The sequence below is a fragment of the Nostoc sp. EspVER01 genome (assembly GCF_034530635.1).
Classification (GTDB): domain Bacteria; phylum Cyanobacteriota; class Cyanobacteriia; order Cyanobacteriales; family Nostocaceae; genus Nostoc.
The window spans coordinates 51,516-137,775 of record NZ_JAVRCS010000009.1; the positions used below are offsets into that span (position 1 = coordinate 51,516).

The 86,260-nt window shown below is 42.4% G+C and carries 75 protein-coding genes, 2 tRNA genes and 2 pseudogenes; 45 read left to right on the top strand and 34 right to left on the bottom strand.

The genetic code is table 11. The features are described from left to right. The 3 genes from RMX69_RS10130 to RMX69_RS10140 form a co-directional block, all read left to right on the top strand. On the top strand, window positions 1-1,463 hold a 1,463-nt coding region (locus RMX69_RS10130), incomplete at its 5' end, for a CHAT domain-containing protein (protein WP_322637379.1). Between the two features lie 116 nt (window positions 1,464-1,579). Further along, window positions 1,580-2,200, top strand: a complete 621-nt coding sequence (locus RMX69_RS10135; protein WP_289796273.1) for a hypothetical protein — start codon at window positions 1,580-1,582, stop codon at window positions 2,198-2,200. A 370-nt stretch (window positions 2,201-2,570) separates the two neighbouring features. Continuing rightward, window positions 2,571-2,644, top strand: a tRNA-Val gene (locus tag RMX69_RS10140). A gap of 263 nt (window positions 2,645-2,907) precedes the next feature. Here the strand turns inward: RMX69_RS10140 and RMX69_RS10145 are convergent. Both RMX69_RS10145 and RMX69_RS10150 read right to left on the bottom strand, forming a co-directional pair. Further along, window positions 2,908-3,681 carry a nucleoside phosphorylase gene (locus RMX69_RS10145; protein WP_322637380.1) on the bottom strand — a complete coding sequence of 258 codons (774 nt, stop codon included), beginning with the start codon at window positions 3,679-3,681 and terminating at the stop codon, window positions 2,908-2,910. A 109-nt stretch (window positions 3,682-3,790) separates the two neighbouring features. Then, the gene (locus RMX69_RS10150) at window positions 3,791-4,867 is read right to left on the bottom strand and encodes an SAM-dependent methyltransferase (protein ID WP_322637381.1); all 1,077 of its coding nucleotides are present in this window, start codon (window positions 4,865-4,867) and stop codon (window positions 3,791-3,793) included. Between the two features lie 710 nt (window positions 4,868-5,577). Here RMX69_RS10150 and fusA point away from each other — a divergent pair. From fusA to RMX69_RS10170, 4 genes are all read left to right on the top strand, one after another. Further along, entirely contained in the window at window positions 5,578-7,581 is a 2,004-nt protein-coding gene (fusA, locus tag RMX69_RS10155) for an elongation factor G (RefSeq protein WP_322637382.1), read from the top strand. A gap of 64 nt (window positions 7,582-7,645) precedes the next feature. After that, window positions 7,646-8,521, top strand: coding sequence for a GNAT family N-acetyltransferase (locus RMX69_RS10160; RefSeq protein WP_322637383.1), 876 nt, complete (start codon window positions 7,646-7,648; stop codon window positions 8,519-8,521). 137 nt (window positions 8,522-8,658) lie between these two features. After that, window positions 8,659-9,534: a GNAT family N-acetyltransferase gene (locus RMX69_RS10165; RefSeq protein WP_322637384.1), complete on the top strand. Its 876-nt coding sequence runs from the start codon at window positions 8,659-8,661 to the stop codon at window positions 9,532-9,534. Window positions 9,535-9,596: 62 nt separating this feature from the next. Continuing rightward, on the top strand, window positions 9,597-10,337 hold the full coding sequence (locus tag RMX69_RS10170; RefSeq protein ID WP_322637470.1) for a Uma2 family endonuclease: 741 nt from the start codon (window positions 9,597-9,599) through the stop codon (window positions 10,335-10,337). A gap of 46 nt (window positions 10,338-10,383) precedes the next feature. Here RMX69_RS10170 and RMX69_RS10175 read toward each other — a convergent pair whose 3' ends face one another. Then, window positions 10,384-11,100 (bottom strand): molybdopterin-dependent oxidoreductase, encoded by a 717-nt coding sequence (locus tag RMX69_RS10175; protein ID WP_322637385.1) that lies wholly within the window; start codon window positions 11,098-11,100, stop codon window positions 10,384-10,386. A 361-nt stretch (window positions 11,101-11,461) separates the two neighbouring features. Here RMX69_RS10175 and RMX69_RS10180 point away from each other — a divergent pair, with 361 nt between their 5' ends. From RMX69_RS10180 to RMX69_RS10190, 3 genes are all read left to right on the top strand, one after another. Then, window positions 11,462-12,454 carry an NAD-dependent epimerase/dehydratase family protein gene (locus RMX69_RS10180; RefSeq protein WP_322637386.1) on the top strand — a complete coding sequence of 331 codons (993 nt, stop codon included), beginning with the start codon at window positions 11,462-11,464 and terminating at the stop codon, window positions 12,452-12,454. Window positions 12,455-12,854: 400 nt separating this feature from the next. Beyond that, entirely contained in the window at window positions 12,855-18,503 is a 5,649-nt protein-coding gene (locus RMX69_RS10185; RefSeq protein ID WP_322637387.1) for an AAA family ATPase, read from the top strand. Between the two features lie 9 nt (window positions 18,504-18,512). Beyond that, window positions 18,513-18,980: a response regulator gene (locus tag RMX69_RS10190; protein WP_289796262.1), complete on the top strand. Its 468-nt coding sequence runs from the start codon at window positions 18,513-18,515 to the stop codon at window positions 18,978-18,980. 50 nt (window positions 18,981-19,030) lie between these two features. Here RMX69_RS10190 and RMX69_RS10195 read toward each other — a convergent pair whose 3' ends face one another. The 5 genes from RMX69_RS10195 to RMX69_RS10215 form a co-directional block, all read right to left on the bottom strand. Further along, complete coding sequence (locus RMX69_RS10195) at window positions 19,031-19,474, bottom strand: type II toxin-antitoxin system VapC family toxin (protein ID WP_289796261.1); 444 nt, start codon at window positions 19,472-19,474, stop codon at window positions 19,031-19,033. Next, the gene (locus tag RMX69_RS10200) at window positions 19,474-19,806 is read right to left on the bottom strand and encodes a hypothetical protein (RefSeq protein ID WP_289796260.1); all 333 of its coding nucleotides are present in this window, start codon (window positions 19,804-19,806) and stop codon (window positions 19,474-19,476) included. Before RMX69_RS10200 ends, RMX69_RS10195 begins: the two co-directional genes overlap by 1 nt. 116 nt (window positions 19,807-19,922) lie before the next feature. Continuing rightward, on the bottom strand, window positions 19,923-21,101 hold the full coding sequence (bioF, locus tag RMX69_RS10205) for an 8-amino-7-oxononanoate synthase (RefSeq protein WP_322637388.1): 1,179 nt from the start codon (window positions 21,099-21,101) through the stop codon (window positions 19,923-19,925). 69 nt (window positions 21,102-21,170) lie between these two features. Next, the gene (gene ruvA / locus RMX69_RS10210; RefSeq protein ID WP_109007998.1) at window positions 21,171-21,803 is read right to left on the bottom strand and encodes a Holliday junction branch migration protein RuvA; all 633 of its coding nucleotides are present in this window, start codon (window positions 21,801-21,803) and stop codon (window positions 21,171-21,173) included. After that, a complete protein-coding gene (locus RMX69_RS10215; protein ID WP_322637389.1) occupies window positions 21,803-22,561 on the bottom strand; it encodes a sucrose-phosphate phosphatase in 759 nt (252 codons plus the stop codon). Before RMX69_RS10215 ends, ruvA begins: the two co-directional genes overlap by 1 nt. Before the next feature lie 198 nt (window positions 22,562-22,759). On the opposite strand from RMX69_RS10215, the pseudogene RMX69_RS10220 reads away from it, so the two are divergent. Then, a pseudogene (locus RMX69_RS10220) lies at window positions 22,760-22,876 on the top strand (Uma2 family endonuclease); the annotation flags it as partial. A gap of 15 nt (window positions 22,877-22,891) precedes the next feature. Here RMX69_RS10220 and RMX69_RS10225 read toward each other — a convergent pair. The 7 genes from RMX69_RS10225 to RMX69_RS10255 all read right to left on the bottom strand — a co-directional run bounded on the left by RMX69_RS10225 (window position 22,892) and on the right by RMX69_RS10255 (window position 32,880). Next, entirely contained in the window at window positions 22,892-27,400 is a 4,509-nt protein-coding gene (locus tag RMX69_RS10225; protein ID WP_322637390.1) for a PAS domain-containing protein, read from the bottom strand. 235 nt (window positions 27,401-27,635) lie between these two features. Next, on the bottom strand, window positions 27,636-28,115 hold the full coding sequence (locus RMX69_RS10230; RefSeq protein WP_322637391.1) for a response regulator: 480 nt from the start codon (window positions 28,113-28,115) through the stop codon (window positions 27,636-27,638). Next, window positions 28,112-30,370 carry an ATP-binding protein gene (locus tag RMX69_RS10235; protein WP_322637471.1) on the bottom strand — a complete coding sequence of 753 codons (2,259 nt, stop codon included), beginning with the start codon at window positions 30,368-30,370 and terminating at the stop codon, window positions 28,112-28,114. Before RMX69_RS10235 ends, RMX69_RS10230 begins: the two co-directional genes overlap by 4 nt. Before the next feature lie 294 nt (window positions 30,371-30,664). After that, a complete protein-coding gene (gene xseB / locus RMX69_RS10240; RefSeq protein WP_094348247.1) occupies window positions 30,665-30,892 on the bottom strand; it encodes an exodeoxyribonuclease VII small subunit in 228 nt (75 codons plus the stop codon). 133 nt (window positions 30,893-31,025) lie between these two features. Beyond that, window positions 31,026-32,258 (bottom strand): exodeoxyribonuclease VII large subunit, encoded by a 1,233-nt coding sequence (gene xseA, locus RMX69_RS10245; protein WP_322637472.1) that lies wholly within the window; start codon window positions 32,256-32,258, stop codon window positions 31,026-31,028. A gap of 60 nt (window positions 32,259-32,318) precedes the next feature. After that, window positions 32,319-32,600, bottom strand: coding sequence for a type II toxin-antitoxin system RelE family toxin (locus RMX69_RS10250; protein WP_289796253.1), 282 nt, complete (start codon window positions 32,598-32,600; stop codon window positions 32,319-32,321). Beyond that, complete coding sequence (locus RMX69_RS10255; RefSeq protein WP_322637392.1) at window positions 32,587-32,880, bottom strand: type II toxin-antitoxin system Phd/YefM family antitoxin; 294 nt, start codon at window positions 32,878-32,880, stop codon at window positions 32,587-32,589. Before RMX69_RS10255 ends, RMX69_RS10250 begins: the two co-directional genes overlap by 14 nt. 282 nt (window positions 32,881-33,162) lie before the next feature. On the opposite strand from RMX69_RS10255, the gene RMX69_RS10260 reads away from it, so the two are divergent. From RMX69_RS10260 to RMX69_RS10280, 5 genes are all read left to right on the top strand, one after another. Beyond that, window positions 33,163-33,585, top strand: coding sequence for a hypothetical protein (locus tag RMX69_RS10260; protein WP_322637393.1), 423 nt, complete (start codon window positions 33,163-33,165; stop codon window positions 33,583-33,585). Window positions 33,586-33,630: 45 nt separating this feature from the next. After that, on the top strand, window positions 33,631-33,954 hold the full coding sequence (locus RMX69_RS10265; RefSeq protein WP_322637394.1) for a hypothetical protein: 324 nt from the start codon (window positions 33,631-33,633) through the stop codon (window positions 33,952-33,954). 117 nt (window positions 33,955-34,071) lie between these two features. Continuing rightward, the gene (locus RMX69_RS10270; RefSeq protein ID WP_322637395.1) at window positions 34,072-34,251 is read left to right on the top strand and encodes a hypothetical protein; all 180 of its coding nucleotides are present in this window, start codon (window positions 34,072-34,074) and stop codon (window positions 34,249-34,251) included. A gap of 147 nt (window positions 34,252-34,398) precedes the next feature. Then, window positions 34,399-35,478 (top strand): recombinase RecA, encoded by a 1,080-nt coding sequence (gene recA, locus RMX69_RS10275; protein ID WP_322637396.1) that lies wholly within the window; start codon window positions 34,399-34,401, stop codon window positions 35,476-35,478. Between the two features lie 429 nt (window positions 35,479-35,907). Continuing rightward, window positions 35,908-36,231 carry a thioredoxin family protein gene (locus RMX69_RS10280; RefSeq protein WP_322637397.1) on the top strand — a complete coding sequence of 108 codons (324 nt, stop codon included), beginning with the start codon at window positions 35,908-35,910 and terminating at the stop codon, window positions 36,229-36,231. Here the strand turns inward: RMX69_RS10280 and RMX69_RS10285 are convergent. Together RMX69_RS10285 and RMX69_RS10290 are read right to left on the bottom strand one after the other, a co-directional pair. After that, window positions 36,218-36,451 (bottom strand): hypothetical protein, encoded by a 234-nt coding sequence (locus RMX69_RS10285; protein ID WP_289796246.1) that lies wholly within the window; start codon window positions 36,449-36,451, stop codon window positions 36,218-36,220. The two genes, RMX69_RS10280 and RMX69_RS10285, sit on opposite strands and share 14 nt — an antisense overlap. A gap of 113 nt (window positions 36,452-36,564) precedes the next feature. After that, window positions 36,565-38,415, bottom strand: a complete 1,851-nt coding sequence (locus tag RMX69_RS10290) for a S8 family peptidase (protein ID WP_322637398.1) — start codon at window positions 38,413-38,415, stop codon at window positions 36,565-36,567. 119 nt (window positions 38,416-38,534) lie between these two features. Between RMX69_RS10290 and RMX69_RS10295 the strand changes: the two genes are divergently transcribed. Further along, complete coding sequence (locus RMX69_RS10295) at window positions 38,535-38,969, top strand: hypothetical protein (RefSeq protein ID WP_194046247.1); 435 nt, start codon at window positions 38,535-38,537, stop codon at window positions 38,967-38,969. A gap of 326 nt (window positions 38,970-39,295) precedes the next feature. Here RMX69_RS10295 and RMX69_RS10300 read toward each other — a convergent pair whose 3' ends face one another. Together RMX69_RS10300 and RMX69_RS10305 are read right to left on the bottom strand one after the other, a co-directional pair. Next, window positions 39,296-42,181, bottom strand: coding sequence for a choice-of-anchor D domain-containing protein (locus tag RMX69_RS10300; RefSeq protein WP_322637399.1), 2,886 nt, complete (start codon window positions 42,179-42,181; stop codon window positions 39,296-39,298). A 305-nt stretch (window positions 42,182-42,486) separates the two neighbouring features. After that, window positions 42,487-42,651: a hypothetical protein gene (locus RMX69_RS10305; RefSeq protein WP_322637400.1), complete on the bottom strand. Its 165-nt coding sequence runs from the start codon at window positions 42,649-42,651 to the stop codon at window positions 42,487-42,489. A gap of 424 nt (window positions 42,652-43,075) precedes the next feature. On the opposite strand from RMX69_RS10305, the gene thiD reads away from it, so the two are divergent. The 3 genes from thiD to RMX69_RS10320 all read left to right on the top strand — a co-directional run bounded on the left by thiD (window position 43,076) and on the right by RMX69_RS10320 (window position 45,416). Next, window positions 43,076-43,909 carry a bifunctional hydroxymethylpyrimidine kinase/phosphomethylpyrimidine kinase gene (thiD, locus tag RMX69_RS10310; RefSeq protein ID WP_322637401.1) on the top strand — a complete coding sequence of 278 codons (834 nt, stop codon included), beginning with the start codon at window positions 43,076-43,078 and terminating at the stop codon, window positions 43,907-43,909. Between the two features lie 199 nt (window positions 43,910-44,108). After that, window positions 44,109-44,717 carry a hypothetical protein gene (locus RMX69_RS10315; RefSeq protein ID WP_322637402.1) on the top strand — a complete coding sequence of 203 codons (609 nt, stop codon included), beginning with the start codon at window positions 44,109-44,111 and terminating at the stop codon, window positions 44,715-44,717. Window positions 44,718-45,077: 360 nt separating this feature from the next. After that, window positions 45,078-45,416 carry a P-II family nitrogen regulator gene (locus RMX69_RS10320; RefSeq protein WP_012410794.1) on the top strand — a complete coding sequence of 113 codons (339 nt, stop codon included), beginning with the start codon at window positions 45,078-45,080 and terminating at the stop codon, window positions 45,414-45,416. 87 nt (window positions 45,417-45,503) lie between these two features. Here the strand turns inward: RMX69_RS10320 and rdgB are convergent, their stop codons facing one another. Together rdgB and RMX69_RS10330 are read right to left on the bottom strand one after the other, a co-directional pair. Further along, a complete protein-coding gene (gene rdgB, locus RMX69_RS10325) occupies window positions 45,504-46,079 on the bottom strand; it encodes an RdgB/HAM1 family non-canonical purine NTP pyrophosphatase (RefSeq protein ID WP_322637403.1) in 576 nt (191 codons plus the stop codon). A 79-nt stretch (window positions 46,080-46,158) separates the two neighbouring features. Then, window positions 46,159-47,595: a phosphoglucomutase/phosphomannomutase family protein gene (locus RMX69_RS10330; protein ID WP_322637404.1), complete on the bottom strand. Its 1,437-nt coding sequence runs from the start codon at window positions 47,593-47,595 to the stop codon at window positions 46,159-46,161. An 869-nt stretch (window positions 47,596-48,464) separates the two neighbouring features. Here RMX69_RS10330 and RMX69_RS10335 point away from each other — a divergent pair. Beyond that, window positions 48,465-49,403 (top strand): caspase family protein, encoded by a 939-nt coding sequence (locus tag RMX69_RS10335; protein ID WP_322637405.1) that lies wholly within the window; start codon window positions 48,465-48,467, stop codon window positions 49,401-49,403. Window positions 49,404-49,601: 198 nt separating this feature from the next. On the opposite strand, the gene RMX69_RS10340 is transcribed toward RMX69_RS10335, so the two are convergent. The 4 genes from RMX69_RS10340 to RMX69_RS10355 form a co-directional block, all read right to left on the bottom strand. After that, a complete protein-coding gene (locus RMX69_RS10340; protein WP_322637406.1) occupies window positions 49,602-50,081 on the bottom strand; it encodes a plasmid segregation centromere-binding protein ParR in 480 nt (159 codons plus the stop codon). A 5-nt stretch (window positions 50,082-50,086) separates the two neighbouring features. Further along, complete coding sequence (locus RMX69_RS10345; RefSeq protein WP_322637407.1) at window positions 50,087-51,238, bottom strand: ParM/StbA family protein; 1,152 nt, start codon at window positions 51,236-51,238, stop codon at window positions 50,087-50,089. Between the two features lie 239 nt (window positions 51,239-51,477). Next, window positions 51,478-52,110 carry a DedA family protein gene (locus RMX69_RS10350; protein WP_289796232.1) on the bottom strand — a complete coding sequence of 211 codons (633 nt, stop codon included), beginning with the start codon at window positions 52,108-52,110 and terminating at the stop codon, window positions 51,478-51,480. A 422-nt stretch (window positions 52,111-52,532) separates the two neighbouring features. Beyond that, on the bottom strand, window positions 52,533-53,615 hold the full coding sequence (locus RMX69_RS10355; protein ID WP_289796231.1) for a Gfo/Idh/MocA family protein: 1,083 nt from the start codon (window positions 53,613-53,615) through the stop codon (window positions 52,533-52,535). Between the two features lie 338 nt (window positions 53,616-53,953). On the opposite strand from RMX69_RS10355, the gene queC reads away from it, so the two are divergent. After that, window positions 53,954-54,631, top strand: coding sequence for a 7-cyano-7-deazaguanine synthase QueC (gene queC / locus RMX69_RS10360; RefSeq protein ID WP_322637408.1), 678 nt, complete (start codon window positions 53,954-53,956; stop codon window positions 54,629-54,631). A 41-nt stretch (window positions 54,632-54,672) separates the two neighbouring features. On the opposite strand, the gene RMX69_RS10365 is transcribed toward queC, so the two are convergent. Beyond that, entirely contained in the window at window positions 54,673-56,067 is a 1,395-nt protein-coding gene (locus RMX69_RS10365; protein ID WP_322637409.1) for a hemolysin family protein, read from the bottom strand. A gap of 100 nt (window positions 56,068-56,167) precedes the next feature. Then, window positions 56,168-56,869 carry a hypothetical protein gene (locus RMX69_RS10370; RefSeq protein WP_099102321.1) on the bottom strand — a complete coding sequence of 234 codons (702 nt, stop codon included), beginning with the start codon at window positions 56,867-56,869 and terminating at the stop codon, window positions 56,168-56,170. Window positions 56,870-57,165: 296 nt separating this feature from the next. Between RMX69_RS10370 and RMX69_RS10375 the strand changes: the two genes are divergently transcribed. Continuing rightward, window positions 57,166-57,238: transfer RNA gene (locus tag RMX69_RS10375), tRNA-Ile, on the top strand. A gap of 123 nt (window positions 57,239-57,361) precedes the next feature. On the opposite strand, the gene RMX69_RS10380 is transcribed toward RMX69_RS10375, so the two are convergent. Continuing rightward, window positions 57,362-57,793 (bottom strand): hypothetical protein, encoded by a 432-nt coding sequence (locus RMX69_RS10380; RefSeq protein ID WP_289796227.1) that lies wholly within the window; start codon window positions 57,791-57,793, stop codon window positions 57,362-57,364. A 106-nt stretch (window positions 57,794-57,899) separates the two neighbouring features. Here RMX69_RS10380 and pyrE point away from each other — a divergent pair, with 106 nt between their 5' ends. Then, window positions 57,900-58,523, top strand: coding sequence for an orotate phosphoribosyltransferase (pyrE, locus tag RMX69_RS10385; RefSeq protein WP_094347288.1), 624 nt, complete (start codon window positions 57,900-57,902; stop codon window positions 58,521-58,523). Between the two features lie 20 nt (window positions 58,524-58,543). Then, the gene (locus RMX69_RS10390; protein ID WP_322637410.1) at window positions 58,544-58,873 is read left to right on the top strand and encodes a hypothetical protein; all 330 of its coding nucleotides are present in this window, start codon (window positions 58,544-58,546) and stop codon (window positions 58,871-58,873) included. Between the two features lie 214 nt (window positions 58,874-59,087). Here the strand turns inward: RMX69_RS10390 and RMX69_RS10395 are convergent, their stop codons facing one another. Both RMX69_RS10395 and RMX69_RS10400 read right to left on the bottom strand, forming a co-directional pair. Further along, on the bottom strand, window positions 59,088-60,626 hold the full coding sequence (locus RMX69_RS10395) for an ATP-binding protein (RefSeq protein WP_322637411.1): 1,539 nt from the start codon (window positions 60,624-60,626) through the stop codon (window positions 59,088-59,090). Beyond that, window positions 60,623-61,306: a response regulator transcription factor gene (locus tag RMX69_RS10400; RefSeq protein ID WP_322637412.1), complete on the bottom strand. Its 684-nt coding sequence runs from the start codon at window positions 61,304-61,306 to the stop codon at window positions 60,623-60,625. Before RMX69_RS10400 ends, RMX69_RS10395 begins: the two co-directional genes overlap by 4 nt. A gap of 279 nt (window positions 61,307-61,585) precedes the next feature. Here RMX69_RS10400 and RMX69_RS10405 point away from each other — a divergent pair, with 279 nt between their 5' ends. The 9 genes and pseudogenes from RMX69_RS10405 (at window position 61,586) to RMX69_RS10440 (ending at window position 69,750) form a co-directional block, all read left to right on the top strand. Then, window positions 61,586-61,855 carry a hypothetical protein gene (locus tag RMX69_RS10405; RefSeq protein WP_289796222.1) on the top strand — a complete coding sequence of 90 codons (270 nt, stop codon included), beginning with the start codon at window positions 61,586-61,588 and terminating at the stop codon, window positions 61,853-61,855. 146 nt (window positions 61,856-62,001) lie between these two features. Beyond that, window positions 62,002-62,649 carry a hypothetical protein gene (locus tag RMX69_RS10410; protein WP_322637413.1) on the top strand — a complete coding sequence of 216 codons (648 nt, stop codon included), beginning with the start codon at window positions 62,002-62,004 and terminating at the stop codon, window positions 62,647-62,649. A 253-nt stretch (window positions 62,650-62,902) separates the two neighbouring features. After that, complete coding sequence (gene aspS, locus RMX69_RS10415) at window positions 62,903-64,690, top strand: aspartate--tRNA ligase (protein ID WP_322637414.1); 1,788 nt, start codon at window positions 62,903-62,905, stop codon at window positions 64,688-64,690. A 169-nt stretch (window positions 64,691-64,859) separates the two neighbouring features. Next, complete coding sequence (locus tag RMX69_RS10420; protein WP_289796219.1) at window positions 64,860-65,303, top strand: GNAT family N-acetyltransferase; 444 nt, start codon at window positions 64,860-64,862, stop codon at window positions 65,301-65,303. 644 nt (window positions 65,304-65,947) lie between these two features. Continuing rightward, window positions 65,948-66,178: pseudogene (locus RMX69_RS29425) on the top strand (DUF3011 domain-containing protein); the annotation flags it as partial. A gap of 4 nt (window positions 66,179-66,182) precedes the next feature. Beyond that, on the top strand, window positions 66,183-66,365 hold the full coding sequence (locus RMX69_RS10425) for a hypothetical protein (RefSeq protein ID WP_289796218.1): 183 nt from the start codon (window positions 66,183-66,185) through the stop codon (window positions 66,363-66,365). 197 nt (window positions 66,366-66,562) lie between these two features. Beyond that, the gene (locus RMX69_RS10430; RefSeq protein ID WP_322637415.1) at window positions 66,563-67,861 is read left to right on the top strand and encodes a pitrilysin family protein; all 1,299 of its coding nucleotides are present in this window, start codon (window positions 66,563-66,565) and stop codon (window positions 67,859-67,861) included. Window positions 67,862-68,122: 261 nt separating this feature from the next. Beyond that, window positions 68,123-68,986, top strand: a complete 864-nt coding sequence (locus RMX69_RS10435; protein ID WP_322637416.1) for a fructosamine kinase family protein — start codon at window positions 68,123-68,125, stop codon at window positions 68,984-68,986. A gap of 125 nt (window positions 68,987-69,111) precedes the next feature. Next, window positions 69,112-69,750, top strand: coding sequence for a histidine phosphatase family protein (locus tag RMX69_RS10440; protein WP_322637473.1), 639 nt, complete (start codon window positions 69,112-69,114; stop codon window positions 69,748-69,750). 121 nt (window positions 69,751-69,871) lie between these two features. Here RMX69_RS10440 and RMX69_RS10445 read toward each other — a convergent pair whose 3' ends face one another. Beyond that, entirely contained in the window at window positions 69,872-70,741 is an 870-nt protein-coding gene (locus RMX69_RS10445) for a helix-turn-helix transcriptional regulator (RefSeq protein ID WP_322637417.1), read from the bottom strand. A 436-nt stretch (window positions 70,742-71,177) separates the two neighbouring features. Here RMX69_RS10445 and RMX69_RS10450 point away from each other — a divergent pair, with 436 nt between their 5' ends. From RMX69_RS10450 to cas2, 10 genes are all read left to right on the top strand, one after another. Beyond that, window positions 71,178-71,348: a hypothetical protein gene (locus tag RMX69_RS10450; protein WP_322637418.1), complete on the top strand. Its 171-nt coding sequence runs from the start codon at window positions 71,178-71,180 to the stop codon at window positions 71,346-71,348. A gap of 23 nt (window positions 71,349-71,371) precedes the next feature. Beyond that, window positions 71,372-74,122, top strand: coding sequence for a CRISPR-associated protein Csc3 (locus tag RMX69_RS10455; protein ID WP_322637419.1), 2,751 nt, complete (start codon window positions 71,372-71,374; stop codon window positions 74,120-74,122). 17 nt (window positions 74,123-74,139) lie between these two features. Beyond that, window positions 74,140-75,177 (top strand): type I-D CRISPR-associated protein Cas7/Csc2, encoded by a 1,038-nt coding sequence (gene cas7d, locus RMX69_RS10460; protein ID WP_322637420.1) that lies wholly within the window; start codon window positions 74,140-74,142, stop codon window positions 75,175-75,177. Window positions 75,178-75,180: 3 nt separating this feature from the next. Next, on the top strand, window positions 75,181-75,939 hold the full coding sequence (gene cas5d / locus RMX69_RS10465) for a type I-D CRISPR-associated protein Cas5/Csc1 (protein ID WP_322637421.1): 759 nt from the start codon (window positions 75,181-75,183) through the stop codon (window positions 75,937-75,939). Further along, entirely contained in the window at window positions 75,932-78,214 is a 2,283-nt protein-coding gene (cas3, locus tag RMX69_RS10470; RefSeq protein ID WP_322637422.1) for a type I-D CRISPR-associated helicase Cas3', read from the top strand. Before cas5d ends, cas3 begins: the two co-directional genes overlap by 8 nt. Window positions 78,215-78,290: 76 nt before the next feature. After that, a complete protein-coding gene (locus tag RMX69_RS10475) occupies window positions 78,291-78,911 on the top strand; it encodes a 2OG-Fe(II) oxygenase (protein WP_322637423.1) in 621 nt (206 codons plus the stop codon). Next, window positions 78,901-79,737 carry a CRISPR-associated endoribonuclease Cas6 gene (gene cas6 / locus RMX69_RS10480; RefSeq protein ID WP_289796208.1) on the top strand — a complete coding sequence of 279 codons (837 nt, stop codon included), beginning with the start codon at window positions 78,901-78,903 and terminating at the stop codon, window positions 79,735-79,737. Before RMX69_RS10475 ends, cas6 begins: the two co-directional genes overlap by 11 nt. 31 nt (window positions 79,738-79,768) lie before the next feature. Then, window positions 79,769-80,362, top strand: a complete 594-nt coding sequence (cas4, locus tag RMX69_RS10485) for a CRISPR-associated protein Cas4 (RefSeq protein ID WP_322637424.1) — start codon at window positions 79,769-79,771, stop codon at window positions 80,360-80,362. A 212-nt stretch (window positions 80,363-80,574) separates the two neighbouring features. Continuing rightward, on the top strand, window positions 80,575-81,579 hold the full coding sequence (gene cas1d, locus RMX69_RS10490; RefSeq protein WP_322637425.1) for a type I-D CRISPR-associated endonuclease Cas1d: 1,005 nt from the start codon (window positions 80,575-80,577) through the stop codon (window positions 81,577-81,579). A 53-nt stretch (window positions 81,580-81,632) separates the two neighbouring features. Next, a complete protein-coding gene (cas2, locus tag RMX69_RS10495; protein ID WP_069070563.1) occupies window positions 81,633-81,920 on the top strand; it encodes a CRISPR-associated endonuclease Cas2 in 288 nt (95 codons plus the stop codon). 651 nt (window positions 81,921-82,571) lie between these two features. On the opposite strand, the gene RMX69_RS10500 is transcribed toward cas2, so the two are convergent. After that, window positions 82,572-83,192 carry an NAD(P)H-dependent oxidoreductase gene (locus RMX69_RS10500; RefSeq protein ID WP_322637426.1) on the bottom strand — a complete coding sequence of 207 codons (621 nt, stop codon included), beginning with the start codon at window positions 83,190-83,192 and terminating at the stop codon, window positions 82,572-82,574. A gap of 62 nt (window positions 83,193-83,254) precedes the next feature. Here RMX69_RS10500 and RMX69_RS10505 point away from each other — a divergent pair, with 62 nt between their 5' ends. Continuing rightward, window positions 83,255-83,743 (top strand): NUDIX domain-containing protein, encoded by a 489-nt coding sequence (locus RMX69_RS10505; RefSeq protein WP_322637427.1) that lies wholly within the window; start codon window positions 83,255-83,257, stop codon window positions 83,741-83,743. A 122-nt stretch (window positions 83,744-83,865) separates the two neighbouring features. Here RMX69_RS10505 and RMX69_RS10510 read toward each other — a convergent pair whose 3' ends face one another. Both RMX69_RS10510 and RMX69_RS10515 read right to left on the bottom strand, forming a co-directional pair. Further along, on the bottom strand, window positions 83,866-84,600 hold the full coding sequence (locus RMX69_RS10510; protein ID WP_322637428.1) for an amino acid ABC transporter ATP-binding protein: 735 nt from the start codon (window positions 84,598-84,600) through the stop codon (window positions 83,866-83,868). Next, a complete protein-coding gene (locus tag RMX69_RS10515; RefSeq protein WP_322637429.1) occupies window positions 84,593-86,083 on the bottom strand; it encodes an ABC transporter permease subunit in 1,491 nt (496 codons plus the stop codon). The genes RMX69_RS10510 and RMX69_RS10515 overlap by 8 nt, the downstream gene beginning before the upstream one ends. Window positions 86,084-86,260 lie beyond the last annotated feature (177 nt).

Below are 86,260 nucleotides of genomic sequence, written 5' to 3' on the forward strand. Positions count from 1 at the left end.
CCAATCCTGAGACTCCCAATCCTGAGACTCCCAATCCTGAAACTCCCAATCCTGAGACTCCCAATCCTGAGACTCCCAATCCTGAAACTCCCAATCCTGACCCCTGCACATTTCAGTGCAATCTACCAGGTAAACCGAATAACCTTGACCTTAATAATCCTAAGATTGATAACCCCATTCTTAATACCAACCCCACTCCCGAAGACAATTTCACAGATGATTTTGCCGACCATTTAGGCATACCCAGCCCTAGAATTAAAACCCTAGATGATGCCAAAGAAATTGCTCGCAAAATTGAAGAAGCGACTGGTGTGAAACCTGCATTTATCTACATCAGTTTTGTCCCTGTGGAAATTCTACCAGAGGAAAATTTAGGTAAAGCTCAAAAATTGACGAAACAGTTAAATACTGTAGCAGAAAAGGATAGCGACCAGCTGGAACTAGTAGTAGTAACAGGAAAAGATGATCCTATCCGCAAGCGCATCCCAGAAATAACTAAAGCCAAAGTTCTCCAAGTAGCTCAAGAATTTCGTGACCAAATCGTTAGTCCACAAAACCGTCGTCGCACCGGTTATTTGCGTTCATCTCAACAACTTTATCGCTGGATTGTTGCACCATTAGAGGCAGATTTACAAACGAGAGAAATCAACAATCTGGTCTTTTTACCAGACATTGGTTTACGTTCAACCCCAATGGCAGCACTTCACGATGGTAAGGGATTTCTAGTAGAAAAATACAGTATTGGCTTAATGCCTAGTCTTAGTCTGACTAATACCCTCTATAAAGACATCAAAAAATCTCAAATTTTAGCGCTGGGAGTTTCTCAGAGTACTCAGGGACAAGAGCCTTTACCAGCAGTCCCCGTTGAGTTATCAACACTAGTGTCTAAACTCTGGCAGGGCAAATTATTGTTAGACAAGCAAGCCACCTTAGAAAATCTCAAAACTATCCGCCGCCAACAACCTTTTGGAATAATTCACATGGCAACCCATGCCGATTTTGCTACTGGTGCTTTGAGTAATTCCTATATTCAACTGTGGGAAGACAAGTTACGCTTGAACCAATTACGACAATTGCGCTTGAATGAACCTGAAGTTGAAATGCTGGTGTTGAGTGCTTGTAGAACAGCTTTAGGGGATGAAGAATCCGAACTGGGATTTGCGGGTTTAGCAGTGCTGGCAGGTGTGAAAACTAGTGTTGCTAGTCTTTGGTCAGTTAATGATGCTGGCACAGCAGCATTGATGACAAAATTTTATGAGAACTTAAAGACTGCTCCCATTAAAGCAGAAGCTCTCAGACAAGCTCAAGTAGCTATGGTCAAAGGGCAAATTTATGTCAAGGATGGACAAGTGCAAGGTTTAGAAGTAGTTGGGAATTTGCCTTTACCTGCTGACACTGCTGATGAATCACTTATGCATCCTTATTATTGGGCTGGATTTACAATGGTTGGTAATCCTTGGTGAAGGTAGGGAATCGACATACTTCTAGCGGATACTACGGATGAAAGATGTGTCTTCTTGTAGATGAACGCTACAATCTATCAGAAAATCAAAGAAATAGTTAAATCCAGAGTGGCTTCATGACGGCTAATTTAACACCAAAAGCAACATTTGACTTTGTTAACGTGCTATCTCAGGCTGCGGCTAAGTATAGACAACCAAAAAGTATACGCCCTAATGCTGAAATATTAGTAAAGGCGTTGCTACAAGCCGAAAAAACTGCCAAGCAACAAAAGTTGACTTATCCATTTGAGTTTCTGCTCGGTAAATGGCAACTTTGCTTTGTCACTGGCACTAAGAAAAACAGAGGTAGTGGGGGAATTGTATTAGGCAACGGTTTCTATGTACCCAAATTTATAACAATCCATGTTTCCTTTAATGCCACTTTGGAACAGGATTCAGGCAGAGGCGAAATTGCTAATCAGGTTGAGCTGAACCCAGTTTCACTGAAACTCACGGGGCCAGTGCAATATTTCGGGAAGAAAAATTTATTGGCCTTTGACTTTAACCAGATGATTATCAGTTTGTTTGGTCGTGTTATTTACAACAGAGCAATCCGTGCTGGTAAAGTTCAAACAGAAGATTTCTACAACCAACCTATAGCTAAACTACCCTTCTTTGGCTTCTTTTTAGTCACAGAAGATTTCATTGCAGCTCGCGGTCGTGGGGGAGGATTGGCATTTTGGATTCGAGAAACTTAAAGACGCTTGCAGAAAATCAGGCAGTCTTGCTGGAGGCAAAAGGAAAAAAGATTTGACTTATTTGTTTGATTTGTAGCAAGTGGTGCAACCTTTTTACAAATCAAACAAATACTTCACCACATATTTGGGTCTGAATCCTAATGCTTCACGCAATGCTTTAAAGTAATGAGTGGATGAAAAATGGGTATTTACTCATTACTTATTACTCATTACTTATTACTCATTACTCCTTCTTAAGAGCGCCTTGAGGTCGGTGGATGTCAAATCATCTGCGCTTGATTACTTAGGGAGTGATAGAGTTTGCCTGATTTCGTCTTTTATCTTGACTTATCAGAGAGGTATATGCTAATATTGATAATTGTGTGGTTAAGGACGTATAGCTCAGTTGGTTAGAGCGCTACGTTGACATCGTAGAGGTCACTGGTTCGAATCCAGTTACGTCCATTATTGATTTACATTCACAAATTGAATGTCGCAATTTCACGAATTAGTGTCGTTATATCTTCTCCATAACCGTTAACAAATTAATGTCGCAACATTTGAGACTAGTCTACTATTGATTGGGACGAGACATTATCACGCCAGCCAAATTGAAGATTATAGGCTCAATTTTAACTTAAGCTAAAAAACTTTTACAATCTGTGTTGTCCGCGATCGCACCAAAAGGGAATCACAAACTTTGCCTCAGCTTCATTCCAATTGTTAGTTTACTCAAAGCTTGCTGCTGCTTTTACAGCAGTTGCGATCGCATTTTTAACAGCAATATCTCTTTGTTCTAGAATAATATTCTCACTATCAGTACGCGAAGCAACTACACCGCAAATAGCAGCAGCAGCAAAATTATACACTCCTGCCATTTTGAAGAGTGTGCCGCATTCCATCTCGTAATTCAAGATATTCAAGCGCCGATATTCTTCTGTAATGCCATGCAGCGATCGCATTAAATTTGGATTGGCGGAATCAGTGCGTTCTTGTCCTTCGTAAAAAGTATCAACTGATGCCGTAATTCCGATGTAATGTTCAACCTTTAATTCTCGTGCAGCTTTAACTAAAGCGACTGTCAAAAAAGGATCGGCTGCGGCTGGATATTCCACTGGTGCAATGTCATTCGCTGCACCTTGGCGACATAATGCCGCACTGCTAATAACAACACTACCAACTGGTATATAAGATTGAATAGAACCGCAAGTTCCAATGCGAATAATTTGCCGAATTCCTACTTGTATCAACTCATTGACAACAATACTTAATGAAGGCGCACCCATACCACTAGTAGCTGATAAGATGCTGCGACCATTGGGTAAGTATCCCATGTAGCTTTTGAGACCGCGATTTTCTGACAACACGCGTACATCTTGTAAATAAGTTTGAGCAATTAGGTGCGATCGCTCTGGATCACCAGATAATAGAGCAATGCTGGGAGGTGATGAACCTAAATCATCTTGCCCAAAGCCTATGTGATAGAAACGTTTATTTGCCATTCAATGCTACTCGCATACTTATTGCTGGCTCCTACAACTAAGGAACCAAGAATTGCTCTTAATATGGTTGGGCGATCGCTAAATTATTAGGACTTATGCAATTAACTTGTCACGCATGAACCAACAAATATTGACCGTTACCAAGAATTTCACCATCACAACCGTCAAAATACACAATGCACAAGAGCAAATAAAGTCTCCACATCCGGCAGAACTTGCCATAGTTCATGCCATAATTTAAATCTTTGACTTTCGCTTGATTTTGGTCAAAATTCATCAACCAATTTATCAGAGTCTTTGAGTAGTTAGCACCATTTAAATACCATTGATTAATAGTTTTCAGGTCTGTATTAATCTTTGGAATGAGATCATAACTCCACACCCGCATATTTGGAAAAACATATTTGTCGATAAAAGGATGGGTTATATTATAAAGTAATCTGGTTGTGATTATGTGAATTAACACCTTGCCATCATCTTTGAGGAAAGAAGCCAGTTTTTGAAATGATTTCGTTAAATTCCCTACATGTTCAAACAGGCCAATCGCCATAATTTTATCAAACTTATTCTCAAAATCAATATCATTAAAGTCCTTTTCATATAGAGTGAATCTATCTGAACTGAGGTAACTGGTAGGGTCTCGCATTTTTTTCCGCATATATTCGCATTGCCCGTGGCTCAAATTAAGAGCCGTTACTTTCACATGCGGAAACCGGGAAAGAATGTAATTTGATGCAGAACCCCAACCGCATCCCAAATCTAAGATTTCGTCTCCGTCTTCGATGCCTGCTTTTGCGATCAAATCATCAAGCATCTGCATTTGAGCTTGCTCAAGGTTAGATGCTCCTTTTTCCCATAAAGCCATTGTGTATTTGGGATATAAAAGTTCTGTCTCTTTTAACATCAGACTGAACATTTCTTCGGGTAGGTTGTATTGAATCTTCATTAGTTCGTGTGACCCTTCTGCAAGGCGATCGCTTTCTTGCAACAGCCATTCATAGGGAACTAAAAGAGAAGGAAAATATTTGTAGCTGATTTGCATGGAGAGATTTAAAAGGGATTTAAGCAGAGGATCGGGGATTTTTAGCCCATTGATATAAGCCTCTGCTCCTGCCATGACGATTGCATTGAATGCAGCGATCGCTGTGCGGTTATTTTGGTAAGCAATTCGGTTTTTGTTATTCACATTTACTAAAAGAGTATGTATTTAGATTTTATCTGTAATGCTGGAAGTCATGTATACATTACCTTAGATTTTTAGTTATATGAAATTTATGACAAAACTAAATACTCGTCTTTGACAATTTCGACCTGCGATAAATTCAAAACTCCTATAAAATAAAGGATTTATCACTCCCTGATGCTACTTAAAGTGGTAAAATACGAGAAGTAAAATTGAGAGTTAGAAAATCAATTTATGTATTAAAAATTAATACTTTTTTATGAAGCTTAATAAGGACATAACGCTCCCTTAATTAATAGTGTTTCTCTTTGGTTGCAAAAATATTTGATAAATTTCATTTAAATTTTTAACACCATAGGGAACACCATATTTTCCCTGGTAATGAACTCAGACTATTATCCAAAGCCCTGCGTTACCTAAAATCTCCTCCTTCCCATATCTGAAGTTGTCTTTCAGCCGCAACTATGCAATTGAGATGCTTGGGTGGGTACAGAAAATGATCGTAAGCTAATGCCATCTGTTTAGCAACTTCAGTATATGGCACTCATCCTATTCCCGTACCCAATCCAGGACAGGCAATAACGTTAGCTAGGGCAAATATCAACGGTTTTTCTGTATTATCAGCCTTGTCTTTTACTTGTAGTACATATATAATACAAAACATATCACCACTCAGTTGGTGACTGTTTGTCGCTTGAACAAAAGGAAATTTTATGATTCCCCGAACACGCATCCGAAATATTGGTATCTCTGCCCACATCGACTCTGGTAAAACTACGCTGTCAGAGCGAATTCTCTTCTACACGGGCAGAATCCACGCTATTGAGGAAGTGCGGGGAGGCGGTAAGGGTGCAACGATGGATTTTATGCCAGAAGAAAAGCTGCATGGTATAACCATCACTTCCGCTGCTACCACCTGCCAGTGGCACGGTACTCAAATTAACTTGATTGATACACCTGGACACGTAGATTTCACGATTGAAGTGGAACGCGCCTTGCGGGTATTAGATGGGGCAGTGATGGTGCTGTGTGCTGTGGCGGGTGTGCAGTCCCAGTCCATTACGGTGGATCGGCAAATGAAGCGCTACCGTGTGCCGCGTTTGGCGTTCATCAACAAAATGGATCGGACGGGGGCAGACCCATTTCGTGTAGTACAGGGAATACGCGATCGCTTGCAACTAAATGCAGTATTACTCCAGTATCCTATCGGCAGTGAAGACCAATTCCAGGGAGTGATTGACCTGGTAGAAATGACTGCTGACTACTTTGAGGGTGAAAACGGGGAAAACCGCGTGAAAAAGCCAATTCCCGAACCTCTTAGGGATGAGGTGCAACAGGCACGTGACAAACTGCTAGATACTTTGTCGCTGTTCTCAGAATCGATGACCGAGATGTTGTTGGCGGGTGAGGAAATTCCTAAAGAATTAATTTGGGAAACCATCCGACAAGCAACCTTGAGCCTAAAATTCACACCTGTACTGCTGGGTTCGGCATTCAAAAATAAAGGAGTGCAAAACTTATTGGATGCAGTTACGCTCTATTTACCATCTCCCGTGGATAGAGAAGTGGTTAAAACCGCAGAGTCGGTGAGTGTCTACCCTAATCCCGATGCTTCCTTAGTGGCATTGGCATTTAAACTCACCGTTGAATCCTTTGGGCAGTTGACCTATACCCGGATTTACTCTGGGACGCTCAAACCCGGTGATACCGTATACAACTCGCGGACTGAACAGCGAGTGCAAATCGGTCGCTTGGTGAGAATGCACGCCAATAAGCGAGAAGAGGTACAAGTTGCCGTAGCAGGGGATATTGTGGCTTTATTGGGTGTCGATTGTGCTTCTGGTGATACATTCTGTTCTGGAGAACCACTGGTATCTCTAGAGAAGATGTTTGTACCGGAACCAGTGATTACGCTGGCGATTACGCCCAAAAAACAGGAAGATAGCGATCGCCTTTCCAAAGCACTCAATCGCTTTCAAAGGGAAGACCCTACCTTCCGGTTGAGCATCGATCCCGAATCAGGAGCAACTCTAATTTCTGGGATGGGCGAACTCCACTTGGAAATTTACCTGGAGCGCATCCAACGGGAATATAATGCCGAGGTCTACGTCGGTACTCCTGCTGTGGCATACCGGGAAACCATTGGGCAACAAGCTACCTTTGACTACCGATTCAAGAAACAGTCAGGCGGCCCCGGTCAATACGCCCATATTACTGGGTGGATTGAACCTACAGATGAGCCGTTTGTTTTCGAGAATCGGGTGGTTGGGGGTGCGATTCCCAAAGAATATATCCCGGCGTGCGAGAAGGGTTGCCGTGAGGCGATGCAATCAGGACAGCTGGAAGGCTATCCGGTAACTGGGGTGAAAGTCGTTTTAGATGGCGGTTCTTATCATCCAATTGACTCCTCAGAATTGGCTTTCCGGTCAGCTTCCCATCAAGCAATTGAGGGTGCGATCGCCAAAGCCAAACCCTACATCCTCGAACCCATTATGCTTGTAGAGGTGGAAACACCCCACGAGTTCATGGGAAGGATTCAGGGGGACTTATCCTCGCGTCGGGCTTTGTTGTTAGGTTCCGAGACAATGCAGGGATACACGGTGATTCGGGCAGAAGTACCGCTAGCGCGAATGTTTGGGTATTCTACAGAATTGCGATCGCTTACTTCTGGTATGGCTACTTTTACAATGGAGTTTGCCTGCTATCGCCAGTCCTAGCATCTTGAAGTAGCTTTTAGGGACACAGTTAGGCTGTGTCCCTTTCAATTATCAGGAGGTTTTTGTGCCTATTTTGAGAATTCTGCAACCTGGAGATGAAGTATCACTGGAAGCATTTCTCTTACAACACACCGATACTTCTATGTTTTTGCGCTCTAATTGGCGAGCTGCGGGACTGCTTGACCAAGGTGCAAGATTTCAAGGAACTTACATAGCGGCCTACATAGATGAAACTATAGTGGCAGTTGCAGCCCATTTTTGGAATGGGATGATCGTAGTCCAAGCCCCTGTACATCTGCCAGAAGTGGTACAAGCAGTTGTGGCACAATCTGGACGTGCTATTTCTGGAATTAGTGGCCCAGCAGCACAAGTTGAAGCGACAAAAAGCATTTTGGGACTTAGCAACCGACCAACTCAGCTTGATGAGGCTGAGATATTGTTTTCTCTAGCACTGGGAGATTTGCAAATACCTCAAGCCTTAGTATCAGCAAAGGTGCAGTCTCGTTTACCACATCCAGAAGAGTTGGAATTACTTACTGAATGGTGCGTTGCTTATAATGTGGAAGCTTTAGGAAAAACAGATACTCCCAGTTTAAGACCTGATTGCGATCGCATAATTGAGGCACGTCAAGCTACAGCTATGCATTGGGTTTTGGTAGCAGGAGATACCCCAGTTGCTTACTCTGCTTTCAATGCTAGCTTACCTGATATTGTGCAAATTGGTGGAGTCTGGACACCGCCAGGGCTGCGGGGTAAAGGCTACGCCAAAAGTGTGGTAGCAGGTTCATTGTTAGATGCGCGATCGCAAGGAGTAAAACGTGCCATCCTGTTTACAGGTGATAATAACCAAGCAGCCCAAGCAGTTTATCGAGGAATTGGCTTTTTGCCTACTGGCGAGAAGTATGGCTTAGTCTTATTTGAAGTAATAAGTAATAAGTAATGGGTATTACTCATTACTTATTACTCATTACTCATGACTCATTACTCATTACTCATTACTCATTACTCATTTATTTTTTCTGGATTTGCTGGAATTGATTTTGTAGTCTCTACTGAATTGATTGTAATACTTGAATTATGAGCCAGTATCGTTTCAAACAGTCATTCTCTGATGATCCCAGCTTAAGCGATAAGCTTTTTGACTTGATGGAAGTCACATTTCCCGGACTCAGCAGTTTAGCAGAATGTGCAAGAAAACTAGGTGCATCCTGGGAAACAGCTTCAACTCCGTTTATGCGCTTTCATGATGATATAGCGATTACCCATGTGGGAGTGTTAGAAATTCCCATACAAATTATGGGACAAAGGCTTACTGTCGGAGGAGTTCATGGAGTAGCTACCCGTGCAGAGTATCGCCGGAGAGGGTATTACCGGGAAGTGATGGAGGAAGTGCTAGGGTATTGCGATCGCCTTTACGAAACCCTGGTACTGACGACACCACAACCAGAGTTTTACTTACCTTTTGGCTTTCGTGTTGTTGAAGAACACATCTTTAAAGTTAAGTGTAACTCCACAGGTGGCACTGATAGCTTCAGAATACTGGATTTTGCAAATATTAAAGATTACACATTGCTACACAGACTTTTAGAAACACGCATTCCTGTCTCTAATATAGTTGGCGTAGTCAACGAAAAACCTGTATTCTGTGTCAATGAAGGAAGTCGTCCTTTATACTATGCAGAAGATTTAGATTTAATCGCCTGTATGGAGATAGAAGATAACCGACTTCATCTTTTCGATTTAGCGACAACGCAGATATGTTCTTTAAAGAATATTATTAGTAAGATAACTCAACCCATTGAAGAAGCGGTGATTTACTTTAGTCCAGAACTTCTGGATGTCAAAGATGTGCAAGCATTCACCCATACTTTTGATGAAACTGTGCTGATGGTTCGCGGCAAATTTGCGGCGGAGGGCGAGAAATTTATGCTACCCCGTTCTGCAAGGTGTTGAGTCACTCAAAAACAATTGAATCATAATAGAATTGATAGTTTCATCATTAGGATTGCTTTATGATGTATCAAACTGACCCGCCGCGATCGCCAAAAGATGTATTGCCGACCATGTATGATCTTCCCAGTGAAGATCCAGAGGAGCCTGGTTTGCCCGATCAGTTTCATTTATTGCAACCTCGTCTGTTAGACGAAACCTTTCGTCCACCAAATTATCCTAGCGACGAGATATTTGTTGCTAGCGATCTAAATCTTTATTATGACCCGCGCCATCCACTGTGGCATAAACGACCAGATTGGTTTGCCGTTTTAGGTGTTTCCCGTCTCTACGAACAACGAGATTTACGCTTAAGTTATGTCCTTTGGCAAGAGGGAGTTCAGCCTTTTATTGTGGTTGAATTGCTGTCTCCCGGAACTGAAAAGGAAGACTTAGGGCAGACATTGCGAGATGTCAAGCAACCACCAGGAAAATGGGAAGTATATGAACGGATTCTACGTGTTCCTTATTATATAGTATTTGATCGGTACAAATATAAATTAAGGGTGTTTAAATTAGACGGTGGTCGTTATGCTGAGATAACACTGTCAGAGTCGCGCTTCTGGATACCAGAACTAGAATTAGGCTTGGGTGTCTGGCAGGGACGCTATCAAAATGTAGAACAGCCTTGGTTACGGTGGTATGATTGGACAGGCTGCTGGGTATTGACTTCTACAGAACAAGAAAGTCAACGGGCTGAACAAGAAAGTCAACGGGCTGAACGGTTGATAGCACAATTGCGTAGACACGAAGTGGCTTGTCGCTAGACATCGCTAGGCGTTGAACCCGATTTAGATTAGCTTTTTGCCTTTTTTATAGCCCTGCAAACCACTCATAGCCTTGATCTTCCCAATAGCCTTTAGTAGGTAACAAATTGCTGACGAATGTAATTTGAGTTACCCACTTGCTTTGCTTGTAACCTAGTTTAATTGGAGATGCTAGGCGCATCGGCGCACCATTATCAACTGATAAGGGTTGTCCATTCTTTTGATAAGCCATGAGAGTTTGGGGATGTATGACAGAGGCAATATCCCAACTTTCGTAATAGCCATCAGCAGATTTGAAATAGACATAGCGGACGTTTGACTTAGGCTGTACCAGCGCTACTAAATCTCGTAATCGCACACCTCCCCATTGAACGATCGCAGCCCAGCCTTCAACACAGACATGACGAATTACCATTGAAGTCAAGGGCAGTTTTTGAATATCTGCCATGCTCAATTGCATTGCATTATTAACCTCACCATCAATTATTAAGCGAAACTGTGCCGGATCGATTTGCGGGGTAAAATCAAAGGTATTAATCAGCAATTTATCTGCTTCTATGGCACTGACAGAAAATTCAGGTATGGGTTTTTGAGTTAATAGAAGTGCTTCAAGACTTTGGTTTAGTGGCTCAGATATTTGCCGCAGATTATCTGAGAACAAATTTGTTCCACAGCCACCAAGAAGAAAGCCTACCCCTGAAAGTCCAGATATTTGCAGTAACCGACGACGGGATAGGGTACGTTTGGGAAGAATCAGACTCATAAAACCTCTACAGAAACATAGATTTCACTAAACGGACGCTTCCTACCTTCAGGGCAAGTAAGGAATGAGCAATGTAAATAGTATGACAGTAGAAACAGTGATAAAGTGAACAGTGCGTAGAGTTTGCCAACTAAATAAATATTTGACTAAATTCAACGGTTAAACTCGATATTTCGCATTTATCTGCCTTGCGATCGGGAACCTAAAGATTGTAAGTTAGTTACACACATAAAAAATTCCCACGCATTTATTTTCTACTGATATCAGTTTCTACTTTATTAATGTAGACTACGGGTATTTAATTTGTCTTAACCGCTATTTTAAAAACATAAAAAACCTTAATTAGCTACAACTTTCAAATATGTCAAATAACAAAGACTTTTCATCCGAAAAAAGCTCTTCCGTTAAAAATGTCTTGATTATAGGTGCAGCCGGGTATATTGGCGGAGCGCTATGCCGAAAGTTTTCTCAGACACAAGATTTTGCCGTATTAGCACTTGTGCGTCCGAGTAGTGATATTGAGGGTATAAAGCCTTTCTGCAAAGAAATAATCCGCTCTCAAGAGGTAGAAATTTCCAGCAATGATGTTACAAGAGCAATTCGCAAGCATGATATTACAACGGTAATTAATGTAGCGTGGCACATGCCTCTAGAATCAACCAAAGAAGCTCAATTCGGTTTCGACCGTATACCATTAGAAGCCGCTTTACACGGTGCTAGTGCAGTTTCGCCAGATATTCATGTAATTACAACCAGTGGGAATTTCTCTTTGATTACCGCCAATGGAGGACGAATAACAGAAATACCTCCGCCACTCGGTTATACACTGCCCGAATATTTAGTTAGTCTTGACTTACTAGCAGGTGTAAATGTGTTGAAAGATGGGCTAGTAGAAGAATATATCAGCAATGGAGGTAACGCCTCGATTGTGTATCCTTCATCAGTATATGGTTCAGCACCAACTCGTGGCAGTTTTTGGGATTTTGCAATTCAGCAGTTCATTACAGGGAAACCACACCAAGGGTCTCAGCCATTTCCACCAGATTTTATGACAGCATGGATTCATGTTGAAGATTTAGCAGACTGCTACATTGCGGTAGCGCGATTTGGCTCCAAAGGAGGACATTACCTTGCTGCGCCTGAAAATTTTAGTATTAGCCAGGTGTCAAAAATGTTTGCCCAGGCTGCTCAAGTAGAATTTATTCCGCCAGTCTTTGAAAACAAAGACAAAGTTATATTTGATGATTCTCATACTAGAGAAGTACTTCAACTTCAATGGAAGTATAAAGTGGCTGATGAGATGAAAGGTTGGGTAGAGAGAATAAAAGAGTTAGGAACTTATTTTTTAGAGTAAATAAGGGGTAAAAGTTAAGTAACTGCTGTGAATATTTGTGCAAATCAGATTATCACATCAGTCATAACTAGCCAGTAGGGTGGGTAATTTGCCATTGGTGTCAAGTTAAGAAAAATGGATGGCTGTCAAGAGTGGGCAAATCAATGGTAAAAATCAACACAGTGGTGTTGAAAAAATCATGAAAAAACTACGGAACAAGCAAGGGAATCCAGATTGTCGCCATTGAGTCAGCGTAACTGCCCCAGCCAGTGAAGAGATAAAATCAATCACGCCTGTTTGAACTAGTCAGCCCAAGTACAGTCTAAATCAATGAATAATTAAGGGTTTGATTATTGTATAATCTGGCTTGCAAGTCAACCCTACTTTGCTCCTCAATGTAATAGTTGAAGGCCGTTGAACCATGCTGGAAATTCCTGAATATAAAATTTGGGCAAAAATCCATGAAAGTGCTAATTCACGGGTCTATAGAGGAATACGGGAACGGGATCGTTTGCCTTTAATCTTCAAGATTTTGAAGAAAGACTACCCTACGCCAGAGGAAATCACACGCTATAAGCTGGAATACGAAATTACCCGCAGCTTATCATTGGAAGGTGTTATCCAGGCTTACGACTTGCAGCAATATCAAAGCACTTTTGCGATCGTTCTGGAGGACTTTGGAGGCGAATCCTTAACAAAAATTATCGCGACAAAAAGGTTTTCCTTAATCGAATTTCTGAAGTTAGCTGTTCGGATTGCTGAAATTTTAAGTGAAATTCATAGTGCAAATATTATTCATAAGGATATTAATCCATCGAATATTGTTTTAAATCTAGAAACACAACAACTTAAGTTTATTGATTTTGGCATTTCAACTGCCCGATCGCGAGAGACATTGACTCTCAAAAATCCAACCGTATTAGAGGGAACATTAGCTTACATCTCTCCAGAGCAAACAGGCAGAATGAACCGTTCTCTCGACTACCGAACTGATTTTTATTCATTAGGTGCTACCTTCTATCAACTTTTGACTCATCGGCTGCCGTTTGAATCTAGTGATGCCCTGGAGTTGATTCACCACCACCTAGCTTTGGAACCCGTTCCACCCCATGTTATCGATCCAGAAATTCCGGCGATCGTTTCCGAAATTATCCTGAAACTTTTAGCTAAAACAGCAGAGGATCGATATCAAAGTGCCTGGGGAATTAAAACTGATTTAGAACAGTGTCTAATTCAGCTAGAAAAGACGGGACGAATTGAGCCTTTTTTGTTAGCGCAACAGGATATTTCTGATAAGTTTTATATCCCAGAAAAACTCTATGGCAGAGAAAGGGAGATTGAGACATTATTAGCAGCGATCGCCAGAGTAGCAGGTAACAGAGATGGATCTCAAGTTGAACTGATGCTGATAGCAGGATACTCCGGTATTGGCAAGTCAGTATTGGTGCAGGAAATTTATAAACCGATTACGCAACAACGGGGCTACTTTATTTCAGGCAAATTCGATCAGTATCAGCGCAATATTCCTTACTTTGCGATCGCTCAAGCCTTTGAATCACTCATCAAACAATTATTGACTGAAGAGGATGTACAACTGTGTCAGTGGCGAGACAATCTCTTAGCTACCCTCGGCTCAAACAGTCGCGTCATTACTAAAGTAATTCCCACATTGGAATTAATTGTCGGCAATCAACCAGACGTACCAGTTCTACCGCCAACAGAATCTCAAAATCGCTTTAACCAAGTCTTTCAAAATTTCATTCGCGTCTTTACCCAGTCAGAACATCCACTCGTCATTTTTTTAGACGATCTCCAGTGGGCAGATAATGCCTCACTGAAGCTGATTCAACTGCTAGCTACCTCCACCGAGAAACAATCGTTGTTGTTAATGGGGGCATACCGAGATAACGAGGTGAATACAGCTCATCCCCTGATCCAGATGGTGGAGGAAATTCGCCAAGCTGGAGCAGTAGTGAACCAACTTTCTCTGGCAGCATTAAGCCTACCTGATATCAATCAGCTGATTGCCGATACATTGCACTGCCAACCAGAGAATTCCCTACCCTTAGCGTCACTGGTGCAACAAAAAACTGGTGGTAATCCCTTTTTCATCAATGAATTTTTGAAATCTCTCTACACTGAAGGGCTAGTAGAATTCGATCGCCAAACAAAGAAATGGCAATGGTCGATAGAACTAATTCAGAATCGGGGAATTACCGATAACATTGTGGAGTTGATGGCAGGTAAGATTCAGAAGCTCAACGAAAAGACGCAGCAAGTGTTGCAGCTATCTGCCTGTATTGGCAACCAATTTAATCTCGAAACCCTGGCATTTGCCGCCCAATTATCCCAACGGGAAGCCGCGCAAGCTTTGGGAGTGGCGATCGCTCAAGGGTTGATTTTGCCCATGAGTAATGCTCACAAATCCGTTGTCTTGGATGTGCCACTCCCTAGCAACCCTGTCATTGAATATAAATTTGCTCACGATCGCATTCAGCAAGCAGCTTATTCTCTGATCCCCGAATCAGAACGGCGAAATGTTCATCTGCAAATCGGCAAACGATTGTTCCAGCAAGCTTCTGCCCAACAGCGAGAGCAAAATATCTTTGATATCACCAATCAACTAAATTTAGGTCAAGAGCTAATTAAAATCCAGGCAGAACGGCATGAACTGGCTCAACTAAATTTGATGTCAGGGGAAAAAGCGAAAGCTTCTACAGCATACAACTCTGCTTTAAAATACTTCCAAATCGGTTTAGATTTGTTGGCAGATACTTGCTGGCAAACTCAGTATGAATTGGCTCTAGCTCTGTATAGTTTGGCAGCAGAAACAGCTTACCTCAATGGCGAACTGGAGTTAATGGAACAATTGGTAAGCTGTGTGCTAGAAAATACCAAATCGCTGGCAGCCAAAATTAAAGTTTATGAGGTAAAAATTCAAGCCTATGCCGGACAGATGCAATTTCTGTCAGCATTGGCGATCGGTCTTCAAGCTTTAGAGGAATTAGGCGTACATCTGCCAGCTGCACCAACTCCAGAGGAAATTCAGCAAGCATTCTCCAATACTGCCCGCACCTTGCAGGGTAAACGCGTGGAAGATTTGTTTGATCTACCAACCATGACGGATGCAGTTGCTCCCCTCAGCATCCGGTTATTAGCAAATTTGATGGCCCCAGCCTACCAAGCAGCCCCAGCGCTATTTCCGCTAATCATTCTGGAGATGGTGAATTTATCAATTAAGTATGGCAATCATGACCTTTCTGCTTTTGCCTACGCCGCCTACAGTAACATTCTGGGCAGCGTGCTTCTAGAAATTGAAATCGCCTATCAGTTTGTGCAGTTGGCACTGAAGCTACTAGAAAAATCCAGCAATTTACCGATCCGTGGTAAAACCCTGTTCATGGCCAACACCTCTGTGCGCTTTCGGACTATTCACCTCAAAGAAACGATTAAACCATTACAGGAGGCTTACCAAATTTGCATTGAGACGGGAGATTTGGAGTTTGCCGCATACAGCATTTTGCACCACTGCGACCACTGTTTTTTTACGGCTATGTCCCTGCCTGAATTAAAACAAAAACTGGAAAGCTACATCCAAGTACTCACTCAACTGAAAGAATCTACTAATGCCAATGCACTCAAGGTTTATCAACAGACAGTCTTGAACTTGATGACAACATCTGCAACTCCCGAAGTTTTGATCGGTGAGGCTTATGATGAGTCACAAGAATTACCTTTGCTACAACAAGCTAATCATCATAAAGGGCTGTTTTATCTTTACTTCAATAAGCTGTTTCTTTGCTATTACTTCGAGAATTTTCCCCAAGCCGTTGACAACGCCAATCAAGCAGAAAATTACCCAGATGGGGGTAGGTCGAATGCAGTTTTCCCCATCTTCTATTTTTATGATTCCCTGGCGCGACTGATGCTTTATCCGCAGGTGAATCAGGAGGAGCAAGCAATGATTCTCCAACGGGTAACTGACAGTCAACAGAAGATGCAGCTTTGGGCACATCATGCCCCGATGAATTATTTACATAAGTGGTATTTGGTAGAAGCAGAAAGGCATCGGGTATTGGGTGAGGTCGTAGCAGCAATGGATGGCTACGATCGCGCCATTACCCTGGCCAGAGAAAACGAATACCTCCAAGAAGAGGCGCTAGCCAACGAACTAGCAGCAAAGTTTCATCTGGCAAACAACCGGATGACAATTGCTAAAGCCTATCTGCAAGAGGCGAAATATGGTTATTTAAGGTGGGGGGCAACTGCTAAAGTTGAAGATTTGGAAAGACGCTATCCCCAACTGCTAGAACTGCGATCGCAAAGAACCAGCACACGTCAACTTGACACTACACAATCGACTTCAAGTAAGTTAGAAACACTTGACCTAGAAACGGTGTTGAAAGCCTCCCAAGCGATCGCCAGTGAAATTCTCTTAGATAAACTTCTGGCAAAACTGATGACCATCCTGATTGAGAATGCCGGGGCGCAAACAGGTTATCTGATTTTGCCAACACAAGATGAATGGCGGGTTGAAGCGATGGGATCGATTGGCAATGAGACAGTAGCCGTTTTGCAATCAATTCCCTTGGAATCGATATCAGCAGACAGTACTCCTTACTTGCCAACTGCGCTGATTAATTACGTGGTTCGCACCCAAGAAAGTGTTATCCTCGACAATGCTGCTCAATTTGGCAATTTTCAATCTGAACCCTGGATTGTTCACCACCAATCGAAATCAATTCTTTGCGCTACTCTTTTGAACCAGGGAAAATTAACTGGAATTGTCCTTTTAGAAAATAATCTTACCACCAGCGCCTTTACCCCAGAGCGAATTGAAATTTTCAGTTTACTTTCTACTCAGGCAGCTATTTCCATTGACAATGCCCGTCTGTTGAAACAGGAGGCAGAACTAAATGAATCCTTACGGGCTGAAATTGCCGAACGCCGACGAGCCGAGAAAGACCGCGATCGCCTAATTACCATCCTAGAAGCATCTACCGATCATATTGGCATGGCCACTCCCCAAGGCAATGTTTTTTGGAATAACAGTCAAGCCAGAAAATTGGCAGGCATACCGCCGGATGCAGATATAACTACCATGAACATCCCCAACTACCATCCCCAGTGGGCATTAGAGATTATCCAAAATCAAGGCATTCCGGCAGCTATTCAAAATGGAATCTGGGTTGGTGAAACCGCTTTGTTAGGCGGTGATGGTAGAGAAATTCCGGTTTCCCAAATGATCATTGCTCACAAAGCTACAGATGGCAGTCTGGAATATTTTTCTACGATCATGCGCGATATCAGCGCCCTGAAATCAGTGGAGGCAGAAGTCCGCCAACTCAATGCTGAATTAGAAGAACGAGTAATCCAGCGGACAGAGCAATTGCAAGCTGCTAACAAAGCGTTAGAGGCTTTTTCCTACTCCGTTTCTCATGATTTACGAGCGCCGCTGCGGGCGATCGTTGGCTTTGCGAGAATGATGCAAGAAGATTACGGTAAGCAACTCGATACAGAAGCCAATCGTTACCTAAAAATTATGCGGGAGAATGCCAAACGCATGGGTGAGTTGATTGACGATTTGTTGAACCTATCCCGCCTAGATCGTAAGGAAATGTCTCGGCAGCCCGTTTTATTCAATGAGATAATTCAACAGGTGCTAAGTGATTTAGCCTCAGATTTGCAGGGTCGTCAGATTGAATTTGCGATCGCCGATTTACCTATATGTCAGGCTGATCCTTCACTGCTCAAACAAGTCTGGATAAATCTGTTATCAAATGCGATTAAGTACACCCGCTACAAATCTCCTGCTTACATTCAAGTGGGCTATGAGGTTATGGATGGGGAAGGAGTATATTTCATTAGAGATAATGGAGCAGGATTTGATATGCAGTATGCCGATAATCTGTTTGGAGTATTCCAACGTCTGCACCGCGAACAAGATTTTGCAGGTACGGGGATTGGACTAGCGATCGTGCAGCGCATTATTCAACGCCACGGTGGGCGCATCTGGGCCGAAGCAGCCATCGATCGAGGCGCAACCTTTTATTTCACCCTTGAAGGGTAAATATAACCCATGAGTGACCAACCCAATGACCCATCTTTAGAGCAATCAATTTCCATTGTGTTAGTTGAAGATAATCCTACTGATGCCGAGCTAACTATCCGAGCATTGCGTCGCGGTAGAATTGGCAACAATATTCAACTACTTCAAGATGGAGCCGAAGCCCTAGATTTTCTCTTTTGTCGGGGAGAGTACGCCCACCGTAGCATGACGAATCAACCCAAAGTCATTTTGCTAGATTTGAAACTGCCAAGGGTAAGTGGATTAGAAGTTTTACGGCAACTCAAATCCGATCCACGCACGCAAATGATTCCAGTTGTGGTGCTGACCTCTTCTGCTGAAGACCAGGATATGATCGAGAGTTACCAGCTTGGGGTAAATAGCTACATCGTCAAACCTGTCGATTTTGAACAATTTAACCAAGCAGTCCAGCAGCTTGGTTTTTATTGGATCTTGTTTAATCAATTACCAGTTTTGTAATAATTAACCTGAGTTCGGGATAAGGAAAAGGACAAGGTGTAAGGTGTAACTTAAGGTGTAATAGTGCTGGGATTAACGGCAGTAATTTCTGAGTAACGGGCAAAATCACTAATATTAAATGTAAGGATATGGGTCAGCCCATACACTAGCATAGCCGCTGTCAGCCGTGCATCGTGGACATTAACCCCTTTTATCTGATACTGCATAACAAGCCGCTCCCATTCGTCGTAAATGCTTGCGGTATCTGTCAGAAAAGTAAAGAAAGCTTTCAGCCGGATGATTTCTTCTCCAGCTTCAGAGGCAGTGTGACCCAGCCCATTTTTATTCGCTGGACGGGTATACACGTTCCAAAACTCAATGAGATTCTGTGGTACGATGCAGAGGGTTTCCCCCTGGTGACGCAGCAAGGAAATTGCATTGATTGCATCGTTGTACATTGGGTGGTTAGAGTCTGCGCACCGCAGCAGGACATTGGTATCGAGCAGATAAGCCACTAGAGCCTCTCATCCTCATACATACTTTCCCGGCTTACCGCATAGTCCGAAAGGGGAGGTGCATCATGGCGGTGACTTGCTGCCCATTCCCGGAAAGCTGTTACCCACTCCGATGCTGTTGCAGTTTCATGGAAGGGACGTTCTGACTGTTTTACCAGTTGCCGCAACAGGATATCTATATATGGTTTAACCTGCTCTGGAGAAATATTGGTGATGCTTGCCAATAACCGAACTATATTTTCTAACTCGTCTTGATGTTGTTCTTGCAAGTTTTGTAGGTGCTGATAAATCAAGGTTTTCTGAGTACCGCCTTCATGGGTATCTGGATTCATAAGTGTCCTACCGTTGTATGCGCTATTTTCATTATGGGAGGTTTTAAAACTTTATCAATAAGTATGTAATTACGAATTACGTAGCTTGCTTCTCATGCCTTGGCGAGTATTACGAATTACGAATTACGAATTATATTGCAATCCTTCAGCACTGCTACCAATTTTTCAATATGCGCTACTTTATGAGTTGCCATTAAAGATATTCTGATTCGACTTGTGGGCACTGTGGGGGGACGAATTGCTGGGGCAAAAATGCCAGCATCTCTTAGCTGTTTTCCAGCTTTGAGCGCATCTGTAGCATTAGGCAATTGAAAACATAATATGGGTGATTCAGAAGGCAGCAATTTCAGGTTAGGTACCTGTTGCAGCAACGTTTTCAAGTAATGTATATTCCCCCACAATTGGGCACGATGTTGCGGTTCTTGCTGCACTATCTTAATTGCTGCTAAGGCCGCGGCTGTATCAGCAGATGAAAGCCCAGTGGTATAAATCCAACTTGGTGCGCGGTTCCGCAAAAAGTCAATTAAGGCGCTACTTCCTGCTACATACCCGCCTAAACTACCTAAAGCTTTACTCAAAGTGCCAATTTGAATTAATTGCTTTCCTGTACACCCAAAATGCTCTACACACCCAGCGCCAGTTTTTCCTAGTACCCCAGTGGCATGAGCTTCATCGACTAGCAGCATACAGCTAAATTCATCAGCGATCGCCAACAGTGCAGGTAACGGACATAAATCGCCATCCATACTGAAGACGGTATCAGTAAGAATCAAACAGCGTCGGTAATTTTGCCGCTGTTGACTCAACTGAGTTTTCAATACTGCGATATCACAGTGTGGATATTCCACCACTACTGCACCGCTGAGAATCGCTCCATTTTTCAGACTGGAATGATTGTACTGGTCAGAGAAAATTAAATCACGTTTGCCTACAAGGGCGGTAATTGCACCCAAATTTGCTAGATACCCAGAACTAAATACCAAGGCATCTTCTGTTTGTTTGGTAGATGCGATCGCCTCTTCTAACTCCCTGTGTAATTCCCGATGCCCACTGAGTAATCTAGAACCAGTACTACCAGTCCCAAATTCCGCGATCGCAGCCGTCGCCGCTGCCATCAACCGCTCATCCCCAGCCAAGCCCAAATAGTCATTGCTGGCAAAATTAATTACCTCTTGCCCAGCTAAAACCACCGTTGCACCCGGACGACCGTTGATAGGTTGTACCGAACGATACCAGTCCGCCCGATGAATTGTTGCTAAGGACTGTTCTAGCCAGGCATAAGGATCGGTGGGCATAGGGGCAGGGGAGCGGGGGGGGCAGGGGAGCGGGGGGGGCAGGGGAGAATAACAAATGACAAATGACAATTAAACTTGTTCGCTACTGAGATGAGCGATCGCTTGTTTAATCCAGTCTTCGACATAGGCATCTTTGGGTAGTCCGATGTCTTCGCTGACCACATGTAGGGCGTGACTGACCTCATGGGCAGTGTATCCCAAGGCGAAGAGGGTCATTTGCACCTCTTCGAGAATTCCTGGTGCAGGCCCGCCTGTGGCGACGAAGAACCCGGCTGATTTACGCCACTCGACCAATTTGCTTTTCAGTTCCAAACAGATGCGTTCAGCGATTTTTTTGCCCACACCTGGAGCCTGAATGAGGATTTGTGTATTGCCAGCGATAATTGCTTGGACTAAATCTGGTAGTTCCAGAGTGTCTAAGAGTGCGATCGCTAAGGCTGCACCAATCCCTGTGACAGTCAGCAAGTGGCGAAATAAATCGCGTTCGGCTGGGGAAGCAAAGCCATATAGAAAGGGCACTTCTTCCCGAATTTGCAAATGGGTAAAAATTTGCGCCACTCCTCCCGACTCTGGTAACTGGTTTGCTAGCCTTTGGGGAACTTGCAAATCATAACCCAAGCCATTCACTTCCAGAGTCAGAATCACGCGATTAGCGCCAATTGTTTGGATACCAGCGACTATACCTTTTAGATAACTAATCATTACAAGAGACCAAAATAATTTAAGCCTTCAATAATTCCACCTGCACAAAAAGCTTTTGCCAGGTAGCGGTGCGTAGCGGGATACTCATCGTGCCATTGGAGTAACTCTTTTCGGGCATTCCCCACAATGATTCCCCGTTCGTTGCCTACAGCAAATAAAGCAATATCATTACCTGAATCACCACAGACAACTGTTTGTTCTGCTGCAAATTTCCACTTCTGGCGTAAAAACTGCATTGCCTGACCTTTATCGCTGCTATGGGGTACAATGTCAAGGTCTATTCCGCTACTGTAGATTAACTTTACATTTAATTTAGATTTCTGCAACTCTGCTTCAAGTTGTGGTAGAACATTCGCAGATACTTTTTGTTCTAGAAAACAACTCACTTTGAAGGGACGCTGTTCGGAATCTGGTTGCCTAACTAACTCAGGATATTTTTTTGTAATAGATAATACAGTTTCTCGTTCCCATCCCGGAGAGAGGATTTTTGACCAACCTGAGTCTGGAGTATCAGTACCATCAAGGTAGATTTCAGTACCCACGGAAAGGACGAGGGCATCGGGTTGCAAAAGATTTTTTTGAGATTGGAGTTCTTTGTAAAGTACAGGCGATCGCCCCGTAGAATAAACGATTTTAGTGCCGTATTCTTGGCGATGTCTATTCAGCAGTTGATTTAGTTCTGGTAAAGCGCTGTCATCGCCGACGGTGCGATATACGAGGGTATCATCTAAATCGGTTACAAACAGAAATGGTTTCATGATTAAATCTCTTGCAAAATTTCGTTATTCTACCGTGTGAAGGGACTTTTGAAAGAGATTTGTTTGCTAAAGACAAAGCATCATATCAGAAATTATTCTTTTGTGTAGACGGCGATTTATCGCGTCTTTGTGATAATCGATCGCATTTTTGAGATTTAGAATTGTCATCCAAAAACCTTAACCGAACCGTATTGTCTACTGCCTCTTGAAAATGGCGATCGCCTCATTAGTGCAAAGTTTGAGTGTCGCTATAATGCCATACTCAATCTTAAGAAAACCGATTTGATTGAAGGAGTTGTTTATGTAGCATCACCTTTCGATTAAACTGAATCATAGTTTGCTGTGTACAAGTGCCACCACAGCTTGAACTAACTCTTCTGGATCTAGAGGCTTGGTAACGTGCCGCTGATAGCCACTAATTATAGCTCGCTCGTAATCATCCACTCTGGCATAAGCAGTCAAAGCGATCGCGGGAATTTCTCCCCCTTTTTCGGGCGTTAAGGTGCGGATCTTTTGAATCAGGGAATAACCATCGACTTCGGGCATCCCAATATCACTGACTAAGACATCAGGTTGAAAAGACTCTAGATTTGCTAAAACTTCTGCCGCAGAGTCAACAGTCAAGACTTCTGCTCCGTATTCAGCAAGTAATACTGTTAATAGCTCACGGGCATCGGGATCATCATCAACTGTGAGGACTTTAATCCCCGTGAGTTCGAGTGCTTGTTGTGGCAACTCATCTGGCTGCTTGATTTCCGGTTCAACATTCAGCAGTGGCAACTGGACTGTAAAGGTGGCTCCCAAGCCTTCACCTGGACTATCAGCCGTGATGGTGCCACCGTGCGCCTCAACTAACTGCCGGACGATCGCTAGCCCCAATCCTAATCCCCCATACTTGCGGGTAATTGAGACATCTTCCTGACGGAATGACTCAAAAATATACGGGAGAAAGTCAGAGCTAATGCCTTTACCAGTGTCACTGACGATAATTTGTGCTCGATCGTCAACTTGCTCTAGTCGAGTTTCTACCCGTCCTCCTTTGGGGGTAAACTTGATCGCATTAGAAAGTAAATTCCAAACGATCTGTTGAAGGCGGTTAGAATCTCCAGAGACTTGCCCAATATTCGGCAGTACTGAATGCAACACAATTGATTTGGAAAGGGCTGCTGTATTTACTGTGTCGATGGCAGATTCAATCACAAATGCCAAATTTACAGGAGCCGCCTCGATGCTCAGTTTGCCGCGCAGAATCTTAGCTAGATCGAGCAAGTCATCAATCAGTTGAGTTTGCAGTTTCGCGTTGCGTTCAATGGTGGCTAAAGCTTCAGCCATTTTGGTTTCACTAAATTTGCGGGTTTGCAGCAGTTTTGTCCAGCCGAGAATCGGGTTAAGAGGCGATCGCAATTCGTGGGAGAGAACCGCCAAAAATTCATCTTTGATCCGATTAGCGCGTTCGGCTTCGGCTCTGGCTGCTTGTTCTAGCTGAAATAGGCGATCGCGTTGGATTTCAGCTTGTTTGCGATCGGTGATATCCTGTACATTACCTACCATCCGTACCGCATTGCCCGCAGCATCATAAAAAACCTGACCTCTAGCCGCTAACCAGCGAATACCATCAGGATGTATGGTACGGAAGTCATCTTCATAGTACTCTTGCTGCTGCTGGATGGTGCGATTCACCCCTTCATGGGCTGAGGTGCGATCGTCTGGGTGCAGGAGACTTAACCACAGTTCATAGGTGATTTCCTTTGTGCTTGGATCAAGCCCAAACAAATTGACGTACTCTTCAGATACATGAGCGCTATTGTGGATAATGTCCCAGTCCCATAATCCCGATTGCGTCGCTTTGTACGCCAATTTCAACCGGGCTTCGCTCTCCTGCAAGAGGAGTTCTATCTTTTTGCGATCGGTAATGTCTCGTGAAATCAATAAGATTCGTTCCAGCTGCCCGGAAGCATCCAAAATCGGGCTAACGACTACTTCCCACCATTTCGGAGTGCCTTTTACAGTTGGGCAGTATCCGCTAAAAATGCTGACTTTGCCTGTTTTAGTGGCAGCAAGTGCCTCCTCTGCCTGTTGCCGAGAACTGCCTTCCCAGAAACAGAGCCATTCATTATTGAGATGGGCATTTAAATCATCAATTTCCATCAAACACAGTCCACCTGTATTCATGTACAGCAGCCGCCCATCAAGGCTTAATACCTTGATGCAGTCAGAACTGCTGTCTAAAATGCGGTTTTTAAATTCTTCACTCTGGCGCAAGGCTTCTTCAGTTTGTTGGCGAGTGGTGATATCTCGCCAGGTGGCAACAAATCCATCTCCAAATTTAGCCACGCGGATATCAAAGGCTCTAACTAAGCGTTGTTGTCCGTAATCATCCTCATAAACTAGGCTGTCTTTAATGAGCGGCTGCCCTGTTTCTACTACCTGACAGTATTCATTAAACAATCCACTTTCACGATGCCCTGGTAGTAATTCACACAACCCATACCCAATCTGCTGTTCATAAGTCATTTCATTGTTGAAACAAGCCGCACTATTGACATATTCAGTCACAAAATCGACAATCTGTCCCTGCTCATTTCGTACAGCACGGTATACCCCAAAGCAGTCCAGCATATTTTCAACTGAGGTACGGAAGCGTTCTTCGCTCTTTCGCAGAGCAAGTTCTGCCTGTTTCCGCTCGCTGATATCATGATGGATGCCTGAAAGGCGGAGTGGATTGCCCTGTCGATCGCGCAAAACTACTTTTCCGTGATTAGCAATCCATTTCCAATCCCCAGACTTGGTTAACATTCGATATTCAAATTTGTAAGACACCGAATCGTCATGAAGATGAGCATTCAACCGTTCCATCACCCAAACTTTATCGTCAGGATGAATCAGTCGCTCCCAAGCGCTAAAGTCCCCAGGTAAATCTCCTTGCTCATATCCCAGCATTTCCAGCCATCGGGAACTTAAATAATCTTCATTGGTAACAATGTTCCAATCCCAGAGACCGCCACCAGAACCTTCCAGTGCCATTTGCAGGCGTTCTTCACTGTCTCGCAAGGCTTGCTCTGCCTGTTTGCGTTCGCTGATGTCTTCGGCAATACCTGCAAACCGATAAATCTCTCCGGTTTCATCTCGAAGGGGAAAGCAGCGATCGTGAACCCAGCGAATACTACCATCGGCTAAAATAATCCGGTATTCTTCATCAAATTTACCTGCGACAGCTTTTTCATGAAACGCTCTGTCTATTGCTTCTCGATCTTCTGGGTGGATACAATCGACCCATGCTTGTTGTCCTTGATACAATTCCTCTGGGTTCAATCCCCACAGGCGTTTATATGCAGGACTAACATAGCTGACCCGATTTTCCTGCACCTCTTTGATCCAGAACACCGCATCAATATTTTCTGCAAGCTGCCGAAAACGTTCCTCACTCTCGCGCAGAGTTTCGGCTGACTGTTTGCGTTCGGTGATATCGAGATCGATACCCGCCATCTGAATTGGTTGCCCGTGTTGGTCGTAGAATACCTTACCCTGACTCAGTGCCCACCGAATCGTGCCATTAGGATATACCACTCGAAATTCAATGTCATAGTCTTCTCCGGTGGCGATGGCACGATTGACGACTGCTAGAACGCGATCGCGATCGTCAGGGTGGATTCGCGCGGCAAACATCTCGAATGAGCCGTCAAACTCTCCTAGCTCCAGTCCAAATGAGGCTTCCAGGTTATCCGACCAGGAAATTTTTCCCGTTTGGATGTTCCAGTTCCACGTTCCCATCCGCGAAGCTGATAGTGCCAATCGCAGACGTTCTTCGCTCTGGCGTAGTTCTGCTTCTACCTGTTGGCGTTCTTTGAGTTCACGCTGTGCCTGCTGATACAGTTCTGCCTGTCGCAAGGCGATACTCATCTGAGTTGCCAACTCTTTAAGCAAGTCAATTTCTAAGGGCTGCCAAAATCGAGGGGAGGTACAATGATGAGCAATTAGCAATCCCCAAAAGTGGTTGTCTTGCAGAATTGGTACAACCAGATGAGCTTTGACTTGAAACTGTGCCAATAATTCAGCGTGGCAGGGGTCAATAGTGCGATCGTGAATATCTGATACTGCCGTTACTTGCCCCTGATAATAGCGTTCGATATAATTCTCGTTCGAGGCGGGATCGTGCCTGACAGGTTGCGGTCGATTCGAGAAAATGTAGCTCTCAGCAAGGCAGGGATCGTACATGGTAGACGAGAGGAGCGATCGCCACTGTGTCCCAACTGATTCTGCTATGACTGTGCCATTTCCGTCAGGTTTTAACTGAAAAACTAAGACGCGATCGGTGTGCAGAAATTCTCGCACTTCGGTTACGGTTGTTTGAAGAATTTCATCCAGATTCAGCGATTGGTGAATTTTCTGGGTAATATGTGAGACTACGCGCTCTCGTTCAATACGCTGTTGTAGTTGGGTACGTAGCCGGACTGTTTCAATTGCCCCATTGACTGCTATTTGCAGCCCTTCTGGGGTGATTTGCTCTTTGATAATATAATCTTGTGCGCCCGCTTTGATCGCCTTAACTGCGATCGCCTCATTGCCCTGCCCAGTGACGACAATCACAGGTAGGCAAGGCTGCTGCATTGAGGGTTGCAATTGTGCTAAAAATTCCAGTCCGTCTAGGTCAGGTAATCGATAATCAAGCAACACAGCATCGGGCTGATGTTGCTGCCAAAGTTCTAGCCCTTGTTGTCCCAGCGTTGCTTCTAGGATAGTGTAAGAAGATTCGCGATCGCGCAGCAAATAGCGCCGATATAGTTCTCGATCTTCTGGCGAATCATCGACAATTAGGAGGGTGCACTGTTGCTGAGACATCGTAAAATTAATTGAGCGGATAGAGTGAAAGCCCACATTCCGCAGGTTATCATAGAGAAATTAGGGAATTTCAAGAAATAAATTATCCAATGTTGTGGGGTGGGCATCTTGCCCGCCTAATAGACTGGGCGGGCAAAATGCCCACCCCACAAGAGTTAATTGAATATTTTTTTATTTGGAAGTCTCTTAGTGTTTTAAAAATAGCGCTAAAATCCTCACCTATCTAAAGATTTTATCATAACGAATCCTGCGAGTAATCAGGCAATGTCGTTACTTCAAACCAATATTCCACGAGCATTTGAATATCTCTTTTCAGTTGAGCAAAATTGATTGGTTTAACAATATAGCTGTTGACACCATATTGATAGCATACTTCAATATCTTTAGGATTGTTAGAGGTAGTAAACACCACCACCGGAATCATCTTCAAGTTGTCATCCTGTTTAATCCGGCGTAACACTTCTCGTCCATCGGTTCCAGGCAGGTTCAAGTCAAGCAGAATCAAGCCGGGACGGGGCGCACTCTGGCGCTCTACATAGCCGCCAGATCGATAAAGAAACGCCAAGGCTTGTTCCCCATTTACACACCTCTGAATAGCGATCGCAATGGTAGATCGCCCTAAAAATCGTTGCAGTGCCTCAAAGTCTTCGTTGCTATCCTCGACAATTAAAAGTAGTGGCGTTTGCTGCATCGGGGAGACTGAAATCTGAGTCATATATTTGCCTCCGCTGACAGGGTGAAGTAAAATGTACTACCAACAGTTGGTGTAGATTCCACCCAGATTCTACCACCGTGACGTTCCACAATTTTGCGGGCAATGGTTAACCCTACCCCAGTTCCACCGCCAAATTCGTCCCGTCCATGTAAGCGGCGGAAGATTTCAAAGATTTTGTCGAGATGCTCTTGAGAGATGCCAATGCCGTTATCACGCACGTAGAAAGTTAGAGAAGTAGAAGCAACTTTTCTTTCTCCATTCCCTTCAATAAAACCTATTTCGACCCATTTTTCAGGTTTATCATTGTACTTGATGGCGTTGCTAATCAGGTTGCTGAAGAGTTCATTAATTTGAGCGCGATCGCCTTGAACGCTCTTCAGGGCTTGAGGAATGCGAAACTCAACTTCGCTCTGCGGTCGAGAAATGGTCAAGGTGGCGATTACTTGGGGCACTAACTCGTTTAGATTCACTGATTGCCTGACCAGTTCGGCGCGTCCCAACCGCGAGAAATGGAGGAGGGAATTAATTAAGTCTTCCATTCGCTGCGTCAGCCGCACCAAGGTTTGCAGTTTCGCCATTCCATCGCTATCTAGTATGTCTGCATAGTCTTCCATTAAGAAGTTAGCGTAGTTGTGAATGCCCCGCAGCGGTTCTTTTAGGTCATGAGAGGCAACATAAGCGAAAGAATCAAGTTCTTCGTTACTCCGTTGTAATTCAAAATTCATCGATGCCAGTTTGTCTGCCTGCCGCAATACAACGCCTACAATCAGGCTTCGCAGTTCAGCAACCACTTCAACTTCACAGGGTTTCCAGGGTAGGGCAGATCCTTGCACAGTTTCTTGCCATAATTCAAAGGATTTGCGAGGAGATATTCTTAAACTGCCATTTGAGAAAACTTCCACAGGCTTGTTGGGGTTGCCGCCCCAATTCACAGTTTCTATTACCTCTGGGCGAAACCAGAGAATGTAATTGTGGTGAACTTTAGAAATTTCCAGGGCTAACACGCCACTAGCCATCGCTTTAAATGATTCAGCAGCAGGGTAATTTTTCGAGAGCGATCGCGTCTCAAACAAGTTATGATGCAGTTGAGGTTTAATCCAATCAAGTAAGGCGTGAACTTCTGACTCAGATGGGGTTTTACCTACTTGAATATACTGGTCGCCACTACATATTACCGCTCCTGTGGCGCTGACCAGATTGAGTAATTGAGATTTCATTTGCACCATGCCATCCAGGAAATACTCAGCCTGAGACAAGCCTTCCACAAATTGCGTTTGCAATGACTTCAATTGATTTTTGTAATCAATATCTTCACTCACTTCTTTATTTGCCAGTTCCACAGACATCACCTGTCCAATGAACTCGCAGATGGTGCGGATATTGTAAGAAATATATTTGGGTGACGAATGGTGACAAGCAATCAATCCCCAAAGCTTTTGTTCATGAATCAGAGAAATAGACATAGAGGCGGTCACGCCCATATTTTGCAGGTACTCTAGATGTAATGGAGAAACACTCCGCAACACCGATAAACTCAGATCCAACGGTTGATTTGTCAAGGGATTGTTTGTTGGAATTAAGGTGGCAGGTTGGTAGCTGGCATTTGGAATCAGCCGCAGCCAGTTAAGGGTGTATAGCTGTCGGGCTTGCTTGGGAATATCAGAGGGCGGATAGTGTAAATCCAAATAGGGCGTTTCCTGATTGGTGTCTTCAGCGATGACACTGCCTGCCCCTTCGCGATCGAATCTATAGACCATGACGCGATCAAAACCAGTAATTCGCCGGACTTCTTTCACCACAACCTGGGACATTTCTAGCAGCGTTGGTGTTTTCTGAATGCGGGAAATGCTTCCTCTTACCTGTTGATAGAAGTCAAAAAATCCTGTTTTCCCTTTGTTTTTTTTCGGTTCTAATTCCAGAATAATAATAGTATCTAAACGATGAACAATGCCATCAAAATGAATTGATTTATTTTGATGTTTGATAGACAAATTCAGGGGATTAACGCTCTCAAAATCCTCTGCCAGACATTGTTGAATTAGTTTGATCTGCTTGACATTGAGTAAATCTGATAGCGGCTTGCCTAGCAATTCATCAGGTTGACGACCAACAACTGCCTGACTATTACTGCTCACCTGAAGGATTTCCAGGGTGGGATCTTGCAAAACTAGTAAAACCCCGTGAGGCTGGATCAAACTGGGAATGTGGATCGGTTCGCGATCGCAGTTTGTCAAATCAATGATCTCATCATTCATTCTCTGTTTATCCAACTCCTCATTAGAACTCTGGCTTAAATAATTCGTAATTCGTAATACTTCTCTACGAGAGGCTGCGCCAACGGCTGCGCTCAGTACAAGTTCGTAATTCGTAATTAAGTTTTGTGACGCGGATTTAGACACGATAAATCGCCGTCTCTACAAGTGTTTTGTTGCTCATTCTGAACTGTATTGCGTTATATCTGAGATTTTAAGTCCTGCATTTTTACCTTACCTAAAAGCAAACTCCTGTATTCACACTACTAGCCTAGACTCAAATTGAGGCTCTGGCTTCTACTCTTGGCTTAATGTTTCAATCAACAAATCTACCTGCTGTTGTCGCTGCTGCAAAAAACCTTCGCACTGACGCAAATACTCCACAGCCGTTGCAAATTGGTCAAACACAGCTTCCAATTCCAATTCACCAGCCTCAATGCGAGTAATAATTCCCTCTATCTCAGCAACCTTAGCCTCATAATTCCAACCTTCCTCAGAACTAGAAGCACTCTTACGTTTAACCATTCAACTCTCGGCGTCCTTGGCGTCTTGGGGGTTCGTTTATCGTCAATTCAAGGGTTCAAGACCCTAACTGTCTTTAATTTTGAAGTAATGAGTAATAAGTAATGGGTATTACTCATTACTCATTACTCATTACTCATTTATTTATTTCCATAACCTTCACTTTAACCCCACCCCGCCCCAACTGAATCACTAACTCTTCTCCCACAGCCAACTCCGCCGCCGAACGAGCGATCGCTCCATCTTCCCTTCTCACCACCGCATAACCACGCTGCAACACCGCTTTCGGGTCAAGACTAGCCAACTTCTGCCGCAATAATTCTAAATGCTGCGTTGCTTGCTGCGATCGCCCCGTGGTAATTTGCACCAAATGCTGACGCTTCCAAGCTAGCTTTTCCACTTCCTGCTGCACTTGCCGATCTAACCGCAAACGTCGCAAACGATTACGTAATACTTGCAGTTTATTCTCAGCATTTTCTTTAAAGTCATGCACCGCCTCATGTAAAGCGACAACTCGCTGCCGATGCTCAGTATACAATTCTGAAAGTGCTGGTACAACCATTTCCGCCGCCGCAGTGGGTGTATGCACACATACATCTGCGACTAAATCTGCTAAAGATTCATCTCGTTGATGGCCGATCCCAGTAATTATCGGAATAGAACAATTAGCAAGCGATCGCACTACTCGTTCATCATTAAAACAAGCCAATTCCTCCACCGCACCACCACCACGCGATAAAATTAGCACTTCGGCGCGTCCATCTCTTTCCACCCGCTCAATTGCTTTGACGATAGATTCTGGTGCTTGCTCGCCTTGTACGGTCGCGGGAGAAAATAAAACGTGTAAACCTGGATACCTTTGCTTCAAGGTTTTTTGAATATCACCCCAAGCAGCAGCCGTTGAAGAAGTGACGACAGCGATCGTTTGGGGATGAATCGGGAGCGATCGCTTTCTTTGCGCGTCGAACAACCCTTCAGCCAACAAGCGATTTTTGAGTTGTTGATAGCGTAACGCCTGTAAACCAACACCAGCAGGTAAAGTCTGCCAAACTGATAACTGATATTCTCCCCGTTGCGGATAGACGCGAATGCTACCCAAAATGATTATCTGTTCGCCAGGAACAGGCATTTGGGCGAGTTTTGGCAATTGGCTATTCCATACTACACACTTAATGCCGGCGGTGCGATCGGGATCTTGCAGCGTAAAAAACAACCCACTGCGATGGTTGTTAGCGCTAGAAACTTCGCCAGTTACCCAAACTTGCCGCAATTGTTCATCTTGCTCTAACAGCAAGCGGATATAGTCAGTTAAACCAGATACTGAAAGCGCTGTATCGAGAATCAGAGAGTCGGGAAGGTCGAAAGTCATCAAAGATGCCTGAAAGCATTTGTGCTGAAGCGATTCTAGCATTTTAATGAAACCCGAAGTTTAACCGAGTAAACGCTTCAATCTTTTGTAGACATCATCATCATTGCGCTTACCGACTAAAATCACTTCTATTAAATCGCGATCGGGAAAATACCTGTAAATAATTCTATATTCACCACTATCAACTCGATATAAACCCTGATAACCAGATAGCTGCTCACTATCAGCTGGTAAAGGTTCAACATTCAAAGCCAAAACCTTTTTTGCAATCTGTGCTGCTATTTTAGGCTGTAAACCGTTCAGAAAATCAAGAACAGTTGCTAGACCATCAAGCTTCGCCATTAGCTAAATGCTCTAATGCAGATGTAAAAGCCTCTGTACCAATCATTTTGGACTTACTCAGAGCAACTTCAGCAGCTTGACCGAAAACCATATCCTCTAATTCTTCCAGCCGATTAATTAATTTTTGGTAGCTATCGGCAGAAATAATCACGTGGCTAGGCCGTGATTGCTTAGTTAGTAGAACTGGCTCAGTAGCAGCCTTATCAAAAACCTCACCGTGTTTGTTACGAGCATCTGTGAGAGTATAGGTCTGCATAGCAATTTTGACTATTTTAGACATTTTGACTATATTTTACCAGATAAATCTTCTCAAGTTTTTTATTCTGTGTTAGCTGTTTGTTGGCGGATGTCGTCTAACCAGTGTAATACGCTCTTAATCCTTACTCTGTGAGTGTTTAAGCCCAATGTCGTTTAAGAGGTATTTCCCGACATTTTCCTTTACAGAGGACTTGCAGGAGACGGTAGACTTACCAATTTGTTGTTAAGTATTAATACTATGTCCAATAAATTACAAAAGCTTTATTATTGAGTCACTATTTTTGCATAAAGGCAGTAAAATATAATGTTTCAAGAATGTATTTATTCACCTCAATTTAAAGAGTTTTTGTCCCAGGATTTTGATAAATTACTAATAAATCAACGTTTAATTAGATGGCATGAGGAAACAGATAAACCAGAAGAATTTATAGAAGCGATTGTTTCATCCCCAATCAATCGCAGATTTCAAGTTAAGAAAAATGATTTTATTATAGCTATTTATCAATACAAAATAAACCAATATAAAATAAACAAATGTAGTGATTTAAGTTATGATACTCACTGTGTTTTTTTGAATAGTTATCAGAAACATTTTACAATATATCCTAATTTACCAGATTTTCGATTACTAGAATCAAATTTAGATATAGAGATATTAAATTTACTAAAAAATTCAATGAGTGAAAATTTAATAGAAAAGATATTTAAAAGATTTCAAATATTTTAGCTTAACCCACTAACACTCCCTTAAACCACAACTACTTTTAAGCTTATGCAGAAATATGAATGTGTTGTTCTACTACCTCTTACTCTCAAAGAGACAGGTACTAATCCTGTAGGTTATCCACTAATGGTATTTGAGTGTGATCCTAATCTTACTGAAGGAGAAAGAAGAACTTTAAGATATCAAGAAAGTAAAGATAACTATATACAATTTGATGCTCTTGTTGTTAAGCGTTCACAATATTCAAAAAATGATACCAATATCATTTCATACCTATTTGAAATAGTAGATAGGGATTTAGCTTTGAAATTAGCACAAATAGTTAAAAATAATATTCCTGATACCTTTGAGGAAGAAAATTTTATTCCTTGAAGATAATCATTTTTTGAAAACAGAAAAAAGTGACGCATCAAAAAAACGCTAAAAAGTCCATATTTATAAGGTTTTTTTCCACTGGGCGCAAAAAACCGCTACTCTAGGGGAGATGATATGCTGATTGGTATGGCGATCGCTCCTAATTTAGCAACCCCCGCAAATGCTCACGAGTCTAGCTCTACTGACAGTGTTGTTAAGTATCTTTTCTTTGAAAACCCTTGCTTACCCAGCCAAAAAGAAGCTATCTCTGAATGTAAGTTGGTATCATTGTGCAGAGCTACCCTAATTTGGTAGCGATCGAGTTACGATCTTGTCACACCCCTTTTTTGATTTGAGAAGTCCTATTCCAGAATTTTCTGGTTACAATAGTATATCTGTTCTACTCAAACTCCAAAACCAACACTCCTTAAAACCATATATTAAGAGGCATTAGAGGCAGGAATGGCTATCAACACCGATACTTCTGGCAAGCAAAAAGCACTGACTATGGTGCTAAACCAGATTGAGCGCAGCTTTGGTAAAGGAGCAATCATGCGCCTGGGCGATGCTACCCGAATGCGGGTGGAAACAATTTCTAGTGGAGCGCTTACCCTAGATTTAGCATTGGGTGGTGGTTTACCCAAGGGGCGGGTAATAGAAATTTATGGGCCGGAAAGTTCCGGTAAAACTACAGTAGCGCTACACGCCCTCGCCGAAGTGCAAAGAAATGGCGGTATTGCTGCCTTCGTTGATGCTGAACACGCCCTTGATCCTACTTATGCTGCGGCATTGGGTGTAGATATTGACAATTTGCTGATTTCCCAACCTGACACTGGCGAATCAGCTTTGGAAATTGTCGATCAGCTTGTACGCTCTGCTGCGGTTGATATTGTAGTCATTGACTCAGTAGCAGCACTGGTTCCCCGTGCTGAAATTGAAGGCGATATGGGTGATATTCACGTTGGTTTGCAAGCGCGGTTGATGAGCCAAGCCCTGCGTAAAATTACGGGCAACATTGGTAAATCTGGTTGTACAGTAATTTTCATTAACCAGTTGCGGCAAAAAATCGGTGTTACCTACGGTAGCCCAGAGACCACGACTGGAGGTAATGCATTGAAATTTTACGCTTCGGTGCGCTTGGATATTCGTCGAATTCAAACCTTGAAGAAAGGTACAGATGAATTCGGTAATCGCGTTAAAGTCAAAGTCGCCAAAAATAAAGTAGCGCCGCCCTTCAGAATAGCAGAATTCGATATTATTTTTGGTAAAGGGATTTCTACCTTGGGTTGTATTGTAGACTTGGCAGAAGAAACTTCCATTATTGTCCGTAAGGGGGCTTGGTATAGTTACAATGGCGATAATATCTCCCAAGGACGAGACAACGCCATTAAGTATCTAGAAGAAAAGCCGGAATTTGCTGAAGAAATTAAGAAACTGGTGCGTGAAAAGTTAGATAAAGGCGCTGTTGTTTCTGCTAACTCTGTAGCTAAAGCCAGTGAAGAAGATGAAGTTGATGAAGTTGATTTAGAGCCAGAAGAATAAGAAATGTAGATTTATTAATCTGCAATTGCTAATAGATGGTGCGTTACAAAGACAGCTAACGCGCCTTATTTTTTGGAATCGGGATTTTGATATTGTTAAATACAAGCTCAAATCCCGATAGTTAATAACTTTGAACTGGTCTTCACATCCTACTTGATATTGTGGCGTAGGCGTAGTCCGCACTTCTCTACGAGCTTGCTTCTCCGTAGGGGTAAGACTTGGCTCAGTGACCATCGTAGAAATCGCACTGATGTGTCACCGATGAACCCATCAATTTAAACTGACAAAACAGGGTGAGTATTAGGGAAAAATGATAAAAATACTAGATCGGGGTTTCAGCCTGAGATTGACACTAATGACCAGCTATATGGTAATATTTCATGGCATTATGCTAAAAAACTTTGTTTATAATCAAAGAGTAGCCAACCCATGAGTTTAGCTGTAATTAAGTTCTCTTCAGAAGAGTGCGGCATCTGCCACAAAATGTCTTTTTATGACAAAAAGGTGGCTGAAGAACTGGGTTTAGAATTTATAGATGTAAAAATGCAAGATACGACTGCTTACCGCAAGTATCGCAAGATTTTGTTGACTCAATATCCCGATAAATCAGAAATGGGATGGCCCACTTACATCATCTGCAATTCTCCAGAGGGAGAATTTCAGATTGTTGGTGAAGTAAAAGGAGGCCATCCTAAAGGAGAGTTTAGAAGCCGTCTGCAAGAGGTTCTGGATTCCACAACTAATCAGAACTAATTACCTCAAAAGATTTGACCTCTAAGGCAGGGCCAATCATGGCAGTTGTCATGATATCTTCACGCACCTGCCCTTTAACTTTTGCTTTTTGTCCGGCTTTGAGCAAGTCTTTGTCAGCCCCTCTGAGGATTTCGTAAGTAACACCCTCTTCTGTAACTAACGCCCATGCGCCTGTACCAATATCACGACGTTCGACTGTACCTGTAAGTGTAATGCTCATAAAAGTTTTGAGTGCTGAGTGGGGGAGGCAGGGGAGCAGGGGAGCAGGGGAGCAGGGGAGCAGGGGAGAATAATTAATAACCAATGCCCAATGCCCCATTCCCCATTCCCTATTTATGCAATTTTCTCTTCGTTTTTCAAGGCTAGACGAACAATTCCATAACAGGCTAGGGCATTAGCAATGAGGAAGAGGCGTGCTAAGTTACCAGTTCCTAATCCCCAGACTGCGGGATCGAAAAACGCACTTGTAGTTAAGCAGGCGGCTACACCTAATGTTGAACCAATGGCAAACCATTTCCAGCTAGGATGTCCCAGCAGCAATGCCATTAACACAATGGGAATCAGTACACTGGCAAATAGAGGATTTAATGCATCAGTTCCCTGGAGAGTATTGCCTAATTCAGGAATTGAACTGCCCAAAACCCGGAAAGGCCATTGAGGAAGATCAAAAATATAGATTCCCTTGAGGAAGAATAACCCAGAACTGCCGGCAATTAGTCCACTAGATAAAGACCAACTCCAAGTGAAGGGGAAGTAAACCCGTAAAAACCAAGCCAACAGATAGGAACCAACTACCATTAAAATCTTTGGTAACAGTGCGATCGCACCACCATCAATCCAAAAGCCTGGGTTAAGATAGCCACTATCCCGTAACCACCGAAAGAAATCTGGGAAACTGATTTGTCCGCTAAAGGCTAGTTTGACTGCTGCTTCTGCATTGAGTTGTCCAGCACCATAATAGTTCAAACCATCATCCTGAATCACTCGTGCGGACTGCTTGAGGACTTTTAAAACTTCATCTGGTTCTTGGATGCCAGCAGCTTTGATTAATGCCGCAACACCAGCAACGTGGGGAGCAGCCATGCTTGTACCCTGGAAGCCCAGAAATACGCCTTCGCCTTTTTCATCGATGGTTTCTTGAAGAATCTTACCAGCTTCACTACCACCAGGAGCAGAGATATCTACCCCTGCACCAAAGTTAGAATAGGGCGCTCTTTCGCCATCTGGGCCAATTGCCGAAACGCCGATGACGTATGGATATCTGGCTGGATAGCTTGCCCCGTTAGCGTTTTCATTCCCCGCAGCGGCAATAATAACTACACCTTTTCTATGGGCATACTCGATCGCTTCTTTCATCAACTGGCTTTCACCGCCACCACCCAAGCTCATATTAATTATATCTGCGCCTTTATCAGCAGCAAATTTAATCGCTTCGGCAATATCGGCAACAGTACCACCGCCATAAGAACTGAGTACCTTCAGCGGCATCAGACTGGCTTCATAGGCAATTCCAGCGACGCCATATTTGTTATTTGTGGCTTGAGCAATAGTTCCGGCAACATGGGTACCGTGGCCGTTATCGTCTGTGGCTTCTTCTCGGTCGTTAACAAAATCATAGCCCTTGACGAATTTTGTCTCATACAAGTCGCGAACCTTGGTAATTCCAGTGTCAATAACTGCGACTGTGATGCCACTGCCTTTGGTTTGACTCCATGCACCTTCAACACCGATTTTGTGCAAGTTCCACTGCTTGCTGTAATATTGGTCATTAGGGCCAGTTAATGAAGGACTTGCTTCTTCATCTTCTTGGGGTGTTAAAAATTCACCTAGCCAAGCGGTTTTACCTGGTTGGGGAATCTTGTTGTAGATATAGTTTGGTTCAATGAATTCTGTAGCTTGGGCAAACTGAGATTTTTTCAGTTCTTGGAGCCGTTGGCGATCGCCCTTGATAATATACACATTATCTTTTTTGGAAAACTTGTTGTCTAATTGGGGTGTAACGTTATATTGTTTGGCGATCGCTTGCAAATCTTGTTCCACTACAAGTGATGGAATATCTTCCCGAAAATCAAGCAAAATCGTCTCAAACTCTCCTTTAGCTGCCAATCCCTGAAAATTCAGGAAACCGAATATGGCAGATCCCAGCCCAATGACAAACAAGCACAATAATATAAGTTTTCTCATATTAACTCATCACCGCTTTTTGCCAGTTTGCTCATACCATAACTTATCTGCGCCCCTTGTTGGTAGATTTTGCACTTTTAGTTACAAGTTTCACTCAGGACTGAGGATTTTTTTAAACGATGGAACGTGGTCTTTTGTGGTTGCCGCTGTTAGTAATGTTTTTCTGGTTGGCTTGGCAAGGCTCGAAGGAGTATCAAAAAGTCGAAGCCTATCGCACTTGGGCAGAGCAATTTGAACGGGCCAAGTATGATATTTATGCTGTATTAGGTCAAAAAGAAAACAATATCACTTGGGGAAAACCCACGCCTCAAGGGCCGATTAAACTAGAAACATTCTCCTTGCTTGATATCAAACAAATCCAGCTTTTAGTAGATGAAAAATCAGTAGATGTCAACAATCCACCGGAGAAAGGTCGTTCTATAGAATTAGAATTTCTCTTTTCCGAATCTACTAACTCAGTGCGGGTGCCGTTTACAGAAATCCCTTTGGCAGCAGAATGGGGGAAGTTTTTGCAGGGGCTGTTACAAGACTTGCGATCGCAACCACAGCAGTAGTTATATTAAAACTATAAGCTCCAAATAATACGGCTATTTCTGGTCAAAAAGTGATATTGCTAGTGGTGATATGATTCATGGGCAACGACGTTTTTATTGGAAAGATGTTTTTTGGAATGGCTTTTACTTGACTAGCATTTTTTAAACATCTCCATAAATTAAATATATGTTATCCAAAACCCTTATAGAGACGTAGCACTGATAAGTCTCTACATTCTTTTTCACCCCTATGTTGCGCCCCTATGGGTGTACTCTATCTAATTGAAAGCCGCCTGAAAAGTCAATTCAAGTTTGGGCTACACTTTTACTCGGTTGACCCGACCCAGCTATGCTTGAATGATGAAGTCAGAGGCAGCAACATAAGGCGAACCAGTAAGTTGTGCGAATAGACCACCAGTGCCTAAACCAGCAGCGCTACCATTTTGATTGTAAAGTAACTGCCCAGTCATCGAGTCGTAAACAATCACAGCATTGCTAAGTGCCCCTAAACTGCTGATTTGAAAATCGCTGGCGTTACTAAAACCCGTTCCCGCAACAGAAGTAATAGCAATAAAGGTAGTCTTATCGAGGACAATCTTATCACCACTGGAGCGATTGAAGTCAGCGATGGTATCAATACCCACAACAGCGCTATTAAAGATGGAATTGGTGTCGTAGAGGAAAGAGTCAGCACCGATACCACCCACAAGAGTATCATTGCCTTGTCCACCAATCAGAAGATCGTTGCCAGTACCACCCCGCAGCAGGTCGTCACCACCACTGCCATTGATAGTATCATTACCCCCTTGACCATTAATCACATCATTGGAACTGTAAAAACCGCTGATGTTATTGTTCAAGTCATTGAGGAAAGTGACAGTATTTGCTGTAGAAATATACGGTTGAGTGGAGTTGGCATTAATCACATCAAAGCTTTTGGTAATGCTGGCTTCTCGGTCAAATATGATATTGCCGATGGCAGGTCTTGTTGTCGATGCGGCTAAGTTGTCTAAGTTTTCTAACTTAAAGTTTTGCAGAGTGACTTTTGTATTAGCCACATTTCCAAAGCTGACTTCTAAATTGCTGCCATTTTGAGTTAATTGCAGATTTCTCGCAGTCAATTCAGTCCCAATAAATTGCAAGGTGTCTATCTTGGCAACCACCGCAGCCGAAGGGTTTGAACTAGTACCTACACCACCAAAATTGGTGATGCTGTAATTGCCATCGCCTCGTTGGATAATAAAGGTATCATTCGAGTTAGTGCCATTGAGAACTTGAATTTCCGGGACAGGAGCGGGTCTGACTATGCCACTAATGGCAAAGTCAAAGGGGCTTTCATCAATATCGTTGTTGTTTAAAACGAGGCTGCCACTATAAGTGCCGGCTGTAGTGGGCTTGAGTGCTACAGATATGGTGGTAGAAGCATTAACAGCCACGCTCGTTGGAAGAGTTCCGACCAAACTAAATCCGTTTGGAAGTTTAAGACTACTCAGCTTGAGTGCGCCTGTACCAGTGTTCTTGATAGTAAAGGTTTTGGTCAAGGCGTCACCAACAGTCGTTTCACCAAAGTTAATGGTGGTGGTGTTGCCATCTGTAATGTTAACAGTGCCATTGAGAACTTGAATTTCCGGGGTACTAACTGTGCCACTAATAGCAAAGTCAAAGGGGCTTTCATTAATATCGTTGTTGTTTAAACTGACGCTGCCACTATAGATGCCGGGTGTAGTGGGGTTGAGTGCCACTACTATATTGGTGGAAGCATTGACGGCCAGGCTCGTTGGAAGAGTTCCGACTAAACTAAATCCGTCGGGAAGTTTAAGATTACTCAGGTTGAGTACAGCTATACCAGTGTTCTTGATAGTAAAAGTTTTGCTTAAGGGTTCACCAACAAGGGTTTCGCCAAAGTTAATAGCGGTGTTGCCATCAATAATATTAACTGTGCCATTAAGAACTTGAATTTCTGGGGTTTTGCTAGAGCTGCGAGGAGCCTCGTATGCACCAATATCAATGACTGTACTGCCATTCCCATCACCATCATGAGGAGTCTTCTTAGTGATGCTATTGAAGGCATTAGAGCCACCATCGATCGCAACACTTTCAGGTTTAAGTGCAAAATTCTTGTTGGCTGCATCAACGAATTGAGGATCTTGACCCAAAAGATTCTGTAGCCCTGTAGCATTTAAATTATCTGAAGCTTGGAATAGGTTTGAGTTATAAACGAGATTGCGATCGAAGGTGACATTTGTAGCATACTTAATTCTGTTAGCATTTTGATTGTCGCTTGCATACAAAATGTTGTTGTAGACACGTACATTTTCCGAGTAAGTAACACCAATCTCTCCAGAATCTGTAAGAACTTGGGCATTCTTGTAAGCTGTGTTGTTGATAACATCAACATTAGTAGCTTCAAAAACATTAATGCCTGCACCCCCGTTGTTATAAGTGATGTTATTTGCAATTAATGCTTTACCTGTATAGTCAACATTATCTTTGCTGACATTGGTAGTATCAAGCATAATTCCATGTCCCTCGGTGATTTTGTCGGCGCCACCGTTTTTCCACGGAACTAAACTTTGGTTATCGTAGACAATATTGTCTCGAAAAATCATTCTGTAGTCAGTGGTATTGTTATCAAAATTAAAACTGTTGAGAGAGGTTATGCCCTGATTTCCGTGAGGCGAATACCAAGCGTTTCCAGACACAATATTTTTCTCAACAGTTATATAGTCTGAATTACTGAATGCTATACCTCCACCTGGAAAGTTACGGATTGTGTTACCAGTGATGACAATATGATGGGGATTAGTACCACCTATACCATCAGCGTTTTTCCATGCAGTAGCAGCAATACCATTACTATTAGTCAAGGGGTTATTAAGGTTATCCTTCTCTTGTAAGGCATATTCGAGAGTGACGTTTTCTCGATTGCCTTTTATATCAAGTCCTTCAATCCGCACGTAGGATGAACTCAATATATTAATACCACTTCCCGTTGTTGTTATCTTAGGCGTAGCCCCTGGATAAGCTTTTATTGTTGTCCAGTTATCTGGTGAGCCATTCAAGTTAAAAAGCGTAACCCCTTTCATTTGATAATTTCCATTCATGACGTAGAGCGTGTCGCCTGCTTTCATCTCATACACGGCTCTACCCAAGTTGAGAAATGCAGAATCTTTATTTAAGCCATTATTTTTATCACTGCCTGTTGCAGAAACGTAGTATGTTGTGCCAGCCATTTGTTTACTCCGAATATGTGTAAGGAAAATTGGTAGTACAATTTCAGCAACTTTCTTCAGTTGCTAAGTAGTTAGTTGAATGAATCATCTATCTGCACTGTTAAGGACAGTCACAGTTATCCGAGCGCGACTTAAAATCGCGTCGATTGTAGAAACGCTGTTATCAACCTGAAAATTTTTCTCCTGTTAACCGTTGATGGTCAAATCAGGAATATCAATACCGTCAATCGTCAGAGTTTTGTTGAGATTAATTGGACGATTAACACGTAGATGCTTCTACTCCAAACTTGTCGTCAGACATCCTCTTAGCAAGACTGAATGGAGTTGAATTGAATCGTATCTTGATCTTTAGCAGCCGCGTAGGCGTAGTCCGCACTTCGGCTGCGCTCAGTGATCATCGTAGACATCGCTGCTCTTTTCAAACCAGCTTTAGCATCTGCGATATTCGATAAAACGATCGTATTTGGCATAGTAATTCCTCTGAACTTTATGCGTTGTTTTAGGTCAGGGGGTTGCCAAATCTGCATGGTAAAATTCACCCTTAACTGATAACTGGGGATTTAAAGTGAAAGCGATCAAAGTTAAATTGGTTGAAACTTTAGTTAGGTTGACCCTTGAACTTAAGGGGACTAATGTAACAACTTAGTTGAACCTGTTTTAAGCGGTGTAACTGAGCGTTGTGAACTTAATTAAAACTAACCTTTACAAATAGCACTTGATATCAGTGGATGCCCGGAATGTTGTAAGTTTTTTTACAACAAAAACGAAAAAACTATGGAGGTGTCTGGTGGGGTCAGTCCTTGAAATCGGCAAGAGGGAAGAGGGTTTTAGCGTAGTTCATCAATCTTTGAGATAGTTTGGTTTGATAACGCTAACTTACTTAATCTTCATAATATGAACACTGAAATAAACTCCAGAATACCTGTTGCTTTAACCATTGCTGGTTCAGATAGCGGTGGTGGTGCCGGAATTCAAGCTGATTTACGTACCTTTGCTTTTCACTGTGTCCACGGTACTAGTGCTATAACCTGCGTCACGGCACAAAACACTCTAGGAGTGAAGAGGGTTGATGCTATGCCAACAGAGGCTGTTGTGGCGCAAATTCAGGCAGTAGTTGAGGATATTGGCGTACAAGCTGCCAAAACTGGAATGTTGCTCAATCAGGAAATTATTTTTGCTGTTGCCCAGCAAGTGGAAGCTTTACAAATCAATAATTTAGTAGTTGATCCAGTAATGGTGTCACGCATGGGAGCACAATTGATTGATGATGATGCTGTAAAGACTTTATGCCATGCCTTGATTCCCAAAGCGGTGATGATCACGCCCAATCGTTATGAAGCCCAGATTTTGAGCGGTTTACAAATTAATTCTTTAGAGGATATGCAAGCCGCTGCTGAAATTATTCACAAGACTTTAAAGACAAAGGTTGTTTTAGTCAAAGGTGGAGGTATGCAGGGAGATTTGCGTGGCGTTGATATCTGGTTTGATGGGGACAAGTTGGAAGTTTTGACTTGCCAGCAAGTAGAAACAAAAAATACCCACGGTACTGGTTGTACACTATCGGCTGCGATCGCTGCTAATCTAGCTAAAGGAAAAGATTTGTGGCACGCAGTGCAACAGGCAAAGGAATATGTGACTACCGCACTCACTCATGCCCTAGATATTGGCGAAGGGCAAGGCCCTGTCGGACACTTCTTCCCATTGTGGGGACTAGGGACTAGGGACTAGAGACTAGGGATTGGAGACTGGGCATTGGGGATGGGGACTAGAGAAAAGTTTTCTCAGTACCTCATCGTCAATGCCCAAATAAAAAATCTTTGCCCTTTCGGTATTTTTCTATTATTCTTGGGCATAGTTTCAGGGGTGACTATCTCTGTTAGCATCTCTGTACGATCTAATTACTTTGATTTTTAATACCAAGCCCCCGATGCGAACAACCATAGGTTCTGTTCACAGAAATTCGCCAACACCGAGTACTCAAGCCTACCCTCCCTCTGTACCACTATCTGTATACAGGGAATTGTCAACAGAGTTGCAAGCAGCACAGGCGAGGCTAAATGCACTCACCACCCAAAATCAGCAACTAACGCAAGAAAATCAACTATTACGCCAAGAAATTACCAAAGTCGTTGAGTCTTTTTCTCGTTTGCAAAATTTTGTGGATTCCCATGCTACAGCTAATTATCCCCAAGCTAGCCAAGTTTCTGGTGATGTTCAAAGTGCCGCCAAACAGCCAGTAACACAACCGCGTTCACCTCAGCAGGTTTCTCGTTCGCATCCATCTGTTGTGTCCAAACAACCAGCCGAAAAAAGCCGCCACCAAGACTTTTCTGCACCTGTAATGGAAATGAATTTTCCGATACCAGAACCAGTTTTGATAGAAGAGCAACAAGTCAGTTATTATTCCACTACTGAGCCAGATGTCAAGGGACTCAATGGCTGGTGGTTAATTATTACCATCTTGTTAATCATGCTGACTGCCTTTAGTGCTGGATATTTCGTTGTGCGTCCCTTGTTTGAACACCAGAAACGTTAGTTGACATTCCCACAGTCAGCAGCAGTAGCAGGCTTTCGGACTAGTGTATAATTTGGCTGCGATCGCTCTCTAAATATCCAAACAAATCTCCTAAATGGTGGAAACGATCTATTTTTAGGTTATAAAAGCTACATAAAATGCTAAATTGACAGCAACTTCTTGATGTTAGAACCTCAAAGATTATCCAATTAATAAATCCTTGCCGCTTTTTATGTCATAAACCCTCAAGTAAAGCACTCACACTTTAAAAAAGTTGTAATTATTACATATTTTTTAGGAAAAGCACCGCTAGTTACAGCTTCAGACAGCGGATCTGGTTAGATATATAAACGAAGCTAGTAGAAGTCAGGAGTAAAGAAGATGAAAAAAGTAGAAGCTATTATCCGCCCATTTAAGTTAGATGAGGTGAAAATTGCTTTAGTTAACGCTGGTATTGTTGGCATGACTGTTTCTGAAGTCCGGGGGTTCGGACGGCAGAAAGGTCAAACTGAACGGTATCGTGGTTCTGAGTACACCGTTGAGTTTCTGCAAAAACTCAAAGTGGAAATCGTAGTTGACGACAATCAGGTTGATATGGTGGTAGACAAAATTATTGCTGCTGCCCGCACTGGTGAAATCGGCGATGGTAAAATTTTCATCTCGCCTGTTGAGCAAGTGATTCGGATTCGCACTGGCGAAAAGAACACAGAAGCAGTTTAAAAAAGTTAAGAGTTAAGAGTTAAAAGTTATGAGTTGTGAGTCTGGACTAATAAATGAAGATTTAGCAGAATTCATAACTCCTAACTCCTAACTCCTAATTCTCTCTAGTTGCGGAAGTAAAGCTGTAAAAGCCTTGCCTCGATGGCTAATTGACCTTTTCAACTCCCGTGTCATTTCAGCAAAGGTCGATTGCAATTCTTGCACATAAAAAATTGGGTCATAGCCGAAACCACTGTCACCACGAGGCGCATGGAGAATTTCGCCGCGACAAATACCTTCAGATTCTAATATGATCGCACCATCAGGACGAGCGATCGCTACTGCACAAACAAATTGTGCTTGTCGATTTACCTCGTTGCCTAATTCTTTCAATAGCCTAGCAATCCGTTCTGAGTCGGTTTTGGCGTAACGTGCAGAATAAACCCCTGGTGCGCCATTTAGGGCATCTACTTGCAAACCCGAATCATCAGCAATCGCCCATTTTCCCGTAGCTTTAGCAATTTGTGATGCTTTTAGACAAGCGTTGGCGGCAAAAGTTTCGCCCGTCTCTTCAATTTCCAATTCTTCAGGTTTAAGGGTTAATTCCCAACCAGAATTTTCCAGGTAAGCTTGCATTTCCCGCAACTTACCTGGATTTCCTGTGGCTACTACAAGTAATGTCATGAATTACAAATTATTAGTTAGGAGTTAGGAGTGATGAGTTAGGAATTAATAACTCCTAACTAATAACTCCTCACTAATTTTACTCCGCCCACTGTTTCGCCCAAGCAAGAGTTTGATGCACTTGTTCAATTGTTGAGGCTTCGCAGTATAGCCGTAAAACTGGCTCAGTCCCGCTAAACCGAATCATTAACCAGCTTTTATCCGCGAGGCGATACTTGTAGCCGTCAATTGTTTGGCAATCAATCACTGCTTTCCCTGCAATTTCTGTTAAGGGTTTGGTTTGCAGCTGTTGCAAAAGACGCGATCGCACTTCCATACTTGCTAAGGGTAAATCAATGCGATCGTAAGCTGAGGTAAACCCTGTTTGTTTCTGTAAGTAGCGATAATACTCACCTAAATCCAAACCAGATTCTACGATCGCCTCTAGGACGTACAATGCTGACAGCAGCGCATCGCGTTCGGGAATATGGCTACCATAGCCAATTCCTCCCGACTCTTCGCCACCCAGCAACACTTTTGCTGCTAACATTCTGTCAGCAATATATTTATAACCAACTGCTGTCTCAAAGACTGAGAGGTTATGTAGTGCTGCTACAAGGGGCATCAAGTCGGAACCACTAACAGTTTTGACTATTTCTCCAGTAAAACCGCGCCGCAGGGTTAAATGGTCGATTAATATCGGGATTAAGACTTGGGAACTTAGGAAGTTGGCTTCTCCATCTACTGCTGCAATGCGATCGCAATCTCCATCAAATACCAACCCCACTGTTAAACCTGATTTATCGGTTTCTCGGTGAGTCTTGATGACTTCAAATAACTTTGAAAGGTATTTAGGTAAGGGTTCCGGCGCACCGCCACCAAAGAGGGGGTCGCGTTCTGAGTTGATTTCTTTGACTTGATTGCCTAGTAGTCTCGCCAATCCAGTAGCAGCAGCGCCATGCATGACATCGGCAAATACCGTCAATTTACCAGATGCGATCGCTTCTCGAAGTTTGGCAATATCAACTTTACGTTCTAACGCTTGGGTATAACTAGGCCAAGGATCGAATTTCTCTTGCTTACCTGGGGTAGCTGCTAGTGGTACTCCCACCGCCAACTGCTCTTCTATCTCTTTTGTGACTTCTGGCGGTACCGATCCACCAAAATAACCCTTGACTTTTAAACCCAAATATTTACCAGGATTATGGCTGGCTGTAATTACCAGTGCCCCTAAAGCATTGAGTTCTTTTGCTGCCCAACTATAAGCTGGGGTTGGGGCATAGCTCTCGCTCAATAGCACATCAAATCCGACAGCACTGACAGTATCGGCAACAGCACGAGCAAAGTCTTCAGCCATGAATCGGCGATCGTAACCGACAATTATTGTCCGGCTACCCACTGTAGAAAAATATGTATCATATAATACTTTTGCGGCAACTGGTGCGACCAAGGCTAGGCGTTCAAAGGTGAACTCGTCACCAATAATGCCCCGCCAGCCGTCTGTACCAAACTTGATTGAGTTAGCTACAACTGGCATCTAGGTATCCTAACTGTCTACTTGAGGATTCTAGCATTTATACAGTGTGCAGAGTAAAAAAAGAATCTAGTAAAAATATTTACTAATAATATTCAACACAAAAGTGAGCAGTTTTGTGCGTGTATATAAAGGTGCAAAGGTGTTTGCACACATTTAATAAGTTTAATGGATAACTATTTAAAAGAAAAAAAAATTAATCAAAAATGATGTTTATATAGTCAAATATCCGCTCCCTATAACAAAAAGGTTTATTAATACTGAATATCCTTACAAGGATAATTTTCATCTGGCTGGCGAATGTGGTGCAGATTCTATTAGACAAGATAAACCAAACATTAGCTTTTCTGATGTTTTTTTTACAACTAAAGCTATATTCATAAGACGTAAATATAATGGAAAAAATCATACTAATCTTGAGCTTTATAATAATTCTAAATTTAGGATTGGAGTTATTGAAAATACTACAACAGTTATTAAACTTGATACCTTCTTTAATAAGCTGATTTCACACAAAGTTGAGATCGTAAAGTTAAAGAGTGGTAGGGCAGGTGCTATTGAGGCTCTTTTATCTAATGAAAATGAAAAAATTGATGCATTAGCTACTGACGAAGTTCTTGCTGAAGAATATTTAAAAGACTTAGAATCGCAAAAACCAAATGAATTTTATATTGATTCATAGTTCATGATTGGCTACGAAAATTATGGATTAATACTGCCCAATGATGATAGTGCATGGGTAACAATTATCAATCAATTTTTGATTGATAAAAAAGATGATATACAAATACTAACTAAAAAATACATTACTATTATTAATATCATTCCTCCCCCCTCCACCCCCTCCATTTCCCAGAGTATTTATTTTATTGATGATAATAGCAACACTATCTGGCTTAATTTGGGTAGGTTATATGTATTGGGTTAAACGACAAAATTCCCAAGCAGAAACAAAGCCTAATTTTGACCCAAAAACTTCTATATTTGCTCGTGGCTATGCTTTACTCATCGGTGTTGGGGAATCCGCTTATCAGCCTTTATCCTTACCAGTGACTGTCAAAGATGTTCAAGCACTTCATCAAGTTTTAGTTGACCCCAATTTTTGTGCTTATCCTAATGACTCAGAGCATGTTCAGCTGTTATACGATCGAGAAGCTACACGTAGTAAAATTTTGGAACAATTGAACTGGCTCAAAGAACAAGCAGAAGCTAACCCAAAAGCTACGGTAGTTGTTTATTATTCAGGTCATGGATGGTTTAGTAAGAGTCAAAATCGTTACTATTTGTTACCACATGATATTAACCCTTTCGACCTGGAAAACTCATCTTTAAGTGCAGAAGAATTTACTAATGCTTTGCGCCAGATTAAATCTGAACGACTTCTGGTTATCATTGATAGCTGTCATGCAGCAGGAATGGCGACAGCTAAAAAAATTCCTTCTGACTTTGAGGAAATTCCTATTCCAAAAAGCGTCGTTAATGACTTAAAACAAGGTAAGGGTCGGGTAGTTTTTACTTCATCTCAAGGAGAAGAAAGTTCCTGGATTAGACCTGATAAACAAATGAGTATTTACACTTACCATCTGATTGAAGCGATGAAGGGAGAAGCCAATCAGGCTCATGAAAATTTTGTCAAGATTTCTCATCTAATGAAACATCTCAGTGATAAAGTACCTAATAGCGCTCATACTTTGTGTCAAAAAGAACAGACACCTTATTTCAGCTTTGAATCTGAAGACTTTCCTGTTGCTTTATCAAAAGGTCGCCATCCTAACAAAATAACAAGGGGTCTGAAGCGATCAACTAATTAATAATTACCTAAAATCTGTTTGTAAATTAAATTTTGCTATCAGATAGCAGGAATATTGTTTTGATGATTTGCCATTGTCAGCGCGATCGCTCCACCTACACAAATCTCTTTTTATATATAAACATTAATAATCCTTAATAGTTAATACTATTAAGGATTGTTAATATGAGCAAAAACTGCTCACAAACTTGATTTTTCCTTAAAAATCATCGAGAAACTGACTAAGGCGACTGATTACGGGGTCAACCTCTTGAGGAGGGGTAGCAACAGTATAAGAAGTATTATTTACTACTTCTAATTGACTTGGAGACGGAACGAACGATCGATCATTGACTATGAGCGCCAGTTGTGCAACTTGTTGAGAAAGTTGCAGTAGATGATGTTCCATCGCCTCCAAACGATTAGATCCCTTGGCAAAAAAACGTTCCTCAAGTCCAGCCACTTGACGTTGCAGTTCACCGATTTGTTGATCAGTCGGTGTTGTTGCTGCTGTTTGTGGAGCAGGTTGTACAGATTCCGGTACACATAAAGATTGCCACAAGGCTTCTTTACAGAGATCGCTGAAAGTCTTGTCTGGTTGTTTTTCCAAATAACTTTCTACTTGCGCTAACAAGCTTTCATCAGCAAGCTCTGGGTTGAACGTGACGGATTTAACTACCTTTTTTGACCATTGGAACATCAGCTTTATGCCCTAGCAGCGCGATTGGAGGATAATTGTGCCTCTCCATAAATATACTGCCCCAAAGCATTCGCCTGACGGGAAGGTGCTGCTAAATGAGCATTAATCTTTGCTTCCTTGAGTAAACGTTGAACGTCGTCCCAGAAGAACTCACCACCGCCGCCAGTCAGAATCACATCGGTGACGCGTTCTGGCAACCAAGCTAGCACACGGCTACAGATTTCGCGAGAAAACATCTCTGTGAGGTTGGGAAGAAAATCATCTAGGTTGGTGGGCTTGCTAGCGCCTTTAGGACGGTAAAAGCGTTCACCTCTGGGTTTGTTGACAGCGGAAATCAGGGCTAGAGATTGACTATCTGCTCCCTCGATTTCGGCAGACACCAATTCATAAAACTTATTCATCCCGAAGTCTTCGCTCTTAGAAGCACCTCTGGCAAAACGGAAGTTATCTACCATCAAAAGATCGACGGTTTGATGTCCAATATCGACGATCGCCACCGATATTTTTGTAAAATCGGGACTACCAGGGTTTTTCTTGGGTTGAGCTTCAGACCATAACAGGCTGCCGTAGCCTTCTGGCATGACCCATACCTTACTGACGTTCAGCGACACAGATTCGCCTCGGAAGTTCAACACATGAGGGCCACCTACTTGGCTAATCAACTGTGCTTTTTCTTTTTCAAATTGCTCTAAAGAAAGAAAAGGCAGACCAAGTACAACTGAGATATCGTCTCTGAGTTTGAAGTAGCCAGCACTTGCTAAAACTTTTACCAGTGCAGCTTCAACCTTAGATTGTCCGACTCCTAAATTCGCCCCAAAATCGGCTGCCAGTTGACCAACAGCATATCCATTTCCTTGATACTCCAGCCACAAATCCATTAAAGGGTCAGTAGCCCTGGCTTCAAAAACACCACCGCGTACTTGTTCTATTGACATCTGCTTGACGTTGGCAGGTACGAACACCACACTGCCTGGTTCACGACTCACACAAGTTTTTGTGGAAGTTCTGCCTAAGTCAACACTGAGAATAGTTTTCCCTGGAACACCGGTTGGCTTGGGAGTATTATTAACAGCATTGATGGGAGTCGATGCCGACACCCTATTCATGGGTATAGCAGCAGCATTGATTGGGGTAGCGGCGGAAGGTTGGTCTGTCATGAAAGCTCCTAGTTCAAACTTAACTGTAAAAAGTTGTCATGCTCATCTTACAAAAATGCGAGCAACCAGAAATTCTAGGTTGCGTCAAGTGTAGCTAGAAATACGCCAAAAATTAATTCCGGCGATACCTCTGGTAAGCTCTGCCAACGCACATCTAGTATTATTTGGCATAGTGTAGGCGAATTTTGGCCAGATGTAACCCCTGCTTTCACTGCTTTCAAACCAAAAGCGTCCGTGTTTCATCTTCTAGTGCGTCTAGTGCGTCTTAGCTGGCGCTTGAATATCCAGAAAACAAATGCTAGAACCAAACCGCCAAGTACGATTTTAGATACAGGAGCAAGGTACTTGTCCACAAGTTCATACTGACTACCCAATGCGTATCCTGAGTATGTTAACAAACCCACCCAAGCAGCGCTACCTAATGTTGTGTAAACCAAAAATGGTAGCAGGGGCATATTGCTAATACCTGCGGGAACAGAAATCAAGGTGCGAATTCCTGGCACAAGACGACCAATTAATACCGCTGTTCTACCTTGTCGGTCAAACCACTTTTTGGCCTTGATGATATCTTTACTGGATATAGCCAGCCATTTGCCATACTTGTCAGCCCAAGCTTTCAAACGAGTTTCACCCAAGAACTTACCCGGATAGTACCAAATAAGTGCGCCCAATACAGAACCCAAAAGTCCTGCGAAAAATACACCAATAATATTCAGCTTTGCCCCTCCTGGTTGATATGGACTTGCTGTAAATCCAGCCAGTGGCATAATCAATTCTGAAGGAATCGGGGGAAAAAGGTTCTCTAAAAACATTAGTAGGGCGATTCCCCAGTAGCCAAAATAATTGATAGTATTAGTTATCCATTCAAGCATTGAGTTAATTCCTGAAATTGTTGGACTAGTCTTGGTGCTAAATTCAGCTTTAGCTTTTTTAAAGGGTAATTATTCCCGCTTGCTAGAGTCAAGGGAATTTGGCTACACTAAAAATTGGCATCACAACTGAAAAATAGAGTCAGACAAGTGGAAGCTAGGTCTCTGTTTCATTAATCTTGCGGGGCGATCAGATCCCCGACTTCTTGAAGAAGTCGGGGATCTGAAACCATTAGGTTTTATTTTCTAATTTTTTAGATCCCCCTTAGCCTGCTTTTTTAAAGGGACTAGGAAGGATCTAAAGATTTGATGGCAAATTTAAAAACATATTCTAGGTTTTCTGCTGAAGTTGGGGCTGTGGGGTAGCACGGAGAGAGAAAGGAGAAAATTTCACCTTGTCCCCCTCATCCCCCTCGTCCCTTCTTCTAGACTGTGGGAGTCAAAGATTGTACCCTTGGTTCCGATTGCCAGTCTAAGGGATTCCAAACTCGATCTTCCAGAGCCATCTGCTCAATTAAACTTGCGAGTCTCAGGGCTTTGAGAGCTTGTTCACCACCTACTGAGGGTTGATTGCCACCGTGTACACAGTTGACAAAATGTTCTAACTCTGCACTTAGTGGTTGAATATTGCTGGTGTAAACTTTTTCAATTACACCATCTTGCCTGTAAAGTACTTGTCGGTGGTCAGTGAGAGAATTGGCAGCCGTTTGGCGGTGAATCAAAATTTCATTTTTGAGAAAATCTGCCTCAGTAAATGAATTTTTGCAATGGGCGACAATCCGGCGAATTTTTCGATGGGTGACTTTACTAGCAGTCAGAGTAGCAACAATACCATTGGCAAACCCCAAGGTGGCGGTTACGTAATCTAAATAACCAGAATCCAAGGAGCGAGTACCGCTAGCAGTCAATTTTGTGACTGGGGAAGCAGCTAATTCTAAAAGTAGGTCGATGTCATGGATCATTAAATCCAGCACAACTGAAACATCGTTTGCCCGATCTGAGTAAGGACTCATTCTGTGGGCTTCTAGCGCCAGTAATTCCTCTGTTTTTAGAACTTGGCTCAGTTCTTTAAAAGCTGGGTTAAAACGCTCAATATGACCTACTTGCAGGATACACCCAGACTCAGCTGCGGCATTTACTAAAGACTCTGCCTCAGAAATGCTGGCTGCGATCGGTTTTTCAATCAAAACATGAATTCCCGCTAACAGACAGTTGATACCCACGGCATAGTGCAGACGGGTGGGAACAGCTACACAAACTGCTTCCACAAGGGGTAGCAGATCGCAGTAATCTTCAAAAAAACGCACCTTGTACTTGCTGGCAGTTTCTAATCCTCGCTCGACGTTAATATCTGCCACTCCGACTAGTTCAACATCTTTCATTGAACTCAGCACGCGAGCGTGGTGTTGTCCCATGTTACCCACTCCAATCACGCCTATGCGGATTGGTCGTGGCTGGTTGCGCTGTGTATATAGATTCGGTTCTGCCACTGACATGCTATTTTGCACTATTATTCTCTCCTCAACCACCAAATTTAGAGACGCTACGGCCGTTGGCGTTTATACTCGAAAGCCGGTTACGATCCGTCTAAAACCATCCAGATGGTAACATAGAGCCTATGTTTATGAAGAATTTCAAAGTTTGTGATCGGTTCCCGTAATCCAAATATCTTTTGTATAGATATTTCGAGTTTGCTTTGGATTTTGCAGTTTCTACAAAAATATATGTATTTTTATTAACTTTAAAACTTTCAGTAAGACCTAAGTATAAATTCTCCTTTGCATTGCTTTCTGGCATTTTGTTAAGGTTTGATGCAGTAATTTGAAATCCAAAATTTGCAACCGAGATGAAAGCTGTAATTTTGTTATCTGGGGGATTGGACTCTTCCACAATTCTGTACAAAGCTCAAGCTGATGGCTGTGAATGTCATGCTATTTCCTTTGATTACCAGCAGCGACATCGACGAGAGTTACAGTCAGCACTCAGTGTTGCTCAAAAAGCTGCGATCGCAAAACATCAGGTAGTAAACTTTGACTTACGACAATGGGGCGGTTCGGCCCTTACTGATAATGCCATTGATTTACCCCAGGAGCGATCGCTAGATGAAATGTCTCAAAATATTCCTGTCACATACGTTCCGGCTCGTAATACCATCTTTTTAAGCTTTGCTCTTGGTTTTGCCGAAGCGATCGCAGCAAAGCGTGTCTATATCGGCGTTAATGCCCTAGATTACTCAGGATATCCTGATTGTCGCCCCGACTATATCCAAGCAATGCAGGAAGTTTTTCGCCTAGGAACTAAACAAGGGCGTGAGGGACAACCAATTAAGATTGTTGCACCCCTAATCAACCTGAAAAAAACCGAAATCATCCAACTGGGGAACCAATTGGGAGTTCCTTGGGAACTAACTTGGTCTTGCTATGCAGGTGGAGATGTCGCCTGTGGTGTGTGTGATTCTTGTCGCTTACGGCTAGCAGCTTTTGCCGAATTGGGACTTGTCGATCCTGTGGCGTATGCTTCTTGAAAAGTTAGGAGTTAGGAGTGAGGAGTTAAAATTCATAACTCCTAACTCTCAACTCCTAACTCCTCTAACCGCCGCAGTTGAATTTGATGCAGGCGTGGCCCAACAATCGATACCACGGTGAATTCGAGATTTTGATAACAAAATATTTCGCCTTTGTCCGGAATTTTCTGTAACTCATACAGCAAAAATCCCCCTAGTGTTTGGTATTCTCTGGTCAGGGGCAAATTGAGATGCAAAACTTCGTTGAGGTCTTCGAGGTTGATTTGTGCTTGCACCAAAAATTTTTGCTCACCTAACATCTGAATCAGTAAGTCTTCACTGCTTTCAAGGTCGCTGGGATCGCCAATAATTTCGGCAATGACATCTTTGATTGTCACTAGTCCCACAGTACCGCCAAATTCATTCACTACCATGACCATAGCGGGTTTCTCTTGCTGCATCATGGGCAAAAGTTCACTCAAGGGCGTGTGTTCTGGAACAAACCGGGCGGGACGCATCCAAGGTTGGATCTGTGTCTCTAAACTGAGCTTTCCGACTGCCAAAGGTTGTGCCAAATCTTTAAAATAAACAATACCGCGAACATCGTCTAAAGATTCACCAATCACGGGATAGCGAGAGTAACCAGTAGAAGCCATTTCCCTGAGTAATGTCTGGAAGCTAGCATCTTTTGGCAGTGTGATAATACTGGTGCGCGGGATCATCACATCTTGCGCCATGACATCCCCAAACTCGAAGACATTATTGAGCAATTCTCGCTCTGCACGCTGTAAACCAGTAGATCCCCATTCTGTAGAGATGATCAGTTGCAATTCTTCGGGAGTTACAGGCGGTCGCCAGCCTTGACCTGTGTATTGGATGCCAAAAATTCGTAATAAAAAACGAGTTGATTGGTTAAGAATCCAGATAAAGGGGCCAAAAAAACGCACGATCGCTTTTACCGGAGGCCCCAAAAACCTCGCTAGCTGTTCTGAGTACAGCATGGCTAAGGATTTGGGGCATAATTCTCCAATCACAATTTGCAAATAGGCAATTAAGAAAAAGGCGATAGGAATTGATAGGGAATGGGCGAGGAAGTTAGTCATCCCGCTGGGTAAAGGCCAGGATCTTAACCAGGCATTCACCAGCACAACAATCGTACTTTCGCCAATCCATCCCAGTGCCAAACTAGAGAGGGTAATGCCTAACTGGGTGGTAGATAGCAGTCGGTCAATACTGCGTTGTAACATTTCTACAGCGATCGCTGGAATATCCCCAGCCTTAACTAGCTGGTGAATACGCGATCGCCGCACGCTCACCATCGAAAATTCCGCCGTCACAAAAAAGGCATTTATGGCAATCAGTAGTAGCACTGATAACAACCGCAGCGCCACTTCTATCAAACTTAAATTAGGAAAACCACTCACCGCCAAAGCTCGTGTAAAACTCACGCCCTCCATTTAGGGGGATTGGGGAGTTAGAAAGGGTATAGGTTACAGGGTAAAGATTATTCCCTATCACCTGTCACCTCTTCCCTAATCCCAATGCCCAATGCCCTTTCTACCTTTCTACAGGAATATTCGATGCCTCTAGCTTCAATTGTTGAGCGGGATAATCAGTGAGAGCAAGTGATATTTTCTTGACATCATCAAGTAAAGCTGTCGGAATGCTCACTGTACCTGAAAATGCTGGCCCATTTACAGGCAATTCTGTTGGTAAACCCTCTGTACTTGCACTCAGGGTTCGTCCTTTGTCATCGGTAACATCTAAAAAACTATACAGGAAGCGCACAGAATCCTTACCTTTGTTCTGCATTTTCACTTTCAGTAGTAAATCACCACCAGAGTAGCGAGCAGATTGCACAGTCATTGTTACACCCTGACTTTGGGCTGTAACTGGAAAACCTGGTAAGGGCTTTTCTTCAACTACTTCTGGGGGTTTTTCCTCTGGCTTCTGCTTGCTGCTATTGGTTTCTTCATCATCTTCTTCTGGCTTTTCCGATTTAGCGGCTTTGGTCTTACCCTCAATTCGCGCCTTGACAATTTTCAGAATTTCTTCTTCTTTTAATAGCACCAGCCCTCCCTGTTGGGAGTTATTTGCCTTATTGCTGGCAAATTTGGTTGTGGGACGCCCATCTGGTGTAGTCACGCCTTTAAGTGCTGAACTCCCCAGTTCAAAGCCTAAAAACGCGCTCACAGAGCCGGCTCCCATCATCAGAATTAACAAAATCAAAGTAAGAAGTACAGTAGAATTTATTTTCATCGCTGACAAGCTATCACAATAGAATGCTGGTCTATTTAAGAATAGTGAAGCTTTTGACCTCAATCCTTAAAGGAACTTAATCAATATTAGTTTGCACTATATCTATGATCAAATTATGTAGTATAAAAATCTAATAAACTATTGTCCAGTATTCACACGTGGTAAATTTGTGCTATATTCATGGAATTGGCTAAACTCAGTGCGTAAAGTATTTTTCTCGCTCTAAAATTAGTAAATAAGGTTGAGCTAAGAGTTTAAGTAATTTGCTCGTAGCAACCCACAAACCAAAAAAACAAGCGCCTTTGGCCGATTGGGGAGGCAACGAACTCATAATTCGTCTTCAGGCTGGTTCGATTCCAGCAGGGCGCACTGAATCATCACAAAGTAGCCATAGAGGGCATGGGGCATTGGGCATGGGCACTTATATTGAATATTGCTGAAGTGTTGGTTAGTAATCATTCTCCCCTGCTCCCCATTCCCTACTCCCCAATCTTAACGAGATGGTAAAGTTTCAAACCTGAATTCAGTTCCTACTTTGAGTTTGTTGCTATAGCGAGGAGACATCATCAGCGATGTGTCATAAGGATTTGGTAAATCAGGAGTACGAATATAAGGATCGTTGCCAACTTGCTGAGTCAGGGCATCATGATATAAAGTATTAATCAAATTAGCGTCGCGGGCAATTTCATTTTCTGGAAAGGAACCACCGAAACTAGAACCAGATCCGAGAAATGAGTCTAGCTGACGCTTGAGGCCGCCATTTTCGTAGAAATTGCGATCATGACGAAAATAAGCTCGTTCAAATACATCATTCATCGTTTCAGAATTGGGTGTTGCCGTTTGGGCAGATGCAATAGAGGGAAAAGCAATACCAGCAGCAAGCAGCACCAATAAACCACCAAGGGTTTTAAATTTTATACGCACGTTTCTGACTCCTCAACTTTTGCTTTGGGCGAATCTTAATTTATGCTGAAGTTCAGAACTCTGATGAGTTCAACCTTTGGTGTAGCACAACTTTTAATGTTTTGTAATGACGTATCCTACTGAAACTCTTACCCACTCAGATATTTGGGCAACCACTTCTGATTTGACCACTTTACGCCACAAGTTACTAGATTTATTTTGCCAACTTGCTTATCAAGAGGGTGATTTTCTCCTATCTTCTGGGCTGCGTAGTTCTTATTACGTCAATAAGACACAGGTAACACTCCATCCTCAAGGCGCTTTAGCAGTCGGACGATTACTATTTCCTTTATTACCTGTAGATACACAGGCTGTAGGTGGTTTAACAATGGGAGCCGATCCAATTGTGACAGCAGTGAGTATAGTTTCTGTTTATGAAAACCGCCCAATCCCAGCGCTGATTATTCGCAAGGAAGCCAAGGGTTATGGGACAAGAGCTTATATAGAAGGCCCCAGTTTACCAGAGGGTGCAAAAGTAGTAGTTTTGGAAGATGTAGTCACAACTGGGCAATCTGCTCTAAAAGCGGTTGAGCGTCTTAAAGATGCAGGTTATACCGTAAATCAAGTAATTTCACTGGTAGATCGACAACAAGGGGGAGGTGAGTTGTACCAGTCAGCGGGATTGAAGTTTGAAACTTTGTTTTCGATTCAGGAAGTTCAAGAACGCTATCGACAACTTGCAAATTCATGAACAAAAGGAGATAGATAAATATGCAAGCAACAGTATCCACAGAACTAACACAAGAAAAAGTCGAGAAAGCTGTGAGCGCAATTCTTGAAGTACTAGGAAAGCCAGAAAATGATTTACACCACAAAGCGTTAACAGCTTTTCAGGGTGGGGATTATCAAACTGTAAAGAGACTGGCATCTACCAACTTGACTGATGATTATTGCAAAGCTTTGGGATATCTGGGAGGAGCGCTGAAGTTGACTCCAAACACCGATACTATTTTGGCGGAATCAGCTCGTAGTGCCGCTGAATTTGTCAAAGAAAAAGCATTGCAGCACCTTGGGATTAAGATCGCTGATGCTTTGAATTAATCAATGCAAGTGCCAGGCGATCGCTTTTAGGACTTACGCGCGAGTTACACAATAACGAACCGCAGAGGCGCAGAGGACACGGAGAAATCAGAGTTTAAGAGATGTTTTGCGTAAGTCCTAGCTTTAAATAAATCAAAAAAAAACTCCTGAAGAAATAAGTCAAATCCTCTTCCCTTCTGCCTTCTGCCTCCTGCCTTGTTTCTTGAAAGAGGGATTACTTCATCGGTAAGGTGAGGGTGAACCCTGTTTGACCAGAAGATGTTGAGTCAAGAGTAAGGTCGCCACGATGTGCCCTGGCAATTTCTCGGGCTAGGCTCAGTCCTAGTCCGATTCCTTCTATCTTGCGGTTACGTGAGGGATCGCCGCGATAAAATCGGTCAAAAATGCGCTCGCGTTCACGTTCACGTGCGCCGTAGGCATCGCTTAGGGGAATATCTTTTGATGCATTGACAATGGTGACGTAGAGAGTTGTTGGAGTTTGATGAGCGCGAATCTGTATCCAGCCGTTGGCGAGATTATATTTAATTGCATTACTAAATAGGTTTTGCAAAACTTGAATTAAAAGATCGCGATCGCCTTTTACCCACAACCCATCAGTAAAGTCAGTTTGCACTGTCAACTGGGGAGCTAGCATTTCCACATCTTCTAGCATCTCCATCAGCAACTCAGACATATCCACGTCAACCAGATATAAGCTCATTTTTCCGGCATCTGCTAGAGATAGCAGCAAAAGTTTTCGCATAATTCCACTCAGGCGGCGCACCTCATCTAACAAATTGCTTAAGCGCTGTTGTACTTCACTACCAGGATCGACCTGTTGGAGTGTTCGTTCTAGTTCACCTTGCAAAATAGTCAGTGGGGTTTTTAGTTCATGAGCCGCGTCACCACTAAAGCGGGAAGCTTGGGTAAAACTACGTTCCAAGCGTGACAACATTAGGTTAAACACTTGAATCAGTTCGACAAATTCAACATCAGTTGTCCCAATGGGAATGCGCTGATCTAGCCCTTTGACAGTTACCTGTTGAATTACGCCCGTTAATTGCCGGATGGGACGTAAAGCACCGCCAGAAACTAACCATGCTCCCACAGCAACCAGCAGCAGCGCTCCCGGAATTGAAACCAGGAAGATATTGCGAATGCTAGCCATTTCTTGATCTACGGCTTGCAAGCTAACGGCAATGGCAATCTGAGCATTGGGAAATTTAGCTGCCCCAATGCGCCAGACTGCTGTTGTTGTCTCCTCGGTGATAAATTGAGGTGGGCGTGGACGAATTAGTGGTGGCCGCTCGAAGGATGGATTTGTATTGGAGGGTAAAGGTGGTGGTTCTCTCTTCGGGGACGGTGGTAGAGGCGTAAATTGGAGACGCTTCAGCAACAGACGATTCACCTCAAGATCGGCAGATAGGGAGTTGGATTGATAAAGGATGTTGTTATTTGCGTCCAGCACCACCAGGGCGACAGGGGTTTTTGTATTGGTTCCGAAAGCATAAGATAAGGAATCTTCGTAAAACTGCCATCGCGATCGCTCGCGCGAGTTTTCTCTTCTGGGAAAGGCTGCGCCAATGGGAGGTTCCTCTCGTGGAGGGAAGTTCGGAGTTGCCCGCATCAAGTGATTTAATAGTTCTGCATCCAGGCGGCTAATCTTAGCATTGTAAATCTGAAACCAGGAAACCGCGCCAAATCCGACTAATGTGCTGCCAGCTAGAGCCGCAGACAACAGAGCAATGCGGAGTCGAAAGGAAGGGAGTTTCATGATGAAGAATCTGGCTTGCGAAATCGATATCCAACCCCTCGAATACTTTCAATCCAGACTGCTTGATCAAGGGGATCAATCTTTTTACGAATTCGCTGGATACAAACATCCACAACATTGGTGTTGGGGTTAAAGTCGTAGCCCCAAACGTGTTCCAAAATTTGGGTACGAGTGAAAACCCGTCCGGGAGAGCGCATAAGATATTCCAGAAGATTAAACTCGCGGCTAGTGAGTTCTATGGCTTGGTGATTGCAAGTTACTTCCCTAGTGATGCGATCAAGTTTGATCGGCCCAACGCAAAGTAGATTTTGGCGCTCGCTCACACTCCGGCGCACAACTGCATGAATTCTAGCTGCTAACTCTTCCACAAAAAACGGTTTAGCAATATAGTCATCCGCTCCCAAATTTAGCCCTTGCAAGCGATCGTCTAATTCATTCCGAGCCGTCAACAAAATCACCGGAGCATTCCGACCTTGCCGCCGTAATAGTTTTAGAATCGATAGTCCATCTTTTCCCGGCATCATAATGTCGAGTACGATCGCATCATATTCGTTGTCTAATGCCCGCAGATATCCATCATCACCGTTATCGCAGTAGTCTACAACAAATCCCTGCTCCTTTAATCCAGCCCTGACAAAGTTAGCAATTTTCGCTTCATCTTCAACAAACAGAACGTTCACAATTTTTTATTAATTCATATATTCTTCTATTCTAAATTCATTATTTTTTATTCAAATTACAAAACTGTAATTTAGAAAATAGGAAAGCTGTAATTTTGAGGTGGCTCAATTAGAAATATGAACACCCTAGTAGTACGCCAAGGCAACGCAAGCGGGGTAAAGGGGAAGGGGGAAAGGGGAAAGGTTTTTTATCCCTTACCCTTTTTCCTTTAACCTTTACCCAACCTCCACCTAACATTTTTAGGTTGGCAGACTACTAGTTTTTGAAGGTTGATTTTTATGAATATTCGTCGAGTCTTAGCCGTAGTAGCGATTCCTTTTTTGATTGGTACATTTGGTTTTGTTGCACCTCATCAGGCAAATGCCGCTAATCCACCTCATCGGAACGCCGAGATTTCACAACAGCCCAACAAACCAGAAATATCTGAGAAAAAACCACAAATCAGACATTCTAAACCCCGTCCACATGAGAAAAAGCGTACTCCCCAACGTCCCCAAGCTCATAATCAAGAAGCAGTTCCAAACCGGGTAGAACGCAATAACCGTTAATTGATGCACCCTTGCATTTCACCTCGCCCTCAGCGGCGATCTCGTCAGAGTATTGTTGTTTCTAAATTACAAAACTGTAATTTAGAAACAGGGCAAACTGTTATTTTGAGAAGACTTAATTAGAAATATAAACCTTTGGAGATTTAATGATGAATATTCGTAGAGTACTAGTAGCGACAGCGATTCCTGTTCTGGTTGGCACATTTGGTTTTATTTCACTCAATCAAGCAAATGCTGCTAATCAATTCGATCGAATTGCACAAGCGCAACAACCGCCCAACGAACCATCAAACGAACGGCCGCGTCCACCCAGACCTGATTTTGCAGCCGCAGCGACAAAGTTAGGAGTTACAGAAGCCCAGTTAAAGGCGGCGCTAGGAGTTCCAGCAAATCGGCCAAATCCAGGCGATCGCAATCAGCGTCCACCCAGACCTGATTTTAAAGCCGCAGCGACAAAGTTAGGAGTTACAGAAGCACAGTTAAAAGCGGCGTTAGGAGTCCCAGCAAATCGGCCAAATCCAGGCGATCGCAATCAGCGTCCACCCAGACCTGATTTTAAAGCCGCAGCGACAAAGTTAGGAGTTACAGAAGCACAGTTAAAAGCGGCGTTAGGAGTTCCAGCCAATCCGCCAAATCCAGGCGATCGCAGTCAACGCCCACCCAGACCTGATTTTGCAACCGCAGCAACAAAATTAGGAGTTACAGAAGCCCAGTTAAAAGCGGCGTTAGGTGTTCCACCTCATCCTCCTGGCAATGCCGGAGCCTCTCCTCAAGAAAACCGTCCTCAACCATAGACCACGGGGTAGGGGCGCAAGGCCTTGCGCCCCTACGACAGGTAAGGTTTTTTCCCCTTTACCCTTTTCCCTTTCCCCCAAAACCCAACAAGTATTGTGTGTGGTTCAAATACATGAAAGATGCTGTATATATAGTGTGAGATTATTTGATTTTTTCTTTCACCAGAACTACTACAATTACTATTGATGCTAGATAATGGGAAGGCTTTGACATTTTCTTGCCAATCTAGCCCGGAAACAATAACTAAGACTTATGCGAACTCACTATTGCGGCGAACTCCGAAAAGAACATATTGGAGAAACTGTTACCTTTTACGGATGGGTAGACCGTCGCCGCGATCATGGTGGTGTGATATTTTTAGATTTACGCGATCGCTCTGGAATTGTCCAAATCGTCAGCGATCCGCAACGCACCCCAGATTCTTACGAATATGCGAACGCCCTGCGAAATGAATATGTTGTCGAAATCACTGGTAGAGTAACACAACGTCCCGAAGAATCGTTGAATACCCGCATCCCCACAGGCGAGGTAGAAATCTACGCCGATAAAATTGAACTACTCAATGCTGTTCGCAAACAGTTACCTTTCCAAGTTTCTGTAGCTGACACCGAAACAGTGCGGGAAGACTTACGGCTGAAATATCGTTATTTGGATTTGCGACGCGAACGCATGGCGCAAAATTTGCAACTGCGTCATCAAATTGTCAAAGCCATGCGTCGTTATTTAGAAGATTTGGAAGGTTTTATCGAAGTCGAAACCCCAATCCTTACCCGTTCTACCCCAGAAGGAGCGCGGGATTATGTTCTACCCAGTCGCGTCAATCCTGGTGAGTGGTATGCTTTGCCGCAATCACCCCAGCTATTTAAACAATTGCTGATGGTATCCGGCTTAGATAGATATTATCAGATTGCGCGTTGCTTTCGTGACGAAGACTTACGCGCTGACAGACAACCAGAATTCACCCAGTTGGACATGGAAATGAGCTTCATGTCCCAAGAAGAAATTATCGAACTAAATGAGAATTTAGTTTGCCATATCTACAAGACAGTTAAAGGCATTGAGTTACAGCGCCCTTTCCCGCGTCTCACTTATGCTGAGGGGATGGAACGCTACGGTAGTGATAAACCAGATACACGCTATGGTTTGGAATTAGTTGATGTCTCAGATATCGTGAAAGACTCTGGTTTCAAAGTCTTTCGTGACACTGTTACCAATGGTGGTATAGTCAAAATCCTGCCCATTCCCAACGGTAACGATGTAATTTCTAATGTCCGCATTAAACCAGGTGGCGATTTATTTAAAGAAGCCAGCGAAGCCGGTGCTAAAGGTTTAGCTTTTATCCGCGTCAGGGATGATGGCGAAATTGACACCATTGGGGCAATTAAAGACAACTTAAGCGAAGAACAAAAACAAGAAATTTTACGCCGCACAGGTGCTAAAGCTGGACATTTGCTATTGTTTGGGGCAGGGGAAGCTGCTACAGTTAATAAAACTTTAGATAGATTACGACAAGCGATCGCTAGAGAATTTAACCTAATCGATCCAGAAAAAATCAACTTGCTGTGGATTACAGATTTCCCGATGTTCGAGTGGAATGCTGACGAAAAACGTCTAGAAGCACTGCACCACCCGTTTACAGCACCACATCCTGATGATTTGAGCGACTTAAAAACTGCACGCGCCCAAGCTTATGACTTAATACTCAATGGGGTAGAAGTTGGCGGTGGAAGTCTGCGGATTTATCAGCGAGAAATTCAACAGCAGGTGTTTGAAGCCATCGGTTTATCTCCTGAAGAAGCACAAAGTAAATTTGGCTTTCTCTTAGAAGCATTTGAATATGGTACACCGCCGCATGGTGGCATCGCCTACGGTTTAGATCGTTTGGTAATGTTGCTAGCTGGAGAAGAATCAATTCGGGATGTCATTGCTTTTCCGAAGACACAACAAGCACGTTGTTTGTTAACAGATGCGCCTTCGAGTGTAGATGCTAAACAGTTGAAAGAATTACACGTTGCTTCAACTTATAAACCAAAGTCTTAACAAAGCGCAAGGGGAGCACAGAAAGTTAAAGTAAGCCTTTATAGCTCAGTTCATCTCTAACTCTTCTGTTATGTTTATTATGCTCCCTTTGCCTTTCATCAATTGCTGAACTGTATTCCAATGGAGTCTTTAAAGACTCTAAATGTTCTTTTTCTCCATTTTCATAAATATGGAAGTTTTTTTAGCTAATATTAATCATATTGAAAGTGTTTCAGTACTATTTGATCGGTATCGTATTTTTTACAATCAGCCATCAAACCTTGAAGCTGCTAAAGAGTTTCTCAAAGAACGTTTCCAGAATAATGACTCGGTAATGTTTGCAGCTAATGACAATGGGGAATTAGTTGGATTTACTCAGCTTTATCCCAGCTTTTCTTCAGTGTCGATGAAACGAGTATGGATATTGAACGATTTGTATGTGGAAGAGTCGTATCGCCGCAAAGGAATTGCAAAGTTATTGATGAGTGTTGCGGAAAAATATGCAAAAGAGAGTGGAGCCGTTCGAGTAATTTTAGCGACTCAAATTTCTAACATAACCGCGCAAAAACTCTATGAAGCGCGAGATTACATTAAGAATGAAGAGTTTTACCATTACGCCTTACCGTTGCAGTAGTATGTGTAGTGGCGTGACAAGACTAAAATGTTGCAATAAATTTTCTTGTGGGGCGGGCATCTTGCCCGCCAATTAGGACGGGCTAGAAGCCCATCCCCCAAGAGTTTGCAATTTAGTCTAGACACGCCAGTAGAGTGTGTTATGGCGTAGCGTAACGCACCTAAAATTCGGAATGGTGTGTTACGCTACGCCATAATAACGCAACGCCAGTTGCTACAACGGATAGTTCAGTGTTAGCGAGTCATCTCCCAAAGGGAGACGCCAAGGCGATAGCGCAGCGTTAGCGAGTCATCAAGCGTCACGAGCGTCGGGAACCTCCGCAACGCACTGGCTCACCTACGTATATTTAAAAAATTAAATATGAGTCCCAGCCTAGAAAAATCGGCGTACCAAAGCAAGTGCATTACAGAAAATAGGCAAAAATACGCCAATGGAAGTAGGCTTGTTACAAAATTGAACATTTAAAAAAGCTCAATTAAAACCCTTACAATGGTTAATTGCTTGATAGAACCTGTTGTATTTGATAAAGTTCAGAGTGCAAATATTCTTTGCATTTAATCTGATTTATTCATTGGCTCTGAATGCAGTTTGCTAGAATTACTACATATTGAAATCTGGAAGAAATCTAGCATTTTATTATGATTATGCGCATTCCCACAATTGCTGCAACCTTTCTGGTTGCTAATCTTAGTATAGGTACACTTTTGAGTATTGCTGCCCCAGCTTCAGCTCAAGAGACAATAACTTGTTCAAGCCAGAATAATCGAAGAAATACTTGTTCGGTAAATACAAGAGGCAGAGTCAGGTTTGTTAGGCAATTATCTAACACCAGTTGTAGAGGAAATTGGGGCTATCGGAGAAATCGTATTTGGGTGAAAAATGGTTGCCGAGCTGAGTTTTCAGTTGGCAATCGCAGAAACGACAGATATGACAGAGATAATAGGAACGACAGATATGACAGAGATAATAGTAACGATAGATATGACAGAAACGATAGATATGACAGAGATAATAGAAACGACAGATATGACAGATAGGAAACTGGGTATTGCATTAATATAATAAAAAAATACTCAGCTACTTCTTGTGAGGTGGGCTTCTCGCTATTAGCGTCAACTTAAGGCAGATGCCCTGTCAAGTCTTTTTTGTGTCTCTTGCTAATGCGATCGCTTCTTTTTTTGTAGAGAAGCGATCGCAGTGCTTATTTTATAGTCGCAGATAAGATAAGAGAGTAACATGCTCCTCACACACAAGTAGCAATGACCTCAACCCTGCGGAAATTTCCCCGTCTCAATGCTCCGACGCTGCACAAGTTGCCCAATGGTTTGACAATCATTGCCGAGCAAATGCCAGTTGAAGCCGTAAACCTCAACTTATGGATAAAAGTTGGCTCTGCTGTCGAACCTGATGCCATCAACGGCATGGCTCACTTTTTAGAACACATGATTTTTAAAGGAACAGAACGACTAGCTAGCGGCGAGTTTGAACGTCGAATTGAAGAACGGGGTGCTGTCACCAATGCCGCTACTAGCCAAGACTATACTCATTACTATATAACTACTGCCCCCAAAGACTTTGCCGAGCTTGCGCCACTACAAATAGATGTAGTATCGAATGCGAGTATTCCTGATGATGCCTTTGAACGTGAACGATTGGTAGTTTTAGAAGAAATTAGGCGTTCAGAGGATAATCCCCAGCGACGTACATATCGGCGGGCGATGGAGACAGCCTTCGATCGTCTACCCTATCGCCGTGCAGTATTGGGGCCAGAATCGGTGATTGCCGGACTAAAACCCCAGCAGATGCGAGATTTTCATGCTAATTGGTATCAACCGCAGTCAATTACTGCTGTAGCTGTGGGCAATTTGCCCGTAGAAGAGTTAATTGCAACAGTTGCGGAAGGATTTAAAAAAGTTACTCCCAACTCTCCATTGCCCACTACAGACGCGATTAATCGCGTCTCTGCCCACTCGTCACTGAATCCTGAATCACCATTTACAGAAATTGTTCGTCAAGAATTTATCGATGAAAGTCTGCAACAAGCAAGACTAGTAATGGTTTGGCGGGTTCCAGGAATGATGCACTTAGATCGTACCTATGGATTGGATGTTTTAGCCGGAATTTTGGGACACGGACGAACATCAAGACTAGTGAGGGATTTACGGGAGGAACGGGGATTAGTTTCTTCGATTTCTGTGAGCAACATGAGCAACGAGCTACAAGGGATATTTTATATTTCAGCCAAATGTGCAGTAGAAAATTTACCAGTTGTAGAGGATGCGATCGCTCAACACATTAGCAAACTACAAACAGAGTTGGTAACAGAATCAGAAATTGCCCGTATAGGGCAGCGAGTAGCTAACAGATTTATATTTGGCAACGAAACACCAAGCGATCGCTCTGGGTTGTATGGTTATTATCAGTCTTTGGTAGGAGATTTGGAACCCGCCTTTAACTACCCAGCGATCATTCAAAGCCAAGATGCAACAGACTTGATGCAAGCGGCCAAAAAGTATCTATCTCCTAGTGCTTATGGTGTAGTTTTTGTCAAACCATAAATTAAAAATTAGGAATAGGGCATGGGCGAATGGCACTAAGAAAGCTCAGGTCTTGTGTCGTCTTGTTCCCAGCCTCCAGGCTGGGAATGTATTTAAAATAGGCTCTGCCTCTTGTCAAGGTATTGGAGGCGGAGCCTCCTATAATTGGTTCCCAGCCTCTAGGCTAGGAACCAGCCAGGGCATTGGGCATGGTGAAGATAATTAATAACCATTACCAAATGCTCAGTTATTAATCTAAAATCCAAAATCTAAAATTGCATAATGTGGACTCAAATCGACACCCATATTAGCCAAGTGACTGGCGAAAAATTTCAAAGTCAGCAAAGGCGATCGGTTGGTGGCGGGTGCATCAACCAAGGTTATGCTGTCTCTAATGGTGAGATAACCTACTTCGTCAAACAAAACCTTGCATCCCAAGTTGCAATGTTTGAAGCTGAGGCGTTGGGTTTAAAGGAAATGCTAGCAACAGCTAGTATTCGCGTCCCCAAACCAATTTGCTGGGGTACTACTGATAATTCTAGCTACATCGTCCTGGAATGGTTGGAACTTGGTAGCGGTAACAGCAATTCGTGGTTAGAAATGGGACGCAAGTTAGCAGCGATGCACAAAGCCAGCAGCAGTCAAGGTTTTGGTTGGAAAATTAACAATACTATTGGTTCCACGCCGCAAATCAATACTTGGACAGCAGACTGGACAGAATTTTATATTAAACATCGCCTAGGTTATCAATTTCAGTTGGCAAGGCGGCGGGGAGGTAATTTTCCCCAGCAAGACAAGTTACTAACAGCTATCCCGGAACTATTGGCAAATCATCAGGTGCAACCTTCGTTAGTACACGGCGATTTATGGGGTGGAAATGCTGGGTGTACTGCATCGGGGGAACCAGTGATATTTGATCCAGCAACTTATTTTGGCGATCGCGAAGTTGATATCGCCATGACAGAATTATTTGGTGGGTTCCCAGCAGCATTTTATAAAGGTTACAACGAGGTGTTTCCGTTAGATTTAGCCTATGAGCAGAGAAAAACACTTTATAACCTGTATCACATTTTGAATCACTTCAATTTATTTGGGGGTAGTTACGATTCGCAAGCCAATAGAATGATTGACCAGATTTTACGATAAGGGATGCGGATTGTGGTTGATTAACTTTTTTGGTTGATTACTTTGTCCTGGTGTCACAGACTCGATTGCGAGATGATGGTAGTTTATTTTTGCACAAACTCCTTTATCCCAATCGCATACAAGCTATGACACTCAATTTATATTTACTGCGACATGGAGAAACTACCTTTAGTCAAAGTGGTAATTTCTGCGGTGAAACTGATGCGGAGTTGACAACAGAGGGGATGCAGATGGCATCCGCTTTTGCGGATATTTATCAACAATTGAAGTGGGAAGGGGTTTATGTTAGCCCGATGAAGCGCGCAATTGCAACTGCCAAGCCATTTTGTGATGCTATCGGTATGGATATGCAGTTGCGTGACGGACTTAGAGAAGGTAGTTACGGCGAATGGGAAACTAAGAGTAAATCGTTTGCCCAAGAGAATTACGCAGAAAACTATGTAAAATGGGTGACAGAGCCAGCTTGGAATGCACCACTAGGTGGAGAAACTGCGGTAGATATCGCTAACCGTTCTATGCCTGTAATTGCTGAAATTCAAGAAAAACATCCACAAGGTAATGTTTTAGTAGTTTCTCATAAAGCTACGATTCGGATTATGCTTTGCAGTTTACTGGGGATTGATTTGGGACGCTATCGCTATCGGGTGAATATTTTGGTCGCGTCGGTAAGTATGGTTAAATTTGACGTTAATGGCCCCTTGTTAGAAATATTAGGCGATCGCCATCATATACCCGATCATATTCGCTCTCGTCCCGGAACATAATATAGCGGTTCTCGTTTGGGTGCAATACAGTCAAACCTCTCTTCTCTTAGGAGAGAGGCTTTGAATGTTACTCCCCTTCCAGCAATCAAAAGTTTTTCCGCTTCCCTCTCCTCGTCAAGACTCAACTCCTGGTTTCGATATCGTATAACTGGCAGAGGGTGAGGAGTTTTTGTTTAAGGCGATCGCGCAGACTCTCAGGTGATACAATCACGCAATCTTCCCAATACCGCGATACTTCTCGAATCAACCAAAAATCATTAACTACTCTCCGCACGACTTGGCGAACATCTCCAATAACTTCATCTTTAATGTCATCTTCTTTAGGTTGATAGGCTTTAACTAAGCCTTGGCGAAAATGCAAGTACACTTCTAGATAACCTAGTTCTCCACGCCAATTTCCACTGGCGGGTATAGTTGCCATTGATTCGATGCGGTCTAGACGCAAGCACCGATTGTGCCATAGTTCTGGTAAATCAGGAATATCGTTTTCTACATCTTGAGTTTCTTCACACCAAATCATTAAGTAAAAACGTCTCTCAAAGAAACGAACTTCAGCATAGCGAACTGTATATGCTAGTTCATCACCTTGAGAGTTTTGATAAACAAGGTAGAAAGGCTGTTGTCTCTTGATTAACTCTTCAATTTGAATTCGCCATGCAGGAGCAGGTTGACTCAGTTGTTTCATCAGCGATTGACGCAAGGGAGCTTCAAGATTACTACGCTCCAGCAAAAGTGTAAGTACAGTTTGAGCTTCCCCTATCTGACCTGCATCACTCAGGGCTTTGATAGCTTTGTGCAAAGCGTTAACTTGGTTTGAGTCAAGGGTGAGAGGCTTTCCAACCTCTACAGATTGTTGTGCGATCGCCACTATTAAGCCCGATATACTGGGGTCTTTGCCCCAATATATGTTGAGACGAAGGGCGATCGCTTCTAATTGTTCCTTGGTTCCTGGCGGAATTGACAGTGTAATCGTTTCTTTTTTTCTGGGCATTTACAAAATGTACTTGCACTTAAAGATATTTTGTGCCATACTCTTATTTGTAATTGTAAATCAGGTTTTTACTTTCAAGTGCATAGACACATTAGGAAATCATGTTTCTCAAATGAAATTGTAATGACATTATTTTGATGCTCTAGTAATGGAGTTATCAGAAAAGACATTAAAAAAGCCAGAGAGTAACTCCGGCTAAACAACCCTGATAGGGATTTGTTTGCAAAAATAAGCTGACCCCTATGTAGATATGTCACTATTTTCAATCCCTGATAGGGATTTTGAATATATTTGGGGCCACAAATAAATATAACGCAATATGACCCTCAACTAGAGGTTCGGGAAAATAACATCATTGTTTATATGACACTAGACGTTTAAACTGCCTATACTGAGAGCAGGTAGATTTTGTTTAGCCTGCAAGAGGTCATAGATCATGAACTACTCAGTGGAATATATCGCTCACAAGATTAATGAATGCCTGGCTCTGATTGACAAGCATCAACGTGAAATCTTCCGACTGAGGAGGGTAATCGCAGATTTGAAATGTCAACCAGTAACTAACGACGAAGGCGAAGTCATAAGTTATAACGACTTTGAGAGCTAAATCTAGGTAGAAGTTTGCATTATATGATCAAGCGCAATAGGCTTTTAAATGGCCCTCCGAAAACCTTAGAGGAGCGTTATTTCACTGAAATTCGCCCCCAGCTTTACGAAAATCATGCACATCATCATCAAACTGGTGTGAGAACGGGTACAACCCTTGCAGAACACCTCGATTCTGCGTGTCAGTTCATTTTGACAGTTAGCCGAATAGCAGAAGTTCCAGAAGATAAAAGACCTTTGCTACTAGCTGCAACTGCTGTACATGACCTCAATAAATTAGAAGGTTCTCAAGGACGCAATGTTAAAACCCTGGCTAGAAATCAAGAATTTTTACGAGAACAACTTGAAAAGGCTTGTGTACTTACCTTTGTTGTCTCAGAAGATGATTTGGAGTTAGTCAGAAAGCTAATTGAGCGCCACTCAGGTCATAACGTTAGCGATGGAGCAAGATTTTTACCAGAAGACCCAAATATCGAACGATGGGCGGCGATGCTTACAGCTGCGGATTTATTTGATTTAGGAATTCCAGATGCACAACGTTTTCGCAAACTGGAAACAGAATTAACCGTTGCTTTTGATAGAAGATGTAACCTCTTTAGAATAAGCCTCTCTGAAGATAAAGGCTATATTACAGCCCTATTGCTGGGTGCTTGCGAAGAAGTTTTGCAAAAGCATGGGTTAAATCCTTTAGCAATTTTCCCTGATGGCGAACTTTTTGAAGGAGAAGCTTTACCAAATGTTGATTTTACAAAAGAAATAGCTGCTGTTTGGCAAAGTAAAATTGACCAAGTTTTTGGGAATAATATCGAAAGACTTGTCAGAGCTACCAAGGATGGTATTAAAGTTACTCATCAAGCCATCCAACAAAATATTGAGGAAGTTTTGGTAAATGTTGAGGCTCTTTTAGAAAGAAAAAAAGCTGGTTATAAATCAGACAAGATTTCTAAAGATGTAACTAAGTGGGGTGAAGCGGCTGGTGCAGATGCACTAATAAAAGCGGCTGAACTTCAGTTATTACCTGTAAGCAATGCAGAAGAATTTGCTATATCTGAGGGGTTAAAAGCAGCTTATCTTAGTTATCGTGAAGCCGGATTAAGCCCTAAAGACGTTTGGGATAAAATCGCTCATCATACGGGTATATCTGAACTTCAGCGCATTGCACTTGAGCCATTTAATGGTCAATATGGGCGACCTTTATTTGCTGCTAAGGCTGCTGTTAAAGGAATTGAGGGTATTAGAGAAGCTCTACAAGAATCTTTCCAACTAAGAAAGGAAAGTACACAAATATCTGAAGAAACAGAAGTATCTGAAGAAATGATTGCAGCCGTTAGCAGAATGGTAAATTTACCTTTTGCTATTCGGTTAAATGGAGGCAATGATTTAAATGCTTATGTAGAAGCAAATCCCAGACAAAGATGCTCTTTAGGTTCTACTTCCACTGATATAGATGAACTAATTTCAGATAATATGCCTCCTGGTACAAAAGTACAAGCTTTTTCTAACCGCTTACCGGGTGGTATCAGTGCTGAACCGAAAAGACAAGCAGATTCAATTGCAGCTTTAGCCTACCAATTAATAGCAGTTGGCGCAAACTTTACAGCTGTTAAAAAACAAGATCCTTTTTATTTACATTTTTCATTACCGAAAGGTTCTTCTCCAGAACTTCTGAGAATATGGCGAGATTATATAGATGGACTAGTTACTACTAATGCTGAGGGAGGCCCTGTAGCTGTTGATGAACTTAAACTGTATCGGGATGGAATTTTGCAATTTACTGCTAACAAAGTTGTTGGCTTTGCATTGCCAAAACGACGAGAATTTGTTCACACTAATATAGTTACCCCTGTTAATTGGGGAGATGTTAATGCTTCTTTATCTTTATTAAAATCATTGAGACTAGCTTTAGAAATATCTTTATCTTTAGATATTGGTTTTCCTTTTGTCCTAAGTGGCAACTTGGAAGCAGAAATATCAAAAGATACTGATGATAGTAGGATTTTTGGACGAGTAGAAGGAATACCATCAGCCCTTCAATATGTGCTTGGAAATGGGCAATATAAACGTTTTAAAAATGAAGAGGAGCAGGAGAATAAAAAGATTTTAAGTGCAGAAAGGATTCTTGAAAGACTGCGATGCATTGGTAAACTAGCAATATCTGTTGCAAGTATTCAGAAAGCTGATGATTGTTTGTATGATTTGGCTCGTGCTTGTGTCAGACCAATTGAACTTTATTATGTCTTGCTACGTTGGACTTTACGAGAACAAGATGAACCAAATTTTCGATTAGTTTGGAATCGCATTTCTTTGCCGTTAAATACTTTACTCAATAATCTTATGCCTAATAATGAAAATACGCTATTGACTCAATATCTTAGAGAATCTGCTGCAATTGCATCTGAAGCTAAACTATGGGGAAGTTCTCGTGAGAAACGTACATCATTAGTAGAACCTTTTGCCAAGTTTACAGCAGCCGTGCGTTCACATAAATCTTATATGGATTTAGATTTGATGTTCGCTGCATTAGTACAGCAATACCATACTCGGTTAGACCGAATTCGTGAACATGGAGTTAAGAAAACTAAATATGAATACATCAAACGCTACTATGCAGTTTTACGAAAACTCTATGAAGAGGTTTATCAAGCACGCCCAGAAAAACTTTTAGCTGATCAAAAAACCTTGGAAGCAGCTTATTTATTCTTCTTTGAAGAAGCAGATGCTTTACTAAGGAGCAAGTCTAATAACGAATCTGTCGAAGCTACTACATCTATATAATGAATAAGGAGTTTATCATGTCAATTCAAAAGCTTTCTTCAGTTCTAGCAACAACTTATGAAAACTTCCCCAAAGGACGTTTTATCACTTTAGTTGTTTTAAGAACAACCCATTCTGAAACTATTTTTCGTACAGAAGGTTCAGGCGAACCGATGTGTAGCGAATTTGTCCAAGCTGGTTTAGAGGGTGAAAATCAAAAAACTATAATTCAACGTTTGGTAATGACTAAACGTAAACAAGTAGCACCAGAAAGACGCTACGGACGAGAACATTTAAGAGCGCATGAGCTTTTATACACTAACCCTAAAGATGGCGCTCTTTGTTCTTTAAATACTAATGCACCTTGTGAAATGTGTGCAGATTGTTTCCTTTACGGCTTCGCTGCTGGTGGTGGTGGCGCTCAAAAAAGTCGCATTTGGACTGAAGATGCTTTTAGTATTTTACCTGCTAGTGATGTTGTAGGCGATCGCACCATAAACGCCATCTACGAAAATGGCACAATGCGGTTAAAGAAAGATGAAGATACAAAAGCATCAACAGCTTTAAATACTAGCGAATACATCAAACCAGGTGTGCATTTTTTGGATGTCGTCACCCTAAAGGATGTAACTGCTGATGAACTGCGCTATATCATCGGTAACATTATTTTCACAAGTCGTTATGGTGCGGTTTCCAGTCGCGTTGGACGAATGGAAAACGAGATATTAGGTGTATTTGGTAGTATTACCGAACTTCCTAGTTCTCTAGAACTTGTACAAGCTACTTATGATGTCTTAGGTAAGCCTTTAGAACACCCTTTGAATATTAATCAATTAATTACAGCAAGCAAACAAGTAATTGGTAATTGGAAAAATAAAAGAGGGGTTTCTGTGCAGCTATCTGAAGAAGAATTAGCAAATTTACTGACTGATGTAGAAACTAATTGGTCAGAAGCTGAACGTGATAATTTTCTCAAGCGTTTAACCCAATCTTATGAATCCTTCCGTCAGGTTGCACCTGAAAAGAAAAAGGCTAAGGCGAAAGGCAAGAATACACCAGTTGAAGTAGAGATTTAGGTTATGTCAACAATTCCTTTTCAGCAGGCAAAACTTGTTGAATTATACTGTCTTGAACCAGTCTTTTTTGCCTCTAGGGAGTTGTCTGATACCTATTACACTGAGGGGGTAATTGGGAATTATGCTCTTACCTATGCTTTAGGTAAAGTAAATTCCCCCTATCGCCTCCAAGGTCAGGCTACAGGACGACCAACCTACAAAGAAGATTTACAACCAATCGCACAAGATTTCTATATCTTACCAGCTTCACCAGTAGGTAGTGTGACATTCAGATTTGAACGTTTCAATGCTCTTTCTGATTCTTACTGGTATGCAATGACTAATAATCGTGTTGCTACGGCGCGGGAAGATTTACCATTACAACGCCAAGGCAAAAAACCAAGTTCATTTAGACCAAGTAATTTTCCGCAAACTGGAAGACTGCGGATGATTGAACGTAGAAATAAATTTCAAACTTTGGTATTTGGAAATTACCAATTACCAAATTATATTCGCCTTGGTAAATTCATGAGTAAAGTCAAGGTGAATGTGCTGAATGAATTTCCTGTAACTTTACTACCAGAAAGTGAATATCAAAGTCAACATTATCTAAATGCTGCTGATTTACCACAGCAAATAGAGGCTTTAGCATTCGATTTAATTTCTATTCCTCCTGCACCCATCATTAAAAATCTTCGTTTTCGGGGTGCTGCTTGGCAAGTTGGGGAAATGATTGTACCAGCAGATTTGCATTTTTGCGGTAGAGAAAGTAGCAATGAGTAATCAAAACTTAGTTATCAGATTAGAACCTCGCAATATTTCAGCTTGTGCATCACCAGATAAAATATCTTTCATAAAGAATGCACTTCAACACCAACTAGATGTATTTGAACAATCGCAAGATGCAGACATTACCCTTGATTTAGCACCAACTGGCACAGGTAAAACTAAAGCAGGATTAGCAGTATTAAAACATCAACCGAATAATAGTGCTGTTTACATTGCTCCTACTAATGCTTTAATTGAACAGCAAACAGAAGCAGTAAAAAAGTTTATTCGTGATGCTAATTTACCTCATGTTGTAAAATCAGCTTCAGCTAAAGATATTAAAAGCTGGCCTGACGATAAAGTTGGCCGTCGTTCAGGAGAAAAGCTGTATAATGTTTTGCGAAATCCAGCTACAATTTTCAATGATGTTGGGGCAAATACACCAATTCTTTTGGTAACAAATCCTGATATTTTTTACTATGCAACTTTCTTTGCATATAACAATCTGGATAGAGGCAATATTGCTGCTGGTTTTTACATCAAATTTTCTACAGTCATTTTTGATGAATTTCACCTCTACGATGCTAAACAGCTAGTAGGAATGCTGTTTTATCTTGCTTATTCTCACGTTTTTCGGTTTTTTGAAAATGGACGCAAGGTAGTTTTACTCACAGCAACACCAGAACCAGCTTGTGAATTAGCATTGCAAAATTTAAAACAGGCTGGTGTGAAAATAGCAAAAATTGATGGAGAAGTAGGTAATACTAATCTTTTACCTTCACAAACAGCAGTTAATCTAGAATTAAGACCAAAACCAGATAGTAAGGAAGAGTGGTTAGCAGAGTTAGCAGCAGAAGTTGTCCAACGTTTTCGAGAAAGACCTGATGAAAATGGTGCTGTAATTCTTGACTCTCTTGATAATATTAATTGTTTATCAACTTTGTTAAGACAGCAAGGACTTGGTAATGACATCGGACGCATTACAGGCCCTGCACCGAAAAAAGATAGACAAAGGGCTATGCAATGTAAAATCATTTTGGCTACTAGCACTGTAGATGTAGGATTTAACTTTGAAAGACATCCTGAACCGAAACGACAAAATTTAGATTGGTTGATTTTTTCAGCACGCGATCGCGCCGCATTTTGGCAGAGAATTGGTAGGGTAGGGCGTGTTTTAGGTAAATCTGAAACTAATATTGATTCAGAAGCTATTGCTTACTTACCTGCTAACGCCTGGGAAGAAGGTTTAACCTCTCTAGATACTACTGGGGGACGTACCGCGCTAAAAGACTTACTTGAAACACTTCCCTGTTTAGATAAGCCTTTTTTAAAAGCTTACTGGCGTTCAGAAGCATTTCTGGAAATTGCCCGTCCCTTGTTGGAATTGGAAGAAATGCTTGAAGGTTTAGCTGAGGAAAAATTGATTTTGGATTTGTTCAATACTCTAAAATCTATTTTTGACGGAAACAGAACTTGGGATGATTATCGTTATAGAATGAAACTTTTGAGAGGTGCTGAAACTATTGCGAAAAAAACTCCCAAAGAAATCAAAAAGGATTGGAAGTATATCAAAGGTGGTCAAGCCTTTGTTAAAACTTTTATCAAAGCAAATTTTAGTGAAGATTGGGCAGATTTACAAGCCGGACGAGCCACTATAGAAGAATACGTAAACTCATTGCTTAAACAAGATAATCATGTAATAGCTGAATTAAAAGAATTTGCTGAAGTTTTTAGTACCAGTTATGCACCATTATTTGATTTTCGCTCTAGTCTGTTTGAAAGTCTTTCCATTCGTGACCCTCATGGTTTTATTTTAGATGAATCAGAGGAAACAAGACTAGATCCATTTCACCTATTGCGCTATTACGAATTTATCCAAAATGGTGATTATATTGAAGTCACCAGTCGCGCTACTGAAACTTATCAATTGAGTTTTAGATTGCGTTATATTGATAACTGGCAAAATTTTATCAGTACAGAACTGAACAAACTAACAGCTTTTAAAAATTGTCAAATTATCCGCAGTGCTGGAGGAGCAATACGACCCACACCTCTAATACAAGCTTTGAATAAACATCTTTTACCAGGAGTAATTATTTGCCCAAGAACAAATGCTGCTGTTGTTTTTCAATTAAGCAAGCAAGGAATTACTTCTTATCCAATAACTATTGTTTGTAATGATATGGAGAAAGAATATAGATTTTTTACAGGCTTGTCAGGAATTTTAACAATGGCAATGAAGTTTAAACAATTACGTCTTCCAGATGATGAAGTTTTTATTGCAGGATAAGTAATTAAATTCTCGCACCAATGGTGCGAGAATTTGTAGAACATCGATTTATAAGTATATTTCTCTCACACCCATCGTGAAACACTATCAACAACAAACCAACGCTTTCCCCAGCGATTACCTAAACAACTTGTGGGGAGAAATCCAAGCTTGTCCTTACTTCGCTATCAACAACCTCAACCGCGATTTTGTCGCCACTAAAGGATTTTCTGTAGTATTTCAGCGTTCTGGATTAGCAAAAGTAGAACAGCAGTTTCCCTACTTCAAGCCTTACCTAGATTTGGCTCTCCAAGCAAGTTGTAATGCTTTTTACCTCAATCCTTTACAACTCAAAGAAGGCTCCCGCGTCGATCCGCATATCGATCGCTCCTTACGTTCCTACTCCAAAACCATTGAACCGCCTGCGCTTGTCAGTGTTCTTTATGTGCGCGTACCTGCGGATATGGAAGGGGGAGAACTGGTATTACGATCGCACAAACGCCAACTTGGGCAAATTAAGCCCCAATTCAATACTTTAGTTTATTTTCAAGGTGATTTAACCCATTCGGTTAACGCTGTCAAAACCCCAGGAAATCGCCTAAGTCTCGTTTGTGAACAGTATAGTTTGAGTGAAGCTGAACTTCAGGAAATCCCTGAGTTTACTGTAGAGTCAAGAATCACTCAGTCTACAACCAAAAAGAGAAAGTATGCCTCATAGTTTAGTGTTGAATTTGCTACCTCAATCGCCCATTCCACCACAGTATCTTACAGGTAGACATCTCCACGCCCTATTTTTAACCCTTGTTAGTTCTGTAGATAGCACATTAGGCGATCGCTTGCACGATTCCACCGCAGATAAAGCTTTCACTCTTTCTCCCCTCCAAACTAACTCCCCCCTTTTGAAGGGGGGTAGTGGGGGATCTAAATTGCAATACTCACATCAACAACCCATTCCCGCCGGAACTCCTTGTTGGTGGCGCATCTCCTTATTAGATGACACTCTATTTAGCAAACTTACCCAACTCTGGCTAAATCTGAATCCCAATCGCCCTTGGCATCTTGGCCCGGCTGACTTGTATATTACCAGCATTCAAGGCACACCCCAATCTATTCAACCTTGGGCAAATGCCAATACTTACGCTCAATTATACGAAGAAGCCAGTGAGCGCAATTCTTCCATCAACCTTAGCTTCTCCACACCTACCGCCTTCCGTCAAGGACAGTATGATACTACTCTTCCTACCAGAGAATCTGTTTTCAATTCCCTACTTTCGCGGTGGAATAAATACAGTGGCATAGAGTTTACTCAGATTGCAATTGAGTCAATATTTCCTTCTTTTGTCAATATTCACACAGAAATAGTAACCGACTCACGCAGCAAATTTATCGGCATTATTGGCGAAGTTAATTACAAGATATTGGGAGAAATTGAACCAATACAAATTAAACAGATTAACGCTTTAGCTGACTTTGCTTTGTATGCAGGAATTGGTCGTAAAACAACTATGGGAATGGGAATGACGCGACGGCTGTATTCTCCATAATTCTAATAATAATTTAAAAACCACCTAAGTTATGAATCAAACTGAATATGTTTCTATTGCGGCATTGAATCAATATGCCTATTGTCCGCATCGCTGTTGGCGGATGTTTTGTGCAGGGGAGTTTACTGATAATCAATACACAATTGAAGGCACAACTTTACACGATCGCGTCCACACCACAAGCGATATACAGCGAGGAGAAACTTGGCAAGTTCGGGCAATTTGGCTGAAGTCGGAGCAATATAAACTCATCGGGAAATCTGATTTAATTGAAGCCGAATCTGGTCAAGTTTACCCAGTGGAATATAAACGAGGACGCAAAGGCGAATGGGATAACGATGAGTTGCAAGTTTGTGCCCAAGCCTTATGTTTAGAAGAGATGACAGGAGAACCAGTTAACACTGGATATATCTATTATGCCCACTCGCATCAACGGCAATTAGTAGAGATTAATCAAGAGTTGAGAAAGAGTGCGATCGCAACTATTCAATCTGTCATAAATCTCCTAGAAACAGGAACAATGCCAAAACCATTTTACAGCAAACGTTGCAAAGGATGCAGTCTTTATTCGCAATGTTTGCCCAAAGCCACTGATAAAGTCAAAAGTTATCAAGAAGTAAATTAAATCATACTCTGGTAAATTCTTGCTTGAGGACATATTAACTTTCAAGACTGTTCAAATAAGATCCCCCCGCCTGTGGCGACCCCCTTAAAAAGGGGGTAAAGGAGGAAGATAAGCCCCCCTTTTTAAGGGGGGTTGGGGGGATCTTCGCGTAGTAAATAAGCTAACAAAATTGTATTGAGTTTGATAACTTTCAATTAATTAAGGATTAAATCATGGGAACACTTTACGTAACACAAGCTGATGCTTTTATCGGCAAAGTTGACGAACGTCTCACCGTCAAAGCTGAACAAAAAATAATCTTGGATATCCCTTTAATTAAAATAAAAGGAATTGTAGTACTAGGAAGGGCTACCGTTTCTCCCTCTGTCGTAAATGAACTTTTAGAACGTCATATTTGTTTAACATTTCTCACACAAAACGGACGATATTTAGGGCGTTTAGAACCAGAAGCTACTAAAAATATCTTTGTTCGTAAAGCCCAATGGCAAGCTGTGGGAGAATCAGAACCAGCAATACATTTAGTTAGAGGATTTGTGCGAGGTAAATTAAAAAATTACCGCCATAGCTTACTCCGCACTCAGCGAGAACATCCTGATCTTGACCTGAATAATAACATCACTCAATTGGAAAACGCGATCGCACCAATCGAAAAAACTAGCAGTATTGATTCCCTCAGAGGCTTAGAAGGTGCTGGGAGTGCAGCCTATTTCGGTTGCTTTCAACAGCTAATCAAAACCTCAGAATTTCAATTTGAAGCCAGACGCCGCCGCCCACCAACCGATCCGGTTAATGCTCTACTGAGTTTTGGGTATTCATTGCTACGTCATGATGTGCAAAGTGCTTTAAATATTGTTGGCTTTGATCCTTATCTAGGATACTTACACGTTGAACGTTATGGTAGACCTTCCCTAGCCTTGGATTTGATGGAAGAATTTCGTCCTTTAATAGTGGATGCTGTTGTGTTGTCGCTAATTAACAAGCGATCGCTAACCCTAACTGACTTTACCACCGAACCGCTCAGTGGTGCGGTAAATTTAACCAAAGAGGGACTGCATACATTTCTTCGCGCTTATCAACAAAAGAAACTATCGAGTTTCAAACATCCAGTTATGGGAACCAAATGCACCTATCAAGAATCCTTTGAAATTCAGGCGAGGTTATTAAGTAAATACCTAATGAACGAAATCGATAAATATCCTCCCCTAGTTCTCAAATAACTTGTAATTTCTCCCCATTCCCCATTCCCCATTCCCTATTCCCTACTCCCTTCATGTATATTGTTGTCAGCTACGACATTCCAGAAGATAAGCGTCGTACTAAAATCCATTCTATTCTCAAGTCTTATGGACAATGGATGCAACTTAGTGTGTTTGAGTGTGATATCACTCCCACTCAGTATGCTAAACTGCGATCGCGTTTAGCCAAATTGATTAAACCCGACACTGACAGCGTGCGCTTTTATTTTCTCTGTGGCTGTTGTCAGCGAAAAGTCGAACGTATTGGTGGAGAACAGCCACGGGACGAAACAATTTTCTTTGCTGAGTCCCCTTCTAGCTAGGTTTCTGCATCTCAAATGCGCGGAAGGGTAGGTGTAGAAATTTCACAGTCATAAAAAAGTGCTTCTATCCCAACTCCAGTAAGGCTTTCAACCAATTAATCGCCTACTCCTCATCCGCGCAATCTTTGAAATGCTTATCAAAATACGATTTCAGCCTTTAAATTTTCCTGGCGCTCTTTCCAAACAAATTCTCTAATGCTATGATTGCTCTGGAATCGCGCAACCGCACCTTGAAAACTAAATACAGCTTGACTTTCAGGCTCCCGCTATTGCAATTTATCAAAATCCCTATTAGGGATTGAAACCCGCTCCTAAGTCCACCCCATCAAGGAATACTCGAAATTGCAATTTATCAAAATCCCTATTAGGGATTGAAACTTATACAGGTCTGCTGATGGCTTGACGACAAGACATTATTGCAATTTATCAAAATCCCTATTAGGGATTGAAACGCAATGGACGCGATATCAAAAAGGATTGGCGCTAATTGCAATTTATCAAAATCCCTATGTGTTGGCGAGTTTCGACTACTTCGACTTCGCTCAGTACAAGTTCGCTCAACTCTCGATCTATCAGTTGGTTGAGCGAAGCGATGCACTGAGCCTGTCGAAGTGTCGAAACCAACGGCATCGGTATATTTATTGTTGTAAATTACTTAAGCTTCTGCAATATCTTTGTTAAGCCATCGCCTAATTGCTCAATAGATTCTTGCTGTTTCGGATCTTTTAACGTGCCATCAGCATTAAAGGCTTCATAAGCTTTGGATACTGCTACTTGATCGGGAAGTACCAAAACTTTTATGTTTCCCAAAATAGACCGTAGGTGAACCAACCCCCGCAAACCACCAAGTGCGCCTGGGGAAGCGCTCATAATACTAGCAACCTTACCTGCAAAAGCAGCCAATGGTGCTTCGTTTGGGGCTGGACGGGATGCCCAGTCAATGGCGTTCTTCAAAACTGCTGTGAGTGAACTGTTATATTCCGGCGAAGCAATCAGCAATCCTTGATGAGAAATCATCAAGTCTTTAAAAGTGCGGGCGTTGGCAGGTAGTCCTTTTTGAGCTTCCAAGTCTTCATCATATAGAGGTAAAGGCAAATCGCGGAGGTCTATATAAGTCACCTCTGCGCCAGCTGCCTTAGCGCCAGCTGCCGCGATTTTTACCAATTTTTTGTTGTAAGAATCAATCCGGGTGCTGCCAGCAAAGGCGAGGATTTTCGGTGGAGATGCCATAATTCTAGGTTGAATGGGAAGGATTAACCTGTTCAGCTGCATTATCCTGTTTTCAGGCGATCGCTATTTGCTACCTTTAGAGTTTCTTTACAAATTTTCTCGTTATGGCGAATTGGTCAGATTCTTATCTCGGCAAGTTACGACAAATTTTAGGTGATCGCATACTTCTATTATTTGGCACACGTGTGATTATTGAAGATAATTTAGGGCGTGTTTTATTGCAAAAGCGAAGTGATTTCAAACTTTGGGGGCTACCTGGCGGTTGTCCTGAAATAGGTGAATCTGCCGAAGAATGTTCAGCACGAGAGGTTTTTGAAGAAACTGGTTTAACGGTTAAGCGTTTTGCCGCTGTGGGGTTTTCTTCCAACCCAGCCTTTGAAGCTGTCACTTATCCTAACGGCGATCGCGTCCAAAATTTCATTTTAATTTTGCGAGCCGTTGAATGGTCAGGCAGCCTGGCTTGCTTAGATGGAGAATCGCTGGCGCTGGAATTTTGTGATTTGGCTGACTTACCTACATTAATGCCAAACGATCGCCCCGTTTTAGAAAAGTTTCAAGAATACAAAAAAAGCGGCGAATTTCTCATGTTCTAAGGGACTTCCAAATAAAAAAATATACAACTATTTATTGTGGGGTGGGCGTCTCGCCCGCCCATAGTCAAAGGCGGGCAAGATGCCCACCCCACAATATTGGATAATTTATTTCTTGGAAGTCTCTAAAGCATTTTTTCTAAGAACTGCTTGGCGCGATCGCACTGAGGATTTTGGAAAAACTCGTTAGGGGTAGCGTCTTCTGCTAAACTTCCCTGGTCGAGGAACATAATCCGATTGGCAACTTCTCTTGCAAACCCCATTTCATGAGTCACGATCGCCATTGTCATACCTGATAGCGCTAAATCTTTCATCACTTCCAGCACATCTTTGACCATTTCAGGATCTAGTGCAGAGGTAGGTTCATCAAACAAAATCATCTGAGGTTCCATTGCTAATGCCCGCGCGATCGCTACTCGCTGTTTTTGTCCCCCGGATAGTTTCGATGGGTACACAGATACTTTTTCTTCTAAACCTACCTTAGCAAGCAATTCTAAGCCATGTTCTTCTGCTTTTTGCTTGTTAACACCTTTCACCTTGATGGGTGCGTAGGTGACATTTTGCAGCACATTCATGTGGGGAAACAAATTAAAATGTTGAAATACCATCACCAAATGCTGACGTACTTTCGCAATGTTTGCTTTGGGCTTGGTAATTTCTTGGTCGTGAAAGTAGATTCTGCCTCTGGTAGGTTGTTCTAACAAGTTTATGCATCGTAAAAAGGTAGACTTACCTGAACCAGAAGGGCCTAATATGGCAACCACTTCTCCCTGATAAAACTCAGTGGAAATATCTTTGAGTACGTCAAGTTTGCCAAAGGATTTACATAAGAATTCTGTGCGAATTACTACATTATTCACTTTCCCGTAACCTCCTTTCTAAAGCGGATGCACCCAAGGTCATACCCATTACCAAAACATAGTAGATTAACCCTGCAAATAACAGTGGTTCAAAATAAATATACTTATTTGCACCAACGATTTGGGCGCTGCGTAATATTTCCACCACCCCAATCGTTGACACCAGCGCGGAATCTTTAAGCAATCCAATAGTTTCATTTACCAATGCTGGGAGAATATTCTTCAATGCTTGGGGTAAAATCACATCCCACATCATCAACCAATAGGGAACACCCATAGACATTGCCGCTTCACTTTGCCCTTTATCCACCGCTTGAATTCCACCTCTGATGGTTTCCGACATATAAGCGCCAGAATTCAAAGTAAAAGTTAGCACCCCAGCCTCCAATGCGGAAATGTCATAGCCTGTAAGCTGGGGTGTTGCGTAGTAAACTAATGCCAACTGTAATAACAAAGGTGTACCTCGAAAAACAGAGGTGTAGGCATTCGCAACCCAGGTAAGCGGCTTGATGCCGAGAATTTTTAACAGAGACAAGATTGTTCCCCAGATTAACCCCAAGGTTACAGATAGTAGCGTGAACAACAAAGTTAACGGGATTCCCCGCAGAATAAAGGGAATATCGGGAAGGATTCTGGTGAAGTCGAGATTCAATCCGCCTTTGGTAGGAGTTGAAGATGCAGAATTGGCGGCGGTATTCTGTGAAAACCATTTGGTGACAAGTTTGGCCAATGTGCCATCGTCCTTCATTTGTTGAAGAACTTTGTTAAACGGTTCTACAAAAGAAGAACCTTTGGGAAAAGCGATCGCCGATCCACTTGCCTCTTCTGAGGGAATAGTATTAAATTCTAAATCTGGGTTAGCTTGGGCGAATCCTTTAGCGACGGTATCCTCAACAATTGCTGCATCAATTCGTCCAGATTTGATTTCTTGAACTACTTCCGGCACTTTGTTGAGTTGCTTTAGCTGAATACCTGCAACTTTTTTAGCAATTTTTTGGGCATTTTGTTCTTGGATGGTTCCTAGTTGTACCCCAAGCTTTTTTCCTGATAAGTCTTGGGGTTGCTTCAGGTTGCTACCTTTAGGAGCGACAATGGTATCTTTGGCTTCGTAATAAATAATTGAAAAGTCAATATTTTTTTGACGTTCTGGAGTCGGAGTCATCCCAGCCATGACAAAATCAGCGCGATTTGCTTGGAGTGCAGGGATTAATCCATTAAAATCAGATTCCATTATTTGAAGTTTAAACCCTAGCTTTTCAGCAAGGGTTTTGGCAATATCTATATCAAAGCCAACAATTTGGCGATCGCCTCCTTTCGTATCATAAAACTCATAAGGAGGATAATCTGGGGAAGTAATCATCGTCAGGGTGTCTTTCCCTAAAGGTGAAGCAGCTTTTAGAGAATTACTATGTCCGATGAAGATGCTGATTCCTACTGCTGCTACAACCAGTATCGTCAATAGCCATCCTTTTTTTTTCTTCATAAAATATTCCGCACTTAAACTGCTACATCAATCGAGCAAATAATACCTGTGATATCATGTCCGCTGAATGGCTATGGTGTACACACAAATTTTCTAAATATTTCCCCACTTCTTGCTCTGCAATGCCATTGCATCGACTTGTTATGCCATTGCATCGACTTGTTATGCCATTGCATC

Excerpts from the sequence above, each read along its gene's own strand:
- RMX69_RS10165 (WP_322637384.1), top strand. The coding sequence starts at position 8,659 with ATGAGCCAGTATCGTTTCAAACAGTCATTCTCTGATGATCCCAGCTTA.
- RMX69_RS10295 (WP_194046247.1), top strand. The coding sequence starts at position 38,535 with ATGGAACGTGGTCTTTTGTGGTTGCCGCTGTTAGTAATGTTTTTCTGG.
- RMX69_RS10435 (WP_322637416.1), top strand. The coding sequence starts at position 68,123 with ATGTGGACTCAAATCGACACCCATATTAGCCAAGTGACTGGCGAAAAA.
- RMX69_RS10505 (WP_322637427.1), top strand. The coding sequence starts at position 83,255 with ATGGCGAATTGGTCAGATTCTTATCTCGGCAAGTTACGACAAATTTTA.
- RMX69_RS10300 (WP_322637399.1), bottom strand. The coding sequence starts at position 42,181 with ATGGCTGGCACAACATACTACGTTTCTGCAACAGGCAGTGATAAAAAT.
- RMX69_RS10455 (WP_322637419.1), top strand. The coding sequence starts at position 71,372 with ATGATCAAGCGCAATAGGCTTTTAAATGGCCCTCCGAAAACCTTAGAG.
- RMX69_RS10200 (WP_289796260.1), bottom strand. The coding sequence starts at position 19,806 with ATGAATCCAGATACCCATGAAGGCGGTACTCAGAAAACCTTGATTTAT.
- RMX69_RS10260 (WP_322637393.1), top strand. The coding sequence starts at position 33,163 with ATGTTTCAAGAATGTATTTATTCACCTCAATTTAAAGAGTTTTTGTCC.
- bioF (WP_322637388.1), bottom strand. The coding sequence starts at position 21,101 with ATGCCCACCGATCCTTATGCCTGGCTAGAACAGTCCTTAGCAACAATT.
- cas6 (WP_289796208.1), top strand. The coding sequence starts at position 78,901 with ATGCCTCATAGTTTAGTGTTGAATTTGCTACCTCAATCGCCCATTCCA.
- RMX69_RS10410 (WP_322637413.1), top strand. The coding sequence starts at position 62,002 with ATGATGAATATTCGTAGAGTACTAGTAGCGACAGCGATTCCTGTTCTG.
- RMX69_RS10450 (WP_322637418.1), top strand. The coding sequence starts at position 71,178 with ATGAACTACTCAGTGGAATATATCGCTCACAAGATTAATGAATGCCTG.
- RMX69_RS10215 (WP_322637389.1), bottom strand. The coding sequence starts at position 22,561 with ATGAAACCATTTCTGTTTGTAACCGATTTAGATGATACCCTCGTATAT.
- RMX69_RS10190 (WP_289796262.1), top strand. The coding sequence starts at position 18,513 with ATGAGTGACCAACCCAATGACCCATCTTTAGAGCAATCAATTTCCATT.
- RMX69_RS10135 (WP_289796273.1), top strand. The coding sequence starts at position 1,580 with ATGACGGCTAATTTAACACCAAAAGCAACATTTGACTTTGTTAACGTG.
- RMX69_RS10180 (WP_322637386.1), top strand. The coding sequence starts at position 11,462 with ATGTCAAATAACAAAGACTTTTCATCCGAAAAAAGCTCTTCCGTTAAA.
- cas5d (WP_322637421.1), top strand. The coding sequence starts at position 75,181 with ATGTCAACAATTCCTTTTCAGCAGGCAAAACTTGTTGAATTATACTGT.
- RMX69_RS10280 (WP_322637397.1), top strand. The coding sequence starts at position 35,908 with ATGAGTTTAGCTGTAATTAAGTTCTCTTCAGAAGAGTGCGGCATCTGC.
- RMX69_RS10420 (WP_289796219.1), top strand. The coding sequence starts at position 64,860 with ATGGAAGTTTTTTTAGCTAATATTAATCATATTGAAAGTGTTTCAGTA.
- aspS (WP_322637414.1), top strand. The coding sequence starts at position 62,903 with ATGCGAACTCACTATTGCGGCGAACTCCGAAAAGAACATATTGGAGAA.
- pyrE (WP_094347288.1), top strand. The coding sequence starts at position 57,900 with ATGACGTATCCTACTGAAACTCTTACCCACTCAGATATTTGGGCAACC.
- RMX69_RS10405 (WP_289796222.1), top strand. The coding sequence starts at position 61,586 with ATGAATATTCGTCGAGTCTTAGCCGTAGTAGCGATTCCTTTTTTGATT.
- RMX69_RS10270 (WP_322637395.1), top strand. The coding sequence starts at position 34,072 with ATGCTGATTGGTATGGCGATCGCTCCTAATTTAGCAACCCCCGCAAAT.
- RMX69_RS10365 (WP_322637409.1), bottom strand. The coding sequence starts at position 56,067 with ATGGAGGGCGTGAGTTTTACACGAGCTTTGGCGGTGAGTGGTTTTCCT.
- xseA (WP_322637472.1), bottom strand. The coding sequence starts at position 32,258 with ATGACTTTCGACCTTCCCGACTCTCTGATTCTCGATACAGCGCTTTCA.
- cas1d (WP_322637425.1), top strand. The coding sequence starts at position 80,575 with ATGGGAACACTTTACGTAACACAAGCTGATGCTTTTATCGGCAAAGTT.
- queC (WP_322637408.1), top strand. The coding sequence starts at position 53,954 with ATGAAAGCTGTAATTTTGTTATCTGGGGGATTGGACTCTTCCACAATT.
- recA (WP_322637396.1), top strand. The coding sequence starts at position 34,399 with ATGGCTATCAACACCGATACTTCTGGCAAGCAAAAAGCACTGACTATG.
- RMX69_RS10330 (WP_322637404.1), bottom strand. The coding sequence starts at position 47,595 with ATGCCAGTTGTAGCTAACTCAATCAAGTTTGGTACAGACGGCTGGCGG.
- cas2 (WP_069070563.1), top strand. The coding sequence starts at position 81,633 with ATGTATATTGTTGTCAGCTACGACATTCCAGAAGATAAGCGTCGTACT.
- RMX69_RS10440 (WP_322637473.1), top strand. The coding sequence starts at position 69,112 with ATGACACTCAATTTATATTTACTGCGACATGGAGAAACTACCTTTAGT.
- thiD (WP_322637401.1), top strand. The coding sequence starts at position 43,076 with ATGAACACTGAAATAAACTCCAGAATACCTGTTGCTTTAACCATTGCT.
- RMX69_RS10515 (WP_322637429.1), bottom strand. The coding sequence starts at position 86,083 with ATGAAGAAAAAAAAAGGATGGCTATTGACGATACTGGTTGTAGCAGCA.
- RMX69_RS10395 (WP_322637411.1), bottom strand. The coding sequence starts at position 60,626 with ATGAAACTCCCTTCCTTTCGACTCCGCATTGCTCTGTTGTCTGCGGCT.
- fusA (WP_322637382.1), top strand. The coding sequence starts at position 5,578 with ATGATTCCCCGAACACGCATCCGAAATATTGGTATCTCTGCCCACATC.
- RMX69_RS10340 (WP_322637406.1), bottom strand. The coding sequence starts at position 50,081 with ATGTTCCAATGGTCAAAAAAGGTAGTTAAATCCGTCACGTTCAACCCA.
- RMX69_RS10425 (WP_289796218.1), top strand. The coding sequence starts at position 66,183 with ATGGTTGCCGAGCTGAGTTTTCAGTTGGCAATCGCAGAAACGACAGAT.
- RMX69_RS10305 (WP_322637400.1), bottom strand. The coding sequence starts at position 42,651 with ATGCCAAATACGATCGTTTTATCGAATATCGCAGATGCTAAAGCTGGT.
- RMX69_RS10430 (WP_322637415.1), top strand. The coding sequence starts at position 66,563 with ATGACCTCAACCCTGCGGAAATTTCCCCGTCTCAATGCTCCGACGCTG.
- RMX69_RS10500 (WP_322637426.1), bottom strand. The coding sequence starts at position 83,192 with ATGCAGCTGAACAGGTTAATCCTTCCCATTCAACCTAGAATTATGGCA.
- cas7d (WP_322637420.1), top strand. The coding sequence starts at position 74,140 with ATGTCAATTCAAAAGCTTTCTTCAGTTCTAGCAACAACTTATGAAAAC.
- RMX69_RS10390 (WP_322637410.1), top strand. The coding sequence starts at position 58,544 with ATGCAAGCAACAGTATCCACAGAACTAACACAAGAAAAAGTCGAGAAA.
- RMX69_RS10370 (WP_099102321.1), bottom strand. The coding sequence starts at position 56,869 with ATGAAAATAAATTCTACTGTACTTCTTACTTTGATTTTGTTAATTCTG.
- RMX69_RS10175 (WP_322637385.1), bottom strand. The coding sequence starts at position 11,100 with ATGAGTCTGATTCTTCCCAAACGTACCCTATCCCGTCGTCGGTTACTG.
- RMX69_RS10285 (WP_289796246.1), bottom strand. The coding sequence starts at position 36,451 with ATGAGCATTACACTTACAGGTACAGTCGAACGTCGTGATATTGGTACA.
- RMX69_RS10345 (WP_322637407.1), bottom strand. The coding sequence starts at position 51,238 with ATGACAGACCAACCTTCCGCCGCTACCCCAATCAATGCTGCTGCTATA.
- RMX69_RS10335 (WP_322637405.1), top strand. The coding sequence starts at position 48,465 with ATGATAATAGCAACACTATCTGGCTTAATTTGGGTAGGTTATATGTAT.
- RMX69_RS10225 (WP_322637390.1), bottom strand. The coding sequence starts at position 27,400 with ATGTCTCAGCAACAGTGCACCCTCCTAATTGTCGATGATTCGCCAGAA.
- ruvA (WP_109007998.1), bottom strand. The coding sequence starts at position 21,803 with ATGATTAGTTATCTAAAAGGTATAGTCGCTGGTATCCAAACAATTGGC.
- RMX69_RS10350 (WP_289796232.1), bottom strand. The coding sequence starts at position 52,110 with ATGCTTGAATGGATAACTAATACTATCAATTATTTTGGCTACTGGGGA.
- RMX69_RS10320 (WP_012410794.1), top strand. The coding sequence starts at position 45,078 with ATGAAAAAAGTAGAAGCTATTATCCGCCCATTTAAGTTAGATGAGGTG.
- RMX69_RS10145 (WP_322637380.1), bottom strand. The coding sequence starts at position 3,681 with ATGGCAAATAAACGTTTCTATCACATAGGCTTTGGGCAAGATGATTTA.
- RMX69_RS10265 (WP_322637394.1), top strand. The coding sequence starts at position 33,631 with ATGCAGAAATATGAATGTGTTGTTCTACTACCTCTTACTCTCAAAGAG.
- RMX69_RS10230 (WP_322637391.1), bottom strand. The coding sequence starts at position 28,115 with ATGACTCAGATTTCAGTCTCCCCGATGCAGCAAACGCCACTACTTTTA.
- RMX69_RS10445 (WP_322637417.1), bottom strand. The coding sequence starts at position 70,741 with ATGCCCAGAAAAAAAGAAACGATTACACTGTCAATTCCGCCAGGAACC.
- cas4 (WP_322637424.1), top strand. The coding sequence starts at position 79,769 with ATGAATCAAACTGAATATGTTTCTATTGCGGCATTGAATCAATATGCC.
- xseB (WP_094348247.1), bottom strand. The coding sequence starts at position 30,892 with ATGGTTAAACGTAAGAGTGCTTCTAGTTCTGAGGAAGGTTGGAATTAT.
- cas3 (WP_322637422.1), top strand. The coding sequence starts at position 75,932 with ATGAGTAATCAAAACTTAGTTATCAGATTAGAACCTCGCAATATTTCA.
- RMX69_RS10235 (WP_322637471.1), bottom strand. The coding sequence starts at position 30,370 with ATGAATGATGAGATCATTGATTTGACAAACTGCGATCGCGAACCGATC.
- RMX69_RS10185 (WP_322637387.1), top strand. The coding sequence starts at position 12,855 with ATGCTGGAAATTCCTGAATATAAAATTTGGGCAAAAATCCATGAAAGT.
- RMX69_RS10170 (WP_322637470.1), top strand. The coding sequence starts at position 9,597 with ATGTATCAAACTGACCCGCCGCGATCGCCAAAAGATGTATTGCCGACC.
- rdgB (WP_322637403.1), bottom strand. The coding sequence starts at position 46,079 with ATGACATTACTTGTAGTAGCCACAGGAAATCCAGGTAAGTTGCGGGAA.
- RMX69_RS10250 (WP_289796253.1), bottom strand. The coding sequence starts at position 32,600 with ATGGCGAAGCTTGATGGTCTAGCAACTGTTCTTGATTTTCTGAACGGT.
- RMX69_RS10315 (WP_322637402.1), top strand. The coding sequence starts at position 44,109 with ATGCGAACAACCATAGGTTCTGTTCACAGAAATTCGCCAACACCGAGT.
- RMX69_RS10290 (WP_322637398.1), bottom strand. The coding sequence starts at position 38,415 with ATGAGAAAACTTATATTATTGTGCTTGTTTGTCATTGGGCTGGGATCT.
- RMX69_RS10255 (WP_322637392.1), bottom strand. The coding sequence starts at position 32,880 with ATGTCTAAAATAGTCAAAATTGCTATGCAGACCTATACTCTCACAGAT.